The 115,343-nt window shown below is 68.4% G+C and carries 85 protein-coding genes, 1 tRNA gene and 3 pseudogenes (2 of these 89 only partly in view); 29 read left to right on the forward strand and 60 right to left on the reverse strand.

The window, feature by feature from the left end; genetic code table 11:
- The 13 genes from Bsp3421_RS22850 to Bsp3421_RS22905 all read right to left on the reverse strand — a co-directional run.
- A protein-coding gene (locus Bsp3421_RS22850; protein WP_274003678.1) for a DUF4136 domain-containing protein crosses the window boundary here: on the reverse strand, positions 1-502 show its 5' portion. The gene continues 119 nt to the left of window position 1, outside the view; the window shows 502 of its 621 coding nt (coding positions 1-502); the start codon lies at positions 500-502; the stop codon falls past the left edge of the window.
- Positions 503-536: 34 nt separating this feature from the next.
- Positions 537-2,945: a CHASE2 domain-containing protein gene (locus Bsp3421_RS22855; protein ID WP_274003679.1), complete on the reverse strand. Its 2,409-nt coding sequence runs from the start codon at positions 2,943-2,945 to the stop codon at positions 537-539.
- 10 nt (positions 2,946-2,955) lie between these two features.
- Complete coding sequence (locus Bsp3421_RS22860; RefSeq protein WP_274004323.1) at positions 2,956-4,299, reverse strand: FecR domain-containing protein; 1,344 nt, start codon at positions 4,297-4,299, stop codon at positions 2,956-2,958.
- Positions 4,300-4,313: 14 nt separating this feature from the next.
- Positions 4,314-5,018, reverse strand: coding sequence for a response regulator transcription factor (locus Bsp3421_RS22865; protein ID WP_252986115.1), 705 nt, complete (start codon positions 5,016-5,018; stop codon positions 4,314-4,316).
- 288 nt (positions 5,019-5,306) lie between these two features.
- Positions 5,307-5,687: a hypothetical protein gene (locus Bsp3421_RS22870; RefSeq protein ID WP_274003682.1), complete on the reverse strand. Its 381-nt coding sequence runs from the start codon at positions 5,685-5,687 to the stop codon at positions 5,307-5,309.
- Between the two features lie 263 nt (positions 5,688-5,950).
- Positions 5,951-6,652, reverse strand: coding sequence for a fimbrial protein (locus Bsp3421_RS22875; RefSeq protein ID WP_274003685.1), 702 nt, complete (start codon positions 6,650-6,652; stop codon positions 5,951-5,953).
- 314 nt (positions 6,653-6,966) lie between these two features.
- Positions 6,967-7,179, reverse strand: a complete 213-nt coding sequence (locus tag Bsp3421_RS34090) for a hypothetical protein (protein WP_337995318.1) — start codon at positions 7,177-7,179, stop codon at positions 6,967-6,969.
- On the reverse strand, positions 7,176-7,721 hold the full coding sequence (locus Bsp3421_RS22880; RefSeq protein WP_337995319.1) for a fimbria/pilus periplasmic chaperone: 546 nt from the start codon (positions 7,719-7,721) through the stop codon (positions 7,176-7,178). The genes Bsp3421_RS34090 and Bsp3421_RS22880 overlap by 4 nt, the downstream gene beginning before the upstream one ends.
- 103 nt (positions 7,722-7,824) lie before the next feature.
- Entirely contained in the window at positions 7,825-8,349 is a 525-nt protein-coding gene (locus Bsp3421_RS22885; protein WP_274003687.1) for a fimbrial protein, read from the reverse strand.
- Positions 8,350-8,647: 298 nt separating this feature from the next.
- Complete coding sequence (locus Bsp3421_RS22890; RefSeq protein WP_274003689.1) at positions 8,648-8,875, reverse strand: sulfurtransferase TusA family protein; 228 nt, start codon at positions 8,873-8,875, stop codon at positions 8,648-8,650.
- Between the two features lie 97 nt (positions 8,876-8,972).
- Positions 8,973-10,010 carry a Gfo/Idh/MocA family oxidoreductase gene (locus Bsp3421_RS22895; RefSeq protein ID WP_274003691.1) on the reverse strand — a complete coding sequence of 346 codons (1,038 nt, stop codon included), beginning with the start codon at positions 10,008-10,010 and terminating at the stop codon, positions 8,973-8,975.
- 14 nt (positions 10,011-10,024) lie between these two features.
- On the reverse strand, positions 10,025-11,053 hold the full coding sequence (iolG, locus tag Bsp3421_RS22900) for an inositol 2-dehydrogenase (RefSeq protein WP_274003692.1): 1,029 nt from the start codon (positions 11,051-11,053) through the stop codon (positions 10,025-10,027).
- The gene (locus Bsp3421_RS22905; protein WP_274003693.1) at positions 11,046-11,927 is read right to left on the reverse strand and encodes a MurR/RpiR family transcriptional regulator; all 882 of its coding nucleotides are present in this window, start codon (positions 11,925-11,927) and stop codon (positions 11,046-11,048) included. The genes iolG and Bsp3421_RS22905 overlap by 8 nt, the downstream gene beginning before the upstream one ends.
- Positions 11,928-12,162: 235 nt before the next feature.
- Between Bsp3421_RS22905 and Bsp3421_RS22910 the strand changes: the two genes are divergently transcribed.
- The 7 genes from Bsp3421_RS22910 to iolB all read left to right on the forward strand — a co-directional run bounded on the left by Bsp3421_RS22910 (position 12,163) and on the right by iolB (position 20,957).
- The gene (locus Bsp3421_RS22910) at positions 12,163-13,206 is read left to right on the forward strand and encodes a sugar ABC transporter substrate-binding protein (RefSeq protein WP_274003695.1); all 1,044 of its coding nucleotides are present in this window, start codon (positions 12,163-12,165) and stop codon (positions 13,204-13,206) included.
- 92 nt (positions 13,207-13,298) lie between these two features.
- Entirely contained in the window at positions 13,299-14,444 is a 1,146-nt protein-coding gene (locus Bsp3421_RS22915) for an ABC transporter permease (RefSeq protein WP_274003697.1), read from the forward strand.
- Positions 14,445-14,455: 11 nt separating this feature from the next.
- Complete coding sequence (locus Bsp3421_RS22920) at positions 14,456-15,256, forward strand: ATP-binding cassette domain-containing protein (RefSeq protein ID WP_274003699.1); 801 nt, start codon at positions 14,456-14,458, stop codon at positions 15,254-15,256.
- A gap of 13 nt (positions 15,257-15,269) precedes the next feature.
- Positions 15,270-17,249 carry a bifunctional 5-dehydro-2-deoxygluconokinase/5-dehydro-2-deoxyphosphogluconate aldolase gene (locus Bsp3421_RS22925; RefSeq protein WP_274003700.1) on the forward strand — a complete coding sequence of 660 codons (1,980 nt, stop codon included), beginning with the start codon at positions 15,270-15,272 and terminating at the stop codon, positions 17,247-17,249.
- A gap of 11 nt (positions 17,250-17,260) precedes the next feature.
- Entirely contained in the window at positions 17,261-19,252 is a 1,992-nt protein-coding gene (gene iolD, locus Bsp3421_RS22930; RefSeq protein ID WP_443111581.1) for a 3D-(3,5/4)-trihydroxycyclohexane-1,2-dione acylhydrolase (decyclizing), read from the forward strand.
- On the forward strand, positions 19,249-20,163 hold the full coding sequence (iolE, locus tag Bsp3421_RS22935) for a myo-inosose-2 dehydratase (RefSeq protein ID WP_274003701.1): 915 nt from the start codon (positions 19,249-19,251) through the stop codon (positions 20,161-20,163). The genes iolD and iolE overlap by 4 nt, the downstream gene beginning before the upstream one ends.
- Positions 20,160-20,957 (forward strand): 5-deoxy-glucuronate isomerase, encoded by a 798-nt coding sequence (gene iolB, locus Bsp3421_RS22940; RefSeq protein ID WP_274003702.1) that lies wholly within the window; start codon positions 20,160-20,162, stop codon positions 20,955-20,957. The genes iolE and iolB overlap by 4 nt, the downstream gene beginning before the upstream one ends.
- Positions 20,958-20,967: 10 nt before the next feature.
- On the opposite strand, the gene Bsp3421_RS22945 is transcribed toward iolB, so the two are convergent.
- From Bsp3421_RS22945 to Bsp3421_RS22975, 7 genes are all read right to left on the reverse strand, one after another.
- Positions 20,968-21,408 carry a helix-turn-helix domain-containing protein gene (locus Bsp3421_RS22945; RefSeq protein WP_274003704.1) on the reverse strand — a complete coding sequence of 147 codons (441 nt, stop codon included), beginning with the start codon at positions 21,406-21,408 and terminating at the stop codon, positions 20,968-20,970.
- Between the two features lie 198 nt (positions 21,409-21,606).
- Entirely contained in the window at positions 21,607-22,302 is a 696-nt protein-coding gene (locus tag Bsp3421_RS22950) for an ABC transporter ATP-binding protein (RefSeq protein WP_274003705.1), read from the reverse strand.
- The gene (locus Bsp3421_RS22955; protein WP_274003708.1) at positions 22,299-23,054 is read right to left on the reverse strand and encodes an ABC transporter ATP-binding protein; all 756 of its coding nucleotides are present in this window, start codon (positions 23,052-23,054) and stop codon (positions 22,299-22,301) included. Before Bsp3421_RS22955 ends, Bsp3421_RS22950 begins: the two co-directional genes overlap by 4 nt.
- Positions 23,051-24,244 carry a branched-chain amino acid ABC transporter permease gene (locus Bsp3421_RS22960; protein WP_274003709.1) on the reverse strand — a complete coding sequence of 398 codons (1,194 nt, stop codon included), beginning with the start codon at positions 24,242-24,244 and terminating at the stop codon, positions 23,051-23,053. The genes Bsp3421_RS22955 and Bsp3421_RS22960 overlap by 4 nt, the downstream gene beginning before the upstream one ends.
- Positions 24,237-25,115: a branched-chain amino acid ABC transporter permease gene (locus tag Bsp3421_RS22965; protein WP_443111597.1), complete on the reverse strand. Its 879-nt coding sequence runs from the start codon at positions 25,113-25,115 to the stop codon at positions 24,237-24,239. Before Bsp3421_RS22965 ends, Bsp3421_RS22960 begins: the two co-directional genes overlap by 8 nt.
- Before the next feature lie 67 nt (positions 25,116-25,182).
- Positions 25,183-25,623: an acyl-CoA thioesterase gene (locus tag Bsp3421_RS22970; RefSeq protein ID WP_274003714.1), complete on the reverse strand. Its 441-nt coding sequence runs from the start codon at positions 25,621-25,623 to the stop codon at positions 25,183-25,185.
- A gap of 6 nt (positions 25,624-25,629) precedes the next feature.
- A complete protein-coding gene (locus tag Bsp3421_RS22975; protein ID WP_274003715.1) occupies positions 25,630-26,778 on the reverse strand; it encodes an iron-containing alcohol dehydrogenase in 1,149 nt (382 codons plus the stop codon).
- A gap of 162 nt (positions 26,779-26,940) precedes the next feature.
- On the opposite strand from Bsp3421_RS22975, the gene Bsp3421_RS22980 reads away from it, so the two are divergent.
- Positions 26,941-27,279, forward strand: coding sequence for a YbjQ family protein (locus Bsp3421_RS22980; protein WP_274003716.1), 339 nt, complete (start codon positions 26,941-26,943; stop codon positions 27,277-27,279).
- Positions 27,280-27,385: 106 nt separating this feature from the next.
- Here Bsp3421_RS22980 and Bsp3421_RS22985 read toward each other — a convergent pair whose 3' ends face one another.
- Both Bsp3421_RS22985 and Bsp3421_RS22990 read right to left on the reverse strand, forming a co-directional pair.
- On the reverse strand, positions 27,386-27,925 hold the full coding sequence (locus tag Bsp3421_RS22985; protein ID WP_274003718.1) for an NUDIX domain-containing protein: 540 nt from the start codon (positions 27,923-27,925) through the stop codon (positions 27,386-27,388).
- A 79-nt stretch (positions 27,926-28,004) separates the two neighbouring features.
- Positions 28,005-29,249: a YbfB/YjiJ family MFS transporter gene (locus tag Bsp3421_RS22990; protein ID WP_274003720.1), complete on the reverse strand. Its 1,245-nt coding sequence runs from the start codon at positions 29,247-29,249 to the stop codon at positions 28,005-28,007.
- 134 nt (positions 29,250-29,383) lie between these two features.
- Here Bsp3421_RS22990 and Bsp3421_RS22995 point away from each other — a divergent pair, with 134 nt between their 5' ends.
- The gene (locus Bsp3421_RS22995; RefSeq protein ID WP_274003721.1) at positions 29,384-30,316 is read left to right on the forward strand and encodes a LysR family transcriptional regulator; all 933 of its coding nucleotides are present in this window, start codon (positions 29,384-29,386) and stop codon (positions 30,314-30,316) included.
- Positions 30,317-30,411: 95 nt separating this feature from the next.
- Here the strand turns inward: Bsp3421_RS22995 and alaS are convergent, their stop codons facing one another.
- Positions 30,412-33,036: an alanine--tRNA ligase gene (gene alaS / locus Bsp3421_RS23000; RefSeq protein ID WP_274003723.1), complete on the reverse strand. Its 2,625-nt coding sequence runs from the start codon at positions 33,034-33,036 to the stop codon at positions 30,412-30,414.
- Between the two features lie 271 nt (positions 33,037-33,307).
- Here alaS and Bsp3421_RS23005 point away from each other — a divergent pair, with 271 nt between their 5' ends.
- Positions 33,308-34,528, forward strand: coding sequence for a CaiB/BaiF CoA transferase family protein (locus Bsp3421_RS23005; RefSeq protein WP_274003726.1), 1,221 nt, complete (start codon positions 33,308-33,310; stop codon positions 34,526-34,528).
- Between the two features lie 105 nt (positions 34,529-34,633).
- Here Bsp3421_RS23005 and Bsp3421_RS23010 read toward each other — a convergent pair whose 3' ends face one another.
- Positions 34,634-34,843: an ornithine acetyltransferase gene (locus tag Bsp3421_RS23010; protein WP_274003727.1), complete on the reverse strand. Its 210-nt coding sequence runs from the start codon at positions 34,841-34,843 to the stop codon at positions 34,634-34,636.
- A 260-nt stretch (positions 34,844-35,103) separates the two neighbouring features.
- Between Bsp3421_RS23010 and Bsp3421_RS23015 the strand changes: the two genes are divergently transcribed.
- Positions 35,104-36,813 (forward strand): glutamine--tRNA ligase/YqeY domain fusion protein, encoded by a 1,710-nt coding sequence (locus Bsp3421_RS23015; protein ID WP_274003728.1) that lies wholly within the window; start codon positions 35,104-35,106, stop codon positions 36,811-36,813.
- Positions 36,814-37,103: 290 nt separating this feature from the next.
- On the opposite strand, the gene Bsp3421_RS23020 is transcribed toward Bsp3421_RS23015, so the two are convergent.
- The 10 genes and pseudogenes from Bsp3421_RS23020 to Bsp3421_RS23065 form a co-directional block, all read right to left on the reverse strand.
- Positions 37,104-37,451, reverse strand: coding sequence for a hypothetical protein (locus tag Bsp3421_RS23020; protein ID WP_274003729.1), 348 nt, complete (start codon positions 37,449-37,451; stop codon positions 37,104-37,106).
- Positions 37,452-37,606: 155 nt separating this feature from the next.
- Positions 37,607-38,026, reverse strand: a complete 420-nt coding sequence (locus tag Bsp3421_RS23025; RefSeq protein WP_274003731.1) for a DUF2628 domain-containing protein — start codon at positions 38,024-38,026, stop codon at positions 37,607-37,609.
- Entirely contained in the window at positions 38,023-38,922 is a 900-nt protein-coding gene (locus tag Bsp3421_RS23030; RefSeq protein WP_274003733.1) for an NAD(P)-dependent oxidoreductase, read from the reverse strand. The genes Bsp3421_RS23025 and Bsp3421_RS23030 overlap by 4 nt, the downstream gene beginning before the upstream one ends.
- 118 nt (positions 38,923-39,040) lie before the next feature.
- Positions 39,041-39,652 (reverse strand): LysR substrate-binding domain-containing protein, encoded by a 612-nt coding sequence (locus Bsp3421_RS23035; protein WP_274003736.1) that lies wholly within the window; start codon positions 39,650-39,652, stop codon positions 39,041-39,043.
- A gap of 10 nt (positions 39,653-39,662) precedes the next feature.
- Positions 39,663-40,511 (reverse strand): annotated as a pseudogene (locus Bsp3421_RS23040) (IS256 family transposase); the annotation flags it as partial.
- A 331-nt stretch (positions 40,512-40,842) separates the two neighbouring features.
- Positions 40,843-41,301, reverse strand: a complete 459-nt coding sequence (locus tag Bsp3421_RS23045; protein ID WP_274003737.1) for a hypothetical protein — start codon at positions 41,299-41,301, stop codon at positions 40,843-40,845.
- The gene (locus tag Bsp3421_RS23050; RefSeq protein WP_274003738.1) at positions 41,298-56,564 is read right to left on the reverse strand and encodes a two-partner secretion domain-containing protein; all 15,267 of its coding nucleotides are present in this window, start codon (positions 56,562-56,564) and stop codon (positions 41,298-41,300) included. The genes Bsp3421_RS23045 and Bsp3421_RS23050 overlap by 4 nt, the downstream gene beginning before the upstream one ends.
- Before the next feature lie 178 nt (positions 56,565-56,742).
- Positions 56,743-57,651 carry a peptidylprolyl isomerase gene (locus tag Bsp3421_RS23055; protein WP_274003739.1) on the reverse strand — a complete coding sequence of 303 codons (909 nt, stop codon included), beginning with the start codon at positions 57,649-57,651 and terminating at the stop codon, positions 56,743-56,745.
- A gap of 11 nt (positions 57,652-57,662) precedes the next feature.
- Positions 57,663-59,441 carry a ShlB/FhaC/HecB family hemolysin secretion/activation protein gene (locus Bsp3421_RS23060; RefSeq protein ID WP_274003740.1) on the reverse strand — a complete coding sequence of 593 codons (1,779 nt, stop codon included), beginning with the start codon at positions 59,439-59,441 and terminating at the stop codon, positions 57,663-57,665.
- Positions 59,438-61,597, reverse strand: a complete 2,160-nt coding sequence (locus Bsp3421_RS23065) for a filamentous hemagglutinin N-terminal domain-containing protein (protein WP_274003741.1) — start codon at positions 61,595-61,597, stop codon at positions 59,438-59,440. The genes Bsp3421_RS23060 and Bsp3421_RS23065 overlap by 4 nt, the downstream gene beginning before the upstream one ends.
- A gap of 243 nt (positions 61,598-61,840) precedes the next feature.
- Here Bsp3421_RS23065 and Bsp3421_RS23070 point away from each other — a divergent pair, with 243 nt between their 5' ends.
- On the forward strand, positions 61,841-62,416 hold the full coding sequence (locus Bsp3421_RS23070) for a flavin reductase family protein (RefSeq protein WP_274003743.1): 576 nt from the start codon (positions 61,841-61,843) through the stop codon (positions 62,414-62,416).
- A gap of 30 nt (positions 62,417-62,446) precedes the next feature.
- Here the strand turns inward: Bsp3421_RS23070 and Bsp3421_RS23075 are convergent, their stop codons facing one another.
- Positions 62,447-62,989, reverse strand: a complete 543-nt coding sequence (locus Bsp3421_RS23075; RefSeq protein ID WP_274003746.1) for an extracellular solute-binding protein — start codon at positions 62,987-62,989, stop codon at positions 62,447-62,449.
- Complete coding sequence (locus tag Bsp3421_RS23080; RefSeq protein WP_274003748.1) at positions 62,911-63,498, reverse strand: extracellular solute-binding protein; 588 nt, start codon at positions 63,496-63,498, stop codon at positions 62,911-62,913. Before Bsp3421_RS23080 ends, Bsp3421_RS23075 begins: the two co-directional genes overlap by 79 nt.
- 104 nt (positions 63,499-63,602) lie before the next feature.
- Here Bsp3421_RS23080 and Bsp3421_RS23085 point away from each other — a divergent pair, with 104 nt between their 5' ends.
- A complete protein-coding gene (locus Bsp3421_RS23085) occupies positions 63,603-64,523 on the forward strand; it encodes a LysR family transcriptional regulator (protein WP_274003749.1) in 921 nt (306 codons plus the stop codon).
- A gap of 37 nt (positions 64,524-64,560) precedes the next feature.
- Here Bsp3421_RS23085 and Bsp3421_RS23090 read toward each other — a convergent pair whose 3' ends face one another.
- The gene (locus Bsp3421_RS23090; RefSeq protein ID WP_274003751.1) at positions 64,561-66,081 is read right to left on the reverse strand and encodes an agmatine deiminase family protein; all 1,521 of its coding nucleotides are present in this window, start codon (positions 66,079-66,081) and stop codon (positions 64,561-64,563) included.
- Between the two features lie 396 nt (positions 66,082-66,477).
- Positions 66,478-66,942 (reverse strand): hypothetical protein, encoded by a 465-nt coding sequence (locus tag Bsp3421_RS23095; protein ID WP_274003753.1) that lies wholly within the window; start codon positions 66,940-66,942, stop codon positions 66,478-66,480.
- Positions 66,943-67,126: 184 nt separating this feature from the next.
- Here Bsp3421_RS23095 and Bsp3421_RS23100 point away from each other — a divergent pair, with 184 nt between their 5' ends.
- Positions 67,127-68,005 carry an MBL fold metallo-hydrolase gene (locus tag Bsp3421_RS23100; protein WP_274003755.1) on the forward strand — a complete coding sequence of 293 codons (879 nt, stop codon included), beginning with the start codon at positions 67,127-67,129 and terminating at the stop codon, positions 68,003-68,005.
- A 478-nt stretch (positions 68,006-68,483) separates the two neighbouring features.
- Here Bsp3421_RS23100 and Bsp3421_RS23105 read toward each other — a convergent pair whose 3' ends face one another.
- Positions 68,484-69,983, reverse strand: a complete 1,500-nt coding sequence (locus tag Bsp3421_RS23105; RefSeq protein WP_274003756.1) for a DHA2 family efflux MFS transporter permease subunit — start codon at positions 69,981-69,983, stop codon at positions 68,484-68,486.
- A 241-nt stretch (positions 69,984-70,224) separates the two neighbouring features.
- Complete coding sequence (locus Bsp3421_RS23110; RefSeq protein ID WP_274003758.1) at positions 70,225-70,974, reverse strand: ProC; 750 nt, start codon at positions 70,972-70,974, stop codon at positions 70,225-70,227.
- A 625-nt stretch (positions 70,975-71,599) separates the two neighbouring features.
- Here Bsp3421_RS23110 and Bsp3421_RS23115 point away from each other — a divergent pair.
- Both Bsp3421_RS23115 and Bsp3421_RS23120 read left to right on the forward strand, forming a co-directional pair.
- Positions 71,600-73,006, forward strand: coding sequence for an MFS transporter (locus Bsp3421_RS23115; RefSeq protein WP_274003759.1), 1,407 nt, complete (start codon positions 71,600-71,602; stop codon positions 73,004-73,006).
- Positions 73,007-73,173: 167 nt separating this feature from the next.
- Positions 73,174-73,833 (forward strand): TetR/AcrR family transcriptional regulator, encoded by a 660-nt coding sequence (locus tag Bsp3421_RS23120; protein ID WP_274003761.1) that lies wholly within the window; start codon positions 73,174-73,176, stop codon positions 73,831-73,833.
- A gap of 17 nt (positions 73,834-73,850) precedes the next feature.
- Here the strand turns inward: Bsp3421_RS23120 and Bsp3421_RS23125 are convergent, their stop codons facing one another.
- From Bsp3421_RS23125 to Bsp3421_RS23135, 3 genes are read right to left on the reverse strand one after another with little or no spacing between them, the layout of a single operon-like run.
- On the reverse strand, positions 73,851-74,663 hold the full coding sequence (locus Bsp3421_RS23125; protein ID WP_274003762.1) for an ABC transporter ATP-binding protein: 813 nt from the start codon (positions 74,661-74,663) through the stop codon (positions 73,851-73,853).
- On the reverse strand, positions 74,660-75,784 hold the full coding sequence (locus tag Bsp3421_RS23130) for a FecCD family ABC transporter permease (RefSeq protein ID WP_274003766.1): 1,125 nt from the start codon (positions 75,782-75,784) through the stop codon (positions 74,660-74,662). Before Bsp3421_RS23130 ends, Bsp3421_RS23125 begins: the two co-directional genes overlap by 4 nt.
- 1 nt (position 75,785) lies before the next feature.
- Positions 75,786-77,924, reverse strand: a complete 2,139-nt coding sequence (locus tag Bsp3421_RS23135; protein ID WP_274003769.1) for a TonB-dependent siderophore receptor — start codon at positions 77,922-77,924, stop codon at positions 75,786-75,788.
- A gap of 559 nt (positions 77,925-78,483) precedes the next feature.
- Here Bsp3421_RS23135 and Bsp3421_RS23140 point away from each other — a divergent pair.
- From Bsp3421_RS23140 to Bsp3421_RS23180, 9 genes are all read left to right on the forward strand, one after another.
- The gene (locus Bsp3421_RS23140) at positions 78,484-78,738 is read left to right on the forward strand and encodes a hypothetical protein (protein WP_274003771.1); all 255 of its coding nucleotides are present in this window, start codon (positions 78,484-78,486) and stop codon (positions 78,736-78,738) included.
- 11 nt (positions 78,739-78,749) lie between these two features.
- The gene (locus Bsp3421_RS23145; RefSeq protein ID WP_274003772.1) at positions 78,750-80,357 is read left to right on the forward strand and encodes an AMP-binding protein; all 1,608 of its coding nucleotides are present in this window, start codon (positions 78,750-78,752) and stop codon (positions 80,355-80,357) included.
- A complete protein-coding gene (locus tag Bsp3421_RS23150) occupies positions 80,354-81,103 on the forward strand; it encodes a thioesterase II family protein (protein WP_274003774.1) in 750 nt (249 codons plus the stop codon). Before Bsp3421_RS23145 ends, Bsp3421_RS23150 begins: the two co-directional genes overlap by 4 nt.
- 33 nt (positions 81,104-81,136) lie before the next feature.
- Entirely contained in the window at positions 81,137-82,183 is a 1,047-nt protein-coding gene (locus Bsp3421_RS23155) for a PLP-dependent cysteine synthase family protein (RefSeq protein ID WP_274003775.1), read from the forward strand.
- On the forward strand, positions 82,167-82,745 hold the full coding sequence (locus Bsp3421_RS23160) for an allene oxide cyclase barrel-like domain-containing protein (protein ID WP_274003778.1): 579 nt from the start codon (positions 82,167-82,169) through the stop codon (positions 82,743-82,745). The genes Bsp3421_RS23155 and Bsp3421_RS23160 overlap by 17 nt, the downstream gene beginning before the upstream one ends.
- A 15-nt stretch (positions 82,746-82,760) precedes the next feature.
- Entirely contained in the window at positions 82,761-85,655 is a 2,895-nt protein-coding gene (locus Bsp3421_RS23165; protein WP_274003780.1) for a type I polyketide synthase, read from the forward strand.
- 2 nt (positions 85,656-85,657) lie between these two features.
- Positions 85,658-86,671: a Glu/Leu/Phe/Val dehydrogenase dimerization domain-containing protein gene (locus Bsp3421_RS23170; protein ID WP_274003783.1), complete on the forward strand. Its 1,014-nt coding sequence runs from the start codon at positions 85,658-85,660 to the stop codon at positions 86,669-86,671.
- A gap of 199 nt (positions 86,672-86,870) precedes the next feature.
- The gene (locus Bsp3421_RS23175; RefSeq protein WP_274003785.1) at positions 86,871-88,043 is read left to right on the forward strand and encodes an ABC transporter substrate-binding protein; all 1,173 of its coding nucleotides are present in this window, start codon (positions 86,871-86,873) and stop codon (positions 88,041-88,043) included.
- An 82-nt stretch (positions 88,044-88,125) separates the two neighbouring features.
- Positions 88,126-89,412, forward strand: a complete 1,287-nt coding sequence (locus Bsp3421_RS23180; protein WP_274003787.1) for an FAD-dependent oxidoreductase — start codon at positions 88,126-88,128, stop codon at positions 89,410-89,412.
- A gap of 86 nt (positions 89,413-89,498) precedes the next feature.
- On the opposite strand, the pseudogene Bsp3421_RS23185 reads toward Bsp3421_RS23180, so the two are convergent.
- The 3 genes and pseudogenes from Bsp3421_RS23185 to Bsp3421_RS34475 form a co-directional block, all read right to left on the reverse strand.
- Positions 89,499-89,690 (reverse strand): annotated as a pseudogene (locus Bsp3421_RS23185) (copper-binding protein); the annotation flags it as partial.
- A 98-nt stretch (positions 89,691-89,788) separates the two neighbouring features.
- A complete protein-coding gene (locus tag Bsp3421_RS23190) occupies positions 89,789-90,022 on the reverse strand; it encodes an immunity protein Tsi6 family protein (RefSeq protein WP_274003789.1) in 234 nt (77 codons plus the stop codon).
- A complete protein-coding gene (locus tag Bsp3421_RS34475; protein WP_443111582.1) occupies positions 90,019-90,264 on the reverse strand; it encodes a polymorphic toxin type 46 domain-containing protein in 246 nt (81 codons plus the stop codon). The genes Bsp3421_RS23190 and Bsp3421_RS34475 overlap by 4 nt, the downstream gene beginning before the upstream one ends.
- Before the next feature lie 57 nt (positions 90,265-90,321).
- On the opposite strand from Bsp3421_RS34475, the pseudogene Bsp3421_RS23195 reads away from it, so the two are divergent.
- Positions 90,322-91,354 (forward strand): annotated as a pseudogene (locus tag Bsp3421_RS23195) (IS256 family transposase).
- A gap of 127 nt (positions 91,355-91,481) precedes the next feature.
- Here Bsp3421_RS23195 and Bsp3421_RS23200 read toward each other — a convergent pair.
- The 7 genes from Bsp3421_RS23200 to Bsp3421_RS23230 form a co-directional block, all read right to left on the reverse strand.
- The gene (locus tag Bsp3421_RS23200; protein WP_274003790.1) at positions 91,482-92,096 is read right to left on the reverse strand and encodes a hypothetical protein; all 615 of its coding nucleotides are present in this window, start codon (positions 92,094-92,096) and stop codon (positions 91,482-91,484) included.
- A 157-nt stretch (positions 92,097-92,253) separates the two neighbouring features.
- Positions 92,254-92,676, reverse strand: a complete 423-nt coding sequence (locus Bsp3421_RS23205) for a hypothetical protein (protein WP_274003791.1) — start codon at positions 92,674-92,676, stop codon at positions 92,254-92,256.
- 309 nt (positions 92,677-92,985) lie between these two features.
- Positions 92,986-93,363 carry a hypothetical protein gene (locus Bsp3421_RS23210; RefSeq protein ID WP_274003792.1) on the reverse strand — a complete coding sequence of 126 codons (378 nt, stop codon included), beginning with the start codon at positions 93,361-93,363 and terminating at the stop codon, positions 92,986-92,988.
- Between the two features lie 44 nt (positions 93,364-93,407).
- Positions 93,408-94,361: a hypothetical protein gene (locus Bsp3421_RS23215; protein WP_274003793.1), complete on the reverse strand. Its 954-nt coding sequence runs from the start codon at positions 94,359-94,361 to the stop codon at positions 93,408-93,410.
- Positions 94,337-102,961: a two-partner secretion domain-containing protein gene (locus Bsp3421_RS23220; RefSeq protein ID WP_337995320.1), complete on the reverse strand. Its 8,625-nt coding sequence runs from the start codon at positions 102,959-102,961 to the stop codon at positions 94,337-94,339. Before Bsp3421_RS23220 ends, Bsp3421_RS23215 begins: the two co-directional genes overlap by 25 nt.
- A 74-nt stretch (positions 102,962-103,035) precedes the next feature.
- A complete protein-coding gene (locus Bsp3421_RS23225; protein ID WP_274003795.1) occupies positions 103,036-103,935 on the reverse strand; it encodes a hypothetical protein in 900 nt (299 codons plus the stop codon).
- 79 nt (positions 103,936-104,014) lie between these two features.
- Positions 104,015-105,721 carry a ShlB/FhaC/HecB family hemolysin secretion/activation protein gene (locus tag Bsp3421_RS23230; RefSeq protein ID WP_274003796.1) on the reverse strand — a complete coding sequence of 569 codons (1,707 nt, stop codon included), beginning with the start codon at positions 105,719-105,721 and terminating at the stop codon, positions 104,015-104,017.
- Here Bsp3421_RS23230 and Bsp3421_RS23235 point away from each other — a divergent pair.
- The gene (locus Bsp3421_RS23235) at positions 105,682-106,008 is read left to right on the forward strand and encodes a hypothetical protein (protein ID WP_274004464.1); all 327 of its coding nucleotides are present in this window, start codon (positions 105,682-105,684) and stop codon (positions 106,006-106,008) included. The two genes, Bsp3421_RS23230 and Bsp3421_RS23235, sit on opposite strands and share 40 nt — an antisense overlap.
- A gap of 679 nt (positions 106,009-106,687) precedes the next feature.
- Here Bsp3421_RS23235 and Bsp3421_RS23240 read toward each other — a convergent pair.
- From Bsp3421_RS23240 to cysS, 7 genes are all read right to left on the reverse strand, one after another.
- Positions 106,688-106,879 (reverse strand): hypothetical protein, encoded by a 192-nt coding sequence (locus tag Bsp3421_RS23240; protein WP_274003797.1) that lies wholly within the window; start codon positions 106,877-106,879, stop codon positions 106,688-106,690.
- 214 nt (positions 106,880-107,093) lie between these two features.
- Positions 107,094-107,187, reverse strand: a tRNA-Ser gene (locus Bsp3421_RS23245).
- Positions 107,188-107,301: 114 nt separating this feature from the next.
- Complete coding sequence (locus tag Bsp3421_RS23250; RefSeq protein ID WP_274003799.1) at positions 107,302-108,552, reverse strand: aspartate kinase; 1,251 nt, start codon at positions 108,550-108,552, stop codon at positions 107,302-107,304.
- A gap of 318 nt (positions 108,553-108,870) precedes the next feature.
- A complete protein-coding gene (tilS, locus tag Bsp3421_RS23255) occupies positions 108,871-110,280 on the reverse strand; it encodes a tRNA lysidine(34) synthetase TilS (protein WP_443111584.1) in 1,410 nt (469 codons plus the stop codon).
- A gap of 43 nt (positions 110,281-110,323) precedes the next feature.
- Positions 110,324-111,295 (reverse strand): acetyl-CoA carboxylase carboxyltransferase subunit alpha, encoded by a 972-nt coding sequence (locus Bsp3421_RS23260; RefSeq protein ID WP_274003802.1) that lies wholly within the window; start codon positions 111,293-111,295, stop codon positions 110,324-110,326.
- Positions 111,296-111,397: 102 nt separating this feature from the next.
- Positions 111,398-112,309, reverse strand: a complete 912-nt coding sequence (locus tag Bsp3421_RS23265) for a DNA-3-methyladenine glycosylase family protein (protein ID WP_274003803.1) — start codon at positions 112,307-112,309, stop codon at positions 111,398-111,400.
- Positions 112,310-112,356: 47 nt separating this feature from the next.
- Positions 112,357-113,754 carry a cysteine--tRNA ligase gene (cysS, locus tag Bsp3421_RS23270; protein ID WP_274003807.1) on the reverse strand — a complete coding sequence of 466 codons (1,398 nt, stop codon included), beginning with the start codon at positions 113,752-113,754 and terminating at the stop codon, positions 112,357-112,359.
- A 234-nt stretch (positions 113,755-113,988) separates the two neighbouring features.
- On the opposite strand from cysS, the gene Bsp3421_RS23275 reads away from it, so the two are divergent.
- Entirely contained in the window at positions 113,989-114,711 is a 723-nt protein-coding gene (locus tag Bsp3421_RS23275; protein WP_274003809.1) for a tetratricopeptide repeat protein, read from the forward strand.
- Positions 114,712-114,774: 63 nt separating this feature from the next.
- Positions 114,775-115,343, forward strand: the 5' portion of a protein-coding gene (locus Bsp3421_RS23280) for a peptidylprolyl isomerase (RefSeq protein WP_274003811.1). The gene runs 13 nt beyond the window's last position; the window shows 569 of its 582 coding nt (coding positions 1-569); it begins with the start codon at positions 114,775-114,777; the stop codon falls past the right edge of the window.

Genomic DNA, 115,343 nt, shown 5'->3' on the forward strand with positions numbered 1-115,343 from the left:
TGCGCACCAGCGTCGGCGCCGCCTGCAACGCGTCCGGCCGGCGGTCCTTGACGGCCGCCGACACGCGATACGCTTCCGCGCCGCTCTTGCGGTCGATGAAGCGCAGCGTCAGCACGTGGCGATAGACGGTGCCCGCGAACGGCAGCGCGAACGGCGCGGGGCCGTCGACGTCGAGGCACGGCGCCTGCTCGCCGCCGCAGTGCGCGGTCGCGAGCGCGACCGCGGCCGGCTGCGTCGCATAGGCGATCGTGAGCCGGTAGCGCGCGTGGCCGCCCGGCTGCTCACCGAGCCCGCGCCGCGCCAATTCGTCGCGCACCAGCGCCTCCACCTTCCGATAGCCGGCGTTGGCCGACTGCGCGTCCGTGCGGGCGACCTCGTAGGAGCGCTCGCCGCCGGCCGCGAATCCACCCGGTTTCCCCGACGCACTGACGCCCGTCGTCACCGACGCGCATCCGGACAACAGCGCGACCGCCAGCGCGGCCTCCGCCCACAAGATTTTCATAGCTTCTCCCATACTTGCCAGTTCGCCCGCCGCGTCACGCGGCCGGCTCGTCGAGCAGCGGCAGCGTCACGATCAGCGCCGTGCCGACGCCGAGCGCACTGTCGACCACCACGCTGCCGCCATGCCGCGTCACCACGGTCTTGACGAACGCCATACCCAGCCCGGCCCCCGCCACCTCCGGCCGCTCGTTCGTGTGAAAGCGCTTGAAGCGCTCGAACAGATGCCGCTGGTCGTCGGGCGAGATGCCGTAGCCCTGATCGCGAATCGTACAGATCGTCCGCTTCGATGCGCGCTCCACCGACAGCGTGCAGGTGATCACCGTATCGGCGGGGCTGTACTTCACCGCGTTGTTGAGGATGTTCACCAGCGCGCGCGTCATCAGCGAGCGGTCGGCGCTGACCCAGCACAGATTGTCGCCGAACTGCGTATCGATGCGGATGCGCTTGGCCTGGGCCTGCGGCCAGACCTCGTCGCTCGCATCGATCAGCAGGTCCGCGAAACTCGCGGGCTCCAGCTGATAGGTCTGCGACTCGGCGCGCGCCAGCTGCACGAACTCGTCCGCCAGCATCAGCGCGCGCTGCGCATAGCGCTCGATGCGCGCGAGCATCGAGCGGATCTCGCCCGACTGCGGCCGCTGCCGCTCGATCTCGACCAGCGCGAGAATCGACGACTGCGGCGAACGCATGTCGTGCGACAGCAGATGCAGCGCCTCTTCCCGCTGCCGCTCCGCCGCGTGCAGTTCGGTCACGTCGACGAGGCCCGCGATCCAGCCCGTCACCTTGCCCTGCGCGTTGGTGCATGGCGCGTAGCGTAACAGATGATCGAGCCCGTCACTGTCACGAACTTCGATGCCGCGCTCCATCAGATCGTTATCGAAGTCGCGGGTGGGGTCGAGCGCGGCCGGCCAGTGCGCGCGCATTTCCGCCTCGCGCTCGGGATTGCCGTCGACCGTCTTCATGAAGGTCAGCTCGCCCAGCGCGACCCGCAGCGGCCGCCCTTCCGGCGCCGGCACGTTCAGGCGCGCGCAGTGCTTCTTCGCCGCATGGTTGGCGATCAGCACCGTGCCCCCGATGTCGGTCACGAGAACCGGTTCCGGCATGCTGTCGAGGCTGTCCCAGACAAACCGCTTCATGTCCTGCACACGCTGCGCGGCCTGCGCCATCAGGCTCATCTGACGCTCCAGCACGTCGCCGCCGAACTCGCCCCGCTCGCGCGGCGCCTCCGGCAGCAGGTGCGGCTCGTCCGCGAGCCGCTGCAGCTCGTGGCGCAGATAGGACATGGTCATTTCGAGCCGCCGCCAGTTCCAGATCGGGTAGACCGCGATCAGCCCGAAGATCGCCGGCGCGGGCGACAGCCACAGGCGCGCCTCGTACAGCAGCGCGGCGCTCGACGCGAGCGCGAGCACCACGAGGCTCAGCGTCAGCAGCAGCGAGCGCCACGGCGACAGCATCAGGAAGCCCGCGAGCAGCACCACGAGCGGCATCAGCGAGGCGATGAACAGCAGGCCGCCCGACACAGGCGAGATCGCCCGCCCGGTCATCAACATGTCGAGCACGCCCGCGTGGATGTAGACCCCCGGCAGCGGCCCGAACTCACCCGAAATCGGCGTCGCGAAACGATCGTAGAGGCCCGAGGCGGTCACGCCGACGATCACGATCTTGCCGCGCAGGCGCTCGGGGTCGACGCGCCCGGCCAGCACGTCGGCGAACGACACCGACGGATAGGTCTGCGTATAGCGGCTGAACGGAATCAGGTAGCGGGCCTCGCCGTTGTCGTCCTGGGCGAGATCGTGCGCGCGCCGCGTGACGGACAGCGCCTGCGCGAGCTTGAACTGGCCATTCTCGAACGCATGGAACACCGGCACCATCAGCTGCGGCCAGCGGTGCCGGCCGTCGCTCTCGTACAGCGCGACGCTGCGCACGATACCGTCCGGATCGACCTCGAGGTTGATATGGCCGACGCCCGCCGCATGCTCGGCCAGCTCGGGCACGGGCGGCACGACCGTGCGCGTGCCGTCGTGCTCCTCGGGGCTCAGCAGGATCGGCAGATAGGTCGACAATTTGTCGAGCGCGCGCGCGAACTCGCGATCGTCCGTCGACGGTTCGGTAAACAGCACGTCGTAGACCACGGCCGCCGGCTGCGCCTTGGCGAGCGCGTCGAGGAACTGCGCGTGCACGCTGCGCGCCCAGGGCCAGCGCCCGAGCGAGGCGAGGCTCGGGTTGTCGATCTCGACGATCACGAGGTTCGATTCGATCGGCAGATTGCGCAGCGTCAGCAGCCGGTCGTAGATGATCCGGTCGACGCTCGAGGTCGTGCGGCCGGCGACGCCGGCGAGAATCATCGCGATGCCGAGACAGCCGATCGCGATCCATTCGATGAGAAAGCGGCGGCCGAGCAGCCGCCGCCGCTGCATGCGCGGATCGATGCGCGGGTCAACTTTCATCCGCCGCCCGTCAACGCGCGAGCGTGAACGCGTTGACCGGACTGGCCTTTTCGTAGAAACGGCCGCCGCTGAACTGCTCCGCGATCACCGTCCAGTAATAATCGCCGGGCGGCAGGTTCGCGACCACGACGCGCCCGCCTTCGACATCGACCTGATCGACGATCGGGTTGCCGAGATCCTTCGACGCCGACAGCACGAAGCGGAAGCGCGTGGGGTCCGCCGAGCTGTGGGTCGACCAGCGGAACTCGTAGCCGCCCGCGCCGGGCCCGGCCGCCGTCGCGAGGCCGAACCGGCGGCGCTCGAACGCGTAGGTGCGCGGCAGGCCCTCGAGGCCGTTCACGTCGACCGCCGACACGCGCGCGAAATAGGTGCCGTCCGGCACGTCCGCGAATTCGGCGCGCGGCGCGTCGGCCCGCACTTCCTTGAACAGGTCGAGCAGCCCCGCGTCGCGCGCGATCTGCACACGGTAGGCGCGCGCGCCCTCGAGCGGCGCGAGCGTGAAGCCGACCTTCGGCTCATCCTGCACCTTGCCCGGATCGACGAGCCGCGGTGCTTCGAGCAGCGCGATCGGGCCGCCGACCTGGCCGTCCGCGCGCGTCACGTTGCCATAGTTCGCATGCACGAGCGCCGCATCGCGCGCGGGCTGCGCGCTCGGCGCGACGCCGACCGCGCCGTCCAGCACTTCGACCATCGTCGAGGCCTTGCCGTCGGTATCGTAGTTGACCCGGAAGCGCGTACCGCGCACCCCCGCCACCACCGACGGAGACCGGATCTGGAAGCGGTCGTCCCTCTTCTTCAGGTGGGTGACGTCGCTGTCGACCGAGCCGCGCTGCAGGTCGATCACGCGCTCCAGCGTGCCGGTCAGCACCGTGCGGCGCAGCGTCGCGAAATCGATCTGGCTGTCGGGCGGCAGGCTCAGGTGCGTGCCGTCCGCCAGCTCGAGCGTGACGAAGCCGCCGCTCCCGGTGCGCACGCGATCGCCCTCGCTGAGGGTCGAGTCGACCGCCACCGGCACGAAGCCGACGGTGCCGCTCGCGGCGCGCTCGACCGGCCCCTGCGCCGCGACCACGCGCGCCGACAGGCGCTCCTTGCGCAGCCGCACCGCCGGCAGGTTCAGCACGATGCCGGGCTGCAGCTGCTTCGGCGCGGGCACGTCGTTCAGCTGCGCGATCAGCGCCCAGTCGTCCGGGCCCTGCAGATAGCGATCCGCGACGTCGTACAGCGTGTCGCCCTGGCGGGTCGTGTACTGGACCGTTTTGACAGTCTGACGCGACGGCGTCTGCTGCGCGTCGGCGACCTGCAGCGCCAGCGCCGCGCCGACGGCGACGCAGGCGGCCAGCACCCGCGTGGTCATGCTCCTGCTCGTGCTCACTCCGTCTCCCCTTGCGTCACCCGTTCCAGCCGATACCCGTAGCCATAGATCGGCGCGAGCCGGTAGCCGTTCTCGGGACGCAGGCCCAGTTTCGTGCGCAGCATCGAGATATGCGTATCCATCGTGCGCGACGGAATATCGGTCGCCTGCTTCCAGACGAGATCGAGGATGTGCGCGCGCGACAGCGGCCGGTCGAGATGCTGGAACAGCAGCAGCGCCAGCTCGAATTCCTTCTGCGTGAGGCTCACCGGCTTGTCGCCGACGTAGGCCTGCTTCAGGTTCACGTCGAACTTGTAGGTGTCGAACTCGCGCACCGTCGCTTCCGCGTTGGCCGGATAGGCGCGCCGCAGCAGCGAGCCGATCCGCGCGCGCAGGATCGGACCCGACACGGGCTTGACCACGTAGTCGTCGGCGCCCGCGTTGAGGATCTGCGTGATGCCCGCCTCGTCGTCGCGGCTCGTCATGAAGATGATCGGCAGCCGGTGTTCGACCTGGTTCGCCCGGACCCACTTGAGCACTTCCTCGCCGGACATGTCGGGCACGTTCCAGTCGAGCACCAGCAGATCGAACGTCTCGCGCTGCAGGCGCTTCTTCAGGGCCTTGCCTTCCTTGAAGGCATAGCATGTGTGTCCCGCGGCCGTCAGCGTCTGACTGACAAAATCCGTCTGGGCCTGATCGTCATCCAATACAGCAATTCTCATATCACCCCGCAAAGCGAAATCGACACGTCGTTCCTGGCCCGCCGCGCTGCACCCCAGCATGCCGCGGCACGTTTCCCGACTCGTAACCCGCTATTATCTGCTGGTCTGCGCCATACTGCCCGTCTGCGTCGTCGAAAAAACGCATTTTATTTGGATTACGTCATATCTCAAAAAATGGGCGCGGGTAACCGGCATTTTCACCATAGTGCGTGAAAACTGTCCAGAAATAATACAGATTAGACGCGCGCGGCAGGCGGGGCGGGAATGGCGCAAGGGCGCGCGGCGCGGTCAGTCCAGGCTGACCGGATCCTGTTCGGCGATCTGCGGCTGGCGTTGCAGCGCATGATGGAGCTGCGTGCGCACGTGCTCCCACGCGGCGCGGGCGTAGTCGGGCTGGCCGGCGGCCCACGCATGGGCCAGATCGAACACGCGTTCGACCGTGGCCGCGCAGCGCGTGAGATCCGGCTGCGGATCACCCATCGCCTCGCGCAACCACTCGGCGAGCCACGGCATTTCGCGCCCGCTCGAATCCGCATAGGCCTCGAGCGCGGCCCGCGCATGGCGGTCGTGCTCGGGATCCAGCTCGACACGGTGCACCGACTGCGCGCGTTCCCGTGCCTTGCCGCCTCCTTCGAACGGTATTCGAATCGTCCCCGATCTGAAGAGCATGACATCTCCCAGTTTGCAGCAACGACACGCGCTGGGCATGTCCCCCGTACGGTGACCCGATTGACCGCCGCGCCCACCAGGGTGGTCGCAACGATGGATCATCAGGCAGGGAGTATAAGCAGCGCGGTACGTCCCGTGGTTTAAGAATTGTTAGATATTGCGGTCTTTTCTTTTCGACATTTGCCGAACATTCCTGTCGCCTCGCGCAATTGCAATCATTTACTTTCCGCGAATGGCCGCCCTTTTCTTGATTTACTGATAACTCATCGTAAACGTTGCCCCCCCTTCACAATGCCCGGCAGGACCGTGCCGGTCGCGATGTACTGCGCGGTCAGCGGCACGCTCGTGACGCTCGACGACGGCCCTACCCGCCACTGGTTCAGGTTGCCCGCCATCGCGGAGTCCGGTCCGTAATTCACCGGCATGCCGTTGTACAGCACGCGCAGTTGCACGCCGCGCGCCGTCGAGCCCGGCACCGGCGTCAGCCGGTTCGTGGCATTGCCGGGATCGGTCGCATCGGTGAGCGTCATGTGGACATCCGCGCCCACGCCCCCGCGGCAGCTGAGACCGATGCGCAGCCCGGTGTCGCCCCGCGTCGCGCCGACGCCGCTGAAATCGCTGGCCTTCACGTTCGGCAGCGTGACCGAGACCGACGGCGTGGTCACCATGCAGGTGGCCGGCGTGATCACCGTGCCGGGCGCGATGGTCTGGATCCGCGTCACCGAACGGAAGCAGCTGCCCGTGAATTCGACCGTCATGCTCGGCAGCGACGTCAGGCGGCCGCTGCCCACCGGCCCCGTCACGACCAGCGCCGCCGACGTGTACCACGCGGTCGATGCGTACCAGGACGACGGCGGATAGTAGGCGGTCGACGACGGCGCGCGCTCCCACGTGCCGTTCCAGTCCGTCGTCGTGAAAAAGCGCACGCCGACGCCCGGCACATTCGTCTGATAAGTGTCCGGCATCCCCGGCACCGGCATTCCGTTGACGGTCGCGCGCTTGTGGATCGGACAGTAAGGACCTCGCCCGCGTCGCCTTCACCCGCGAGCGCGCTCGCGCTCAGCTGGGACGCCAGCACGCCCAGGATCACGGCATGGCTGCGCCGGACCGCGGGCCGTCGCTCGGCGCGCGATCGCAAATGCTGGTCTCTCGTTCGCATCGTTTTGCTAATTACGTCTAGGCGACGTGTTGCCGACCGCCGCCTCCCGCTGGGAAGCGGCACCCCGTTCGTGTGACGGCCCGCGTCTCCTCGCGCGGTGCCTCGCGTGGCCTGCGCCCGTCAGGGCCGCTGCGGCCGCGCACGGAACGTTCCCGCGACACCCGCGCCGTAGTCGTTGATCGTCGTGTAGTCCACTTCGGCCGGCACCTCGGCGCCGACCGCGTCGAGCGCGCCCAGGTCGAACTCGACCGTCGCGTGCGGCGCGACCATCGCGCCGCGGTCGTCGCGCCGGGTCGCGCCGCCCATGCGCACCGCGACCGCGCTGAAGGTCACGTGGTACGGCGTCGGGTTGGTCGCGGCCAGCGCGCAGCCGCCCGGCGCACGAACTTCCAGCCGACCTGCGCGGCGGCGTCGTTCGCGTCGCCCGGCAGGCCCGCCGGACGGAAGAACAGCTTGATCCGCGAGCGGAACGCGAGCTGCAGCGAGTTCGGCGCGTCGGCCGCCGTCGATGCGACGGGCGGCACCTCGAGCACGTTGAGCCAGAACACCGACTCGCGGTCCTGGGGCAACGGCTCCTGCGTATAGATGATCCGCAGCGTCTGGACTTTCTTCGGGTCGAGGCGGAACAGCGGCGGCGTCAGCGTGAACGGCGCCTTCGCGTCGTCGGGCTGCGCGTTCGCGTTGCCGTCGTCGCCCCAGGTCTGCACGAGCGCCGGCGCATCGCCTTCGTTGTTGAGCTTGAGCGTGACTTCACGCTCCTTGGCCTGATAGATCACCCGCGTGCCGTTCAGCACGACGGAAGCGTGCGCGGCCGACACGGCGGCCGCGATGGCGCACGCCGCGAACGCGGCGCGCCAGGTCCGACGGATAGACATTTCGAATTCCGAATCATGATGCGGGCTGTGGCGCCCGCTTCCCCGTATCCGGCCGGCGGGCGCGATGCCCGCCGGCCGCTGCGCGCGATGCGTGCCGCGCGGCTTATTGGTAGACGATCGAGTACAGCGTCGAGGTCGTCACGCTGCCCGCCGTCGCCTGGCCCGTCGCCACGTACTGCGCGAAGTAGCCGAGCGTCGCCGCGCCGCCCGTCAGCGCCACCGGCTTCGAGTTCTGGGTCGCCAGCGCGCCGCCCAGGCGGATTTCGCTGTTGTCGCTGTTCAGGAGGCCGACCTGCACGTTGCCCGCGCCGCTGCTCGCCGTGTTGACGAGGCGGCCCGTCGAGGCGTCGACGGTCGCGCCCGGCTCGAAGTAAACCGCCACGTTGCCCGAATTCGGCGTGCACTTGGACAGCGCGACGTTGAACGGCGTGCGGCCGGCCGTGGCACCCGGCGTCGTCAGCGCGGATGCCGAAACCGTCGGCAGCGTGACCGTGAAGTCCTTGCCGCCGCCGTTGCCGCTGATCGTGCAGGTCTGGGCCGTCACCTGGCCATTGATCGTGATCGTGCCGTCCGCCGCGAAGGCGGCGCGCGCCGCCACGGCCAGGATCCCCGTGCGCATCTGCTTCATGTAATACCTCTGCGATTGATTGGTGTTGGAGCAATGGTCGGACGCGACGAAAAATCAACATCCCCGTCCGTCGCGACCGGGTCATTATCGAGATATGACCGTAAGCTTTCTGTTACCTATTATTAAATTTTGCCCAATCAATCATCAAACTCAGTTAAACGACATTCCCGGAAAATAATGTCGGAGCCATAATGGCAAGCGGCAGCGAGCCGTTTCGGAAACCCAAATAAAATGCCGCCCGGGCTTACCCCGGGCGGCATTCAGAAAACACCAGTGGTGGATTGACGCAGTTGCCCGATCAGCGGCGGCGCATCAGGAACACGTAGGTCTTGTCCTGCGTCGACGTCTCGACAATCTCGTTGCCGGTCTGCTTCGCGAACGCCGCGAAATCGCGCTGCGATCCCGGGTCGGTGGCGAGCACCTTCAGAATCTGGCCGCTTTCCATGTCGGCCAGCGCTTTCTTCGCACGCAGGATCGGCAGCGGGCAGTTGAGCCCGCGCGCATCCACTTCCTTATGAACTTGCATCGGCTTTCGACCTTCGAATGACGCGCCGGCACGGCGCGGGAGGAAGGCCGGATTTTACCGCAGCGCGCGGCCGCGCGCCCCGGGCTACGCACCCGGGCTACAGCGCAACCGCGCGGCCGCCGTGCAGCGCCTCGCGCAGCGCGTGGCCGATGCGGGTCGCCTCGAGCGCATCGGCGAGCGTCGCGCCGCCCGAGTCCTCGCCCGTGCGCACCGCGTCGACGAACGCCTGCGCCTCCGCCAGGAACGCCTCCTCGAAGCGCTCGAAGAAGGTCGGCGTGCACGCGTGGCGGATCCCCTCGGCATCGTAGACCTCGACGCGGTTCGCGCGCGGGTCGCGGCCGATGGTCAGCGCGCCGGCCGTGCCGATCACCTCGGAATGGGTGTCGTTGCCGTGCGCCATCGTGCGCGACGCGTAGAACATCGCGAGCCCGCCGCCCTCGAATTCGCAGATCGCGACGCCGTTGTCGACGTCGCCGCTCGCGCGCAGCCCTTCGTGCAGCGCGATCGTGCCCGCCGCGAACACCCGCGTCGCGCGCGGCCCGCCGAGCAGCCAGCGCGCCACGTCGATGTCGTGCACCGTGCAGTCGAGAAAAATTCCACCCGAGGTCGGCGCGAAGCGCACGAAGAAACCCTCGGGATCGTTGCGGTCGCAGGTTTGCGAGCGCACCAGGAACGGCCGGCCGATGCCGCCCGCGCCGATCCGCGCCTGCGCGTCGCGATAGCTCGGATCGAAGCGGCGCATGAAACCGATCATCGCGCGCAGGTGCGGGCGCGCCGCGGCTTCCGCGCACACCCGCTCGCATTCGTCGAGATCGAGCGACAACGGCTTTTCGCAGAACACGTGCTTGCCCGCGCGCAGCGCGGCGACGATCTGCCCCGCATGCAGCGCGGACGGCGTGACGAGCCACAGCGCGTCGAGGTCGGGGTCCGCGACGAGCGCGTCGTAGTCGGCGTAGAGGCGCGGCACGCCGAGCGCGTCGCGCGCCCATGCGCGTTCGTCGTCGAGCGGGCTGCACGCCGCGTCGAGCCGCGCGCCCGGCACGCGGCGCGCGAGGCTTTCCGCATGGCGGCGGCCGAGCCGGCCGAGGCCCGCGATGCCGATCCGCACCGGCGCAAGCGAGGAATGATCAGTCATGGATGCGCCCTCCTTCAGGCCAGTTCGTCGAGACGCAGCGCGCGGCCTTCGCGCCACGAGCGGGTCGCGGCCTCGGCCAGTTCGAGCGCCTTCACGCCGTCCGCGATGCTCGTGCGCACCGCCTCGCCGCGCGTGACCGCCGCGAGGAAATGCGCGATCTCGCGCGCGTAGGCGTCGCGGTAGCGTTCGAGGAAGAACGCCTCGGGCAGATCGCTCGACACCGCCTGCGCCGAGTACGCGGTGACCTCGGTCGGCCGCAGGTTGCCCGCCTGCAGCATGCCCGCGCTGCCCAGCACCTCGAAGCGCTGGTCGTAGCCGTACGCGGCGCGCCGCGCGGTGTTGATCTGGCACAGCCGGCCGCGCCGGGTGCGGATCGTGACCGCCGTCGAATCGATGTCGCCCGCCTCCGCGATCGCCGGATCGGACAGGCAGCTGCCGGTCGCGTGCAGCGTCTCGGCCTCGTCGTCGAGGATCCAGCGGAAGATGTCGAAGTCGTGGATCAGCATGTCCTTGAAGATCCCGCCCGAATGCCGGATGTAGTCGACGGGCGGCGCGCCCGGATCGCGGCTCGTCACGACCAGCATCTCCGGCGCGCCGATCTCGCCCGCGTCGAGGCGCGCCTTCAGCGCCTCGAAGGTCGGGTCGAAACGGCGCTGGAAACCGATCATGCAGACCACGCCGGCGCGTTCGACCGCCGTCTCGCAGGCGCGCGCGCGCTCGACCGTGAGATCGACCGGCTTCTCGCAGAACACGTGCTTGCCCGCCTGCGCGGCGCGCGTGATCAGGTCCGCATGGGTGTCGGTGCTCGAACACACGATCGCCGCGCCGATCGACGCATCGCCGAGCGCACCGTCGAGATCGGCGGCCTGCGCGCCGTGCTGCGCGCCGTGCTGCGCGGCAAGCGCCTCGGCCGCCGCGCGGTTCACGTCGACCACGTAGCGAAGCCGCACGCCCGGCTGGCGCGCGAGGTTGGCCGCATGGATGCGGCCGATCCGGCCCGCGCCGAATACCGCGACGTCGAGCGTCGGAACTGCTTCAGTCATCGTATCCTCCAGTGTCCTTGACTTCTTCCACGTTCAATTCGAGCCGGTACGCGAGCGCGATGAACAGCGCCTGGCACAGGCAGATCGTGCTGGTCAGCGAACGGAACGCGAACGCGCTCCCCTCCTTCACGAGCAGATGGGCGCCGGCGTCGCGCACGAGCGGCGACAGCCGGCTGTCGGTGATCACGAGCGTCTGCGCGTGATGCTCGCGCGCGGCGCGCAGGCAATACTGGGTTTCCTTGCCGTACGGCGCGAAGCTGATCGCGATCACCACGTCGCCCTTCCTCACGCTGCGGATCTGCTCGCGATACATGCCGCCGAGCCCGGACACCAGATGCACGCGCTTGGCCGTGTGCTGCAGCGCATACACGATGTAGTTCGCCACCGGGAACGAGCGGCGCACGCCGATCACGTAGATGTTGTCGGCCTGTTCGAGCATCGTGACGGCCGCATCGAACTGCGCGTCGTCGAGGCCCGCCGCCAGCTCGTCGAGCCCCGCGCGCGCGGCGTCGATGAACTGGCGCGCGACCATGCCGCCCGTGAGCGTGCCGTGCTCGCCGTCGATCAGCGTGCGGATGCGCTGCTGGTAGCTCTGCGCGCTCGGGTTCTGGCCCGTGTAGGCCTCCTTGAAAACCGCCTGCAGATCGGAGAAGCCCGAGAAGCCGAAACGCTGCGCGAACCGCACCACCGCGGACGGATGCACGCCGCAGCGCGTCGCGATGTCGCTCGTGCGATCCATCATCACGCTCGCGCGATGCTCGTCGATATAGGACGCAATGCTTTTCAACTGACGCGGCAGCGTGTCGTACGCATCGGTGATGCGCTGCAGCAGTTCGTCGAGGCCCGAAAGATCGGGCTGGGAGGTCTCTTCCATGATGTCGGGAGCGCCGGCCCCGCCGCGCGCACACGCCGCGCGACCGAACCGGCTGGTTCTGGATGTGTGCCGAGTATAGGCACGCCCCGATCGAAATGGAACAGATTTTCCAAAATTATTTTTATTGAAATTTCCTTTGCAAGGCTTGGGCAGTTCGCCTATTCTTGCTCGTGAGCACGGCGGGAACGATGCCGCCGCGCCCGACCCAAAACGACAGATAGAGATAGGTGGAGACATGAAACTTTGCTCAGGCAAGGCCGCCGTGCGGGCACTCGCCGTCGCGTTCGCGGTTGCCGCGGGCGTCGCGGCGCCGGCCGCGCACGCCGCCGACGCCCGCTTCGTGCTGATCAGCCATGCACCCGACTCCGACTCGTGGTGGAACACGATCAAGAACGCGATCAAGCAGGCCGACCAGGACTTCAACGTCACGACCGACTACCGCAACCCGCCCAACGGCGACATCGCGGACATGGCGCGCCTCGTCGAGCAGTCGGCCGCGCGCGACTACGACGGCGTGATCACGACGATCGCCGATTTCGATGTCCTGAAGAACTCGATCGGCAAGGTCACCGCGAAGAAGATCCCGCTCGTCACCATCAACTCGGGCACCGAGGAGCAGAGCGCGCAGCTCGGCGCGCTGATGCACGTCGGCCAGCCGGAATACGTCGCGGGCCATGCGGCGGGCGAGAAGGCGAAGGCGGCCGGCGTGAAGTCGTTCGTGTGCGTGAACCACCTCGCGACCAACACCGTGTCGTTCGACCGCTGCCGCGGCTTCGCCGATGCGATCGGCGCCGACTACAAGACCTCGACGATCGATTCCGGCCAGGATCCGACCGAGATCCAGTCGAAGGTCAGCGCCTATCTGCGCCGCAACCCGGGCACCCAGGCGGTGCTGACGCTCGGCCCCGTGCCCGCCGCCGCCACGCTCAAGGCGCTCCAGCAGATGGGGCTGGCCGGCAAGGTGTATTTCGCCACCTTCGATTTCTCCGACGATATCGCGAAGGCGATCCAGGCCGGCACGATCCAGTTCGCGATCGACCAGCAGCCGTACCTGCAGGGCTATATCCCGGTCGCGGTGCTCGCGATCGTCCGCAAGGACAAGACCACCGACCCGGTCAAGATCCGCCAGATCCTCGAGGCGAATCCGAAGTTCCAGGCGCGCCTCGCCACCTACGGGCTGCAGCCGTCCTACGGCCCGAAGAACATCCGTTCGGGCCCGGGTTTCATCACCAAGGCGAATCTCGACAAGGTGCTCAAGTACGCGGGCCAGTACCGCTGAACGGCGCGCGTTTTCGTAGTCCGCGCGGCGCCGGGCGCCGCGCACTTAACCAGCCGGAGCACCCCGCCCCGGCCGGGCTTCAAGGAGACATCATGGGTGTAGCCGGCAAACCGCTGCCCGCGCATGCGCGCGAGCCTTCCCCGCCCGAGGCGCGCGCCGACGAGCGGGTGCGCGGCGAAGCGTGGTTCCAGCGCTTCCTCAACCGCCCCGAATTCGCCGCGATTTCCGGCGCCGCGCTCGTGTTCGCGGTGTTCGCGATCGGCGCGGGCGGCTCGGGCATGTTCAATCTCGACGGCATCATGAACTGGTCGCAGGTGGCCGCGTATCTCGGCATCCTCGCGGTCGGCGCGTGCCTCCTGATGGTCGCGGGCGAATTCGACCTGTCGATCGGCTCGATGATCGGCTTCGCCGGCATGATGGTGGCGATCCCGACCGCCTATTTCCACTGGCCGCTCTGGGCCGCGGTGCTGTTCGCGTTCGCGGGCTCGATGGCGCTCGGCGCGCTGAACGGCTACCTGGTGATGCGCACGCGGCTGCCCTCGTTCATCGTCACGCTCGCCTTCCTGTTCATCCTGCGCGGCCTCACGCTCGCGCTGTCGATCCTGTTCGCCGACCGCACCATCATCTCCGGGCTCGGCGACTACGCGCACGCGGACCCCGTCATCCACTTCCTGTTCCAGGGCGTCGCGTTCCACGACCTGTTCCGCTGGCTCGCGCACGCGGGCATCGGCCAGCTGCTCGACACCGGCGAACCGCTCGTGCCCGGCGTGCCGAAGGTGATCCTGTGGTGGCTCGCGATCACCGCGCTCGGCGCGTTCGTGCTCGCCAAGACGCGCTACGGCAACTGGATCCTCGCGGTCGGCGGCGACGCCAATGCCGCGAAGAACGTCGGCGTGCCGGTGCGCCGCGTGAAGATCTCGCTGTTCGTGCTGACCGCGTTCTGCGCCTGCCTGTTCGCCGTGCTGCAGGTGGCCGACATCGGCTCCGCCGCGGCCGACCGCGGCCTGCAGAAGGAATTCGAGGCGATCATCGCCGCGGTGATCGGCGGCACCCTGCTCACGGGCGGCTACGGCTCGGTGATCGGCGCGGCGTTCGGCGCGCTGATCTTCGGCGTCGTGCAGATCGGCATCACCTACACCAACATCAGCTCGGACTGGTTCCGGGTGTTCCTCGGCGTGATGCTGCTGATCGCCGTGCTGTTCAACCACTACGTGCGCCGCCGCGTGTCGCAGTCGTAACGGAGCCGCCCATGTCCACTCCGCAATCCGGCGAGACGATCCTCGCCCTCGAAAACGTCAGCAAGTACTTCGGCAAGGTGATCGCGCTGTCCGGCGTCACGCTGCGGCTCAAGCGCGGCGAAGTGCACTGCCTGCTCGGCGACAACGGCGCCGGCAAGTCGACGCTGATCAAGACGCTGGCCGGCGTGCACACGCCCTCGGACGGCCAGTATCTGGTCGACGGCCAGCCGGTGCGCTTCGAATCGCCGAAGGACGCGCTCGACCTCGGCATCGCCACCGTCTACCAGGATCTCGCGCTCGTGCCGCTGCTGTCGGTCGCGCGCAACTTCTTCATGGGCCGCGAACCGCAGAAGAAGCTGTTCGGCTGCCTGAGCGTGATGGATCTCGACACCTGCGCCGAGACCGCGCGCGAGAAGCTCGCCGAAATGGGCATCCACGTGCGCGATCCGCACCAGCCGATCGGCACGATGTCGGGCGGCGAGCGGCAGTGCCTCGCGATCGCGCGCGCGATCCACTTCGGCGCGCGCGTGCTGATCCTCGACGAGCCGACCGCCGCGCTCGGCGTCAAGCAGAGCTTCAACGTGCTGCGGCTGATCCACACCGCGCGCGCGAAAGGCATCTCGGTGATCTTCATCACCCACAACGTGCACCACGCCTATCCGATCGGCGATTCGTTCACGCTGCTCAACCGCGGCCGCTCGCTCGGCACCTACACGAAGGACACCATCAGCAAGGACGAGGTGCTCGACATGATGGCGGGCGGCGCCGAGATGCAGAAGATGATCGGCGAACTCGACGGCGCCACGATCTGATACAGGACTCCCCATGACACGCTCTGCCCTTTCCTTCGCGCCCGACCGGCCGCTCGACGTGATCTGCGTCGGCCGGGTCGCGGTCGACCTGTACGCGCAGCAGATCGGCGCGCGGCTCGAGGACGCGACGAGCTTCGCCCGCTACCTCGGCGGCTCGTCCGGCAACATCGCGTTCGGCTGCGCGCGGCTCGGCCTGAAATCGGCGATGCTCGCGCGCGTCGGCCACGATCACTTCGGCCGCTTCCTGCGCGACGCGCTCGAACACGAAGGCTGCGACACCCGTCATCTCCACGTCGATCCGGAGCGCCTGACCGCGCTCGTGCTGCTCGGCATCAAGGACCGCGACACCTTCCCGCTCGTGTTCCACCGCGAGAACTGCGCGGACATGGCGCTCGACGAAGCCGACATCGACGAGGACTTCATCGCGTCGTCGAAGGCGCTGCTGATCACCGGCACGCATTTCTCGACCGGCCAGGTGAACCGCGCGAGCCGCCGCGCGCTCGACTACGCGCGCCGCCACCAGGTGCGCACCGTGCTCGACATCGACTACCGCCCGGTGCTGTGGGGGCTGACCGGCAAGGCCGACGGCGAGACCCGCTTCATCGCCAACGAGGACGTGACCGCGCACCTGCAGCGGATCCTGCCGTTGTTCGACATCGTGATCGGCACCGAGGAGGAATTCCGCATCGCGGGCGGCAAGGACGCGCTGCCCGACGCGCTCGCGATGGTGCGCGCGGTCACGCCCGCGCTGCTCGTCGTCAAGCGCGGCCCGCTCGGCTGCTCGATCGTCGACGGCGCGGTGCCCGCGAGCCTCGACGCGCTGCCGCTGATCGGCGGCGTCGAGGTCGAGGTGATGAACGTGCTCGGCGCCGGCGACGCGTTCGCGGCCGGCTTCCTGTCGCACTGGCTGCGCGGCGACCCGCCCGAGATCGCCGCGCGCGCGGCGAATGCCTGCGGCGCGCTGGTGGTGTCGCGCCACGGCTGCTCGCCCGCGATGCCGACGCCGGCCGAACTCGACTACTTCGTCGCCGAGGCGGCCCGCGACCCCGCGCGCATGCGCCGCCCGGACCTCGACCACGCGCTCGCGCGGCTGCACCGCGTGACGCCCGCGCGCACGCCGCGCGACGAAGTGCTCGGCTTCGCATTCGATCACCGCAACCAGTTCTTCGAACTCGCGCAGCAGACGGGCGCGCCCCTCGCGCGCATCGACGCGCTCAAGCGGCTGTTCGTCGAGGCCGTCGCGCAGACCGAGGCGCAACTCGGCCTGCAAGGCCGGATCGGCGTGCTGATCGACGACCGCTACGGCCAGGATGCGCTCAACGCCGCGACCGGCCGCGGCTGGTGGATCGGCCGGCCGGTCGAGCTGCCCGGTTCGCTGCCGCTCGAATTCGACCACGGCCGCTCGATCGGCACGACGCTCGCGAGCTGGCCGGCCGAGCACATCGTCAAGTGTCTCGTCCAGTACCATCCGGACGAGCCGCTCGAACAGCGCCTCGAACAGGAAACCCAGCTGCGCGCGCTGTACGACGCCGTGCAGGCGAGCGGCCACGAACTGCTGCTCGAGGTGATCCCGGCGCGTCACACGGGCCTGCCGCACGCGCCCGACACCGTCTACCGCGCGCTCAAGCGGCTCTACAACCTCGGCATCCAGCCCGAATGGTGGAAGCTCGCCCCGCTCGACGCCGTGCAGTGGCAGGCCGTCGACCAGTTGATCGCCGAGCGCGATCCGTATTGCCGCGGGGTCGTGCTGCTCGGCCTGTCCGCGCCGGTCGAGCAGATGATCGGCGGGTTCCGCGCGGCCGCCGCCTCGGCGACCTGCCGCGGCTTCACGGTCGGCCGCACGATCTTCCACGAGCCGAGCCGCGCCTGGCTCGCGAACGAGATCGACGACGCCGCACTGATCGCCGGCGTGCGCGGCATCTTCGAGACCCTGATCGGCGCCTGGCGCGCCGCCCGCGCGGGCGGCCGGGGCGTCGAACGGCGCGTCGCCTAGGAGCACGGACCATGAACGACCGAATCCCGTCCCCCGCGCCGGGCGCCGACGCGCCGGGCGCCGACGCGCCGCCCGGCACGCTGCGGCTGACCATGGCGCAGGCGCTGGTGCGCTATCTCGCGGCCCAGCGGGTCGCGGCCGACGACGGCAGCGGCCGCACCGAGCCGCTGTTCGGCGGCGTCTTCGCGATCTTCGGGCACGGCAACGTCGCCGGCCTCGGCGAGGCGCTGTACCAGCACCGCGACGCGCTGCCGACCTATCGCGCGCACAACGAGCAGGCGATGGCGCACAGCGCGATCGCCTATGCGAAGGCGCACTTCCGCCGCCGCATGATGGCCGTCACCACCTCGATCGGCCCCGGCGCGACCAACCTCGTGACCGCCGCCGCGCTCGCGCACGTGAACCGCCTGCCGGTGCTGCTGCTGCCCGGCGACGTGTTCGTGTCGCGCGCGCCGGACCCGGTCCTGCAACAGATCGAGGACTTCCACGACGGCGGCCTGTCGGCCAACGACGCCTTCAAGGCGGTGTCGCGCTATTTCGACCGGATCGTGCATCCGGCCCAGCTGCTCACCGCGCTGCCGCGCGCGCTGCGCGTGCTGACCGACGCCGCGCTGTGCGGCCCCGTCACGCTTGCGCTGCCGCAGGACGTGCAGACCATGGCCTACGACTATCCGGCCGCCTGGTTCGCGCCGCGCCTCGTGACCTTCCACGCCCCGGCCCCCATCGACGCCGAGCTGGACGCCGCCCTCGCGCGGCTGCGCGGCGCGCGCCGGCCGTTCATCGTCGCGGGCGGCGGCGCGCTGTACAGCGCGGGCGGCGCGGCGGCCCTGCGCGCGTTCGCCGAGCGTCACGGCGTGCCGGTGGGCGAGACCCAGGCGGGCAAGAGCGTGCTGCCGTGGGATCACCCGCTCAACGCGGGCGCGGTCGGCGTCGCCGGCTCCCCGGCCGCCAATGCGCTCGCGAGCGAGGCCGACTGCGTGCTCGCCGTCGGCACGCGGCTGCAGGACTTCACGACCGGTTCGAACACGCTGTTCGCGCACGCCGCCGTGATCGGCATCAACGCGCATCCGTTCGACGCGCTCAAATACCGCGCGACGAGCGTCGAGGCCGATGCGCGCGGCGCGCTCGACGCGCTGTCCGCGCGGCTCGACGGCTGGCGCGCCGAACCCGCCTGGACCGAGCGCGCGCAGGCGGACGCCGCGCGATGGCGCGCGAGCGTCGATGCGCTCACGGGCGCGTCGGGCGGCGCCGCGTCGGATGTCGCGACGCCGGGCGGCGCGCCGCTGCCCTACGAGGCCGACGTGATCGGCGCGATCCGGCGCTCGACGGCCGATTCGCCCGCGCGCGACATCGTCGTGTGCGCGGCCGGCACGCTGCCCGCCGAGCTGCACAAGCTGTGGCGCGCGGCCGAGCCCGGCGGCTATCACGTCGAATACGGCTATTCGTGCATGGGCTACGAGATCGCCGGCGGCCTGGGCGTGAAGCTCGCGCGGCCCGATCGCGAGGTGATCGTCACGGTCGGCGATGGCAGCTACCTGATGATGAACAGCGAGATCGCGACCTCGGTGATGCTCGGCGCGAAGCTGATCATCGTCGTGCTCGACAATCGCGGCTACGGCTGCATCAACCGGCTGCAGCAGGCCTGCGGCGGCGCGCCGTTCAACAACCTGCTCGACGATTGCGCGCAGGGTCCGCTCGGCGCGCCGCCGATCGATTTCGCCGCGCACGCGCGCGCGCTCGGCGCACAGGCCGAGCACGTCGCCGACCTCGGCGCGCTCGACGCCGCACTGCGCCGCGCACGCGCGGCCGACCGCACCTGCCTGATCAGCATCGACACCGATCCCGCCCGCACCACCGCCGACGGCGGCTGGTGGTGGGAGGTCGCGGTGCCCGAAGTCTCGCCGCGCGCCGCGGTGCGCGAGGCCCGCGCGCGCTACGACGCGCAGTGCGCGGCGCGCGCGGCGGCGCCCCTTTCCCCGTCTTCCCCGGAATCATCGACATGAGTGCTTTCGACCTTCGCATCGGCATCAATCCGCTGTCGTGGATGAACGACGACCTGCCGTCGCTCGGCGGCGAGACGCCGCTCGACGTCGCGCTCGCGGAAGGCCGCGAGATCGGCTACGCGGGCTTCGAACTCGGCAACAAGTTTCCGCGCGAACCGCAGGCGCTCAAGGCGCTGCTCGCGCAGTACGATCTCGCGCTCGTGTCGGGCTGGTACTCCGGCCGGCTCGCCGAGCGCAGCGCCGAGGAGGAAATCGACGCCGTCGGGCCGCACCTCGAACTGCTCGCCCGGAACGGCGCGACCGTGATGGTCTACGGCGAGGTGTCGAATTCGATCCAGGGCGCGCCGCGGCCCTTGTACCAGCGGCCGCGCTTCGTCAGCGCCGCGCAGTGGGACGCCTACGCGGCGCGGCTCGACGCCTTCGCGCGCCATACGCTCGCGCACGGCGTGCGGCTCGCCTACCATCATCACATGGGCGCCTACGTGGAGACGCCCGCCGACGTCGACCGCCTGATGGCCGCCACGAGCGACGCGGTCGGGCTGCTGTTCGACGCGGGCCACATCACGTTCGCGGGCGGCGACGCGCCGACCGAACTGCGCAAGCACATCGGGCGCGTCTGCCACGTGCACTGCAAGGACGTGCGCCCCGCCGTGATCCGCCTCGCGCGCAATCGCAACTGGAGCTTCCTCGACGCGGTGATCAACGGCGCGTTCACGGTGCCGGGCGACGGCGCGATCGACTTCCCCGCGCTGATCGACCTGCTCAAGCAGCACGGCTATCGCGGCTGGCTGGTCGTCGAGGCCGAGCAGGATCCCGTCGTCGCGCCGAGCTACGCCTATGCGCAGCGCGGCTACCAGACCCTGCGCGCGCTGGTCGACGCGCCGCGCGCGATCGAGGAGGTACTGTCATGAGCCTGCTCGTCAAGGGCGCGGCCGGCGCGACCATCGCGGAGGTCACGCCGGCATCCGCGCACTGGAAGCACGTGGGCTTCGCCGCCTACCGCCTCGCCGCCGGCGAGGCGCGCGCGCTGCACGAGACGTCGCGCGAGATGTGCATCGTGGTATTGACGGGCTCCGTCGACATCGAGGCCGACGACGGCACGCGCTGGACCGCGCTCGGCTCGCGCGACAGCGTGTTCGACGGCGTCGCGCCCTACGCGCTGTACCTGCCGCCCGGGCGGCGCGTGACCGTGCACGCGACGCGCGACGCCGAACTCGGCGTCGCGAGCGCGCCCGCGACCGGCCGTTATCCGGCGCGCCTCATCAAGCCGTCGCAGATGAAGCGCTCGGTGCGCGGCAGCGGCGCGAACACCCGCTACGTGTGCGATATCCTGCCGCAGGGCGAGGATGCGGAAGCGCTGCTCGTGGTCGAGGTGCGCACGCCGTCCGGGCATTCGTCGAGCTATCCGCCGCACAAGCACGACACCGATGCGATCCCCGCCGAAAGCGCGCTCGAGGAAACCTATTACCACCGCGTGCATCCGCCGCAGGGCTTCGTGTTCCAGCGCGTGTACACGGATGCGCGCGACCTCGACGAATCGATGGCCGCCTGCGACCACGACGTCGTGCTGGTGCCGCGCGGCTATCACCCGGTCGTCGTGCCGTACGGCTACGAGTCCTATTACCTGAACGTGATGGCGGGCCCGACGCGCGTCTGGCACTTCAAGAACGACCCCGCGCACGAATGGATGATCGAGCCGCGCTGACGGCGCGCGCTCAGCGCGGCGGGTCGTCGGCCGGCGGCGCGTCGAGTCCCGGCGCGTCGTCGGGAAACTGATCGATCAATTGATGGATCAGGTAGCGCCGCTGCGGCGACAGCGCGCCGATGCGCGAGGCCAGTTCGAGCGTCTCGGCGGTCGGCGGATAGCGGGTGTCGCGCGGCAGCCGCGCCGGCTTGCGCGCGGCCGGCGCCGGGCCGTAGTGCAGCCAGTGCAGGTCGACGTCGAGCCAGTCGGCGAAGGTTTCGAGCTTGTCGCGGGCCGGGATCGTGCGCCCGGTCAGCCATTTGTGGGCGGTTTGCGGCGAGACCGACATGCCCGGGTAGCGCAGGTTGAAGCGGTTCGCCAGTTCGGTCGGGCCCGGCATCCGGCCGTGGCGGCGCTGAATGGCCAGTTTCAGACGGGCGGCGAAGGCCGCTTTTTCTTCGGGCGTCGGCATAGCCGGGATTGTGTCGCCCGCGCCGCGCCATGCGATCAATCAACCGCGCCAAACTTCAACCAAACAGGAAACAACTATCCCAAATAAGAATTTTCCGGCGCCCGGGCGATCGCTGCAAGCCTGGTCAGCCCGGCGCGGCCCGCACGGCCTCGCGACCCTTGCCCGGCGGGGATTTGTCTCGAAAAAAATCAAACGCGGTCAGCCGGCCGCGAGCCAGCGTGCGACGACGTCCGGATCGAGCGCATCGGCCGGCCCCTCATGGACGATCTCGCCGCGCCCCATCACCGCGACGCGCGACGCGACCGCCGGGGCGAGCTGCATGCGCTGTTCGATGAGCAGGATCGCGACGCCGCGCGCGCGCAGTTCGACGAGGCAGGCCCGCACCTGCGCGACCACGGCCGGCGCGAGCCCTTCCGCCGGCTCGTCGACGATCAGGAGGCGCGGCGCGCCGACCAGCGCGCGCGCCAGCGCGAGCATCTGCTGCTCGCCGCCCGACAGCACGCCCGCGCGCGCGTCCCAGCGCGCGGCGAGCGCCGGGAAGCGCGCGCGCGCCGCATCGAGCGCGTCGCGCGCGGAATCGGGCCCGAGCCCCAGGCGCAGGTTGTCGCGCACGCTCAGCAGCGGAAACACGTCGCGCTGCTCGGCCACGTAGCCGAGCCCGCGCCGCGCGATCGCGAAGGTCGGCGCGCCCGCCAGTTCCACGCCGTCGAAACGGATCGAGCCGGCCACCGGCAGCATGCCCATGATCGCCTTCGCGAGCGTCGAGCGGCCCGAGCCGTTGCGGCCGACGAGCGCCAGCGCCTCGCCGCGCGCGAGCGTCAGGTCGACGCCGTTCAACACGTGCCGCGCGCCATAGCCGGCCCGCACCGCGCGCAATTCGAGCAGGCCGCTCATGCCGCGCCCGCCTCGCCCAGATAGGCCGCGCGCACTGCCGCGTCGGCGCGGATCTCGGCGGGGGTGCCGGTCGCGATCACCGCGCCGCGCACCAGCACCGAGATGCGATCGGCGAGCCCGAACACGGCGTCCATGTCGTGCTCGATCATCAACAGCGTGCGCCCCTCGGTGGTCGTGCGGATCAGTTCGACGATGCGCGCCGCCTGCTCGCGGCTCATGCCGGCCGTCGGTTCGTCGAACAGGAACAGCGATGCGCCGCTCGCGAGCGCGACGCCGACGTCGAGCGCGCGCTGCTCGGCATAGCTCAGCGCGCCGGCCGGCAGGTCGCGCCGCGCGGCGAGCCCGATCGCCGCGAGCACCTCGCGCGCGGCACGGTCGACCGCGCCCGATTCGCGCAGCCGCGCCCACCACCGACGGCGCTGCGCGCCCGCCTGCTCGGCGGCGCAGCGCAGGTTGTCGAACACTGACAGGCGCTCGAACAGCGCCGTCTGCTGGAAGCTGCGCGCGATGCCGCGCCGCGCGGCCGCGTAGGGCGAGCGCGCGCGCAGCGCGACGCCGTGCAGCTGGAGCCGGCCGCGGCTCGGCGGCGTCGCGCCCGCGATCACGTCGAACAGCGTCGACTTGCCCGCGCCGTTCGGCCCGATCAGCGCATGGCGCTCCCCCGCCTCGACCGTGAGGTCGACGCCCGCCAGCACCGTGGTCGCGCCGAAGCGCTTCTCGATGCCGGACAACACGAGCGCGGGCGCCGTCATCGCGCCGGCTCCGCACCGCCGGCGCGGCGCGCCGCCAGCCCCAGGGCGAGGGCGAGCAGCGCCGCGCCCAGCGCGGCGCACCAGCCCGCCGGCGCATCGGCCGCGACCCGCCACGGGCCCAGCGCGGCCACGCCGCCCGCGTCCTGCGCAAAACGCCAGGCATAGCCCAGCTCGACCACGATCACCGACGCAACCACGCCCGCGAGCGCGGCCAGCAGCGCGCAGGCCGCGCGCGGCCGGTTGACGCGCGTACCCGCGGCGCGGCGCGCGGCATGGCGCGTCCATATGCCGCCGAGGCCGTCCGGCGCGGCCACCACGACTGCGACGAAACCGATGCCCAGGTACAGCAGCCACGCACGCGATACGCTCGCGACGAACACGCTGAAGAAGACCAGCAGCGCCGCGCCGACGACCGGCCCGAAGAACGTGCCCGTGCCGCCGATCACGACCGCGAACAACACCGCGCCCGAGCGCAGCATGCCGACGCTCTCGGTCGACGCGACCTCGACGTCGATCAGGGTCAGCGTGCCCGCGATGCCCGCGAAGAATCCGGCCACGACCATCATCGCGAAACGCACCCGGCGCGGATCGGTGCCGAGCGCCGCGACCCGCGCCGGATTGTCCCGCACCGCGTTCGCGAGACGCGCGAACGGCGTGCGCGTGAACGCGCGCATCGCCAGCGCGGCCAGCATGCACCAGCCGGCGATCAGCGCATAGGCATGGGGCGACGGACCGTACCAGGCGGCGTCGCGCGCGCGGTCGATCGGCACGCCGCCCGGCCCGCCGAACCAGTCGGGCACGCTCCACGCCGCGGCCGCGACCAGCTCGCCGAGCCCGAGCGTGATCATCGCGAACGCGGTGCCCGCGCGGCGGGTCGCGACGCTGCCGAACAGCGCGCCGAAACCCGCGCCCGCGAGCCCGCCCGCGAGCGGCAGCAGCGGCAAGGGCAGGCCGTGGCGGGCGAACACGTGGGCGGCGGCGAACGCGCCGAGCCCGGCGAGCGCCGCGTGCCCGAACGACAGCAGGCCCGTGGCGCCGAGCAGCAGGTTGTAGGACAGCGCGAGCACGATCAGCGCGGCGGTCTGCGCGAGGTAGCCGAGCACCCAGTCCTGCGGCCACAGCCACGCCGGGCCGCCCAGGCCGACGAGCAGCGCGGCCCAGGGCCACGCGCGTCGCGCGGCGCTACGCATCGGCGCGCTCGCCGGACAGGCCGCGCGCCCGGCACGCGAGCACCGCGACGAGCAGCAGATAAGGCGTCAGCGGCGCGAGTTGCGCGCAGGTCAGCGCGCCCCAGGCGGGCGGCAGCGCGATGCCCGCCCGTTCCGCGAGCGCGCCGAGCGAGGCGCTGCTCGCGGCGGCGAAGGTCTGCACCCAACCGACCAGCAGCGACGCGGCGAGCGCGCCGCCGAGCGAGCCGAGCCCACCGATCACGACCACGGCGAACACGACCGAGCCCATCGTCTCGGCCATCGCGGGTTCGAGCACCGCGAGCGGCGCGCCGATCACGCCGGCGAGCGCCGCCAGCGCGGCGCCCGCCGCGAACACGACCGTCATCAGGCGCGGCACGTCGTGGCCGAGCGCCTCGACCGCCCCGCGGTGCGTCAGCGCCGCGCGCACCACGAGGCCCGTGCGCGACACGCGCAAGCCCACCCCCAGCGCGACCAGCATCGCGACCGACGCGGCCATCATGAACGCGCGATAGCGCGACAACGTGACGCCGCCCCAGGTCGCCAACGGCCCGTCGAGCGCGGCCGGCACCGTGGTGGCGAGCGGCGCGAGCCCCCACGCGAACTTGACCGCCTCGGCGATCAGGTAGGCGAGGCCGAAGGTGAGCAGCAGTTCGCCCAGGTGTCCGCGCGCCTTCACGCGCCGCAGCAGGCCGCGCTCGATCAGCGCGCCGAGGCCGCCGACCGCGAGCGGCGCGAGCACGAGCGCCGCCCAGAAGCCCGCGTGCGCGGCGATCGCGTAGCCGGCGTACGCGCCCAGCATGTAGAAGCCCGCATGCGCGAAATTGAGCACGCCGAGCATGCTGAAGACGAGCGTCAGCCCGGCGGACAGCATGAACAACAACAGCCCGTAGCTCACGCCGTTCAGCGTGGTGACGATCAGCGACTGCACGCGTGCGCCTCTACCGCGCGAGCGGCGCGAGCGCGGCGCGCAAGGCGTCGGGCAGCGCGACCGGCCGGCGGCTCGCGCGATCGACGTAGACATGCACGAAGTGCCCTTGCGCGGCCGCCGTCGCCTCGCCTTCCGCGAACAGCCCGATCTCGTAGCGCACGCTCGAATTGCCGAGCTTCGCGACCCGCAGGCCCGCGTCGACACGCTGCGGAAACACGAGCGGCGCGAAGTAGTTGCAGTGGGTCTCGACGACGAGCCCGATGGTCGCGCCGTGCTCGACGTCGAGCACGCGCGCGCGGATCAGGTATTCGTTCACCACGGTGTCGAAGTAGCTGTAGTAGACGACGTTGTTCACGTGGCCGTAGACATCGTTGTCCATCCAGCGCGTGCTGATCGGCAGGCTATGCGGATAGGCGCTGCGCGGCAGCGCGACGGGCTTGGCGTCGGACATGGTCGGTCAGAGGGATTCGGTGAGCATGCGGCGATAGTCGGCGGCGGTCGCGAGGCGCGGATTGGTCTTGTGGCAATGGTCGGCGAGCGCGCCCTCGATCACGTGATCGAACACGTCCGCGCGCACGCCCATCTGCGCCAGGCCCGTCGGCAGGCCGAGCCGCGCGCTCAGGTCGTGCAGCGCCTGCGGCAGGTCCGCGCGCTCGGGCAGGTTCATCACGCGGCGCATGCGCGCGTAGCGGCGTTCAGCCACCACGCTCGGCGCATCCGCGTTGAAGCGCAGCACCGCGGGCAGCACCACCGCGTTCAGCGTGCCGTGATGCAGCGAGGTCGCGCCGTTCACCTTCACGCCGCCCAGCGGGTGCGACAGCGAGTGCACGCAGCCGAGCCCTTTCTGGAACGCCAGCGCGCCCTGCAGCGACGCGCTCATCATCGCGAGACGCGCCTCGCGGTCGCCGCCGTCGCGGGTCGCGCGTTCGACGTGGGCCCACGCGCGTTCGAGCCCGTCGAGCGCGATGCCGTCGGCGGGCGGATTATACGCGGGCGCGAGGAAGGTCTCGATGCAGTGGGCGATCGCATCCATGCCGGTCGCGGCCGTGAGCCCGGGCGGCAGGCCGAGCGTGAGCGCCGGGTCGCAGATCGCCGCCTTCGGCAGCAGATGCCACGAATGGAAGCCGAGCTTGCGGCCGTCCGCGAGGATCAGGATCGCGCCGCGCGCGACCTCGCTGCCGGTGCCCGAGGTGGTCGGCACCGCGATCAGCGGCGCGGCGGCGGCCGTGATCTGCGCGCTGCCGCCCTCGATCGTCGCGTAGCGGGCCAGCGGCCCGGGATGCGTCGCGGCGAGCGCGACGCCCTTCGCGAGGTCGATCGACGACCCGCCGCCGATCGCGATCAGGCCGTCGCAGCCCGCGTCGCGATAGCGTTGCGCGGCGGCCAGCACCGCGGCCTCGGTCGGATTGGACGGCGTCTCGTCGAACACAGGCGGCGCGCCCATGCCGAGCGCGTCGAGCGCGCGCGCGACGAGCCCTGCCGCCGCCACGCCGCGGTCGGTCACGACGAGCGGCCGCGCGATGCCGTTGCGCGCGCATTCGGACGGCAGCATGGCGAGCGCGTCGTCGCCGAGATGGATGTGGGTCAGATAGTAGAGATAGGCCACCGCGTCCCCTCCTCGCCCCCGTCGTGCTGGACAGGACGCCGCCGCGCGGGCGAACATGCGGCGTCCGCGGCGCGAGCGCGCCGCAGCGGCAAGCATACCGCGCGACGGCGGCGGACGTCGTGCGGCCCGTCGTGACCCGCCGATCTTTTCCGAGGAATCGCCATGACCGACCCGCACCTGATCACCACCGCCTTCGACCTGCCCGGCTACCGGATCGAACGCAGCCTCGGCGTCGCGCGCGGCATCGTCGTGCGCTCGCGCTCGATCGTCGGCTCGTTCGGCGCGGCGATACAAACCCTGTTCGGCGGCAATATCTCGCTCTATACGTCGCTGTGCGAGCGCGCGCGGCAGGACGCCTACGAGCGCATGCTCGCCCAGATGAACGAACTGGGCGGCAACGGCCTCATCGGGATGCGCTACGACGCGACGGAAATCGGCAACGGCGTGACCGAGGTGCTGTGTTACGGCACGGTGGTGCGGGTCGTCGCGGCGGATCGCTGACGCGGCCGGCGCGCGGCGCTCGGGGCGCAGGCGGCCGGGCGAACGCCGCGCCACGGCTCCCCCGGCGCGCAGGATCAGTCAGGGCAGCAAGCGGCCGTGCCCGGCCTTACTGCCCCGGCCGCTCAACGAACTCGAACGGCAGGCCGCGCGCGCGCATCCAGTCGGCGACCGCCGGCCCGGTGCCGGCGCGCCACGGCCGCAGCCGCGCCGGCTCGACCAGCCGGTATTCGAGCAGCTCGGGCGACAGCGCGATCGTGCCCGACGCGCGCACGTGATACGCGACGATCAGCTCGTTCTTGCGCATGAATTCATAGACGCCGATCAGTTCCACCGATTCGGCGCGCAGCCCGGTTTCCTCCAGCACCTCGCGCGCGATGCCCGCCTCGGGCGTCTCGTCGCTTTCGAGGAACCCCGTGATGAGCGCGAACATGCCTTCCGGCCAGGCTGCGTTGCGGGCCAGCAGGATGCGCCCGTCGTATTCGACGATCGCGGCCACGACCGGCAGCGGATTGTTCCAGTGGACATAGCCGCAGGCGTCGTCGGGACAGGCGCGCCGCAGGCGGCCGCCGCCGTCTTCGGCGAGATCGGTGCGGTCGGCCAGCGGGCGGGCGCAACGCGGGCAAAAACGGTAATCGGCAGTGGTCATTGTGGGGATGAGGCGGGCGCGGACGCGCGTACAGCGGCCTGCGCGCGCCACGCCCGCGGAGCGCGGGACAGCCAGCATTCTAGCGAGTTTGTCGCATGCGCGACGAGGCGCGCCAGGCCATCGTCGCGAAACCCGCCGCGCCGAGCACGAGCGACGCCGAGGCCAGCCCCAGCGCCGGCGCGAATGTCCCCGCGCGCGCGACGAGCGGCGCGGCGACGAGCGGTCCGGCGATCTGCCCGATGCCATACGACGCGGTCGCATAGCCCATCAGGCCCGCCGCGCGCTCACCGCGCAGACGGCGCGCCTCGCGCATCGCGAACAGCGTGATCGCGGTGAACGGCATCCCGAGCAGCACGCTGCCCAGCGCGAAGCCCGCCACGGTCGGCCACGCGATGCCGAGCGCGACGCCCGCCGCCTGCAGCGCGCAACTGCCCGCGAGCAGCGCGCGATTGTCCCAGCGGATCGGCAGCCGCGCGCCGAGCAGCGCGCCCGCGATCAGCGCGGCGCCGAACATCGGCCAGAACAGGTCCGGCCACGCCGAGCCGGCCGGCAGCGCGGCGCGCGCGATCACCGGCAGGAAGGTCGCCGTGATGATGTAGCCGAAGCCCGGCAAGCCGTAGAACACCACGAGCCACCCCGCCGCGCCGCGCGGCGCGGCCTCCGCATGAGCCGTCGGCGACGCGCCGGCGGCCACGGTCGCATGCGCGGCCGACGGCGTGAACACGCGCCACACGCACGCCGCGAGCACCGCCGACAGCAGGGCGAAGCCGATCCATCCGTAGGCCGCGCGCTGCCCGGCGAGCGCGCTGCCGAGCAGCCCCGTCGCGACGATCCCGAAACCCGGCCCGGTGTAGATCACGCCGCTCCATTCCGGCGCGTCCAGCTCCGCGAGCCGCCGCAGCCCCCATTGCGAAGCGAACACGAAGGTCCACGCGCTGACCGCGCCGGCCACGAAGCGCACGCCCGCCCACACCGCGAACGGACTCGCGACGCCCATCGCGAGCATCAGCAGCACGGTCGCCGCGAGGCCCGCCCGCACCATGCGCGCGGGCGCGATCATGAACCGCGCGCAGGTCAGCGCGCCGACGAAATAGCCCGCGTAATTCGCGGACGCGAGCCAGCCGCCGTGCCGGATGTCGAGTTCGCCGCCGGCGAGCATCAAGGGCAGCAGCGGCGTGAACGCGAACCGGCCGATCCCGAGCGCGACCGCGAGCGTGAGCGCGCACGCCCAGGCCGCGCGACGCGCGGGCCGATCGTCGTCGGGCAGGGTTTCAACCGAGGAGAGGGACCGCGGGATCGCGGCCGGCGTACGGGACAGGGACATATCGCTCATCGCACAACAGGGGCGCCATCACGATGATGGACGCGCGCGGAGAATTGGAATGCGCTCAATGTAGCTTGACCCGATCATCTCTAAAAATGAATAATTGAGATCAAATCGATTCCAAGGAGAGAATCATGGATCTGGCCGAACTGGCGATCTTCCGGGCGGTCGTGCGCGAGAACGGCGTCACGCGCGCCGCGGCCAAGCTCAATCGCGTGCAGTCGAACGTGACGACGCGGATCAAGCAGCTCGAGGAACAGCTGGGCACCGCGCTGTTCGTGCGCGACGGCCGCCGGCTCGTGCTGACGCCCGCGGGCGAAACCCTGCTGCCCTATGCGGAACGCCTGCTCGCGCTCGCCGACGAGGCGGCGCACGCGGTGCGCGAGGACCGCCCGCGCGGCCGGCTGCGGCTCGGCACGATGGAAAGCACCGCGGCCTGCCGCCTGCCCAGGCTGCTCGCGCACTATCACCAGGCCTGGCCCGACGTCGAGCTGGAACTGCTGACCGGCACCACCGGCTGCCTGATCGGCAAGGTGCGCGAATTCGAGGTCGACGTCGCGCTGGTCGCGACGCCGCTCGCGCCCGCGCCGCTGGGCGAGCCGTTCGAGACCGCGGCGATCTTCCGCGAAGAGCTGGTGCTGCTGACGCCGCGCGGCCATCCGCCCGTCCGCACGCCGCGCGACATCCTGCTGCCGACGCTCGTCGCGTTCGAACGCGGCTGCGCCTATCGCAGCTACGCCGAGCGCTGGTATGCCGAGCACGGCGTGAAGCCGCACCGGGAACTGGAACTGGGCTCGTATCACGCGATCATCGCGTGCGTGGCCGCCGGCGCGGGCGTCGCGGTCGCGCCGCGCGCGCTGCTCGACCTGCAGATCGAAGCCGACAACCTCGGCGTGCATCCGCTGCCCGGGATCCCGCCCATCGACACGCTGCTCGTCTGGCGCCAGGGGCACGCGTCGGCGGCCTTGCGCGCGCTGCGCGACATGCTGCTCGACGGTGCGACGGCGCAGCCCGCCGCCACGACGCGATCCCGCGCGCGGCGCGGCGCGGCGGCGCAGCCGGCCTGAACGCGCGCGCCGCCCAATAAAAAACCCCGCGCCGAACCGGTGCGGGGTTTCGAGGAACGCTGCCGGACGGGCCGCCTGCGCGGCCCCGGCGGCGCTTAGAGCAGGCCTTCGACCCAGCCCTTCACGCCCGCGAGCGCGGCCGGCAGGTTCGCCGGCTCGGTGCCGCCCGCCTGCGCCATGTCGGGACGGCCGCCACCCTTGCCGCCGACCTGCTGCGCGACAAAGTTCACCAGCTCGCCCGCCTTCACCTTCTTGCTCGCTTCCGGCGTCACGCCGGCAATCAGGCTGACCTTGCCGCCGTCGACCGAGGCGAGCACGATCGCCGCATGCTTGAGCTTGTCCTTGAGCTTGTCGACGGTCTCGCGCAGCGTCTTCGCGTCGGCGCCGTCGAGCGTCGCGGCGAGCACCTGCACGCCGCCGACCTCGATCGCCTGCTGCGCCAGCTCGTCGCCCTGGCTCGATGCGAGCTTCGACTTGAGCGCGCCCAGCTCCTTCTCGAGCGCCTTCACCTGATCCTGCACCTGGCCGATCCGCTGCGTCAGCTCCGACGGCTGCGCCTTCAGCGCGGCGGCCGCCGCGTTGATGCGCGCGTCGAGTTCCTGCACGTAGCGCAGCGCGTTGTCGCCCGTGATCGCCTCGACGCGGCGGATGCCCGCCGCGACGCCGCCTTCCATCACGATCTTGAAGAAGCCGATGTCGCCCGTGCGATGCACGTGCGTGCCGCCGCACAGCTCGCGCGAGAAGCCCAGGTCGAGCACCCGCACCTCGTCGCCGTACTTCTCGCCGAACAGCGCCATCGCGCCGCCCTTCACCGCGTCGTCGTACGCCATCACGCGCACGATGCCCGGCGCGTTCGCGAGCACTTCCGCGTTGACGATCGCCTCGACCCGGCGGATCTCGTCGTCCGTCATCGGCGCGTTGTGCGCGAAGTCGAAGCGGGTCTTGTCCGCGTCGACGAGCGACCCCTTCTGCTGCACGTGCGCGCCGAGCACCTCGCGCAGCGCCTTGTGCATCAGGTGGGTCGCCGAGTGGTTGCGCTCCGTGCGCGCGCGCCGCGCCGAGTCGACCTCGGCCTTCACGACATCGCCGACCTTCAGCACGCCCTGCTCCAGCACGCCGTGATGGCCGACCACGTCCGCCTGGACCTTCAGCGTGTCGCCCACCGCATACCGCACGCTCGCGTTGGCGAGCACGCCCTGGTCGCCGACCTGGCCGCCCGACTCCGCGTAGAACGGCGTATGGTCGAGCACGACGATCGCCTGCTGGCCCGTCTTGACCTCGTCGACCGCCACGCCCTCGACGTACAGCGCGACGACCTTCGCGTCGTCGAACACGAGCTTGTCGTAGCCGTGGAAAGTGGTCTTCGCGCCCGAATACTCGAGCCCCTGCGCCGCCTTGAACTTGCCTGCCGCGCGCGCCTGCTCGCGCTGACGCGCCATCGCGTCGTCGAACGCCGCTTCGTCGACCGTCACGCCGCGCTCGCGGCACACGTCGGCCGTCAGGTCGAGCGGGAAGCCGTAGGTGTCGTGCAGCTTGAACGCCAACTCGCCGTCGAGCACCTTCGCGCCCTTCGCATCGAGGTCGCCGAGCGCGGCCTCGAGGATCGTCATGCCGTGCTCGATGGTCTCGAAGAAGCGTTCCTCCTCCTGGCGCAGCACGTCGGTCACGCGCTGCTCCGCGTCCTTCAGCTCCGGATAGGCGCTGCCCATTTCCGCGACGAGATCGGCCACCAGCTTGTGGAAGAACGAACCCCTGCGGCCGAGCTTGTAGCCGTGGCGGATCGCGCGGCGCACGATCCGGCGCAGCACGTAGCCGCGGCCCTCGTTGCCCGGGATCACGCCGTCGACGATCAGGAACGAGCACGCGCGGATGTGATCGGCGATCACCTTCAGCGAGTTGTTCGACAGATCGGTCATGCCGGTTTCGCGCGCGGCCGCCTTGATCAGGTTCTGGAACAGGTCGATCTCGTAGTTGCTGTGCACGTGCTGCAGCACCGCGGCGAGGCGTTCGAGGCCCATGCCGGTGTCGACGCACTGCTTCGGCAGGGCCGTCATGGTGCCCTGCGCGTCGCGGTTGAACTGCATGAACACGAGGTTCCAGATCTCGATGTAGCGGTCGCCGTCTTCCTCGGCCGACCCCGGGGGGCCGCCCCAGACATCCGGGCCGTGATCGTAGAAGATCTCGGTGCACGGGCCGCAGGGGCCGGTGTCGCCCATCGTCCAGAAGTTGTCCGACGCGTAGCGCGCGCCCTTGTTGTCGCCGATCCGGATGATGCGCTCGACCGGCACGCCGACTTCCTTCGCCCAGATGTCGTACGCCTCGTCGTCTTCCTGGTAGACCGTGACCCACAGCTTTTCCTTCGGCAGCTGGTAGACCGTGGTCAGCAGTTCCCACGCGTACTTGATCGCGTCGTGCTTGAAGTAGTCGCCGAACGAGAAGTTGCCGAGCATCTCGAAGAACGTGTGGTGGCGCGCCGTGTAGCCGACGTTCTCGAGGTCGTTGTGCTTGCCGCCGGCGCGTACGCTGCGCTGCGACGTCGTGGCGCGCGAATACGGGCGGTGATCGGTGCCGAGGAACACGTCCTTGAACTGGACCATGCCCGAGTTCGTGAACATCAGCGTGGGGTCGTTGCCGGGCACGAGGCTCGACGAACGGACGATCGTATGGCCCTTCGATTCGAAGAACTTGAGGAATTTCTCGCGGATTTCAGCGGCTTTCATGGCGGGCGGGGACGGTCTTGACGAAGGCTGTCTGTGGGCGCCTGCGGCCCTCGCGGGCGGCGGCGCGGGTTTCTGGGTTTCTGAAACGATCGATTATACGGGATAGCGCCCCGGGCGCGGCCCGCCGCCGCGCCCGCCTCGCGTCCGCGCGCGCCGACTCGCGCGCGCCGACTGTTACAAATCCCTTAAGATGCGTGCATCCCGCGCGCGGGCGCGGCCGGACCGGCCCGCCCGCGCGTCGTGCAACACAACGGAAGGAGACAACGAGACGATGGGTGCCTTAAGCCATATCCGCGTGCTGGATCTCAGCCGCGTGCTCGCCGGACCCTGGTGCGCGCAGACGCTCGCCGATTTCGGCGCCGACGTGATCAAGATCGAGCGCCCCGGCGCGGGCGACGACACCCGCCACTGGGGGCCGCCGTACCTGAAGACGCCGGACGGCCAGGACACCCGCGAGGCCGCCTACTACCTCGCGGCGAACCGCAACAAGCGCTCGGTCACGGTCGACATCGCGACGCCGGAAGGCCAGCGGATCATCCGCGAACTGGCCGCGCAGAGCGACGTGGTGCTCGAAAACTACAAGGCGGGCCAGCTGAGCAAGTACGGGCTCGACTACGCGTCGCTGAAGGCGCTCAAGCCCGATCTCGTGTACTGCTCGGTGACGGGCTTCGGCCAGACGGGCCCCTACGCGCACCGCGCGGGCTACGACTTCATCGTGCAGGGGCTGGGCGGCTTCATGAGCATCACGGGCGAGCGCGACGGCCAGCCCGGCGGCGGCCCGCAGAAGGCCGGCGTCGCGATCGCCGACCTCGCGACCGGGCTCTACGCGACGATCGCGGTGCTGTCCGCGCTCGCGCACCGCGACCGCACGGGCGAAGGCCAGCACATCGACATGGCGCTCCTCGACGTGCAGGTGGCGCTGCTCGCGAACATGAACACCAACTATCTCGCGAGCGGCCAGGCGCCGACCCGCTGGGGCAACGCGCACCCGAACATCGTGCCCTACCAGACCTTCCAGACCCGCGACGGCTGGATCATCGTCGCGGTCGGCAACGACGGCCAGTTCCGCAAGTTCGTCGAGACGGGCGGACGCCCCGAGCTCGCCGACGACGCGCGCTTCGCGACCAATCCGGAACGGGTCCGGCACCGCGACGCGCTGGTGCCGATCCTCGAAGCGATGACGCGGACCCTGAGCCGGCGCGAATGGATCGATGCGCTCGAGGCGGCCGGCGTACCGTGCGGGCCGATCAACTCGCTCGACGAGGTGTTCGCGAACGAGCAGGTGGTCGCGCGCGGGCTGGAGGTCGAATTGCCGCATCCGAGCGGCGCGAACGTCAGGCTCGTGCGCAATCCGATCCGGATGAGCGGCACCCCGCCCGAGGCGAAAAGCGCGCCGCCGCTGCTCGGCGAGCATACCGACGCGGTGCTGCGCGAGGTGCTGGGCTATGACGACGCCGCGATCGCGGCGTTGCGGGCGGCGCGGGCGATCTGAAATCGCATGCGCGAGGTGGGTTGGACCGGGCTGCGAGGCCGCAGCCCGGCGACGCCGGCGCGCCGCCGCGCGTGCGCGCCGGTCCGACAAGCGTGCGCCGCGCGCTCAGCGCACCCCTGCGCCGACCAGCCCGCCCGCCGCCGCGCCCGCGACCGTGCCGAGCGGGCCGCCCGTCACGAGATAGCCGAGCGCGCCGCCCGCCGCGGCGCCGATCCCGGCATTGCGCTGGGTGCGCGTCATCGCGCACGCGCCGAGGCTGGAGAGCACCACCGCGACGACGGTGACGCGAACGAGGAAACGAGTGGTCTTGAACATGCGCAAACTACCTTGAAAAGCCCGTCGCGCCTGGCACAGCGCGACCGACGAGGAAACGGTCGAGCGCATCTTAAAAAAGCCCGCGCACGCGGGCAAAACGATTTACCAGCTGTTACAGCCTCGGCCGCGGCGGGCCGCCCGCGCGTCGCGCCCCGCCGGACAAGGCGCACGGGCTCCTCAGAAGTCTCGTCCGTCAGGTAGAATTGACGAATTGCGGCGATGCGGCACGCGCATCGCTCCCCTCTTTCCTTTCATTCCGCATGAGCACCGAACGCAACGACGTCCCCGCGGCATCCAATTTCATCCGCAACATCATCGACGACGACAACCGCACCGGCAAATGGGGCGGCCGGGTCGAGACCCGCTTCCCGCCGGAGCCGAACGGCTACCTGCACATCGGCCACGCGAAGAGCATCTGCCTGAACTTCGGCGTCGCGCGCAGCTACGGCGGCGTCTGCCACCTGCGCTTCGACGACACGAATCCGGAAAAGGAAAGCTTCGAGTACGTGAACTCGATCGTCGACGCGGTCCGCTGGCTCGGCTTCGACTGGCAGCACGGCGAGGCCGACCACCAGTACTTCGCGAGCGACTACTACGACAAGCTGTACGCGTTCGCCGAGCTGCTGATCGAGCGCGGCAAGGCCTACGTCGACAGCCAGAGCGCCGACGAGATGCGCGCGAACCGCGGCAACCTGACCGAGCCGGGCAAGCCCTCGCCGTTCCGCGACCGCACGCCCACGGAGAACCTCGACCTGTTCCGCCGCATGAAGGCCGGCGAGTTCCAGGAAGGCGAGCACGTGCTGCGCGCGAAGATCGACATGGCGTCGCCGAACATGAACATGCGCGACCCGGTGATCTACCGGATCCGCTTCGCGCATCACTACCGCACCGGCGATGCGTGGTGCGTGTATCCGATGTACGACTACACGCACTGCATCTCGGACGCGCTGGAAGGCATCACGCATTCGCTGTGCACGCTCGAGTTCGAGGATCATCGCCCGCTGTACGACTGGGTGCTGAACGAACTGGCCGACGCCGGCATCTTCAGCCGCCCGCTGCCGCAACAGATCGAATTCTCGCGGCTCAACCTGACCTACGCGATCACCAGCAAGCGCAAGCTGCTGCAGCTCGTCACCGAGAATCACGTCGACGGCTGGGACGACCCGCGCATGCCGACCATCGTCGGCGTGCGCCGCCGCGGCTTCACGCCCGAGAGCATCCAGCTGTTCTGCGAGCGGATCGGCGTGACCAAGGTCGATTCGTGGATCGACATGAGCGTGTTCGAGGGCGCGCTGCGCGACGATCTCGACGCGAAGGCGCCGCGCTCGGTCGCCGTGCTCGACCCGCTCAAGCTGATCATCGACAACTATCCGGAAGGCCAGTCGGAAGACTGCACGGCGCCCGTGCATCCGCACCATCCGGAGCGCGGCCTGCGGACGTTCCCGCTGTCGCGCGAGCTGTGGATCGAGCGCGAGGATTTCGTCGAAACGCCGCCGAAGGGCTATTTCCGCCTGTTCCCCGGCAACAAGGTGCGGCTGCGCTACGGCTACGTGGTCGAATGCACGGGCTTCGACAAGGATGCCGACGGCAACGTCACGGCGGTGCACTGCCAGTACTTCCCGGACAGCAAGTCCGGCACCGACGGCGCGAACACCTACAAGGTCAAGGGCAACATCCACTGGGTGAGCGCCCCGCATGCGTATGAAGCCGAAGTGCGCATCTATGACCGCCTGTTCAAGGAAGCGCATCCCGACGCGGGCGGCCGCGACTTCCTGGAAGCGCTGAATCCGAATTCGAAGAAGATCGTGCGCGCCTATCTCGAACCGGGCGCGCGCGACGCCGAAGCGGAAGCGCACTACCAGTTCGAGCGCCACGGCTACTTCGTCGCCGATCGCATCGATTCGAAGCCGGGCCAGCCGGTGTTCAACCGGATCGTCGGCCTGCGCGACAGCTGGGGCAAGCCCGCCTGACGCGTTACACGGGACGACAACACCCCGGCCGCGGGCGCCCAAGCCCGCCGCCGGGGTGTTTTTCATCGTGCGGGGGCGATGCGCGACGCAGGACGATCGACACATGCCGCGCCGAGACCATGGGGCGGACCGCACGAGCATAAAAAAACCGGGCCCGCATGCTGCGAAACCCGGTTCCTGATCGCCTCGCGACAAGCGCCCGCTAGCGGACGCGGCCTCGCCAAGACGATGCAGCCTCCCTGCCCTGCACGAGCACGCCGCGCCGGCCTCACGCCGGCGCGCGTGCGCGCTCAGTGACGCCAGCCGTTGTGATTCCCATGATTCCCATGATCCCAGCCCGGACCGCGGCCGCGACCCGGCGGATGATGGCGATACCAGTCGTCGCGCGCCCAGTAGCGGCGGCCGTCCCAGTAGCGGTCGCCATGCCAGCCGATCACGATGACAGGCGCAGGCGCATAGACGGGCGCAGGTTGATAGATGACGGGCGGCGGCGGCGGTGCATAAACCGGCGCGGGCGCGACATAAACGGGCGCCGGCACGCCGAGGTTGATCCCGACACTGACGCCAGCCATGGCGGCGCCGGAAACGAGCAAGGCAGCAATACCGGTCGCGAGCGAGGCAACACGCAAGGTCTTCATGGACTCCCCTTTCTGGTGGATGCGTTGGTGATTCGACTATAACGGCAAGCCGCCCCAACGCATATTTCCACTTTGTAAGAACTGATGCGTCACATCGCAACCGGTGCCGCGCGCTAACCATTGGTTACATTCGACCCCGGGACGCCCCGCCGGCGCTAGATCAGGCGCATGCCCTCGAACGGATTCCAGCCGTCGCGCCCGCGCACCTTCAGGTAATACGCGTAATTCGCGCAGATGCCGAACAGCAGCGTGCAGCCGACGTTGATGCCGACGTCGACGCCGGTCGGAACCTCGATGCCGGTGACCATCTCGAACACGGTTTCGAGCGCGCCGATCGCCAGCACCAGCAACAGCAGCGAGATGCCCTTGCGCCACATCCCGAGCGCGAAGTAATAGACCGGGCCGAGCAACAGCGCGAAGACGTTCAACCCGAGGCCCAGGCGCTTGCCGAACGGCAGCGCCTTGAAAGCCGCGCGATAGGCGGGCGACGACGGCGCGCCGTACGCATCGTAGAACGCGAAACGCTCGCGCCATTGCGGCTTTTCCGCGCGGGCCTCGCCCGGCGCCGCGCTCATTTCGCCGCTCCGGCGCCGGTGCGCGCGGCATCGCTGCGCGCCTCGATCGCATGCGCCACCGCGATCACGTCAGCATCGCCGTGCCCCAGCGCCATGGCTTCGCCATACAGCGCCTGGCACACGTCGAGCAGCGGCGACGCCACGCCCGACGCACGCGCGGCGGCCGTGACGAGCTGGTTGTTCTTGAGCGCGTGGTCGATCGACACCTGCACGCTGTAGTCGTGCGCGACCAGCTTTTCCGTCTTGTCGCGCGAGACCGCGCTCGCCATCGGCCCCGCATCGAGCGCCGCACGGAACTGCTCCATGTCGAGACCGTGGCGTTCCGCGAAATGCGTGGCCTCGACGAGCCCCGTCACCATCGTGATCAGGAACAGGTTGACCGCAAGCTTCATCAGCAACGCGGACGGCACCGGCCCGCACACGATCGTCTCGTGGCACATCGGCTTCAGGAGCGGCCGCAAGGCCTCGACCACCTCGTGCTCGCCCGCGAGCATCGCGACCAGTTGCCCCGACTCGGCATGCTTGAACGAACCGGACACCGGCGCCTCGACGTAGCTGCCGCCCGCGGCGCGGATGTCCGTGCCGAGGGCGCGCGAGTATTCCGCGGAAGTCGTCCCCATCTGGACGATCACGTGGCCGGCGACATGTTTCGCGAACGCGGGCGTGCCACGCTCGAGCACGGCGTCGAGCGCCGCGTCGTTGACCAGCATCAGGATCACGAGATGCGTGCGCTCGAAGACCTCGGCGGGATTCGCCGCGACCTGCGCGCCGGCATCGCGCAGCAGGGCGCTCTTGTCGGCGGACCGATTCCAGACCACGAGCGGCGTGCCCGAATACGCCAGATTGAGCGCCATCGGGCACCCCATGACACCCAGGCCGATAAACCCGACTTCCATGTCTCCCACCTCCGTCAAGGCTGTGATGCCGGGCGCTTCGACGCGATGCGATGCGCGCCCCGCGCCGCCGGTTGCGACACTTTACTCGTTGTCCGGGCGCCGCGCGACGGGATAAGCGTCATATCGGCACAACAGCGTCGCCCGGCGCGGCCGGAACCGTCGGACGCAGTTCGTGAAACAGGTATTCCTGCAGCGCGCGCACGGCGGGCGGAGCGTCGGCGGGGTCGGCCAGGCAGAACAGTCCGAAGTCCGCGCTCGGCGGCGGCAGGCCGTTCGCGGCAGGATCGAGGATACGCATCGTGTCGCGCCGGATGTTGCGCTCGAGCAGGATCGCCACGCCGAGGCCCGCCTCGACCGCCGGCTGCATCGCGGACAGGCTCGTGCTTTTGCAAACGACCCGCCACTCGATGCGCGCGCGGCGCAACGCGGCAAGCCAGCGTTCCTCGGTCCGGCAGATGCCGCCGAAGACCACCAGCGGAACCGGTCCCTGCCGGGGGGCGTGCTCGAAGGTGGGAGCCGCCGCCCAGTGCAGCGGGTGCCGCCAGGTCGCGACGGGCGACGCGGTGATCAGGCCCGGGTCGCCGACCACGATGTCGAGCGCGCCGTTGACGAGAGACTGGGACAGCAACCCGCTCGCGTCGACGACGATTTCAAGGGCGACGTCCGGGAACAGCGTGGCGAAGCGGCGCTGCGCGTGCGGGAGATGGCCGATCGCGATGTCCTCGGGCACGCCGAGGCGAACGGCGATCTTTCCAGCTCGCGTAATCGAGGCTGTTTCGGATCAGGTGGACGATGCAGGTTTGCAGCGTCGTGGCTGGGAACACCGCTGCCAGCGCTTCGGGCATGCCCTTCAGCCCGTCGGTTACGGCAATCAGGATGTCGGCCACGCCTCGTATCTTCAGATCGTTGAACACCTTCATCCAGAACTTGGCGCCCCCGGTGCTCTCGATCCACAGGCCCAGAATGTCGCGCGTGCCGTCGGGCAGAATACCCGGCGCCAGATAGACGGCCTTGTTACGCACGACAGCGTCTTCGCGAATCTTCACGCGCAGCGCGTCGAAGAACACGACTGGATACATCGGTTCGAGCGGCCGGGCTTGCCAGGCCGTGACTTCGGCCATCACCTCGTTGGTCACGGAACTGATGAAGTCAGGCGAGACCTCGGTGCCGTACTGTTCCAGCATGAAGCCTTGAATCTCTCGCACGGTCATGCCCCGGGCGTACATTGCGACAATCTTGTCGTCGAAGCCCGTGAAGCGTCGTTCGTGTTTGGGGATCAACAGCGGTTCGAAGCTGCCGTCGCGGTCGCGCGGCACCTCGATACGGATCGGGCCGTCTTCGGTCAGAACGGTCTTGGCACCACGGCCATTGCGCTGGTTCGTCACGCTGGACGGTTTGGCGCTGCCTGGCGCGTAGCCGAGATGGTGATTCATCTCACCTCCCAGCGCCCGCTCGATCAGTGCCTTCTTGAGCGCGAGCGTCGCGGCATTGATGGCTTCGGCCGTCATCGGGCCACTGCCGAATTGCTCCAGCAGTTCAGCGGGAATGGCCGGTAGCTCTACCCGCGGGGTCTTCGGTTTGCGAGGCATATCTTCTCCTGGGAAGAATCATATGCCTTGAACACGAAATTACTGACAGGCCCGGCATCTCGGCCCGATGCCATCAATCGGTATGCAATTTGACTTCAGCATCATGCTTCTGGGTCCAAGCCCAGGCAAATTGCATTCCTCACCAGCCGCACAGCCGTGCTCCGCACTATTGATCTCTCCCTTCGCAATTGACAACGACTTCCTTTAGAAATTCATCATCAAAAACTTCATGCGGAACTAAACCTGAATCACGTTCAGCCTGCACAAAATCGCAAATGAATATAAACCATTTTCCTTGCCACCAGAGCAACGCCGCGCTCTCAAATTTCCGCTAAACATTTCCTTCATCAGAAAATTTCCCAATCGTAACAAAAACCTCACAGGAATCCTCTTCGACAATAATGCTTGATCTAACCACTTCACCAGGAAATTTATATTCAATCACCCCATCCCACGTCCTTGCCAAAAATCCAGCCAGCTCTTTAGCACTTTCAAATGAGATGCCATTAAAAATATCTGTTATCTCCACCAAATTTGACCAAGCCTGCGCCTGACCTGGCGCCATTCCCGTGCGTCGACGTTCGCGATATTTTTCTTCATCAAACCAATTAGACGCGACAACAACACCATCAAACAAAACCATATCAGGCGAAATCAAACTCCCAATACACATCACAAAATCATAAGGCAAATCAATTTTCGATGACACAGCATGAATAAAATCCAAAGCTGTGAACCGACCATTGTTTGCCGCAACGAAATCCTTGTATTTCCAGTTTTCGATAGTCATTTCGTTTTGCCCGCAGGAATTTCATCTGGCCTAGCTGGCCGGACCTCGCCTTTCCCCACAAACACCCTCCCATCCGGTGTTACGTTGACACTCGTCTCCTTAACATTTGGACGTGGAATGCCTCCGTGATCTTGTCCAGAGCCGCGATATTGCATCCAGGTCCCATCACCGTTATGCGTGGTGTACTGGCCATCGGCCCCTGGGCGCTCCACGATTGTATGCGGCAAGCCATCCGCCTCTGGCAGCGGAGCCGGTGGTTTATTTCTGGACTTGCCACCTCCCTCCGCGGTGTCACCAGCCTTTGTAGCACTTGTATCGCTCCCGTTACTGAGCGTCGTATTCCCCGCCCCATACCCTGCCACATTCGCCGCACCGGCTGCCGCGCCCGGAGACATCGCCCCCGCACCGGCCATCGCCACCGCGCCCGGCCCAGGAGCCAGCGGCCCACCACCGCCCACAGGTCCAACAACGCTCAAGCCGTTCCTGGTTCCCTCCAGCAGCAAGTCCTTATTGGACTTCGACGTCAACGGGTTACCGCTCTTGCCCGCATCCCCCGTCAGCATATCCTCATCCGCCGTCGGTTTACGATGACCGGACGCGGGTATCCGACCTGCCAAATCCTTGACCGTGGAACTCATAGCCTGCGTCAACGGATTACCCGGCAGCCATGGCAAAGCGGTATACGCAGCCAGCAACAGCTTGCCCGTCACCCCTCCGTGCTCAAGCACCTTGGCGAGATGTGAATCGGCGCTCGCGTTATTCATCGCTTCGTTTTGCGCCGCCGTGATTGCCCCTTGCATGTCCACGCCCGTCAGCCCGGCAAGTCCTCCACCCGCCAACGTCGCAAACGCAGCCACAGCAGCCCGCTGCCCCGGATCGAGTGGCATCCCCTTCGAATCGATCGCCTTGATGAAGTCCGGAGTGAACGCTGCGCTGACCACACCACCCAGCGCACCACTTTCACACCCGCCTCCACCTGCCGCGCCCGCAGCACATCCCAGCGCGCCATGCGCCGCGATATTCTTCAGCGTCCCCGGGTCCGTTGCGTCACCGATGGAAAACGCCGCCGCGGCCGCCGCATCGCGAATCAGATTGTTCTTCAGACCGTTGAGGAAACTCTCCCCGCCAATCAGCGACCCCATCCCCGCCTGAATCGCCGCATTCGCCCCCAATGCCGCAAGTTGCGCCGGCAACTGTCCGACCGCCGCGCCCGCCTTCGGCACCAACGAACTGCCGATGTTCTGCACGCCCGACAGGCTCGCAAGACTCGACATCCCGTCTACAGGCGCGTTGAAGCTGAAGCCCGGCATCCCGGTCTGGGCATTAAACGTGATGCCATTGGTCAGCCCCGCCGTCGCCGCACTGATCAAGCCATTGCGGAAACTCGACCCGAGATCGATCTTCCCCGTCCCGACGAACTGCCCGATCGCGCTCGAAGCAAAACTGCTCAACCCCACCGCGATCATCGTATTGGCGAGCCCGCCCATCGCCAGCGAACCACCCGCAGCGCTCGCCGCTGCCGTGATCGCCGCCCCGGTCAAGCCCTGCTGCGCCGCCGCGAACGCCGCTTCCGTCGCCGCCGCAGTCGCGCCGCTCATCGAGCCGATCGCGGCCGTGAGGTAAGGCTGCATCGCAATCGCAGCAGCGATCGCCACGGCCATCGAGAAGATCTGCGTCATCCCGAACGCGCCGCCTTCCTTCACGAAATCCTGATGCAGGTGATCGTCGACTGCCGTCTGGGCAAAATTCCCGCCCAGCTGCCGTTGCAGATCCGCCAGCATCTGCTTCGTGCCGGCTTCATCGACCGAACCCTCCGCACCGAGCTTCGTCAGCGCCCCGCCGATCTGATTCAACGCCTGCACGTTCAGATCCATGTTCGCCGCGCTCATGAACCCGCCCGGCTGCACGACCGTCCCCGTCGTGTTCAGATACCCGCCGTCGACCTTCTGCCAGATCTCCCCGACATTGACCTCGTTCGCGCGATTCGTGAGCGTCCGGGTATCGACGCTCAACGTCCCACCCGCCGTGATGCTGCCGGTGTTCAGGATGCTGCCTTGCCCATCCTGGTTGAACTTCAACGTGACGTCGTGCCCGGAGATATTCCCGCCCGCCGACATCGCCGTGATGTCCTTCGGCAGATACACCTGCGGCATCAGCGCGGTAATCGTCGGGCACACGCCCGTCCCGGTCGCCGTGCAGGTCGGATCGGGGAAGGTCTGCTCGACGTACCACAGCATCGGCCGGTCGAGCTGGTTCACCTGCGCCTGCGTCAGCGCCGCGCCCAGCTGCAGCGTGTTGCGCTTCGCATAATCGACCGCGTTCTGATACAGGTAACCCTTCTCCTGCTCGGTCACCGACGCGCCGTGCTTGCTGTCATACGCCAGCCCGTCGACGAAGCTCGCCTTGCCCGTCTGCTGCAACGCCGCCTGCTGCAACAGCAGGTTCTCTTCCTGCGGGTTGTAGTAGAACAGCGTCGAGCCCGGCTGCAGGCTCGGCGGCAGGTTGTCGAGCAGCGCCTGCGGGCTCCACGCGCCGATCGCGGAACCGCCCAGCCCTTCGTTCACATACGCGGCCCGTCCCGCCACCGGCGTCGGCAGCGTACCGCTGCCCACCGCGCGCGGAATCGACAGGTTCAACCCCGGCAAGGTCAGCGGGCTCAGCGTGATCACCTGCTGAGGCGCGTTCACATGCGGCGTATACGTGTTCGGCGTGGTGATGCCGTTGATCAGTTTCTGCCCGCTCAGCACCACCGTCGTGCCGATCACGTTGCCGACGTTCTGGATCTGCCCGTTCGACTGGATCGACAAATTCGGCGCCTGGATCGTCGCCGCGATGTTGCCGACCGGCGTCGGCGGATCGATCGCGCCGCCCGCGCGCGCGTATGCGCTGCCGTACAGCGCCTTGCACTGTTCGGGGCTCCCGCAGGCCCAGATGTCATGGCGCTTGTCGCTGCTGAACATTCCGGTTTCCTGCACCCAGTGCGAGTGCCAGTACGCGTTAAGCGTCTGCGCCTCGTTGATCACCGGCCCGGCCACGACGATCGACGCGCTGTTGCCCGCCGCGATCAGGCTGCCGATGTTGGTCAGCGACCCTGCGCTGATGTCGAGCGTGTTGCCCGCGCTGATCACCGACGTGCTGCCCGACTGCCGATCGACGTAGCCCTCGCAGTAGCTTTCCTTATAGCCGCCCGCGGTCATGCAGCCGCTGTAGCGCTCCTGCTTGCCGTAGTTCTCGTGCACCGGCACGGGCGGCGGCAGCTTGTTGGTGATCGCGCCCGATACGTTCAGCTTGATGTCGTTGCCGGCGATGATGTTGCCCGACGTGTTGTTCAGCGTCTGCGCGGGCGTGGTCGAATTCGCGGTCGTGCCGACGCCGCCGATCACCACATCGCGCCCGGCCAGCAGGTTGCCGTAGGTGTTGTCGACCTTGCCCGCCGCGATCACGAGGTCGCGGCCCGCGTAGATCGTGGCGTCGCTCTGGCTGTAGCTGAAGCCCGTTGTGACGGGGTTGTTGCCCCGCGGCTGTCCTGCATTGCCGCATGCGCTGCTCGGCACGCCCGCAGCACAACCGACCTGCCCCGAATGGTTCTGCTGGTTGCCGCCCTGATTCGACAGGTTCTGCGCCGACACATACACGTCGCGTCCCGCATACAGCATCCCGGCATTGACGAGACTGCCGCCGCCCACCGTCAGGTCATGCCCGGCCGCGATCAGGCCGGTCGGGGTGGAGGAACTGACCGTACCCGTCGAACTCGGCGCCGCGCTATTGACGTCGATCTGGAAAGTCGACGCCGGCAGGTAGCTCATGCTCGAACCGGTACCCCGGACAAAAATGGGCGCCGCTTTCTGCGCGGTGATCTGACCAAGAATCGAGTTGTCCTTGGGATTCAGCGCAACCAGCTGCTTCAGGAACTCGGTGTATTGCCCCTGGTCGACGTACCGCACCGTCTGATTCAGCGTCGTCGGCGCCACGGCGCCGTTGCTCAACGACTGGACATTCAACGAGATGTCGCCCTGGGCCGCGATCTGGCCGCCCCGGTTCGACAGCGAGCCGGCCGTCAACGAAATCGCATTCCCGGCGGAAATGACGCCCGAGATACCCGGCTGCTGGCTCGTCGTCGTTTCATGGACGGTCGGCAGCACGAAGGTCCGGGAGTCGCTCGCGCCCGGCGCGACGCCGATCGCCCATTTGGCCTGGCCGACGTCGTTGCCGTTGCTGGTTCCCATGTAAACGCCCCCGTACTTGCCGAACGTCACCGTCCCCGAGCCCGCGACCGGTGCGGTCCCCTTGATATAGCAAGTCGCTTCCGTGCACCCCCATGCATTCAGGTATCGCGTGCTGGTCGATCCGGTCGGCGACAGCAAGTCGCCCATGGACGCATCCAGCGTGCGCTGCGCCGAGTAGGTGTAGCCATGATCCCCGCCGCCCGACCTGTCGACGACCCATCGCGTGATCGTCCCGACCCGCCCCGACCACAGCAGATTCGGATCCACGATGTCCCGCGTCGTCGTCACCGCCGCTCCCGGCGCGGTCTGATCATTGACCACCGCCCCCGCCGAGATACTCACGTTCCGCCCCGCGAACACCGACCCGCCGGTGTTCTGCAGCGTCCCGCCCAGCTTGAAATTGACATCCCCCTTCGACTGCGTCGTCGCGCCCTGGTTGTCGTAATCCCAACCCGACACGTTCAGCACGTTGCCCGCTTCCACCGTCCCGCGGTTTGTCACGTTCCCATTCAGCGCAAGCATGTTGTCCGCATGCATCACCGCGCCGCCGCCGTTGTTCAGCGCGCCGTTCAGCGTCACGTCCCAACCCGACACCTGCCCGTAGTTGTTGAACGCGCCGCCGCCCGTGTTCAGCGTCAGCCCGGCGGTGCCCGTCATCACGCCGCCGTTGTTGATGCCGCGCTGACCGGTGAGCGTCACGCCCTGGCCGCCGTAGTTCCAGTTCCCGCCGATATTCACGAAGCCCGCCGTCACCGACAGCTGGCCGCGCTGATTGATCAGCCCCTGGCTCGGATCGAAGGTCAGGTTCACCGCGTTGACGCCGATGTCGCGCTGTGCGAGCAGCTTGCCGCTCGCATTGTTCAGCGCGCCGTCCCCGCCGCGGATCGTCAGCGACAGGTCGCCCTTCATCGCCCCGTTCGGATCGTTCGCATTACCCGCGAACAGCACGCCGCTGCGATTGTCGAGCGCGCCCGTCTCCACCTTCAGCGCATCGACGCCCATCAGCGCGCCGCCTGCATTGTTCAGCGCGCCCGCCACGTTCGCCTGGGTGCTCGCGCCATTCACGAGCCCCGCGTTCGTGAACTGCGTCGCGTTGATCGTCGTCGCGCCGGTCGACGCGAGCGACGCCTTTTCCGCATTGACGAGATTCTGCGCGGACACCGTGAGCCCGCCGCCCGCGAGCACCTTGCTCGCGTTGTGCAGGCCGTTGCCCGAGGTCAGGTTTGCCGCGCCCACCACGCCGACGGTCTCGCCCACGAGCGTCAGCTGGTTGTCCGCGTGCGCATCGAGCGCACCCGCGATCACGCTGCCCAGCGTCACGTCGCGGCCGGTCGCCTGCACGTGCTTCGACGCCGCGAGCGACGCGCCCCCCGCGTCGAGCGTGCGCTGCGCCTCGATGTTCAGATTGCGCGAGCTGCCGGCCGAACCCTTCATCACCACGTCGCCGCCCGTCACCGTCAGGTCGCCGACCGTGAGGCTCGTGCCGCTCAGCGTCGCCTTGCCGCTCGCATGAATGCGCGCATCGCCATTCGACGACACGCCCGCGACCGTCGCATCGCCGCCCTTCGCGTCGACATCCACCGCACCCATCGCCGATACGCCGCCCGCCAACGCCACGTCGCGCGCCGCCTGTACGCGTGCGTCGCCGCCGGAGCGCAACAGACCGTCCACGCTCACGCCGCCCGCACGCGAGGTCAGCGTCGCCTGCCCGACCGCGCTCGTCGACGCGAGCTTCATGTCGCCGCCGGACGTCGCGTTGAGCGTCCCTGCGCCGTCGATCGCACCGAGTGTCAATGCGCCGCCCGCAGCGACGTCGATCGCCTTCGCGAAGGTCAGCGCACCGCCCGTCATCGCGCCGCCGGCCTTCAGATCTGCGCCCCCCAGCCCGAACATCGGGCCGCCGATGCGCATGTCTCCGCCCGCCGCCAGGTTCGTATCGCCATTGACGAGCGTACCCGCACCGAGCGTGAGCGTCGTGCCCGCGCTGCCCTTCAGCGCGCCGACCGCGGCCAGCGTGCCATCGACGCGCAACGCGCCTTGCGTCGCGCTCAACGTCAGGTCGCCGCCGGATCCGACCTTGTCGCGCAGCGTGAGGTCGCGCGCCGCGGTCACGCTCAGCGCGCCGTCGCTCGCCGCCGTCCCCGCGAACAGCGCGTCGCGCGCCGCCGTGACCTGTGTCGTACCACCCGATACGAACGACCCGTTCACATGCACGTCACCCGCGCCGTTCGCGCCGCGCGCATGCAGCTCTGTCGCGCCGCCTGCGTTCACCGAACCCAGCGCGAGATCGCCGCCCGCGTTCGCCGTGAGCTTGCCATTGGTCGTCACCGCGCCGCTTGCATTCAGACTGCCCGCCGCGTCGAGCATGGCCTCCTTGCCGAACGCGACGGCCGCCGCCGTCAACGTCCCGCCGCTTTTCAGCGTCCCGCTTTGCTGCGCGCCGATGTCGCCCTTCAACGTCAGGTCGCCGCCCGCGCCCAGGCGCGCATCGCCGCCCGCGACGGTCTTGCCCGCCACGGTCAGCGCCCCGCCCGCCGTCGCGGCGAGGCTGTGTTGGGTCGTCAGGTTGCCGGCCTGCAATGCGCCGCTCGTCGCGGTGAGCGTCAAGTCGCCCGCTGCGTTCACATCGGCCGTCGTCACGCTGCGCGCGGCGCTCAGCGTCGCCGCGCCTCCCGCATTGAGCGCGCCGTCGACGCGCACGTCGCGCGCCGCCTGGATCGACACTGCGCCGATCGCGGTGGCCGGGCCCGCCAGCGTCGCATCGCCGCCGCGCGCGCGCACCGCGAGATCGCCGCTCAATGCCTGCACCGAACCCAGCCCCGCCTGATTGCCCGCCGTCACCGCAACCGACGCGCCTTGCAGCGTGCCGCTCAGCGCCACGTCGTGCGCGGCGTCGAGGGTCGCGTCGCGCGCGAATCCGATCGCCCCGGCTCCCGTGATGTCGCGCGCCGCCTTGAGTTGTCCGGCCGCCTGTCCCGCGAGCGTGCCGTCGACCAACAGATCGCGGCCGGCCTCGATCGTCGTCGCCCCGGTCGCATTCACCGGACCGGCGAGCCGCGTATCCTGGCCCGAGGTCAGCGCAAGCGCGCCGCCCGCCGTGGTCGCCCCCGCCAGCACGACATCGCCCGTCACCGCATGCGCCTTCAGGTCGCCCTTGGCCTGCGTCGTGCCGCTCACGATCACGTCGCGCTGCGCGTTCAAGGTCTGCGCCGCGCCATTCTCCAGCGCGCCGCTCACACGTGCATCCCGCGCAGCGTCGAGCGTCACCGCGCCCTTCGCCGATGCTTCGCCGGTGATCGTCGCATCGCCGCCGCCGTTCTTGCCCTGCGCGATCAGATCGAGCGTCGTCGCGGACGCGACATCGTGCAGCGTCGCATCGCGTCCGCCCTGCGCACGCACCGACTGCGCCTGCACGCGCCCGCCGAGCGCGAGATCCTGTCCGGCCGCCGCATCGAACGCGCCTTGCGTGAAGGATTGCGTCCCCGTCCCGCGCAGGTCGCGGTCGGCGCGCAAGCTGCCGTTCGCGTCGCCGATCAGCAGCCCCGCGCCGAGATCGAGGTCGCGCCCCGCGGCGAGCGTCGCGTCGCCAACGGCGCTCGTCGTCGCGCCGAGCCGCAGGTCCTGGCCGGCGGTCGCGCCCAGCGCGCCGCCGCTGTTGATCCCGCCCGTCGCCGTCAGGTCGCCGCCGCGCGCGCTCAGCGTCATGTCCGCCGACGACTGCACCGCGCCCTCCACCTTCAGATTGCGTTGCGCGCTCGCCTCGACCGTCGCGCCGCCTTTCAGCTTGCCCGCCACCTGCAGGTCGCGCTGCGCGTCGGCGCGGACCGCACCGCCCGCCGTCGCCGTGCCGTCGATCCGCAGATCGCCCGCATGCTCGCCCGGCTGCGCGCCGGTCGCGCTCAGCGCGAGCGTTTCGTCGGCCTGAACGTCCTTCACCGCCGCGCCGCCCGCCGCCGTCACCTGTACGCGCCGCCCCTGGATCAGCCCGCGCTGATCCACGTCGCGGCCCGCCTCCAGCGCTGCCGTCTGCGCGAACGCGATCGTGCCCGCGCCGTTCAGGTCGCGCCCCGCGCCGACCCGACCCTTGCCGTGGCCGCTCAGCCCGCCCGAGACGCCGAGGTCGCGCGCCGTGCTCAGCGTCGCGTCATGGTCGACCACCACCGTGCCCGCGATGCCGAGATCCGTGCCCGCCTTCGCATCGAGCCCGCCGTGGCTCGTCAGCGCGCCCGTCACCGTCACCGTCAGCGCCTGGCCGGCGTCGAGCGTGGTATCCGCGCCGGCGGTCGCCGTGCCGGCCAGTGCGATGTCGGTACCTGCCTTCAGCGCCAATGCGCCGCCGCTCTTCACCGGTCCGGTCGATTCGACGCGGCCCTGCCGCGCCGTCAGCGACGCATCGCCCTGCGCCTGCAGCGCGCCGCGCTGCGCGAGATCCCGGCCGGCCGTCAACGCGACCGTGGTCTTGCCGTCGAGCATGCCGGTCGTCGTCAGCGTGCCCGCCGCGGCCAACGTCATCGCACCGGCCGCACTGACGTCGTGCAGCGTCGCCGCGCCCTCCGCGCGTACATCCACTGCACGGCCGCTCAGCGCGCCCGTGAGGTTCAGGTCGCCGCCTGCGCGCAGCGTCGCGTCCTTGCCGAACCCGAGGTTCGCCGCCCCGCCCAGCGCGCCGCCCGCCGTCAGCGCGCCCGCGCCCTGCGCGAGCACGGTGCCGTTGGCCGTGAGGTTGCCGCGGGTGCTTACGTCGAGATCACCGAGCGCCGTGGTGCGTCCCGCGCCGAGGTCGACCACGCGCGCCGCATCGATCGACAACGCGCCGTCCGCCTGCAGCGTGCCGCTGCTCGTGAACGCGCCGGCCGCATTGCGCAGCGTGAGATCGCCTCCCGAGATCAACGCGCCGCCGACCGTCGTGTCGCCGCCGCTCGTGATCGACAGCGGCGCACGCGTATCGAGCCGGCCGTTTACCGTGACGTCGCCCGCTGCGTGCAACGCGCCGCCCGCGAGCGAGCTGACCGAGCCCGCCAACGTGGTGCGGCCGCCGCTCGTCAGATCGAGCGCGTCCGTCGTGGCGAGCGTGCCGTCGATCGTCAGGTCGCGCGCGGCCGACAGGACGCCGCTCGACGCGCTCTCGACCTTGCCGCCGACCTTCAGCGCACCACCGCTCTTCGCCAGCAGCGGCCCCGTCGCGCGCAGCGCGCCGCCGATCTCCAGGTCGCCCGCCGCATCGAGCGAGGCCTTGGCCCCCGCATTGAGCGCGCCGGCCAGCGTGGTCTTGCCGCCGCTCGTCGTAGCGAGGTTGCCCGCCGACTGCAATTGTCCGTTGAGGTTCAGGTCGCCGGCGCTCTTCAGCGAGCCGGCGCCGAGCGTGTTTACGATGCCGTCGAGCCGCAGTGCGCCGCCGCGCGCGTCGACCTTCAATGCCGAGGCCGACTGCACGTCCTTCAGCGCAATCGCGCGCGCGGCCGTCAGCGTCACCGCGTTGCCCTGCAACGCGCCCGTGACCGCGAGATCGCGGCCGGCCTGCGCATCGACATCGCGCGCGATACCGACCGCACCGCCCAGCGTCAGGTCCTGGCCGGCGTCGAGCTTCGCGCCGCCCTTGCCCGCCACGGTGCCGCCGAGCGCGAGGTCGCGGCCCGCGTGCAGCGTTGCGTCGCCGCCGATGCTGGTCTTGCCGGTAAGCGCGAGATCGCGCGCCGCATCGATCGCGACGTCGCGCTCGCCCGCGAGCGTGCCGGTTGCCGTCACGCCGCCCGCACGCGCCGCGAGCGTCAGGTCGCCCGCCGCCTGCAGATGGCCGGCGGCATCGACGCTCACATCACGCGCCGCGTCCACGCCCAGTTGCGCGCCGCCCGCCAGCATGCCGGCCACGCGCACGTCGCGCCCGGCCCGCACGGTGGTCGCCGCATGGCTCGCCGACGCGCCGTCGCCGCCGCCCGCGAGCGCACCCGTGACGAGCACGTCGCGCGCCGCCTTGACCTCGGTCAGGCCGACCGCCGCCGTGGTGCCGTTGAACTGCGCATCGCCGCCACGCGCGTCGAGATGGAATCCGCCGCCCGCCTGGACGTCGGCCACGCTCGCGCCATTGCCCGCGCCGATCCGCAGATCGCCCGACAGGACCGTCAGCCCGCCCGTCGCGGCGACCTCGCGCCCCGCCTCGATCGTCATGCCGCGCGCCGCGCCCGTCGCGCCGGCCAGCGTGATGTCCGTACCCGCGCGCAGGTCGAGCGCGCCGTTGCTCGCGAGCGGTCCGCTCGTCGCAATCCGGCCCTGCGTCGCGGTGAGGCTCGCATCGCCCGCCGTCTGGAGCGCGCCCGTCACGCCGAGGTTCGCACCTGCCTGCAAGGCCGCGCCTCCGCCGCTGCGCAGCGCGCCCGTGAGATCGAGATCGCGCTGCGCTTCGAGCGCCGCGCTCGATACGGCCAGCACGTCATGCACCGCCGCCGCGCCGTCCGCGCGCACCTGGACCGTGTCGCCGCGCAGCGTGCCCGTCAGTCGCGTATCACCGTCCGAATGCAGCGCCGCCGCCCGACCGAAGGCCAGCGTACCCGCGCCGCCGAGTTGGCCGCCCGCGTCGAGCGTGCCGTCGCGCTGCGCGATCACCGTGCCGTCGGCGCGCAGGTCGCCGCCTGCGTGGATCGTCATGTCGCGCTGCGCGGTCGTGGCCTGCCTGCCGAGATCGACCGCCTGTGCGGCGTCGATCCGCAAGTCGTTGCCGGCCTCGATCGTGCCCGTGCTCGTCAGCGAGCCCGCCGCGTTCGTCAGCGCGAGATCGCCGCCCGAGTGAACGATCCCGCCGATCCGGGTCGCCGCGCCGCCCGTCGCCGACAACGGCCCCGCGCTCTGCAGCACGCCGTTCAACGTGGTGTCGCCCGTCGCCTTCAGCGTCGCCGACGACAGCGTGCTCAACACGCCGTCGATCGCCAGCGCGCCGCCGCTCGTCAGATTCGCGCCGCCCGCGCTGCGCAGCGCGCCGTGCACCGCGAGGTCGCCGCCCGAGGCGAGATCCGCGCTCGACAGCGAGGTGACCGTTCCGTTGATCGTCAGCCCGCGCTCGCGCGCCTTGACCTGCAGCGCCGCATTCGATTGCACGTCGTTGAGCGCGACCGCGCCGCCGCCCGTCAGCGTGACGCCCGCGCCGACCGCCGCGCCCGTCACCGCCAGATCACGCCCCGCGTCGACCGTCAGGTCGCGCAGCACGCCGGTCGTCCCGCCGAGCACCGCGTCGCGCCCCGCCGTCAGCCGCGCCCCACCCTGCCCGGCCAGGCTGCCGCCCACCGTCAGGTCGCGGCCCGCGTTCACGCGGCCCTCGCCGAACACGCGCGTCGCGCCGTCCAGCGTCACGTCCTGCGCGGCGGTCACCGTCACGTCGCGCGCGCCGATCAGCACGCCGTGCGCGCTCACGTTGCCCGCGCGCGCATTCAACGCGAGATCGCCGCCCGCCTGCAGCGTCGCCTGCTTGCCCACCGTCACGTCGAGGCCCGCGTCCGCGCTCAGCGCGGCGCCGCTCGTCAACGCGCCGTTCACGTTGACGTCGCGCGCGGCCTTGAGATCCGTCGCGCCCGCGATCTGCGTCACGCCGTTGAAACTCAGGTCGCCGCCCAGAGCGCGCGCGTCGAGCTTGCCGTCGACCAGCGCATCCGCCACGCCCGCGTGGTTTCCAGCCTGCACGTGCAGATCCTGATGCGTGCGCAATGCGCCCGTCGCGCTCAGGTTCTGCCCCGCCGTCAGCGTCAGGTCGCGGGTCGCCTGGATGGAACCGTTCGTATCGAGGTCCTTGCCCGCCTGCAACGTCACCTCGGCATTGCCGACCACGCCGCCCGTCGTCCGCAGGTCATGCGCGGCATCGAGCGTCAGCGCCGACGCGGCCTGCACGTCATGCAGCGACGCCGAGCCGTCGGCGCGCGCATGGACCGTATCGCCGCGCAGCGTGCCCGTCAGTTGCGTGTCGCCGCCCGAATGCAGTTCCGCCGCCCGGCCGATGCCGAGCGCGCCGCCGCCGCCGAGCCGGCCGCCCGCGTCGAGCGTGCCGTCGCGCTGCGCGGTCACCGTGCCGTCCGCGCGCAGGTCGCCGCCCGCCTTGATCGACAGATCGCGCTGCGCGGCCGTGGCCTGCCTGCCGAGATCGACCGTGTGCGCGGCGTCGATCCGCAAGTCGTTGCCGGCCGCGATCGTGCCCGTGCTCGTCAGCGAGCCTGCCGCGTTCGTCAGCGTGAGATCGCCGGTCGACAATACCGTGCCGCCGACCGAGGTCGCCGCGCCGCCCGTCACCGACAACGGCCCCGCGCTTTGCAGCAGACCGTTGACCGTCGCGTCGCCCGTCGACTTCAACGTGGCGGACGACAACGCATTGACAGTCCCGCCGATCGTCGCGGCGCCGCCGCTGTCGAGGTCGAGCGCGCCCGTGGTCTGAAGCACGCCGCGCACGTCGAGCGCGCCCGCCGCCGACACCTTGCCCGTCGCGAGCGAATGCGCCTTGCCGTCGATCGACAGACCGCCGCCGCTCGTCAGCGACAGCCGATCCGCGCTCTGCAACGCGCCGCGCACCGCGAGGTCGCCGCCCGAGGCGAGCGTCGCGCTCGCCTGCGACGTGACCGTTCCGTCGATCGCGAGCCCGCCCGTGCGGGCAGTGGCCTGCAACGCGCCGCTCGACTGCACGTCGTTGAGCGTGATCGCCCGGCCGCCCGTCAGCGTGACGTTCGCGCCCTGCGCCGCGCCGGTCACCGCGAGATCGCGCGCCGCCTCGACCGCGAGGTCCTTCGACACCGCGCTCGTCCCGCCCAGCGCCGCATCGCGCCCGGCTGTCAGCCGCGCGCCGTCGCGCCCCGCGAACGTGCCGCCCACCGTCAGGTCGCGGCCCGCGCTCACGCGCGCGGCGCCGATCGCGCCCGTCGCGCCGAGCAGCGCCACGTCCCGGCCGCCGCTCACCGTCAGGTCGCGCGCGCCGGTCAACGCGCCTCGCGAGGTCACGCTGCCCGTCTGCGCCGTCAGCGCGAGATCGCCGCTCGCCTGCACCGTCCCCTGCGCGCCCACCGTCACGTCGCGCCCCGCCTCGACGGTCAGCGCCGCGCCACCCGCCAGCGTGCCGTTCACGACCAGATCCCGCGCCGACTGCAGGCGCGTCGCGCCCGTCGCCTGCGTGACGCCGTTGAACGTCAGGTCGCCGCCGTCCGCCCCGCCCCGCGCCGACAGGTCCAGTACACCGCCCGAACGGGTGTCGGCCACGCTCGCATTGTTGCCGGCGCGCACCCGCAGGTCGCCCGCGGCCTGCAGCAAGCCGCCCGCCGCCACGTCGCGGCCGGCGTCGAGCGTCAGTTGCCCGCCGCTCGCGACCGGCCCCCGCGTGACGATGTCGCCGGCCGCGTGCAGCGCGAGATCGCCCGTCGTCTGCATGCGCCCGCTCACGTCCAGGCTGCGCCCGGCCTCGGCCCGCAGCGCGCGCGCGCCGAGCTGCCCGGCCACCGCGAGGTCGCGGGCCGCGCGCAGCGTCGTATCGTCGCGGCTCAGCACGGTGCCGTCGAGGCGGATGTCGCCGCTCCCGTCGCCGGTGCGCGCGCTCACGTCCAGGCGCTTGTTGGTCTGCACGTCGCCGAGCGTCACGCCCGGACCGCCCGCGATCGTCACGTCATCCTCGGCCTGCGCGTTCGCGAGCGCGACCCGGCCGCCCGCCTTCACGTCGAGCCTGCCGCCCGACTGCAGCGTGCCCGTCGAGGTCACGTCGCCGTTCGCCTGCACCGTGAAGCCCGCGACGCCGAGTTGCGCGCCGCGCATCTCGACCTGACCGTTCGCGCGGATCGTCGCCTGCTGCTGCGCGGCGGACCCCGCGATCGACACGTCGCCGTTCGACGACAACACCAGATCGCCCGCGTTCGCGGCCAGCTGCGCATCGGCGCGCACGCCCATCCCGGCCGCCGTGCTGATCACCTGGATCTGGCCGGCCGTCATCGCGCCGAACGCGGTCGCGTCGATCGCGCGGCCGTTCGCCGCGGCGATCGCATCGGCGGCGTTGCGCGCGCCGTTCGCGTTCGTCGTGTAGGTGGTGCCCGTCGCGTCCGACGCGGACGGCAGGACGAACTGCCGCCCGGCAACCGCATTGATCCGGTTGCCGGCATACAGCGGCGCGTTCACGCCGATCGTCTCGCCGATCAGGTCGATCGTGCCGACGGTGCCTTCGATGCCCGCGCCGGGGCCGTTCACCCCCGCATTGCCTTCGATCTGCACCCGGCCGCCCACGACGTCGTAGCCGATCGCGCGCGCCTGCGCGAAATCGCTGCGCGCGCCGTTCAGGTCGCTCAGGAACTGCGGCGCGCCCGTCGACAGCGTGACGCCGATCGTGTTCGTGAAGCCCGCGCCGCGCGTGGTGATGCCGTTCGGGTTCGCGATCACGACGGCCGCGGGCGAGCCGAACACTTCGAGCGGACCGTTGAGCAGGCTCGCGTAGCCGTTGCCCGTCGCGGTCACCTGGTTGACGATCACGCTCGCCGTGCGGCCGCCGAGGTTCGGGTTCGCGCGCACGTCGCCGCCCGTCAGCGAGGTGCCCGCCATCTGGCTGTTGTTGAGGATCAGCCCGACGGGATCGATGTTGAACGATTGATACTGGTTGAGCGAGATGCCGGCCGCGTTCGGCGCGCTGATGTTGACGACCGGCACGCCGCCGCCGAGCCCCGTGCTTTGCGTGAGCGTCGGCCGGAACGCGATCGGCGCGGCGGGATCGACGATCGGCGCGGCCTGCGCGGCCTGCATCGCGAAGCGGATCCGCAGGCCGGCGAGATCCGTGAGCGCCCGCCAGGCGTCGTCGGAGAGCGGCGCGCGGTGCGCCGCCAGCAGGCCGGCGGCCCGACGGCTTTGCTCGACCGTCGCGCTGAGCGGCCCCATGAACATCGTCAGCGCGACCACGGCCGCGACCGCGCGCTGCCAAAGCGGTCGCGGCCGCGCGGGCGCCATCGCGCGGATCCAGCGAGGCAAGGCCGCACCGTCGCGCGGCTGCGCGGCGTGCTGCTGTTCGAGGTGACGCAATGCGTTTCTAGTCGACGCGTTCATGTTGATCTCGCTCTCTGCTTTCCGCTTGAGCCGGCGGCGCACGACAACCGGCCGGCCTGCCGGTGGCGCGCGCGGTGCCCTTTCCCCGGGCCGGCCTTGCTTGTTTTTTGTGTTCTGCTTGTCCTGCTTGTCCTGCCGCCGCGCCCCCTCATGCCCTACCGCACGGCTCCACCTCGCCTCACTGCTGGATGCGCGCGTTCTTCAGCAGATCCACCACGACCTGCGCGGTCGCCTTCTCCAGCGCAGCCTGTTCCAGCTGCCGGCGCAACACGTCTTTCACGGCATCGAACGCCGGCACCTGCGTCGGCCGCTTCGCATCGACCCGCAGGATCCAGTAACGCCCGTCGACCACCACCGGCGCGGCGGTCAGCGCGCCTTGCGGCAGTGCGACGAGCGCCTCGGCGAGCGGCTGCGGCCAGTTCTGCGTGCGCCCCGGCGCGATCGGCGTCTTGAACGACACCCAATCGAGCGCGCCGCCTTGCGCCGCAGCCGGCCCCAGGCTGGACTGCTTCGCGAGCTGCGCGAAATCGCCGCCGTTGCGCAGCTGCTTCAGCGCCGCGTCGGCCGCGGCCTGATCCGCGAGCACGATCGCGCTCGCCTTGTATTCGGTGTCGCCGAGCGCGCCGACCACCGCGTCGTACCGCGCCTTCACGTCCGCATCGCCGACGGGCGCGGGCTTGACCTGATCGTGCAGCCACGCCGCGATCATCGCGGCGGACTTCGCCTGCTCGACGGCCGCCGCCACCTGCGGCCGCGCGTCGTAGCGCTGCCGCTCCGCCGCCTGGCGAAACAGTTCACGCGCGATCAGCTGGTTCTTCACGGCCTGCCGCGACGCCGGCGTATCCGGCAGGTTCACGGCCGCCAGCGCGGCGTCGAGCTGCGCCTGCGTGATCGCCACGTCGTTGACGCGCGCCACGATGCCCGGCGGCGTACCGGCCGTCGCCGCCGCCGGCGCGGCGGCCGGCTTGCGGATCGCCAGCGCGGGCTGCGTCGCCGCCAGCCCCAGCGCCAGGCACAGCGCGCCGGCCATCCCTCGCCAGCCGCGCAGCGCGCGTCCGTCCTTCATCCGGAGTGCCTCGTGTTCCATGTCCTTCCTCCTCATTCCGACCAGTTGAGCGTCGCGAGCAGCACCGTCGCGCGCCGGCCGAGCGCGGCCGGCTGCAGCAGCGCCTGCCCGAGCAGCACCTCGCCCGTCACGACCTGCTTCCTGAAACTCCACGCGGCGCGCGCGCCGATGCCCGCGCCCGCGAGCGTCGGCCAGCCGCCTTGCGCGACGAGGTGGGCCTTGCCCGCGTCGACGAACACATACGGCTCGATGCGCGCGTCGTGCCACGCGGGCACGTTCTGCCACGCGGCCTCGTTGCGCATGTAGATCCCGCTGTCGCCGCTGAGGCCGCCTTCGGTGAAGCCGCGCACCGAATCCATGCCGCCGAGGAAAATCTGCTGGTTGCCGAACAGCGCGACGCGGCTGTACTGGCCGCGCACCGTGCCGCGATAACCCCAGCGCATGCCGCCGAGCGCGCCGAGCGCGACCTGCAGCGTCGCCGTCGCGTCGAGCTTGGTGAACTGGCTGTGCGCGTCCGTCACGCCGCTGTCGGGCGCGTCGTGGCTCGCGGCGAGCCACGGCAGCCCCTGCGACACGCCCGCCTCCCAGGTCGCCGCCGCGCCCTGGTCCTGCGCGACGAAGCGCCGCAAGCCGTTCAGCGCGACCCGCAGCACGCTCAGGTTCTGCGGATCGAGGTCGATGCCGTTGACGCTGCGCTCGGTGCGGGTCTTCGCGAACGTGACGTCGAGGCTCGTGCGGCCGCTGCGCGAGCGGCTCAGCACGCTGTTCCAGCCGAGGATCTGGCTGAACGAGCGCCCGGTCAGCAGCGCGACGTCGCCGATCATCTGCTGGTATTCGGACAGCGAGGTCGTGTAGCTGAAGGTCTGATAGCCATACGGCACCGCCGCGGACAGCACGATCGCGTTGCTCTCGCGCGTGCCGACGAAACTGGCCGACAGCGACTCCTGCAGGCCGATCAGGTTGTCGGCCTCGACGCCCGCGCGATAGCGCGTCTTGCCGGTCTGCGTGCTGCCGTAGTTGTCGACGCCGACGTTGTAGTAGAGCCGGTCGCCCGGCCGGTTCGCGAGCGCGACGATCGAATCACCGGGCGCCTCGCCCGGCATGATCTGGATCTCGGCCTGGTTGCGGCGCAGCCGGTTGATCTGCTCGACGCCCTGTTCGAGGTCCGGCAGCCGCAGTTCGTCGCCCGCGCGCGCGCCGAACGCCCAGGCGGTGCCCGCGTCCGTCAGCCAGCCGCCGCCGTCGGGCCGCCACCAGGGCCGCTCGGGATCGCGCGGCCGCAACGGCTGGCCGTTCAGCGTGAAGGCGGCGATCCGGCCCGCGACCACGTTGATCTTCAGCGTGCCCGACGCCAGGTTCTGCGCGCCCAGGTAGGCGCGCGTCGTGATGTAGCCCTGCGCGATGAACGCCTCGGTCACGCGCCGCAGCAGCAGGTTGATGCGATTGCGGCCGAGCGACTTGCCGACGAACGGCCGCGCGATCCGTTGCAGCGTGACGGGCGGCAGCACCGTCGCGCCGAGGAACTCGACCTGCCGGATCGTGAACATCGGCGCGACGTCGGGCAGCGTCTCCACGTCGGCGTCGAGGGGCAGGTTCGGCAGCGGCGGCGCCGCGGGCGCGTCGATCTGCGTGGGCGCCTGCTCGATCTCGTCGCGCCGCTGCCGGTCGCGCTGCTCCTGCAGCAGGCGCTGCGCGGGATCCTGCTCGATGCGCGGCGCGGGCAGCCCCGCGGGCAGGCCGCCGAGCGCCTGCGCGCCGGCCGCCTGCATGCCGGCCAGCGCGGCCAGCGACACCACGAGCCGGCGCGTCATAGCCCGAACCAGGACACGAGGCCCAGATGGTTGCCGTTGCCGATCGTGACCCGCTCGCGGCGGGGCGTGCGCAGCGTGACGACGCCGCCCGCGGCATGCACGCCGCCCGGCGCGCCGAACACGCCGCCGTCGACGATGCCCTCGCCCGTCAGCACCACCTGCCCCGAGCCGCCCGAGAACAGGCCGCCCGTATCGGCCGCGTAGATCGCGGCCCAGCGGTTGCCGAACCAGGTCTTCAGATCGTGGACGCGGTTCACCGCGCTGTAGCCGAGCACGCCCTGCGCGAGCGTGCGCGGCGCGTCGAGCTTGAGCGCGCGCACCGCCAGCACCGTGCCGCCGGTATTGGTGATCTGCGTGCCGGCCTTCAGCGTGATGTCGGTGGCGGCCTCGATCACGCCGCCGAACCCGCGCACGGTGCTCGATGCGCTCGAGCGGCAGAAGATGAAGCAGCTGCGCGCGAAACGCGCCTGGCCGGTGAAGAGCGCCTGCGTGACGAGCGTGTCGCGCGCGGTAATGTCAATCGCGCCGTCGTCCGACAGGATCGAGCCGCCGAGGTTGGCGACCGCCTTGGCGCGGATCGTCACGTCGCCGCCGTCCGCCTTGATGTAGGCGAGCTTCGCGGGATCGACGATCGCGCCGTAGTCGACGCTGAAGCCGCTGTTGCGATGCGTGAAGAACAGGAAACGGCCGCCGCGGTCCGCGTAGCTGACAGGCGCGCCGTCGCCGAAGCCCGCCACATGGTCGACCACGTTGCGGACGTCGCCGCCGGCCTCGATCGTCACGCTGCGGTTCGACAGGATCCGCGCGTTCTGGTTGATCACGTCGCCGCCCGCCGTCAGCGACACGTCGCCCGCGACGCCGAACAGGATGCCGAGGGCGGTGTCGGGCAGCGACTGGTTGCGGATGCTGCCCTTCGCCGTCAGCGTCACCGCGCCGCGCGAGGCCGGCTCGTCGTCGATCGCCTTCTGGCCTTGCACGATCGATCCGAGGTTGACGATGTCGCCTGCGCTCGTCAGCACGACGCCGCTCGCCGACGACGCGACGTTCGATCGCTCGCCGGCCGCGCCGGGGCCGAAGCGCATGCTCGCGGCCGCCAGCTTGATGCCTTCGTTGACGAGCAGGCTGCTGCCGCGCAGTTCGAGCGGGCCGGCCGCGTTCACGGTCGCATGGCCGCTGCCGACCTTGAACTGCACGCCGGTCAGCGTGATCGCGTCGTCGACCTGCAATTGCGCGTGGCGCGCGGCGTCGATCCGCGTGTTGCTGAATTCGACGCTGCCGTTCGACGCGAGCGTGAAGTCGCCGAGCGAGGCGTTGAGCGGCCCCGCGCTGCGCACGCCCGGGCCGCGGTCGGTGACGATCAGCTGCATCCGGCCGCTCGTGAGGCTGCCTGCCGCGGTGATGTCGATCGCGAAGCGCTGCGCGGTCTCGACCGGGCCGGGCGCGTAGCGCGTGAGCCATTCGTTCGCGTTGTCGGTCGGCGAAACGCCGGTGTTCAAGCGGACGCGGCTGCGCCCCGCGAGCAGGCGCAGGCCCGCGGTGTTCGAGGTGAAGGTATTGTCCACCGGCCCGTCGACGAGCAGGTTCTTCGCGATCAGGTCGAGCGAGATCAGTGCGCTCGACAGCCCGTTCGGGCCGACCACGATCGTGCCGCTGTCGGTGTCGAGCACCACGTCGCGCCGGATCAGACCGGGCGCGAGCTGTTCGTCGACGAAGCCGACGCGCCCCGTCGACAGCACCACGTGCCCGGTGTTCGTGAACGAGCCGCCGTTGACCGTGATGCCGTTCGGGTTGGCGAGGATCAGGTTGGCGCGCGTGCCGCCGAGCACCTCGATGTTGCCTTCGATCAGGCTGCGGGCCGTGCCCGTGACCTGGTTGACGATGGTGCGCGCATTGATGCCGACGTTGTTCAGCGACGCGCCGGCGGCGGAGACGTTGAACGACGTGTAGCTGTTGCGCGACACGCCGCCGACGGCCGGTGCGAGATCGACGATCTCCCGACCGCCCGCGCCGACCGACACGCGGGTCGACGTCGCGCCGTCCGGCACGATGCCGGCCGCGGCGACGGCAAACGGCGCGCCCGCGGCAAGCAGGCACAGCAAGAGACGCGCGCGACAGCCCCCGCGGTCTGCGCGTCCCGAAGATTCTCGGCGTAGCATGGTCGGCGTGCTCCGCTTCCAGCGAAGCGGGCCCTCGGTTCTTGGCTTATTGGTGTGTGTTTTTCGGGCGATCGCCCGTGGTCTGTCGAGTGTTATCGGCCGATCGAAAGGAAGCTTTAGGCTTTCGACAACTTTTTTTCATCGAACTGCAATGTGCGCCCGGCCCCGCCGCGGCCGGCTCGCCCGCGCGCTTCGGCATACAATCGACCCGCTCCGTTCAACCCGCCGCCGCCCCGCCTCGCCATGACCCATTTCCAGCCCGTCGCCCTCGAACACGCCAGCCGCCTGATCAACCACGGCCCGACGGTGCTCGTCACCAGCGCCGACGGCGCGCGCCGCAACGTGATGGCCGCCGCCTGGTCGATGCCGGTCGAGTTCACGCCGCCGCGCATCGCGATCGTGATCGACAAGCGCACCTTCACGCGCGAGCTGATCGCCGCGAGCGGCCGGTTCGGCGTGTGCCTGCCCGGCGCGGCGGCGATCGACCTGACCTACGCGGTCGGCGGCGCGAGCGGGCGCGAGTTCGACAAGTTCGCGCGCTACGGCATCGGCGCCGCGCCCGGCCCCGTGCTCGGCGTGCCGGTGATCGAGACCGATTGCGCCGCGTGGTTCGAGTGCCGGCTGATCCCGGAAGCGCACACCGAGGACGCCTACGACACCTGCTTCGGCGAGATCGTGTCGGTGGCCGCCGACGCGCGCGTGTTCAGCCAGGGCCGCTGGCGCTTCGACGAGGCGAACGCCGCGCTGCACACCATCCACCACCTCGGCGCGGGCAACTTCGTGCGGGCGTCGGCCGCCGTCGCGGCCAAGCCGCTGTAAGCGCCCGCCCGCGTCACGGCAGCGCGGCCTTCACGCGCGTCCACAGCCCCGCCCTTGCAGGCGGCTCAGCGCGGGCGCCTCGGCCTCCGGCGTGAACAGCGTCCGGCGCACCGTCTCGCCCGGATAGATCAGCGGATTGCGCGCGAGCGCCGGATCCATGTACGGCAGCGCGTCGCGGTTCGCGTTCGCGTAGCGTCTCGCGTTGGAGATCTTCGCGACGACGTCGGGCCGCAGGATGTAGTCGATGAAGCGGTGCGCGTTGTCCGGATGCCGCGCCGTCTTCGGAATCGCCATGCTGTCGAACCACATGAGCGTGCCGACCCTGGGCAGGTCGTGGACGATATCGCGCGCGGCGTCGAGCCGCCGCGCCTTCTCCGCGCCCAGCGTGATCGCGCCCGAGTAGCCGATCGTCACGCACAGCTCGCCGTCGATCAGCTCGTGCGCGTCCGACGAATTGACGAACACCGCGATCGACGGCCGGACCTTCATCAGCATCACCTCCGCCGCCGCATAATCGGCCGGGCCCGGATGCACGGGATCGCGGCCGAGATAGCGCAGCGCGAGCGGCAGCACGAGGCTCGCCGCGTCCGGCCAGCCGATCCGGCAATGCGCGGCGATCCGCGCGGCGAGCGCGGATCGAAGACGAGCGCCAGGCTGTCGGCCGGCAGATCCTTGCCGAGGATCGCGCTCAGCTTCGCGCGATCGTAGCCCACGCCGACGGTGCCCCACATGTACGGCACGCCGTACCGGTTGCCCGGATCGGCCTGGGCGGCGAGCCGCAGCAGCGCGGGATCGAGGTGCCGCAGGTTCGGCAGCCGGCGGCGGTCCAGTTCGCGAAACGCGCCGGCCTGGATCTGGCGCGCCATGAAGTCGTTCGACGGCCAGACGAGGTCGTGGCCGCTGTCGCCCGTCATCAACTTGGCCTGCAGCGTCGCGTCGCTGTCGTAGGCGTCGTGGCGCACCTGGATGCCGGTTTCCTTCCGGAACGCGCTGAGCGTGTCGGGCGCGAGCCAGGTCGCCGCCATCGGCTCCCACTCCGCCGGCATGCGATAGCCGGCCTCACGCGCATCGAAACGACTCATCGGTCCCGCTCCTCATGAATGATGGATGAGCCCTTGTGCTAGCATCGAAACCTGATGAAAATTGATCTTTCTTGGCTTAATCAATCAGTTTCATTCATATCTCGATGACACGTATCCCGTCGCTGAAACTGCTGATCGGCTTCGAGGCCGCCGCCCGCCACGGCAACTTCTCGCGCGCGGCCGACGAGCTGCATCTGTCGCAATCCGCGATCAGCCATCAGATCCATCAGCTCGAAGCACAACTGGGCCAGCCGCTGTTTCGCCGGGTCGGTCGCGGCGTGGAGCTGACGGTGGGCGGCGAGGTGTTGCAGCGAAGCGTGCAGCGCTCGCTGGAAACGCTGCGCAGCGGGCTCGGCCGCATCGGCACCTATCTCACGCCGGGGCTCGTCGTGCTGGTCTGTCCCGCGCCGCTGGCGCACGGCTGGCTGCAGCCGCGCCTCGCGGCGATGCGCGCGGCGATTCCCGAACTGTGCCCGCTGCTGTCGGTCGATGAAAGCGCGCGCTATGTCGACGAGATCGACGTCGACATCACGATCGGCCAGCGCCCGCTCATGCAGCCCGGACTGCTCGAAATTCCCTTCCTCGACGACGAACGGGTGACCGTGTGCGCGCCCGCGCTGGCCGCGCGGCTCACCGGCGTGCCGGTCGCAGAACACCATGCGCACGCGGATCTCGTCTGCCTGGAAGAGGACATCGTCCGCGAGGACACGGCGGCCATCCTGCGCGAGCAGCTCGCCACGTTCGGCAACAAGACCATCTACGACGACCAGCGCCTCGCGCTCGACGCGGTGCTGCGCGGCCACGGCCTCGCCTGCCTGCCGCGCCTGCTGGTTCAGGATGAAATCGACCGGGGGCGGCTCGCGGTGCTGCCCGGGTATCCGCGCGTGCCCGGCGCGGCATGGTGGATCTCGCGGGTCGCGAAGACGCCGCGCTCGCGGGCGGTAGCCGCTGCGTTCGACTGGCTGTGCGCGCAGGGAAACGGCGCGCCGCCGGCGGTGGAGGCCGCGCCGGCGGACCACGCATGACGCGCGCCGCGCGCCGGCCTCCCGGCGCGCGGCGTCCTCAGGCCGGCACCTCGCGGGTCGCGCAGTGCAGCCCGCCGCCGCCCGAGGCGATGCCGAGGATGTCGACCTGGACGATCGCCCGCCCGCCCGTGTAAGGCTGCAAGGCGCGCACCGCGGCGGCGTCGGCGGCCCGGTCGTTGAACTTCGGCAAGACGAACGCGCCGTTGCACTGATAGAAGTTGATGTAGCCCGCCGCGAAGTTCGACATCTGGCTGCGATTCAGCTCGACGTCGCCCGACATGCCGTAATCGGCCGGCGCCGCCAGCTCGACGAGCCGCAGCGTGCGCCCGGCGGCGTCGGTCTGGCCGGTCAGGTGCTTCAGGTTCTCGCGCATCAGCGCGCGCTCGCCCGTGGCGTTGGCGGGATCGGACGCATAGGCCACGACCCCGGGCGCGATGAACTTCGCGTAGAAATCGGCGTGACCGTTCGTGATGTCGGTTTCCGCGTCCGGCGTCGCCGCGCCGGGCGCCGCGCCCGCGCCGCAGCCGCGCGGGTAGATCGCCGTCCCCGGCAGCCAGATGATCTTGTCGATGCCGAGCGTGCGCTGCAGTTCGAGCCGCACCGTGTCGCGTGCGGTCGGCAGCAGCGTCGCGCGGCGCACGTCGCCGCCCGGAATGCGGAACAGCTGCGGATTGCGGTTCACGTGCAGCACCGACGATTCCGTGAGGATCGCGGTCCCTTCGCCGTCGGCCTCGATCGCGCCGCCCTCGAGCGTCAGCGTGCTGCGGATCAGCGGCGCGCCGTGCCGGGCCGCCATCCAGGCAGCCAGCCTGCGATCGTTGGCGAACGGCTGGTAGAACACCCCCGCCTTCGAACGATTGCTGCCGGCGAGCGCCGCCCCGGGCACGTCGGACGTGCGGCGCAGCCGCCCGCCCGTCGAGATCAGGCCGTCCGTGTTCGCGTTGCCCCAGCCGTTGAAATTGAAATCCACCGCGTGCGCCGCGCCGCCCTTCTCGCGCGCCTTGACGAACACGCAGCCGGTGTCGCGGGTCCAGAAATCGTCGAAGCCGTCGGCGAGCGGCACCAGCGTGACGCCACCCGTCCCGGCCGGCCGCGCCTGGTACTTCGCGTGCAGGTCGGGATTCGCGTCGCTCGGCGCGGCGAGCAGCCTGCGCGCGATCGCGAGATCGGACGGCAGCACCAGCATCGATACCGGCTCATAGGCGCCGACCGCCTTCGCCACGTCCATCAGGTCGGATTGCACGCGATCGATGCCGGCGTTGGTGCTGCTCGACGTCACGGGCGTCCAGATGCCTGCTTCGGCCGACGCGAACGCCATGCAGGTGGCCGCATGCGGCGCATCCTCGCTCGGCATCAGGTAGGCCGGGCGCGCGGCGGTGGCCGTGCTGCTGGACGACGCCCCCGACCCGGTCGCGGCCTGGGCATCCTGGCCGCCACCGAGGCAGCCCGTCAGGATGCCGGCGAAGCCGGCGCCGGCCAGCGTCGCCGCCCCGCCGATGAATTGCCGGCGCGTGCGCGACGGCGTGCGTGCGTCCGGGTGAGGTGCTTGCTTGTTCATGTCGTCCATTGTTCAGCCTTTCATCGTGACGGCGCGCGCCGTTGGACCCGCGCACGCCGTTTGCGTGATCCGCGCCGCGGGGCCGGGTGGGACCGCCGGAGCGCCGGACCGCCGCATCGGAGCGGGCGGTCGCGTCGCCGGCATCCGGCCCCGCTGCGCGCGGCTTCCACCGATTCATGTCACACCATTGGCATGACGAACTATCCCGGAAGCGCGCACATGGTGCCAGCCATCAAGCGTGACGTATATTTATATTTCTTGCCTCAATTGATCAGGTTTTCTCATATCTTGACTCATCGAGATCGGGATATACGGGGCGAAAAGGGGCGGCATCGGTCATGGTCGCCGGCAAGCGTCGGCGGCTGCCGACGTCCCCGCGCCGGCACCGCGCGCGTCTCACGCCACCGGCGGCCTCGTCTGCCCCGCCGCCAGCAGGTCGCCGCGCAGAAGGCAGCGGCACGCGTCGTGCCAGCCATAGCGAGGGTCATCGCAGATCGTGTGCCGCCCCTGCGGAAACCGTGCGACGGAGGCGCGGTCGAGCGCCTGGCGCAAGGCCGCGAACACCGCGCCCCTCACCGGCCAGCCGGCATATACGGGGCCGTCGCCCAGGGTGTTGCCGCACCGCAGTCCATGGCGCAGCAGCGCGTCGAGTTCCGGGCAGAGATGCGTTCCCGGCTTCTTGGGCAGGAAATGGATTCGGGAAATGAATGGGGGAATGCGGATGCGCTTCGCGCGTGTCGCCGCACCGGCGACGAACCGCCCGGACACCGTGCGCGACGCGGTCCGCCCGCTCCGTCCGGCGCCCCGGCGTCCTTGCCCGCCGCCATGCACCGTACCGCAGCCGACCATGCCGCGCCACATGTATGATGATTGCCGAAACCGGCACGGATTCACCCCGCGCCTCCGCCGTTCCCGCCTGCGCCGTCCCGCGCCCGCCTCCCCGCGCGAAGCAGCGCCTCGCAATCCGCATCCGTAGCAGCAGCACGTTCCCCACGCCCGCCGGGCGAAGTCGCCCCATCGCGGCACATAACAGGAGACAGGCAACATGCAGCCAATCATGCTGGGCGATCTCGCGGTTCGGAAAATCATCGAGATGGAGATGAATCTTCCCGTCGAAACCTACTTCCCTGGCGTGACGGCCGCCGATCTCGCACACCTGAAACGCTGGTACTGGGACGACGCGCTGTCGCCCGACCCCGCGCACGCGCATTGCGGAATGAGCGTGCACAGCTACCTCGTCCGGATCGGCGGCAAGACGATCCTGATCGACAGTTGCAACGGCAACGACAAGGACCGCTCGCTCGACTTCGTGCACCGGCTGAACACGCCCTGGCTCGACCGGCTGAATGCCGCCGGCGTCGCGCCGGAAGACATCGACATGGTGATGTGCACGCATCTGCACGTCGATCACGTCGGCTGGAACACGCGGCTCGACAATGGCCGGTGGGTGCCGACCTTCCCGAATGCGCGCTACGTGATGGGCCGCCGCGACGTCGAGCACATCGGACGCCCCGACGCCCCGGTTTTCGACCGCGAGCCGTGGCTCGATTCCGTGCTGCCGGTCATCGACGCGGGCCAGGCCGATCTCGTGGAAGGCGACGAAGTGCTGCTCGGCAAGGTCGGCAACGGCCTGTGGCTGCGCCCGGCGTTCGGCCACTCGCCCGGCAACTGCATGCTGCACGCGTGCAGCGGCGGCCCGACCGCGCTGTTCTCGGGCGACGTGCTGCATCATCCGATCCAGTTCGTGCGCCCCGACGTCCACTTCTATTTCGACTGGGACGGCGCGCTCGCGGCGCAGGTCCGCACCGCGCTCCTGCACGAACTCGCCGGCACCGACATCGTGCTGTTCCCCGCCCATTTCAAGTCGGGCGGGCGGGTCGAGCGTGATGGCGAGCGATTCCGCTACCGCGCGCTCGGGGACTGACGCGGGGTCTCGCCCTCGGGGTTTCGCCCTCGGGGTTTCGCCCTCGGGGTTTCGCCCTCGGGGTTTCGTCCTCGGGGTTTCGTCCTCGGGGTTTCGTCCTCGGGGTTTCGTCCTCGGGGTTTCGTCCTCGGGGTTTCGTCCTCGGGGTTTCGTCCTCGGGGTTTCGTCCTCGGGGTTTCGTCCTCGGGGTTTCGTCCTCGGGGTTTCGTCCTCGGGGTTTCGTCCTCGGGGTTTCGTCCTCGGGGTTTCGCCCTCAGGGCCGCTGCCTCGGGCCGCGTCCGCTGCGCCATCGCGCGAAATAACGACAGCACCTCGGTTGCGGCGCGGTTCCCGCGCACGGGCGGATGCGGCGATCACGAGAACATGCCGCGGTCGAAGCCGAGCGTCGATGCCTCCGCGCGGCGCAATCACTCGCAAACCATCCGCCGGGCCGGCCACGACAGCGTCATGGCAAGGCGGCCGCGCCCAAGCGCCGCGCTCAGGTTGCCGCAACCCCACGCGGCGCGGTCTGCTCGGCGTGGAAGAGGAACAACGCGCACGCCGTCGACAGGCACACCAGCCCGGCGCACAGCATCGCGAGCGTGAACCCGTTGGCCATCGCGGCCCGATAGAGATCCGCGATCCAGGGCTGTCCGGCCGGCAGCGCATGATTGACGACCGCGCGCCGCGCCAGCCCGGCGGCATCGGGCGCGCCGGCCGCGCCCGCCGACAGCGTCATCGCGCTGACCGCATGCAGGCTCATCGCGCTCCCGAGTATCGCGATGCCGAGGCTCATGCCGGTCTGGCGCAACGCGTTCATCGTGGCCGACGCGATCCCCGCGCGCGGCGCGGGCGCATGCCCCATCACCAGCATGCCGGTGCCCGGCACCGCGAGGCCCATGCCCAGGCCCAGGACCGCCAGCACCGCGCCGATCGTCGGATAGGCCGTCGACGGGCTGAAGCACGCCATCGCGCACAGCGCCGCCCCGACGAGGCCATATCCCGCGACCATCAGCGCCTTCAGGGAAAAACGCGCGGCGAACCGGCCGAACAGCAGCGAGACGACGGCCGTCACGACGAACTGCGGCATCAGATGCCAACCCGCGAGCGCGGGCGCATTTCCCTGCGCCTGCTGCAGGAACAGCGACATGAAGAACAGGCTGCTGTACCCCGAGAAACCCAGCGCGAACGAAGCGAGATTGGCGAGCACCAGCGTGCGGTTGCGGAACAGCTCGACCGGCAGCAGCGGACGCCTGACGCGCAGCTCCACCCACACGAACGCGATGAAGCCGACGCCCGCGATACCCAGCGGCATCAGCACCTTGTCGGGCGCGGCCCCGTGCTCGCCGATCTCGATCAGGCCGTAGCTGAGCATGCCGAGCCACACCATGCTCAGCACCTGCCCCAGCGGATCGAACGCCGCATGATCGGGATGCTTGCGCTCGGGAATGCCCCAAGCGCCGAGCAGCACGGCCACGATCCCGAACGGCACGTTCACGAGGAAGACGCTTTCCCAGCCGACATGCTCGACCAGCAGGCCGCCGAGCAACGGGCCGGAGATCAGCGCGAGCGCGCTGAACGCCGACCAGCCGCCGATCGCCTTGGCGCGCTGCTTGGGCTCGGGGAACGCGTGGGTCAGGATCGGCATCGCGCCGGGGATCAGCAGCGCGCCGGCCACGCCCTGGATCGCGCGCCCCCAGAGCAAGGTGTCGAGCCGGCCGGCAACCGCGCAAAGCACCGAGCCGAACACGAACAGCAGCACGCTGCCGAGCCACACCCGCTTGTGACCGTAGCGATCGCCGAGCGGCCCCGCCGACAGCATCAGCGCCGACAGCGCGATCGCGTAGGCGTTGACCACCCACTGCAACCCGGCGAGGTCGGCATGCAACGCGGCCTGCAGCGTCGGCAGCGCGACGTTCACGATGCTGATGTCGAGCGTCGCGAGGAACGTCCCGAGATAGGCGGCGGCAATCAAGGCCGGAAGTCGATATCTGTGCATGGCGGCAGATCGAGAGGAACGTGGACCAGTCTTCATGCTATATTTCGACTGACCGTCGGTCAATCAAAAAATAAAAGAATGCCGCCCAACGTTCCAGTCGGAGCAAGCCGGGCCCGACGTCCGGGCAACGCCGTCAACGCGCGACAGCCCGGCCGGACACCCTGTTTCGACCGACACGCCGCCCCTCTTCCTCATCGCGCCGAGACATGCGGATTCCTGAATATTCAGGAAAAGGCATCGCTCACGGAAACGCCAGCGACTTCGCGTGCTCGACGCTTTCCGTGACGGTCCTCGCGAAATCGCCGTGACGTTCGAGCGAGCGCATGATCCTTTCCGCCACGCCGCCCGGCGTCGCGGCGCGGCCGATGTAGCACGTCAGGTCCTGCGCACTTGCCGTCACGGGTTTCACGCGCTGTGCCCAATCGATGATCCCGCGCCATTCGCCGAGCCCGAACGCCGCCGCGCAGTGCACGATGTCGTCGTCGCCGACCGTGATCCTCAGGTGATCGCAGTACATCAGGATGAACGGCAGACACGTGCCGAGAACCGTCACCGGCTCGAACTTGTCCTCGGACGACACGTCCAGCAGTTGCGCGCCCATCTCGCCCAACAGCGCGCGCGCCGGCGCATCCGCCTCGCCATAGGCCACGCCGAGCGACCGCCCCGAGGCAATCGTGTCGGGGGCGCTGATGATCGCGCGCGTGACCGAGCCGGCACCGCCGGCGGCATCGCGCAGTTTCTCGAGCGGCACGCCGGCCAGGAATGAAATGAGCGACTGCCCGTCGCGCAGCGCGTAGGCGGAGATCATCGCGTAGTCCGCGGGGCGGACGGTATACAGCAGCACGTCGCAATACCGGATGACTTCGTTCACATGCGCCAGACGATCCGCCATGCCGGCCGCGACGCTGATCGCATGCGACGACCGCGATCCGCGATGGCCGAGCCAGATGCGCCCGCGGTCGAATCCGACCGCGATCAAACGTGACGCCATCGCGACGCCCAAATGCCCCGCGCCTACGATTCCGATTCTTGGGCTCATCATTCCACCACCTCCGGAAGTTTTGGAACTGGCAACCGGCTTCGCAGCCGGACGCTCGGCGCACCGGGAAGCGACGGATCGACAGCGGCACGCCCGGCACGCGCGACGCCCTGCTCCGACACGCGCAGGCGCCTCGTCTTGAACCTCGAACCTCGAACCTTGGGCATGCCCGTCGCCGAGTCAGGAAAGCAACCGCACCGAAGCCCGAACACCGTGCCGGGCTCACGTCGCGCCCGGCAAAGTGACGCATCGCGGCTTGCGCGCCACGACGCCCTGATTCAGGCCCATTCAACCTGCCCGCCAGGACGACACTGGCGAATCAACGCCGCCTTGTTTATTTGCACTCCATATTAATAATGGCGATTGTTCACCGAACTCGATCCATCACACGTGATTCCGCCCTGAACCCCGGTTTCATCCCGCGCGATCCGGACGCCGACGATGACAGCATCGTCGCGAGTCGCTATCATCCTAGCATCCGACTGACCGTCGGTCAATTAAACGCAAATGCCCACCTGCCCCGGATCGGCCATGCCCGGCCGGCTTCCGGCGCACGCATCACCGAATCGAGGAACTCATGATCCATCAGCAGCGGTATGCGCTGTTCGCCCTTCTGCTTGCAGGCTTTGTGACGATATTTGATCTTTTCGTCGTCAATATCGCGATCGTCAACATCGAGCATTCCCTGCAGGCCAGCTATATCCAGCTGACGATGATCATCGTCGCCTACGAACTGTCGTTCGGTCTCCTGCTCATTACGGGCGGCAGGCTCGGCGATCTGTGGGGGCGCCGCCGCACCTACCGGATCGGCATGGTGTGCTTCACGGTCTCGTCGATCTTCTGCGGACTCTCCCCGAACGCGGAATGCCTGATCGCCGCGCGTTTCCTGCAAGGCTTGTCCGCGGCCTTGCTGTTCCCGCAGATCTACGCCAGCATCCGCTCGGATTTCGACGCGGCCGGCGCGGGCCGGGCCTTCGCCTACCTGGGCATGACGCTCGGGCTCGCCGCCGTCGCGGGGCAAGTGCTGGGCGGCCTGCTGATCTCCCTCAACCTCCTCGACCTGCAGTGGCGCAGCATCTTCTTCATCAACCTCCCGATCGGCATCGTGGCGCTGTACTTCTCCCGCGCCCTGCGCGGCACCTCGCCCGCGCGCGGCCAGTCCATCGACTGGGGCGGCGTGATCCTGTCGAGCGTGGGCATCTCGGCTGCGCTGCTGCCCCTGCTGATGATTTCGGCGTGGGGCTGGGACTTCAGGAGCTACGCGCTGCTGCTGGCCGGTCTCGGCACGCTGTATGGGTTCACGCTGCACGAATCCCGCTATGCGCGCCTCGGCCGCACCCCGCTGATCGACATGGCGCTCCTGCAGGACGCGTCGTTCGTCAAGGGTTCCCTGCTGGTCATGTGCATCTACGCGACCGCCGGCTCGTTCACGCTGGCATTCTCGATCCTGCTCCAGTCGGGGTTGAAGCTGAGCCCGTTCCAGGCGGGCATGGTCTACGTGGCGACGAGCGTCGGCTTCTCGGTCTCGTCGCTGCTGATGCCGAAGCTGATCCATCGCCACGGCCCGCGCTGCGTGTTCGTCGGCGCGGCCGCCTATGCCGCGAGCTTCGCGGCCCTGATCCTGGCGGTGCGGTATCTTCCCATCCAGCAGTCGCCCTGGCGTCTGCTGCCGGTGCTGTTCATGCTGGGCCTCACGCAAGGCATGGTCATGACCCCGATGCTCAACATCGTCCTCGCCAACGTGCGGGACAGCTTCGCGGGCATGGCGGCCGGCGTGCTCTCCACCCTGCAACAGGTGGGCGCAGCCTTCGGCGTCACCGCGGTCAGCACGATCATGCAATTGACACTGGAAAAATTGGCGGATCTGCCCATGTTCGCGCAGCTGCAAAGCGCGTTTGTCTACAGCATGCTGTTCAACGTGGGCGCGGCCGCCGTCGCGAGCCGCCTGCTGCTCAGGATGGCGGCCCCCGCGCAGCAGGCCTGAACACCCCGTCCGGCGCCGCCCGGCCGTACCGTAACGCACAGTAACAATTCGCTTTTTGCGCCGCATCCCACATTCGACCGATGGTCGGTCAAATATGAAACCATTGGTGGCACTATCGTCATGGCCTAGACTCCTGACTTTCGCACACCCGCTTTCTTAACAGCACGATGAGACACAAAACCAGCCAGCGCGGGCAGGAAACGCCCAAGCCCCCCCGCACCAAGCCGGCCGAAGTACGGTTGGACGAATTGATGGCGGCCGCCGAAAAGCTGTTCCTGGAGAAAGGCGTCGAAGCCACGACGATCAACGAGATCGTCGAACTGGCCGAAGTGGCCAAGGGCACCTTCTACCACTACTTCGCCTCGAAGAACGAACTGCTGGAGGCGATGGGCCGGCGCTATACCGCGCAATACCTGAGCCGCCTGGAGCACACCGTCGACGCCTGCGCCCCGGACGACTGGTTAGGTCGGCTATGCACCTGGATCCGCACCAGCATCGAGGCCTACATCGAGACCTATCGCACCCACGATATCGTCTACACCAACCATCATCACCACGACCGCAGCAATCCGGAGAAGAACGCGATCCTCGACCAGCTGCAAGGCATTCTCGACGGCGGCGCGCGGGCCGGCGTGTGGCAGCTGGCGCAGCCCCGCATCACCGCGCTCCTGATCTACACGGGCGTGCACGGCGTCACCGACGACGCGATCGCCGCGCGAGACACCGACAGCGCCGCGTTCGCGCGCGATGTCACCGCCGTGTGCCTGCGCATGGTCGGCGTCAGCGAGGAAGCCCCGGCCGCCAAGCCGCGCCGCCGTTCGCGCTGACCGCATCGCCGCGCGCCTCACGCGGCGGGCCGGACCGCGGCCTGCGCGAGTGTCGACGCCACGCCCGCGTCGACGATCACGTGCGTCAGGCCCCGGCTGCACCGCTCGACCCGGGCGTGCACGCGATAGACGCGCGCGAGGATCTCCGGGGTCACGACCTCCGCCGGCGCACCGAACGCGACGATGCGGCCTTCGTGCAGGATCGCCGCATGGTCGGCGAAGCGCAGCGCATGGTTGAGGTCGTGAATCGCCATCAGCAGGCATAAGCCGTGCTCGTGCGCGAGCCGGCGCAGCAGCGCCAGCAGCTCGAATTGCCGATGCAGGTCGAGCGCGCTGGTCGGCTCGTCGAGCAGCACGATGCGCGGCTCGCGCGCGAGCGCCTGCGCAATCGACACCAGCTGCCGCTGCCCGCCGCTCAGCGCACGCAGCTCGCGGCCGGCCAGCGCATCGATCTGCAACAGGCGCAGCCAGGCCGAGACCGCGTCGAGTTCCCGCCGCGCGACGCGCCACGCCCCCTGCTGCTTCGCGCCGAGCAGCACGGCCTCGAGCACCGTCAGGCTCGCGCCGCCGAAGATGTCCTGCGGCACGAAAGCCGGCCGGTTCGGGTGTTGCGCGGGCCAGCTCAGCGCCGGCCGGCCGGCCGCGAGCACCCGCCCCGGCCCGTCCAGTTCGCCCGCGATCCGGCGCAGCAGCGTCGATTTGCCCGCCGCGTTGGCCCCCAGGAGCGCGGTCACGCTGCCGGGCCGCAACGGCCCGAGGCACACGCCGCGCAGCACGTCGCGCCCGCCCAGCGCGGCGCCCACCTCGTCGAGATGCAGAAGTCCGGTCACGCGCGCCCCTTCCGCAGAATCAGCACGAAGAACAGCGGCACTCCGACCAGCGCGGTGACGATGCCGATCGGCACGGCCTGCCCCGGCACCGCGACCTTGCTCGCCACCGAGGCGGCCGACAGCAGCACCGCGCCGCACAGCGCGGCGGCGGGCAGCAGGAAACGCTGGTCCTCGCCCACCAGCATGCGCGCGATATGCGGCCCGACCAGCCCGATGAAGCCGATCGTGCCGACAAAGGCGACGCACACCGACGCCAGCAGCCCGCTCAGCACGATGGTCTGCAAGCGCAGGCGCGCGACCGGAATCCCCAATGCGCTCGCGCGCGCCTCGCCGAGCCGCAGCGCGGTCAAGGCCCACGCCCGGCGCACGAACACGATGCAGGCCAGCAGCAGCGCGCCGGCCATGATCGCGAGCCTGGGGCCGTCGGCGCGGGCCAGGCTCCCCATGGTCCAGAACACCACGGCCGCCAGCGCCTGATCGGGCGCGACGTACTGCAACGCCTGCAACAGCGCGGTGAAGGTGAACACGAGCGTCGTGCCCAGCAGCACGATCAGTTCGCTGCTCATGCCGCGCCGCCGGCTCAGGCGGTCGATCAGCAGCACCGATCCCATCGCGACCAGGAACGCGTTGACGGGCACCGCGTACGCGACCAGCGCGGCCGGCAGCACGCTCACCCCGAGCACGAGCCCCAGCGCCGCGCCGAAGCCGGCCGCCGCCGACACGCCCAGCGTGAAAGGGCTCGCGAGCGGATTGTTCAGCACGGTCTGCATCTGCACGCCGGCCACCGACAGGCAGGCGCCCACCAGCCACGCGGTCAGCGCCACCGGCAGACGCAGGTCGCGCACGATCACGCGCAGCGCGACGGGCGCATGCGGATTCCACAGCGCATCGAGCACCTCGGCCGGCCGGTACGGCGCATACCCGACCGACAGATCCGTGAGCCCGCAGAGCAACGCGAGCAGCGCGAGCGCGACCAGCCAGGCGCCGCGTCGCCGCACCGATGCGCCGTACAGCGCGCGCGCCGCCTCCGTCACCGCCGACGCGCCCGCGGCCGGCCCCGCGTCGCGCCCTGCGTCGTCCGCATACGGCCGCCACGCCTGCGCTTCCGTGATTCGCTTCATGTCACCACCGATAGGTAAAGGTCACCGTCGCCACCCGGTCCTGGCCGATGAAGCAGTACATCGCCGACGTGCAGCTCGCGACATAGGTCCGGTTGGTCAGGTTGCTGATGTTGAGCGCCAGGGTCGCGTCCTGCGTCGGCCCCAGGAGCTGCCCGACGTCGTAGCTCGCGGCAAGATCGAACAAGGTGACCGACGGCACGCGGAAGGTATTGCCCGGATCCCCCCAGGTCGCGCCGAGGTAGCGCACGCCGCCGCCGAGCCGCAGCCCCGCCAGCACGCCGCGCAGCCGGTAGTCGAGCCACGCGCTCGCGCTGTGACGCGGCGTTTGCGCCGGCCGCTTGCCGGCGTAGAGCGGATCGGCAGCGACCCGGCTGCTCAGGTAGGTGTAGCTCGCGATCAGGTTCAGGCGCGGCAGCAGTTCCATCGTCGCCGACAGATCGAAGCCGCGCGTGCGGATCTCGCCGGTCTGGTTGTTGAAGCCGAGGTGGTCGACATCCGCGGTCTTGACGTTGGTCTGCTGGAGATCGAAGAGCGCGGCGGTCAGCAGCACGTGCGAGCCGGCGGGATGGAACTTGACGCCGAGTTCGGCCTGCCGCGCCTCGACGGGCACGAACGCGTCGCCCTTGTAGTCGCTGCCGACGAGCGGATCGAACGAGGTCGCGTAGCTCCCATAGGCCATCAGCCCGGCGTCGAACTGATAGCTGAGCCCCGCGCGCCCGCTCCATTTCCCGTCGCGCTGGCGCGTCTCGCGCACCGCCGGCGAATAGCTCTGGGTGGCGTCGTCGCTCCTCGACCAGTCGTGCCGCGCGCTCAGCGTCAGCAGCCAGCGCCGGTACGCGATCTGATCCTGCGCATAGAGGCCGACGCGCGTGAAGGTCTGGTGGGACTTCCACGGCGCGGCGCGGCTCGCGCTGAAATCCGGCACGATCACGGGCTGGTAGTTCGCGCCGTACGGATCGAACGGCACTGGCCCGACGCTGTAGACCGCGCTGTCCAGCACGCCCGTGGTGTAGTCGAGGCCGGCCAGCAACGCATGCCGCGTCGGGCCCAGCCCCAGCTCGCCCGTCACGTGATGGTCCATCGTGAAGCTGCTGGACTTCGCGGGCGTCAGCTCGTCGTAGCCCTTGAGCCAGGGCTGTCCGTTCACCAGCTGGTAGCCATAGACCACGCCGCGCTGAAGGTCGGACGACACATACATGTAGCGGGCGCTGCCGGTGAAACGCCAGCCCTGGCCGAAGTCGTGCTCGAAGATCGACGTCAGCGCATCCTGCGTGCGCGTCGACTGCCGGAAGTTCGGATCGGTGTAGTTGCGCGAGCGGTTCAGTTGCGGATACGGGCTGCCGTTCAGCCCCAGCATCGCCGCCGGCAGGCTGTTGTAGTCGGGTATCGACGGCTCGCGCGAATGCACGGCCAGCCAGGTCCACGATGTATTCGGGCTGATCCGCCAGGTCAGGGCGGGCGCGAGATACAGGCGTCGGTGGCGCATGCCCTCGACCTGCTCATGGCTGTCCAGCCCGCTCGCCGTGAACCGGTACAGCACCGTCCGCGCCGCGTTCAGCGGCCCCGTGGCGTCGAATCCGAGATGCGCGCGATCGACGTCTCCGTATTGCACCGACACCTCGCGCTCCGCGGTATCGCGCGGCCGCCGGCTGACCTGATTGACGATCCCGCCGCCCGTCCCCTGCCCATACATCGCGGACGAGGGGCCGCGCAGCACTTCGATCCGTTCGAGCGCATAGGCGTCGATCTGCGGCAGCCAGCTGCCCGGATTGCCGATCACGCGCAGGCCGTCGAGATAGTAGTCCGCGTCGATGCCGCGGATCCGGGTGAGGTCCAGCTGCGAGCCGAAACCGCCGAAGCGCTCGCTGTTGACGCCCGCGGTGTAGCGCAGCGCCTGGCTGGTGGTGGCCGCCTGCTGCTCGTCGATCTGTTCGCGCGTGATCACGGATACGGACTGCGGCGTCGTCATCAGCGACGCCCGGCCCCGATTGCCGACGCTCGCCTCGGCTGCGACATAGCCGCGCACCGAACCGTTGCCGTCGTCGCCCTGCTTGTCCGTCACGGCGATCGCGGGCAGCGTGTCGCCGCCGCTCTCGTCCTGCGCCCACGCGCCGGTGGCGTGCGTGCACGCCGCCAGCATCACCGAGAGCGCGAAACGCCGGCGCGCGACCGTGGGCCCAAGCCGCGACCGCCCCCCGCGCGGCCGCTGGGGCCGCGTCCGAAAACCTTGGTGCATGTGTGTCCGTCTGTCCTGTTCCGCGTCGAAGAGGCGCGGACGGAGCGCGCCTCGACGCGCCCCCGCCCTGCCCCGCAGCCGATGAAAACGCCATCAACCGCGGGCCGGCGGAGCAGGCCGCGCGGGTCAGTCGGGTGGATGGATGAGGTGAACGATCGGTCGGATCTTTCCATTGACCGACCATCGGTCGAATGTAATGATAACCATTTTCATTTCAAAGACAAGACACGCCGTGACGCGCCGCATGTGTCCCGGGCTCGGGAAACGGCCCGGCCAGCTCCCCGTGTAAGCGTCTCGTCTATCGAGAGCACAGCCCCGCGACGGCCGAAAATATTGCGTTATCCGAGAGATTTCCGTCAATCGAATCCTTACATGCAAACTTTCTAACGGATTTCTATTGACCGACCGGCGGTCAACGCTTAATAATAATCATTCCTATTACATCGGATATGGAGATGATCGGATGGCTTCGACGCGCATCATCGGCCTGCTGACAGAGATCGGACTGCCCTCCGGGCTGCTCGAGTCGGCGGAATGCGACTGGCAACTCCGGGCGGATCTGGGCCTGAGTTCGGCGGAGACCCTGGATCTGCAATTGCGTCTGGAGCAAGCGGGATGCACGGGCTTCTCGCTGTGGGACAAGCACGATCACACGCTGGAAGAACTGGAACGGCTGATCGCGTCGGCCACGGCCGACAGCACCGGAGCCGCGCGATGAGCGCAGCGTCGATGTCCCTGAATCAACGGCTCGCCGCCGCCCTGCACGCCGGCGGCGACGCCCCCGCGCTGATCAGCGGCGCCGAGACGATCTCGCACCGGCAGTTGCTGTCGCGGGTCGCCGCCGCGTCGGCGCGGCTCGACGCGCACGGCATCGGCAAGGGGGATCGGATCGCGTTCCAGCTGCCCAATACCGCGCATGCCGTGATCCTGATGCTGGCGGCGCTGATGGCGGGCGCGGTGCCGGTGCCGATCCTGCCGGCCTACCGCGAGCGCGAACTGCGGCACATCCTGAAAACGGCGCGGCCGCGCGCGATCGCCGTGACCGCGGGCAATCGCCGTTTCAGCCCACTTCAGGCGGTGGCCGGCCTGCTCGCCGACGAGCAGCTGGAAATGCCGCTCAAGCTGGTCCTCGGCCCGCCTCGCGACGACGCCCATCCCGACTGGCACGACCTCGAGGCATTCTGCGCACTGCCGTCCGCCCCCTCGCCCGCCGCGCTGACGCCGGCCGGCATGCAGGCCGACGACCCTGCGATGATGCTGCTGTCGAGCGGCACGACCGGCCTGCCCAAGGCCATCGCACGGCGCAACGGCGGCTACAGCTACATGATCGAGGCAGGCTGCAAGGTTTTCGGACTGAGCGAGGCGGCCGTCTACCTGGCCGTGCTGCCGGTGTCCCACGGCTTCGTGATCAACTGTCCGGGCATCCTCGGCACGCTGGCCAGCGGCGGCGCCGTCGTGCTGGCGGCCGACACGAGCGCGCCCACCTCGCTGGAGCTGATCGCCGCGCACGGCGTGACCCACACCACGCTCGTCCCCGCCCTGCTCGCGCAGTGGCTCGAACACGCGCACGCGACCGGCGCCGCGCCCCACACCCTGCGCTACGTGCAGGTCGGCGGCTCGCGGCTGTCCACCGATCTCGCGACGCGCGCGGAGGCGCGGCTCGGCATTCACATCCAGCAGTGCTACGGGATGAGCGAAGGACTGCTCTGCTTCACCCGCTTCGACGATCCCGACACGGTGCGCTTCAACTCCCAGGGCCGCCCGCTCTCGGAATACGACGAAGTCCTGATCGTCGACGCGCAAGGCAGGCCGGTGCCGTGCGGCGAATCGGGCGAGCTGATCACGCGCGGCCCCTACACGATCCATGCGTATTTCAACGACGAGAACGCGTCGCTGCGCGCATTCACGGCGGACGGCCACTATCGCACGGGCGATCTCGCCCACGTCGACGCGGCCGGCAATGTCTACATCGACGGACGGGTCACCGATTCCATCAATCGAGGCGGTGAGAAATTCTGCCCCGAGGAAATCGAGGACCTGTGCAAGCGCCACGCCAAACTGAAGGATGCCGCGTGCGTCGGCATGGCGGACAGCCGCTACGGCGAGGTGCCGTGCCTGTTCGCGATCGTGCGCGACGACCTGCCGGTCTCGCTCGCGGAAATCCGTCAATACCTGGAGCGCGCGGGCATCGCCGCGTTCAAGCTGCCGGAAAAGCTGGTGCTGCTCGACGAGATCCCGCGCAAGGGCATCGGCAAGATCGATCGCGTGCTGCTGCGGGCCCAGGCCGCCGAGGACGCGCGACAGCACGCGGACGCCCGCCAGGCGAGCCCCGCATGAAACAGCTGCGAACCCAGGCCGAAGGCGCGGTGCGCTTCAGCGCGTCCGGCGCGGCGCCCGTGCGCCATCAGCTGGTGATCTTCCCGCACGCGGGCGGCAGCGTCGAGTTCTATCGCCCGTGGCGCGACAGCCTGCCCGCCGACGTCGACCTGATCGTCATCCAGTACCCGGGCTCGACCGCGAAGGAGGCGTTCCCGGCCTGGCAGGATCCGGCCGCCGCGATCCGGCGCTGCACGCGCGGGCTCGGCAGCCTGCTCGGACTCGCGCGCGCCACCTTCTTCGGCCACAGCATGGGCGCGCTGCTCGCGCTGCACGTCGCCGCGGCGCTTGCGCGCTCGCGCTTCGACATCGCGCAGCTGATCCTGTCCTCGCAAATGACGCCGCCCACGCTGCTGGACACGCTGAGCACCCCGACGGATCTCGAGCGGCTCGCCGACCGCGCGCTGGATCTCGGCGAAGTCGACGCGCTGGACACCCTCGGCGTCGAGGCGCGCGCGCTCGTGGCGTCGACCATCCGGCGCGATCTCGGCCTGTTGCGCGAGCTGGCGCGCCTGCCGATCGGCGCGCTGCCCGCGACCCGCATCTTCGGCGGTCGCGACGATCCGCTCATCGGCCCCGGGATCCTCGCCGAATGGCACGCCTTCCTGCCGCGCAGCGCACGCGCGGAAACCTTTCCGGGCGGGCATTTCTATCACCGGAATCCGCTTCAACCCGTTCTCGACGCGATCCTGCAGCACGCCGCCTGAACACTTCATTTCACACCGTCATCGGAGCACCTCATGGATTTTGTTCTGTTCAACGCGCAGCCATCCGCCCCGGATCGCACCAAGGCGTTGGCGATGTTTCCGCAACTGAAGCGCTATAGCGAAGCGCTCGGCAACACCCCGCTGGTGGAGGTGCCCGGGTCGTCGAACGGTGGGCGCGTGTACGCCAAGCTGGAATCCAAGAACCCGTCCGGCTCGATCAAGGACCGGGTCGCGTTCGGCCTGTTCTGCGATGCGATCAACACCCACGACTTCAGCCAGGGGCCGCTGAAGCTGCTCGACTCGTCGGGCGGCAACATGGCCCGGGCGCTCGCCTACCTCGGGCACCTGTGCGGCCTGACCGTGCAGGTGGTGATTCCCGATTCCGCGCCGGAAGCGCTGCTGCGCTCGCTGCACGAGAACAACGCGATCGTCACCCTGGTCGACCGCCACCACTTCCTGCTCGGCATCATCGCGCGCAGCCAGGAAATCGCCCGCACGGAACCGGGCTGGACCCTGCTGTCGCAGCACCTGAACCAGGTGAACACGGCCACCCACCAGCATCACACGGGCGCCGAGATCGTCCAGCAGCTCGTCGGCCGGCGTCCGGATGCGTGGGTCGCCGCGGTCGGCACGGGCGGCACGCTCGCCGGCGTCTACGCGGCGCTCGTCCAGCAAAACCCCGATCTGCGCGTGGTCGGCTGCACGCCGCAGGAGCTGCCGTTCGGCACCATGGCCCCGCCCAACGGCCTGAACCGCTTCGCGGGCGCGGGCGGCTTCGGCTTCGGCTTCCGCCAGCCGTTCGTGTCCCTGATCCAGTCGCCGGTGACGTTCGAGTCGGTCACGCACGAGGAATCGCTGAAGGCGATGCACGAATTCTTCTCGGCGACCGGCATTCCGATCGGCGGCTCGTCCGCCGCGAACTGGATCGTCGCGCGCCGGGTCGCCCAGCAGCTCGGCCAGGGTTCCACCGTGGTGACCGTATTCGCCGACGCCGGCAGCGATGCCGACCGCGAACGCGGCCGCCAGCTTTCCTCCACCCAAAGCAACGCAATCGAGAGTGCAAATGATGCAATCGCATGAGAACGATCTGATGTCGACGCTCGTCGGCCTGGCCAACCTGGCCCGCACGAAAATCGAAGCAGGCGCGAGTATCGACGAGGCCAGGCAGCTCGTCGCCGAGCAGACCGGCAACCCGAACGTCGTGATCCTGCCGCTGCTCGAACTGTCCGAGATCAAGTTCAAGGCCAAGGCCGAGGACCGACCGAGCGTCGGCGACGTGAATTCGCACGACGACCGCTGGCTCGACGACCAGGGCACCCAGGTGGGCACCATTCGCGGCGAGGGCTGGAAGGTCGCGACCCTCGGCACAGACATCATCTCCTACTACCACGAGACGGCCGAGACGGTGTACGGCCGCATCGAGACCTCGGGCATCTGGAATTCGTCGGCGATCTGGCGGCGCGGCTGGCAATCGCTGTTCGCGACCGGCGTGTCGGGCGACGTGACCGGCATGTTCGGGGTGCGGCAGCTGTATCAGGAAGTGCCGCGCGAACGCTATCGCGCCTTCGTGCTGCTCATTCCGATCGCGGCCGCCCACGCGGCGCTGCGCGACCGGATCCTGAGCGGCTACACCGCCCACTGAGCCATGGCCGCCCCGATGCGCACCTCCGCCCCTGACCGGGACATCGCGATCGTCGGGATGGCGTGCCGGTTTCCCGGCGCGAACGATCCCGACGAGTACTGGCACAACCTGATCAACGGCGTCGAATCGCTGGTCGAGCTGGACGACGCGCAACTCGACGGCGATGTCGTCCCGTTCGCCGCGCCGCTCAGTTGCGACGCGCTCGCGTTCGACGCCGCATTCTTCGGGGTCGCGCAGCGCGAGGCGGCCCTGATGGACCCGCAGCACCGCCTGTTCCTCGAATGCGCGTGGCATGCGCTGGAGGACGGCGGCATCGTCCCGGGACGCCTGGAAGACGCCGGCCTGTTCGCGGGCGGCAGCAGCTCGTCGTACCTGCCCGAGCTGCAGAAATCCACGCTCATGGAGCGCTTCCAGCCGTCCGCATTCGAGCTGCAGATCACCAACGACAAGGATTACCTCGTCAGCCGCGCGGCGTGGCACCTCGGCATCGAGGGCCCGGTGCTCGCGGTGCAGGCCGCCTGCGCGACCTCGCTGGTGGCCGTCGCCGAGGCCGTCGAGGCCCTGCGCGCCGGGCGCTGCGGGCTCGCCCTGGCCGGCGGCTGCACGGTGCGGACGCCGCAGCGCGCACCCTATCGCGCGCACCAGGGCATGGTCTACGCGAAGCACGGCCATTGCATGCCGTTCTCGCAGGACGCGAGCGGCACCGTGTTCGGCAGCGGCGTCGCCGTGGTGGTGCTGAAGCCGCTCGCGGCGGCGCTCGCCGACGGACAGCGCGTGCTCGCCGTGATCAAGGGCTGCGCCGTGAACAACGACGGCGCGGGCAAGGTCGGCTTCACGACCACCAGCGTGTCCGGCCAGCGCCGGCTCGTCGAGCGGGCCTTGCACGACGCCGGCCTCGCCCCGGCCGACCTGCGCGCGATCGAGGCGCACGGCACCGGCACGATCGCCGGCGATCCGATCGAATTCGATGCGCTGCACGGGCTGTTCGCGGCGCAAGGCGTCGCGGCCGGCCACTGCGCGCTCGGCGCGGTCAAGGCCAACGTCGGCCATCTGGAAACCGCCGCGGGCATGGCCGGCCTGATCAAGGCCGTGCTCGAGATCCGTCATGGCTGGATCGCGCCGCAAATCAATCTCGGCGAAGTCAACCCGTCGATCGCGCTGGACGCGAGCGCGTTCTACATCCCGACGTCCGCCGAGCCGTGGCAGGCGAGCGATCCGCGCCGCGCGATCGGCGTCAGCGCGTTCGGCATCGGCGGCACCAATGCGCACGTGCTGCTCGCGCGTCCGCCCGCGCGCGACGCGCGCGACGCGACGCCGCGGGACTTCCCGGGCGCGATACCGGTCTCCGCGCGCAGCGAAGCCGCCTGTCATCAGTTGATGCAGTCCTATCGCGCCGAACTCGCGGGAACCCCCGTCCATGCGCTGGCCTGGAGCGCGCAGACGCGCCGCAAGCCGCTGCCCTGGCGCGGCCTGCTGCGGGTCGAGGCCAACGGCGCCTTGTCCGTCGCCGAGACGATCCGCGACATGGGCCGGCGCGCGCCGCGCATCGTGTTCCAGTTTCCGGGCCAGGGCAGCCAGTTCCTAGGCATGGCCGCCGGCCTCGCGCAATCGAATGCGCTGTTTGCCGCGCTCCTGCGCGACCAGGTGCAGGCGCTGCGCGATCACGCGGATCTCGACGCGTCGTTCCTCCTGGGCGGCCGAAGCGACCACGTCGATCTCACCGACACCGCGCTCGCGCAGCCGGCGCTCGTCGCCGTCCAGATCGCCGTGGCGCGCTTCCTGATGCGGCACGGCGTGACGCCGAACGCCGTGATCGGTCACAGCCTGGGCGAGATCGCGGGCGCCTGCATCGCCGGCCTGTTCAGCGACGCGGAAGGCCTGCGCTTCGCGGCCCGGCGCGGCCGGCTGATGGCGGCGCTGCCGGCGGGCGCGATGCTGGCCGTGTCGCTCGGCGAGGAGGACTGCGCCCCGTGGCTCGGCGCGGACGTCGCGCTGGCCGCGGTCAATGCCGCCGAGTCCTGCGTGCTGTCCGGCGCGCCCGCGGCGCTCCGGCGCGTGGAGGCCGAACTGAAGGCGCGCGGCGTGCGGTGCCGGGCCTTGCAGGTCTCCCACGCGTTCCACTCGATGATGATGGATCCGGTACTCGCCGAACTCGCGCACGCCGCGCCGCACAGTGCGCCGCTGCCGTCGCATCTCGCGTTTCATTCGACCCTGCTCGGCGCGCCGCTGGCCGAAGGCGCATCGCTCGACGCGCACTACTGGGCGCGCCACGCGCGGGAGCCGGTGCGCTTCCGCGCCGCGCTCGACTCGCTGCCGGCGCGCGGCCGGACCGTATTCATCGAGGTCGGCGCGGGCGCCACGCTGACCGCGCTGGCCCTGTCGCAACGGCCGAAGGACGTCGCGATCCGCACGCTGCGCGGGCCGCGCGACGACGCGCCGGACAGCGACACCTGGAACACGGCGCTCGCGCAGCTGTGGATGGCGGGCGTCGATCTCGACTGGCGCCCGTCGTGGAACGAAGCGGGCGTCAGCGTGCCGCTGCCCCGCTACCCGTTCGATCCGCAGCGCCACGGCGTATCCGCCGAGCCCGCCGCCGAGCCGCGCCCCGCCGCCGCGCCGAACCCGCGCCCGGCCGCGCCGCGCTACGACAGCGTGCAGGCCGCCGCCAACGCGCTCTGGGAAAAAGCCACCGGGACCGCACCGTCGAACCTGCATCACCCATTCAGCGAGGACGGCGGCCATTCTCTGGCCGCCGTCCAGCTGGTCGTACTCACCCAGGCCGAACTGGGTGTGGAAATCAGCCTGCAGGACTTCATGCGCACGCCCACGCCGGCGGGCCTGTGCGCATGCCTGACCGCCGCAGGCGCCGAAGCGCTCGTCCGTCTACATCGTTCAGCAGAAGAGGTTTGATCATGGGCATCATCAATCATCCGCGGTTTGGAAAATACGAAGTCGAAACCATCGTGGTCGACGACAAGAGTTCGTTCACCATCGCCTGCTCGCCGCAGCGCCACGCGATGCCGAGCAACGGCGGGATCCGCTGGCACCGGTATGAATCGCTCGAACAGCAGAAAGACGAGGCGATCATGCTCGCGCACGCGATGGATCTCAAGCACGGCCTGTACCGCACGGGGTTCAGCGGCGGCAAGATCGTGGTCAACAGCAAGGTGAGCCCGGACGACGCGCCGCACGTGCTCGACGCCATCGGCGACCTGCTCAACCGCTACGACGGCTCGATGTACACCGGCTGCGACATCAACACGAGCAGCGACCACATGGTGCGCCTGCGCCAGTCCACGCAATGGATTCTCGATGCGATGGAAAGCCCGCTCGTCAACACCTCCGTCGCGACGGGCTTCGGCGTCTGGAGCGCGCTGCGCGCCGTGCTCACGCTGTCGCCGGGCGGCAGCGACACCGCGCGCGTCGCGATCCACGGGATGGGCAAGGTCGGGCGCGAAGTCGCGCGGCAGTGCCTCGCGCACGGCTACCACGTGGTCGGCTTCGACGTGCGGCCGAGCCCGGACATCCCGGCGGGCGTCGCGATGCTGGACGAGGATGCGTTCTGGGCCTATCCGTCCGACGTGCTGTGCATCGCCTCGCTGTCGAACGTGCTCGACCTCGACACGGTCGACCGCGTGCGCGCACGCTGGGTCGTGAGCAGCGCCAACTCGCCGTTCGCGAGCCCCGAGGCCGAGGCGAAGCTGATCGCGGCGGGCATCAACTACCTGCCCGACTACGTGAGCAATGCCGGCGCGGTGATCTGCGACAGCGTCGAGCGCTCGTTCCCGGACATCTTCCGCTCGATGACGCAGGACCAGGCGAACGAATACACGGGCGCGCTGATCGGCACCAAGACCGGCGAGCTGCTCAAGCGTTCGCAACTGCTGGGCTGCGACATCAACACGCTGCTGTCCCGCGTCCATTGATCGATCCGGTCGCGCACCCGCCCGCTCCTCACGGATCCTGCCTGCTGTCGAGGATGGGGCCACCGCTCGCGCCGGGATCCCGCGCGGCGGGTGCGCACTGTGCCGGATTCCGCCCTGCCGGGCGCCGCCTCACGATGTAGACCGTCAGGTCGCATGCATCCGGGGGGGCGCGCCGGCGCCCCTTCATCGTGATGACGCCATGTCGACCGAATTCTCGCCGCCCCGCCGCGCGCTGCTGCGCTGCGCGCCGGCCACCGCTCTGCTGATGTCCGTGCCCCGCGCCTGGGGCGCGCGCGCGTCGGCCCCCGTCATCGAGGACATCGCCGGCCGCCGCGTCCATTTCGCGCGGCCCGTGCGCCGGCTGCTGCTCGGCGACGGCGCGCTCGCGTACGCGCTGCCGCTGCTGCGGCCCGATGCGCCGTTCGCGAACGTCGTCGCGTGGGGCGCGAACTTCCGCGCCGCCGATCTCGACAGCTATCGCGCGTACCAGCGCCGCTTCCCCGCGATCGCCGGCATTCCCACCTTCCCGGATTCGACGCTGGAAGCCGTCAGCGCCGAGCTGGCGATCTCGCTCGCGCCCGACGCCGTGCTGCTGAACCTGAGCTCGCGGCCCGCCGCCGAATCCTCGGGGCTGGTCGCGCATCTGGCCGAGGCCGGCATTCCCGTGCTGTACGTCGATTTCCGGACCCGCCTGTTCGCCAACGCGGCGCGCAGCATGCGGATCCTCGGCGAGCTGCTGGACTGCCGCGCGCGAGCCGAGGCGTTCCTGCGCTTCCGGCAGGCGCAGATCGACCGCGTGACGACGCGGCTCGCGCGGCGCGATGCACGCCCGCTCGTGATGGTCGAGCGCGCCGCCGGGCTCTACGGCGACTGCTGCCTGAGCTACGGCAACGGCAGCTTCGGCGAACTGGTCGGCGCGGCGGGCGGGACCAATCTCGGCACGGCATTCCTGCACGGTCATTTCGGCACGCTGCATCCCGAACAGGTGATCGCCTCGGATCCGGACGTCGTGCTCGTCACCGGCGCGAACTGGTCGCTGTACGCCCCCGCCGGCGACTGGGTCAATCTCGGCCCGGGCGCCGACCCGGCGGAAGGCCGGGCCCGCCTCGGCCGGCTGATGGCCCGGCCCGGCTATCGCACCTTGCGGGCCGTCCGGAACGGGCGCGTCTATGCGATCTGGCATGCGTTCTACGACAACCCGTATCACTTCATCGCGCTCCAGCGTCTCGCGACCTGGTTGCATCCGCAACGGTTCGCCGACCTCGATCCCGACGCGACGTTCCGCGAGCTTCACGAACGCTTCCTGCCGGTTCCGTACCAGCCGGGCTACTGGCTCGGCCCGGAAGCGGCACCACCGTCGGCGCACGCGTGACGCGCACGCGCGCGACGCACCGCCCCCCCTATTACAGCGGCATACCCCAACACACCTTCGTTCAATTTCTCAGGAGAGCATCATGCATTCCATCAAATCCGGTTCGGACTACGACGTCGTCATCATAGGCGGCGGCATTCTCGGCCTCGCGAGCGCCTACTACGCGACGTCCCGAGGGCTCAACACGCTGATCGTCGATCAGTACGGCGTCCGGAACGAGGTCAACAGCTCGAAGGGCCTCGAACGCATGTTCCGGCTGATGCAGGACAACGAATGCGAGACGCGGCTCGCCGAGGCGTCGCTCGGGATGTGGATGGAGATCCAGCACGCGGGCGGCACGCGGCTGCTCGCGATGGACGACCTGGTCTTCTTCGGCCACCGCGACGCCCCGATGACGACCGAGGGCAACGTCCGGCAAGTGCGCAAGACCATGGACAGCATGGGCATGCCGTACGAATACCTCGAATCGCCGGCGGCAATCCACCGCCGCTTCCCGATCTTCAATCTCGACGCGATGCCCGCCGACTACGTCGGGCTCGTGCAGGCGGCGAGCGCATCGATCAACGTCCAGGCAGCGGCGAAGGCATTCCTGCACGGCGCGACCCAGACCGGCCGCCTGCACGTGCTGAACGAGCATACGGTGGTCAACGTCGAGCACCATCGCCATGCCGGCACCGGCCATGCGTACACGCTGCACACGACCAGCAACGGCGTGCCGACCGCGATCCACGGCCACCATCTGATCGCCTGCCCGGGCGTGTGGGCCGATTCGGTGCTGCACGGCCTCGGCCTGAAGCAGAGCCGCCGCTGGAAGATCTGGCAGATGAACTATGCGTACTGGGAACTCAAGGCCAACCATCCCAAGGTGCCGATCTGGTTCGAGTTCGGCAACGTCGACGCGAGCGACCACGGCACGTTCTACGGCTTTCCGCCGCTCGACTTCGCGCCCGCGATGCGCAACATGATGAAGATGAGCGCGGACTACACCTACGATGTGTTCGACGATCCTTACGCGGAGCGGCCGCCCGTCAACGAGACGCTGATGCGCGAACTCGCCGCACACCTCGGCCGCCTCATCGATCCCGGCCTGATCGACGCCGGCGCGTATCAGCAGGCGGGCCGCTGCCTGTATTCGATGAGCCCGGACGGCAAGCTGGTGATCGGGCGGATTCCGACGTCGCCGGGCGGCGACGGCTATCACGCCCGCGCGTCGATGTGCATCATGGAATCGGGGCGCGCCTTCAAGTACGCGCCGCTGTTCGGCCGCGCGCTGGTGGAGCTTGCGGTCGACGGACACTCGCGCTATCAGAGCGACCTGGAGATCTTCTCGCCGGCGCGCGACGGCTTGTTCGAGCCGATGAGCGCGTAAGCGGCTGCGCGGTTCCGGCCCCGGCCCGGAACCGCGCGGCGCCGGCCTTCGGCGGCCGGCGCCTTTCGGTCGCCCGCGTCAGTGCGTCACGACGCGTCTTTCACCATCTCGACGATGGTCAGCGTGCCGCCGACCGCCTCGACGCGCACCTTCACCTTGTCGCCCGCATGCGCCTGCCGGACCATCGCCGCGTCCTTCGCCTTGTAGGCCATCGTCATCGGCGCCATGCCGAGATTCGCGAACGCGCCGTGCTTGAGCGTGATCATGCCCGTCGCGGCGACCTGAAGAATGCCGTATCCGGTTTCGTCACAACTGGGTTGTTTGTGGCAACGCATTCTGCACAGCGCTACATACGGCTGGCCTCGCTCGCGACCTTCTAAAGGATCTCAGCAGCACCTTTATCCAGCGGCTCCACTTCCCTCGCTGTCAACACGCCGATCGTAATTTCCCGCAACCTGCTCACGTCCAGCACTACTCCCTTTTCTAGATCGATGAGAAACTCAATCTGCTTGCTGATAGACAGCAGCGCCCGACTATCGGGGTGCTGCATGAGCAGATGGCGATATTTTTCCAGCCCCTGCTCGAACGTGAGTAATCGGTCTTGTTTCATTTTCCGGGAACAGGAACCATCGTTGATTTGTTGGGAACGAACTGTTGCGTACCGCCGCCGTTCGCTACAAACGGCCGTCCCGGGACAGTCCATGTATCCGTAATGCTAGCCGCGGTGCTTTGCAATACAGAGGTCGCGCCAGACGGAGTAAAAAGACCTGGGATTCGGTTCGCCGGATTGATGCCAAGATTCGTCGCCTGCGTCCCAACCGGCGCGAAGTAGCTGCCGACATTACCATTCAACGGGACTGTCAGAGATTTCGTGTTTCGGGCATAACATGACGCAACTCAGGAGCGTTTATGGCACGCAAACCGAAAGCCCAGCCGGCGGACCTGCCGGCAATTCCTGCCGAGTTGCTGGAGCAGTTTGGTAACGGCCCGATGACGGCTGAAGCCATCAATGCTGCAACGTTGGCGCTTCAGAATGCACTGATCGAGCGAGCACTAGGCGGTGAGATGAACCACCATCTCGGCTATCCGTCCGGTGCGGCTAAACCAGCCAACGCCACGAACCAGCGCAATGGCAAAGGCGCCAAGACGGTTCTGACCGAAGACGGCCCGATTCGCATCGAGGTGCCGCGAGACCGCGACGGCAGTTTCGAACCGCTGCTGATTCCCAAACACGAACGGCGCTTCACTGGCTTCGATGACAAGATCATCGCTATGTATGCCCGAGGCATGACGGTGCGCGAGATCCAGGGTTTCTCGCTGGGGCAGTACGCCACCGAGGTCTCGCCCGACTTCATCAGCTCCGTAGGTGTTCAACGATCTGAAAACCCGCGGCGTCCACGATGTCCTGATCGCGGTGACTGACGGCCTCAAAGGCATGCCCGAGGCCCCGGCCGCCGTGTTCCCGGCGACCACGCTGCAAACCTGCATCGTCCACCTGATCCGAAACAGCCTTGATTACGCGAGTTGGAAGGACCGCAAGGGACTGGCTGCCGCAATCAAGCCGATCTACACGGCACCCAGTACCGAGGCCGCTCAAGCTGAACTTGATGCGTTTGCCGAAGGCCCTTGAGGCCAGAAATTCCCGCCTGTCAGTACCGCCTGGCGCAATGCCTGGGATCGCGTGATTCCATTCTTTGCGTTTGCACCAGACATCCGCAAGGTTATATACACAACGAATGCCATTGAGAATATCAATTCTCAACTGCGCAAGATCATCAAGACGCGAGGACACTTCCCCACCGACGACGCGGCGACGAAGCTGATCTGGTTGGCTCCGCGCAATATCACTGCTGACTGGGGGCGCTCAGCCAAAGATTGGAAGGCAGCCATGAACCAATTCGCTATCCTCTACGCAGATCGATTCGTTCGGCTGACTTCGTGACTCTCAACCTGCCTGAACACGGAAATCCTGACACCCTCGCTGATCCCCGCGCCTCTCGGTGAACGTACCGGGAGGGGTTTCGACGCTGACTGCCGTGTCGGCCATAAATCGCCGCTGCCGGTGGCTCCTATCTTGTCGTTTGTGGATTCGAGGCTGTCTCGACTTGTCGAATGCTGGCGTAACTGAGCATCTGGTTCGCATACTTCGAGCGCCGACCAGTCACCTGGAAGCGCTCACCCAGTGGCGTCTTCTCCTGGTCCCGTTGTGGCAGGCAGACCGGAAATTGATCCTTCGGATCGTCCTGTTTGGACAACCTCAGGCCATAGCAAGTACGCTTGCCGCTTGTGACGTATTTCTCGGCAACGGAGTAAATGGCAACGTATTCGGTTCCCGTGGCTTCGTTCATCAGATTGGCATACGCCATCGATGCGACGCCCACGAGAATGGCCGCAGCAATCGCCCCGGCTGCCCAGGATTCACCCGGCTGCATCTGCTGCTCATATCTTGCATAGCGCGGTTTGTACCAGGTACCGACCAACGCCTTCTGCAAACCCCATGCGACGAGAATCGCAGCCGGAATCGCTACGGGCGCGACCGAGCGCCAGTAGCCCTCGTTGAACCGGAAAGCCGGGCCGTCGGCCGATGCACCCCAAGCGAGGACAAGAAGCGCCAACAGAAGCGAGCAGATGACCGTATCTGCACCGCGATTCGTGGATCTCGTTGATGACTTGTCTAACGGCATTGCTCTTTTCATACCTCTTGCTCGCACACGCGATCCAGACCTCACTGCCTGGGTCGACTCGTCCGGCCATATGCGGTCGCCTTTTAGGTCACACGCGCGGTACATTCTCTTTCTTCACCGGCGTCTGTTCCTTTACATCCGCGCCCCGTACAACGGATCAGTAACGCGATGCCTCCGTACACGGCTTGTGAATAGCCTTTCGGCCGTTCCACATGGAAATCGCACCGGCTATGGAAAAGCTTCCTGTCAGTACGGGATGCGGATCCGGCTGTGCTGCCAACGTCAAGGCTGACATGCCCAGGTTGGTCATGAATACAGCCAACGCGATTCGCCAAACCAGTGTGCTGCAGCGAGTCAGGCAGCGAGCCAACAGGACATACCCGATCAGGAAGGACAGAATGTTGATGATTGCCCCGATGGTTACTGCTGCGCGTTGCACCGACGATGCCTGTGGGGAAAGTCCTAAAGGTATGGCCCCGAACGCAGTCATCAGGGCCGCAACTGCCTGGAGTACCGCGAAGATATAAAGCGCAACCTGAGCAACCGCAAAATGATCCTTGGGTTCTCTGCCTCCAGACATTAACTCGCTCACTTTATCACCCAATTTAGCAAAAATTTAAAATCACCCCCAAAAAACACTTAACCTCCGATTTGATTAATACTCAAACACGCACCAAAACACATTCATTTTCTTTCACAGACCGACCTGCAAGAAATTCATCCGTAAGTGCCCATTATCGGCAGAGCTCCGGCCCACATTCGCGGTTACAACACCTGTGACAATGAGTCTGCTGGCAGCAGTTCGACTCAGAAATAGCTGCGCCGCAATTAACATTTCCGACATGATTTTCAGCAATACATTCTGCACCGACGCCGCCAATCAAACCGCTCATCGCCCGACAATCGGCAATTCGACAAATTTACTCAGCGCCTTATAAAATTTTTCGAGATCTTGTGAATTACCGTAGAGAACCACTGGCACCTCATTAATTACCAGTCGTAACCTGCCACTTTTTTCAACATATCGCTCAGGTACACGAATACTTCGATAGGTGTAGGCCCGAGCGATCAGGAAGCATGTAACGAGGTAGCTCTCATACAGAGTGAAACGGTAAAAAGCTCCGCCCGAACGCACAATGCCGTGACCGAATGTCGCAAAGACGCGAACTTGAGCGGAACGGTGCCCCCCCTCTCGGTCAAGAGTACGACGCAGTCCCGGAAGTACAATAAACAGCGCAAGCACGGACGTGAGTAATGTCAAGATCATGAGCAATCCTGCTATAGGGCTTACCGTACCAATATAGATAGATTTCATTGCTTTCTAGGAGACTGATATGTTGGATCAACAGTCACGTTGACCGGCGTAGCAAAACCCCATCCAATACCGACAGACACACCATTAACGTACCGTCCAAGATCGAACCATGTCTTCTCTTCCCATGCTGTAACGTTGCTCGGCGTTACTTGCAGGCCCATGTATTTTCCTAGTCCGAAGTTAATCGTGGCGGGGCCCGCATATCGGGAGTCACCTGCGAGCGTTACGCTTGCACCGATGTCAGCTATCGTACCAACCGCAACATCTGGCTTGAGTGAAACCGTTCCTTTGTTTGCCGTGTACGAGAAATTCGGTCCAACGGCGACGCCGGGAGAGACAGGCACGTGGAAACCAGCCTGGACTGTAACGGTTGAGTTATTCTGCGAATCCGATCCTGAAAGGCCGGCGGCATACTCCCCAGTGTTCCATCCCGGAGAAAACGGGCCATAGGGATCAATCTTCGGCACAATTGCGTAACTGCTAGAGGCATTCCAACTATACGGCGAATTTTCGCCACCAGTGTTCCGCACAATCAGGTCTTGCAACGCCTTTGACGGCGTCGCCAACATAGATGAATCTTGCACCAGATAATTTCCAGTGCGGTCCGTCACCAGTTTCATCCCTGTCGTGTCATAGACTTCACTCGTGGACGTGTTCGCGTTCAACGGCACAACAATGCCCGTCGCTGCAATCTCACCAAGCTGGCTATTGTTCGCCGCTCGCATCGCATTCTCAATCTGTGCCACCGTGATCGGTGAACCATCGGGATTCGTTAGCCCCTGAGCCTGCGCTGATGCAGCAATCTGCCGAGCCTCCTTTTTTTCTTGGGAGTGAATCTGCCGATTAAACCGATCCACCCCGCCCCACTCAACGCTCCCGCCCGCCACCCACCAACGCCCCACTCCACCCGCCAACACATTCGACGTCAGATTCCCCAGCAATTCATCCACATTCGCGTTGCCCGTCGGCCCGCATCCTTGATCGCCGCGGCGACCTCGTTCAGTTGCGGCGCGAGCTTCGCCGACGCCCTGCCCCACCGCCCACCTGCCGCGCCCAACCCACCGCCGGTCAACCCTCCCGTCAACGCCCCACCGGCGACATGCAAAGCCGCGCGGCTATCCCCGCCTTCGGCCCAATCCTTTGCCTCCTGCAGATACTGAGTCTTGAGCGCCGGATCATTCGTGCCCTCCGCATTCCTCCGCGCCTCATCACGCTTCCTGTCCGCATAACTGCCGATCTGCTTCGCGATCACTTCCGATGCCGCCTGCGCCGCATTGATCAGATCCGACTGATTGCTCAATACCTGCTGCAGATCCGGCGTCCTGCTCACCGTGCCGTTCAGATTCGACGTATCGCGCTCCAGCATCGCCACATCCTGCTTCTGATTCGCCGGATCCGTGATGGTGATGCTGCCGGCGCTGACCGCGCTTCTCGTGCTCGCATCGCTACTACCGCTCTCGCTCACATAAAGCGGCAAGGCGCCGCCGGTGTTCTTCCCGCTCGTCGCCCCATGCGTCGCGTAATTGTTCCCGCCATTACCGGCCCCACCACCGCCACTGATCCCGAAACTGCTTGCGTCGTACTCCGAGTGATTCTGAATATCCGAGAACGTGAGCGTCCCGGTCGTGAGTTGGTTTTTATCCGACGTCGCCGTACTGGCGATATATGCACCCTTCAAATCCGTATTGCCCGTGACCGTGATATCGAAACCGCCCGCGCCCGCCTGAATGCCCGACTGCTCGTTCACGCCGGCATAATTGCCGCTCGCGCGGCCATTCTGCATACTGCCGCTGACGCTCGCCCCGCCCATGCTCGCGTTGAACCCGCCACCCGCGCTGCTCTGATGCGCCGCACTCCTGCTCGTATCCTGCACCGACGCGATATTCAGATTACCGCCGACCGCCCCGATCACCTTATTCGCATTGACGTTTGCCCCGACGATATTGGTATCGCCGCCGCTGATGATCGTCACGGTGCGGCCCGCATTGATATGCGTGTTGTTCTGCGTCACCGCATCCGAGTTCGCGTCCCCATGCGCTCTCGACATCGCCGCCGACACGCCAAATCCACCCGTACCATACGACACGCCCAAACTCGCGCTCTTCGATTCGTTCGTACTGCGCGTGCTGTCGGCATCCGCACTGCTGACGAGATTGACCTTGTTCGTCGCCTCCAGCCGCACGTCTTTCGCCGTGACGTTCGCCCCCTGGATCGTCACGTTGCCCTGTCCGGCGTTCTTGTCTCCCGTCGCCACGAACTTGACCGTACCGCCTGCCCGCACACTGCTGCCGTTGTTCTGCGTGCTGTCCTCGACAAACGTCGACTTGCTCCGCGACGAACCGAAGCTCAGCTCCATCTTCGCCTCGACCTTGCCCGTCGGACTATCCAGCGCGTCCGTCATGCGCCCCGTCGCATCGACCAGATCGGCCATGCCGCCCGCGGCCGCGATCGCATGCAACGCCGCGGCTCGCCCATCCTGGCTCCCGCCGGCCCCCTGCGCCTGCTGATTCACGTTCTGAATCGCGTCGATCACCGGAGACTTCACCGCCAGCGTGAATCCCGAACTCTTCACCTCACGGGTTTGTTCACGATGCCGATCGGTCTGCGACGGATCGATCGTCACTTCCTTCGCGACACCCCTCACATCCTTGCCCGCGACGATATCCGAGCCCGTGGCATGCAGCTTGTTACCGGCGGTCATGGTGACATCGCCGCCCGTGCTGCCGATCAGGCTGCCCTGCGATCCCCTCACCGTATCGCGGCTGGTATCGATCGTCTGGTGCGTGCCATACGAAATCCCCGCACCAGCGCTGCCCAGGCCGGACTTCTTCACGTCCTGGTAGTGATATTCACTCGACACGGTATCCGCCGTCGTGATCCTGATGTCGTGGCCGGCGACGAGTTCCACATCGCCGGTGGCGGCAATCGTCGCGGCCCTGGCCGTCAGGTTGTTTCCTGCCTGCACGTCGACCGTATCGCCCGACAAGGTCGTGCCGATCGCATGGGTGTAGCTGCTCGAATCGACTGTATGCGTCGATTTCGACGACAGGAAGCCGCTCTCCTTCCGATCATGTTCTTCGTTCGCGCTCGCGCTCTGCTCACCCGCGTTCAGATTGACGTCGCGCTCGGCGATCATCCTGATCGCGCCCTGCGCATTCGCATAGGCGGCCGTCGCATTGACGTCGCGACCGGCCACGATCGCCAGACCGCCTCCCGATGCAATCACCGTGCCCCGGTCGATCGACGCGGCGTGTTCCGCGTGGTTGCGGCCGTTCCACTGCACCGCATCCTCGCTGCTCTCGCGAACCGCATTCAGATTGACGTCGTTGCCGGCCATCAGCAGCGCGCCGCCCGTCGCCGCGATCGCGGCCGCAGCGGCATTCAGATCCCGGCCGGCAACGGCCTGCAAGACGCCGGCATTGAGCGTCGACACGCGATCGATACCGGTTGCACTGCCGCTCTTCGCCGTCGCCGAACGGGTGGTGCTCGTCAGATTGAGATCGCGACCAGCCGACAGCACCACGGCATTGCCCTGAATCAGCCCGCCCAGATTGTTCAGATCCTGGGCCGCGCTCGCGATCACGGCGCCGCCCGAGAGCGTGCCGTGATTGTCGATCGTATCGGCGCGGATGATCGTCACGTTGCGGCTGGCGATCGTGCCTGAGTTCGCGTACCGCCCCTCCGCATCGATCGTGACGTTCTTGCCGGCGATGATCGTCCCTTCACCCGTCACGTCCGCTGCGCGCGCACGCAGATACACCTGCGGCACCAGCGCTTCCTGCTGGCTGCCGTCCGGCAGCATCACGGTCTGGTTCACGAGCCAGACGATGTCGTTCGTCAGCGCGGCCATCTGCGCATCGGTCAGCGCCGTGCCGACATTCAGCCCGAACTGCTGCGATGCCTGCACGCCATTGGCCATCAGCGCCTGGTAGGCGCGCTGGTTGTCCGTGTAGTCGCCGACGAGGCGCTGCCCTGTTGCCAGGATGATTTGCTGCTGAACCAGTTGCTGCTCGTAGAAACCGTCGCCGATGCGCCTGAGGACCGTATTCGGATCGACCTTGAGCGCGTCGAGCATGGCGTCGCTCGACAGCCACGTCCGGCGATCGGTGAAACGCGGATCCGTCTCGACCAGGAAGCGGCGACCCGGGTCGGTCGCCACCTGATACAACGCGTTGTTCGGCAAGCGCGTGTTCGGCGTCGCCGTCCGCACGACCACGCCGCCGACGTTGGCCTTCACCGCCGAGACAGCCTCCGTCCCCACGCCCGCGACACCGTCGCCGACCGCCACCCGGGCCTCGATGCGCCTGCCCGCCGTCGGCGTCACGCCGGCGCCGGACGCACCCTGCGCGGCCGGCATCTCGGCCGCCACGCTCTTGATCGGATTGGACGGCTTGTCCGGGGCAGCCAACACCACCGGCAGATCGATCGTTTGCGGCGGAATGGCCGGCGAGTAGTCGGTCTTGCTCGATTCGCGCTTGTCACCGCGAAAGGCGCCATTCGACTCCACCCACGTATGGATCGCCTTGCCCGAACCCGTGAACGTCTCGGTGCCCTGCGCACCGATGTTGATCACGCCGCCCGGATGGTCGTTGTCGCCGGCGACGATCTGACTCTTGTCGTTGACGCCGGACGCCGTGTTGACCGTGATATGACGGCCGGCGTTGATGATGCCCGGTTGAGACGCGGTAACGACATCCTTGGTCGACTTGACCTCGACCGTGTAAACCGTATAGGTCTGGACGAGCCGGCTCGCGACGTCGTTGTTGTACGCGATGACTGCTTTATTGAGATCCTCGTAGGCGGTCGTGGTCGCCTCGTACCACTGCTGGAACGGCGCGCATGCCGCATGGCTGGAACTGCTGCAGGACGGGCTTGGCGGCCCGAGAAGCGGCGGTTTTTCGCCGGTTACGTCGGCTACCGTCGGCGGCTTGACGGCAAACCAGTCGTCGCCGACGTTTTTCCGGCCGGATAGCAAAGCCGCAACACCGGCCAAGTCGAACGGGCCCCATGTGATCCACGCCGGATTCGCATCCGGCGGCGGAGCGACCCCGAGCCTCTCCCAGATGTCTGCCTGCACGGTCCGATAAGCGCCGGCATGGGCCGCTGCCTCGTTCGATTGAAAGTACCATGAGGCGTAGTTCGTCAGATCGATCTTCCCCGCCACGCCGTTCATCGTGTATTTCGCGTACTCCGCGAACGGATACTGCTTCGACGGCAGCAGGATGAATTTCTGGTCGTCGTCCAACGCCCACTGGTAATCCTCGCCCGGACGGATCGCGAGGCTATTCTTCTGATACAGGTAGACCGTCGACGGATCGATCTTGTCGACCGAGCCAGGCACCTGATACCACGTCTGGTTGCCGGCATCGGTCGTCACCGTCGAAGTGCGGAAGTTGGCGTTCAGGTTCTCGAATCGGCTTGCATCGATCGTGATGTCGCGCCCGACATCGATCTGCGCGCCGTTGTTCGTCATGGCCTGCGCAATGCCTGTCGCCCGACGATTCACATCCAGCGCGCCGCCAACCCGCATGTCGCTGCCCGCGTAGATCAGCGCGCCGTTCAGGTTCTTGAGCGTCTGCGCGCCCATATCGAGATCGCCGCGCGATGCGATCACGCCGCCCACACCCTGCGCGTCCTGATCGTTGACGACGGTATTTGCCCCCAACGCGACGGTGTCGCCGTAGATGCGACCGCCGGTGTTCGTGACGGTATCGCCGGCTGTCACCGTCGTCGCGCCGCCATCGATCAGACCTTCGTTCGTGATCGATCCGTTCGCGCGAACGTTGGCGGCGCCGCCGCCGAAAATCTCGCCGGGCGCGCGATTCCGGATCGAGCCAGCCGTCACGTTCGACGCATCGCCCGCCGACAACGTGCCGCTGTTGTCGAGCAAACCGCCGACCAGGGTCGTCAGATCACGGCCCGCCAGGATCGCGCCGCTGTTGGTCAGGCCGCCCTGTGTCGTCACGTCGACATCGCCGGCCGACTGGAGCTTGCCGTCGTTGTCGAGCATCCCGGCCACGACGGTCAACCGTTGGCCGCCGTTGATGTCGCCCTGACGATTGAGCACCGTGTTCGCCGCAACCAAGGCAATCGCCCCCTTCGACTGGATGCTGCCCGACGTGTTGTCGATGAGCGGCGCGGTCAGTTTCGCCTCCTTGTCGCCACGAATCGCGCCGGCGGCATTGTCGATCGCATGCCTTGCATCGAGGACGACGCTTGCGCCTTCCATCCCCGCAGGGAGGCCCGGCACGCCTGCCGTGTCCGGCACCGTCGCACCGGCGGTCTGCGCATTGCGGATCGTATCGCCCGTCACCGCCAGCGCGCCGCTCGCGTGCATCGCCCCGCGCGTGTTGTCGACGGTCGCACCGGACACGGCGACATCGCCGTTGCCGCCGATCTGCCCTGCCACGTTCGACACCACGCCGTCGCTTCGCACGGCCAATGCCCCGTCCGCCACGAGCGAGCCCGCATCATTGCTGATCGACACCGCGCGGATGCTTGCCGCGCCGCTCGATGAAATCGCGCCGCCGGTATTGCTCAACATCCCCGTGGCCAGCGCGGCGCCGTGGCCGAGGATCCGGCCGCCCGCGGCCTGCCCCGCCAGGGCTCGATTGTCGAACGCCTGACCGTGCGTCTCGATGTCAACCGCACCCGTCGCCTGCGCCAACCCGGACCGGTTGTCGAATGCGCCCGAACGGCTTGTCAGCGACGCGCTCGCCGTCACGTTGCCGAGCGCGTTGTCGATTGCGCCCTGTCCCGATGCAAGCGTGACGTTCGCCCCCGTGATCGTACCGCCCGTGTTCTGCAAGCCCGCATTGGCCAGGCGGGTGTCACCCGATGCCAGCAGCTTGCCGCCGGCGTTGTCAGTCATGCCCGACGTCATGACCGACAATGCGCCCGAAACAGAGCCCATGGTGCCGTCGCGGTTCGAGACGCTCTGCGCGGCCACCGTCGTGCCGCGAGTCGCCGCAATCGTCCCGTGGGCGTTCGTCAAGGCCCCTGCCACGGCAAGCTCCGCACTATCCGCCGAAATCGTGCCTTGCGTGTTGTCGAGCGTACCGGTCTGTGCGTTCAATGCGCCGGCTGCGCTCACCGTGCCCTGCATATTGTCGAACGCCTGCGAGGCCGCCAGGTTCATAGCGCCGGCGGACGTGCCGATCTGGCCGCCACGATTGCTCAGCGTGGCGGCGCTCGCCGACAGCCCGGTTGCCCCCGCCAGCTTGCCGCCTGCGTTCGACACCATACGGCTCGCGGCCATCGACAGCGCATCCGACGACGAACCGATCTGGCCGTTCGCATTGACGACGTCCCCCGCCCGGATGTGCACACCGCGCTCGGCCGTCATACCGCCGTTCGAGTTGTCGATGAGGTCGCTCGCGACCCTGAGCGCATTGGCCGATCTCACCGTCCCGCCGATGTTCGTCATGGCTTGCGTTGCGCGCAGCAACGTGTCGCCTGCGGCCGAGCCGATCGTGCCCGACGCGTTCTCGATGCGACTTGCCGTCAGCGACAGGCCGTCACCACCGACGATCGCGCCGGCCTGATTCGAGACGGTGCCCGCCGCCGTGATGCGCAAGCCATCGGTCGTACCGATCCGGCCGTCGGAATTCACGACGTCGGCTGCATCGATCCGCGTCGCGTGCGCGCTGATCGTCCCCGCCGAGTTATCGAGAAGCGCCGTCCGGATTGACAGATCATGGCCGGCTGCGATCCTGCCGTTCTCGTTGCTCATCGATCGCGTGACGTCGAGCGCGGTATCGCCCGCCACGGAGCCGATCTGCCCCTGCGCATTGGATACCGTGCCTGCGGCCAGCGCGAGACCACTGCCGCCGGCGATCTTCCCGTGGCGATTCGACACGCCCTCGGCCGCCGTCAGCACCAATCCGCCCGTCGTTGTACCGATCTCGCCTGCCACATTCGTGAGGTCGAGTGCGGCAATCTGCGCCGTGCGCGCAGACAATTTCCCTTCGGTGTTGTCGAGCGCGCCGCTCGAGTTCAACGACAGCGCGTCCGCCGCCAACACGCCTGATCGGTTCGAAACCGCTTTCGCGGCCACGTTTGCCAGCGTGGGCGAACTGATGACGCCCGCGTCGTTCACCAGTTGACCGGCGTTCAGCGTCAGATTCTGGCCGCGCATCGTGCCGGCCAGATTCGACAACGTGCCCGGCGCCGTCACATTGAGCGCGCTGGCGGCATTCACTGTTCCATGGTCGAGCGAGACATCGTTCGCGAGCAGATTGACGTTGTCGCCGGCGGCCAACGTGCCGCTGCTCGACACCTTGGACCCACGCACCGTGATGGAACCTCCGCCGACCAGGTCGCCGATCGCATCGGCGCCGGCGTAGATCTGGCCGCTGTTGTCGATCGAAGCCGCGGCGGTCAGGTTCGTGTTGCCTCCCGACGAAATCGTTCCGGCATTCGACAGCGCCTGAAACGCATCCAGATCCGTGGCCCGGGTGCTGACCAGCGTGCCCTGCTGAACGATATCGGCAGCGTCTATCCGGATGTTCGCGGCTGACTGAAGACGCGCGCTCGGCGCAATCGTCACCTCGCCGTTGTTCGAGACGATAAGATCGCCGGTCAGCGACGTGATGGAGCCCGCATCCCGCACGCCCACGCCGGCCTCGGTGCCGATCAGCCTGACGCTGTTCCCGAACATGCTGCCCAGCGCCCGGACGTCGATCGCCACGCTCGGCGCCGCCCCCGTACCCGCCTGAGCCTGTACGGCGTGATCCGCATAACCGACCCGATTCGCCCCCGCCACCGCGTCGATGGAATCGGCCCACACCTGCCCGTTGATCGTCATCGCGCGCGCAATCAGATCGATCGCGCTGTCGCGTGCGTCGAGGCCGGCGCCGTCGATGCCGATATGCCCCTGCGTGACGTTGAAGCCGGCCAATGTGCCGTCGGGATTGAAGGTCGTCATGCCGGTCGCGAGCGTCACGCGCGGAACATTCAGGAATCCGCAACCGGCGCACGTGATCCCCGCCGGGTTCGCGATCACGAGATTCGCCTGCCTGCCCGCGATCTCGGTCGGCCCGAGGAGCCGACTGGGATGGCCCGACGTGACCTGGTTGACGATCACGCGCGCGGCCTGGTTGCCGAGGAACGGGTTGCCCTGCACCCAGCCGGCGAGTTGCGTCTGCGCATTCCGGCCGCTGTTGACCAACACCGCCCCCTTCGTTCCGACGTTGTATTGCGTGAAGTTGTTCAGCGACACGCCGTTGGTCGGCACGGTGATATTGACGAGCGGCACACCCGACGTCGATACGCCGACGACCGGATGCGTCGGCCCGCTGCGGTCGGGCGTGATCGGCAAGGTGGCCTGGGCTTGAACCACGAGCGCCTGCATGCCGAACGCACAGAGCGCGGCAAAAACCGTCGCGCGCGCCGCGAACCAGATCGAGATTCCGGAATCCGCCGACACCGATCGAGCGACCCGGCGCACCCGGGTGCATTCGCCGCCCCCATGCGCCGCTGCATGTTCGTCGACCGCCACCCGCATGCCGCGCACGGTACTGAACACCAAACGAAAGATTCCGGAATTCATGATCGTTTTGCTCTCGAATACGATTCAAGTCGGCCGCATCGTTTCGTCCGGATACGGCCGACCTCGTTCAGGCGTTACTTGCAGCTCAGGACCGCCAGACCGTTCACATTGCCCGTCGTCGTAGCCGGGAAGCCGTACGACACGACGAGATACGGCTGCTTCGGGTCACTGCCCATGACCGTACTCATCAGGCTCGTTTTCGACGGCGACCTCAGTGCCACCCCGCCCAACGAGGCGCTGGCGTCGAACGACTGGTTCTGGTCGCCGCCGATCGAGTACTGCAGATTCAACGCATAGTCGACGACGTCGCGGCCGAACGCGTCCTTGCCGTTCGTCAGCACCGCGGTGGCGCCATTCACCTTGCCCGGAGCTGTGTTGCCGTCCGCCGATGTCGGACGGGTGGCGAACGCGAGCGAACACTGCATCTGCGCGGCCAAGGGGACCTCGAGCACGACGGGCGCACCGACCGCCCAGGCCTGCCCCTGATTGGCGTTGTAGCTCTCGCCCGCCGAGTCGGCGCCGTCGGCCCAGCGACCGATCGCGATGTCGCCATTGCCTGCGAGATCCGTCACGACACCTTTCGTCAGGGTCTTGATCTCACCCGATGAGAGAAAAGGAATCGCAACGTAGGCGCCGGGCGCCTGCTCCGTGAGCGTCGATGCCGGCTGCGACAGCGAACCGAAGGCGTATTTCCCGTTCGGCATCTGGCCGCCGTTCCATCCTGCGGGCGGCATCAGCACGCGAACCGTCGCATGCTGACTCGACAGAGACTGGGACTGCCCCTCCACCCGGATCGCCGCCGTCGACGAACCGCCGCCCGGCGATGTCCCGCCCGTCGACGCGCCGCCGGCTGCGGGTGGGCTGCCGTCATCATCGTCACCGCCGCCGCAAGCGCTCAGCGCCAGTGCGGCTACCACCGCGGACGTCACCGTCACGATTTGCAAAAGTCGACGCTTTTCACACACGTGTTGCATAGTTCTTCCTTCCTCTAGTTGAGCCATCAACAAAACACCGAGCCGCCAAGCCTGGTTCAGCCTGGCTCGGCGCTACCGCTTAGAACAACGTACTGATCTGAAACAACAGCGTCGGCGAGCTCGCCTTGAAGCCTTCCGGCTTCGACAACGGGAAACCGAGCGAGACGTCGTAGTTCAGCGCCGCGCCGACGGCGTTCTTCGGCGCGAGATTGCCGCGCACGCCGACGACGGCGCCGACGAGCGTCTCGCCGAGCAGGTATTGCGTGGCGGGCCCGCGCACCCGGCCGGCGTCGACGCCGCCGTAGAGCGCCTGCGTGCCGACAGGCGTCGGCACATACCAGTCGAACTCGTTGGAAATCGCCCAGCCGCTCTCGGCGGCGAGCGTCAGCTGTTGATCGAATCCGCGCACGGCATAGCGCGTGCCGATCGTGAAATAGTCGGAAGGCGTCAGCGGCGTACGCGCGTGCTGCATGTTCCAGCCGAACTGGTACGAGAACGTCTGCTTGCCGAGCTTGAAGGGAACCTGGGCATTGAGGCTCGCCAGCTCGATCTGCGTCTTGCCGTCGAAGTCCGGCGCGCCCACCACCGTGCCGGGATTGCTGGACAGCCCCGCCAGCGATGCGCGCCAGGCGAGCGAGCCGGCGAGCACGACGTCGCCGAGGTACCGGCGGTGCGACAGTCCCAGTTCGTAGCCGATGAGGTCGCGATGCTGGACGGGAAGATCCACGCCGTCGATCGAATTGCGGCTGATCTTGCGGAAGAGATGGCCGTGGATCTCCGTGCGCGCGTGCGCGCTCCGATGAATCACGCCGGACAGGCCTGCCTGGAGTTGGGATTGAACGCCGCTGTACTCGATCGGCTCGTCGAAGCCCGCGACGGTCTGCAGGTAGCGGGAGCGGCTCGCGTTCAAGGTCAGCATCGCGTAGCCGATCGGCACGCCGTAGTTGGCGGACACCGACTGGTTGCCCTGGTCCGACGCATCGAAGTTCGCATTCGTCGTGCCCGCGATTTGCAGCTGGTCGTAGAGGTGCAGCGGCGAATCGAACGTGAACGAGCCGGACAGCTGGTATCTGCCCGTCGAGTCGAGGCCGGCGTTGTCCGCACCGAAGATGGCGTGCCAGCGCTTGCCGGCTCCGGGATGCAGGATGATTTTGGAATCGCCGGGATGCATGCCCGGCGCGATGTCGAACGTGGCGTCGGACTGCGATTGGAGGCGGCGCAGGTTCTCCAGCCCTTGATCGATGTCGCGCTGATTCAAGAGCGCGCCGCCGGAGGTCGGCAGCGCCGCGCGCAACCAGCCGATCGCGGGCTGATCGGCGCGCACGCCGCTGATGCGCCCCGGGACGACACGCAGCGTCAGCGTGCCCGATTGCAGCGTTTGAGGCGGCACGAGTACGCGGGTGGTCACGTAGCCGCGCTCGATCAGCGCGTTGTTCGCGGCGTCCTGAATGTGCTTGAGCGCGGTCTTGCCGACGCATTGCCCCGCGATCGGCTGGAGAAAACGCGGAAGCCAACCGAATGCGTTGTCCTCCAGCACGATCTCCCTGATCGGGAAACAGGGATCGTCGAGCGGCAGGCCAGTGACGCGAACCTCCGGCGACGCCTCGCCGGTCGGCGTCAGGACGTTCGTGCGCGGATTCAGCTCCTTGGTGGCGTCAAGTTGCTGTTGCTGCAAACGTTGGATTTGCGGGCCAGACGTGATTTCAGACGGCGGAGCGCCCTGCGCCCACGCGGAAACATTCGCCAATGCTGAAATCAACGCTGCCGAGGCTTCTCGATTTTTCACTTTTTCGCGGCGCAATGATTGGTCTCTCACGCCGCAATCTAGCGAAATATTTGTTACAAAAATGTCAACATTTAAATGAGATAAGACATGCCGTACGCATTGCCTGCATCCATCTCTCTATTTCTGGTTCATTTAGACCAAGCTCAGGCCAAGAACAGCACTGTCACGAAAGAATTTTTTACCATTTGATATCAAGTCGGATATCTCAAATCATCATTTTAAATATAGTGATGAATCGAATTTTTTATCAAACCGGATACGGCATTCAAGTGCTATCTCCACGTTGACTTTTTATTTCCCGGCGACTTCCAGGAATCTTCTTAATCAACGCGACCAGCTAAAATCTCGCCTCTTCGTGTACAACCTTATTTTGATATACCGAGATCATCCAACCCAGCCCCATGACATGTTGGATCAATCCTTATTTCTTGACATCGAAATAGTACGAACAATCCGATTTCATGACATCGCGATAGTAATTCGCATGCGCCAAGCAACGTTGCCAATTTCCAACAAAAAATATCTTTGTTCTATTGTCCTCACGGACTCATTGACCGGTTGCCGGACGAGGAGACTCGTCGCTGAATGGCAGGGATATGGGTGGCAGACACGTCCGGTGCAATCGAATACATCGATAGCCCTTCATCGCACACCCAGTCAGTGCGTCGACTCACGCGCTTTTTCAGCGTGCCAAGAGCCGACACCTCCCAATCGTCACTGCGTCGGCTCAGGTCGCGGGTTCCGCTTTCCGGCCTGAGTACCGATTGAGAGCGTCCCCGGCATATCGGCTCCGCCTCGCTCGCCATGACGTGCCCTGCCCGATGTCTCCAACGCGACGAGGAGAGCGTCCGGCCATCGCCGCGCCGCCTGCCGGTCCCTGCGCGCGACAACGAACGGCCGGCCCCAGGCGGCTTCAAATAGGTCAATTTCTGATTGGATGTGCCGGCCTCGAACCAAGCTGGGTAGTCAGGAACCCGAAGTGGACGCCGGCAAGCCTGAAGCCCGGCCGACCGCATCAACCTGACCGCGAATTCGCGCCTCACCGCTCGCCATTCGCACATCGAGCCGGATATGCGCCTTGTCGAACGATGCAAACCAGCCGGCCATGTTCTTGCACGCATTTGTTGTGCGCACGGGCGAGGCAATCGCCAGAACCACTCTGCGCGATCCCGAACCAACAGATGGCCCGGATCGCCGGTACGCCATGCCGCCCCCCGAACCGGGCGGACATCGCGTCGAGTCCTTCGCGAAATAGCCGAACGCCGCGGGCCACGAGCCCGACCCAGATGCGCGCCCGCCGACAAGCCGCAATGGGCCGAAAAAGAAAAAGCCCCGCAAGTCCGAAAACTTGCGGGGCTTTGTCACCGCCTATTGGCGGAGACGGAGGGATTCGAACCCTCGATCCAGGTTTTGGCCCAGATGCTCCCTTAGCAGGGGAGTGCCTTCGACCTCTCGGCCACGTCTCCCAAACCTTCGCTCGCACCAGGGAGGTAGTGCGACGAAGCCAAGATAATATAGGGTTCTGAACGAGTCGTCAATTTCCGCGACGCATTTTCTTTCGATGCGTCACGGAAGGTTCATCAGGCCTGATCGAGTTCGAACGCCTTGTGCAGCGCTCGGACGGCCAGCTCCATGTACTTCTCGTCGATCAGCACCGAGATCTTGATCTCCGACGTCGAGATCATCTGGATGTTGATGCCCTCTTCCGACAGCGTGCGGAACATCGTGCTCGCCACGCCGACGTGCGAGCGCATGCCCACGCCGACCACCGACACCTTCGACACCTTCGGGTCGCCCAGCACCTGCTCGGCGTTCACATGCCCCTTCACCTGGTTGGTGAGGATGTCCATCGCCTTCTGGTAGTCGCCGCGGCCGACCGTGAACGTGAAGTCGGTCTTGCCCTGCACGCTCTGGTTCTGGATGATCATGTCGATGTCGATGTTCGCATCGGCCACCGGGCCCAGGATCTGGTAGGCGATGCCCGGCTTGTCGGGCACACCCATCACGCCGATACGGGCTTCGTCGCGCTGGAACGCAATGCCGGAAATGACAGCCTTTTCCATGGTCTCGTCTTCTTCAAAAGTAATCAGGGTACCCGAGCGCATTTCGTCATCGAGCGGGATCTGCGGATCCGTCAAGCTCGACAGCACGCGCGTCTTCACTTGGTATTTGCCGGCGAACTCGACCGAGCGGATCTGCAGGACCTTCGAGCCCAGGCTCGCCATCTCCAGCATCTCTTCGAAGGTCACGCGGTCGAGCCGGCGCGCCTCTTCGACCACGCGCGGATCGGTCGTGTAAACGCCGTCGACGTCGGTATAGATCAGGCATTCGGCCGCATCCAGCGCCGCCGCCACCGCCACCGCCGAGGTGTCCGAGCCGCCGCGGCCGAGCGTCGTGATGTGACCTTGCGGATCGACGCCCTGGAAGCCCGTGATGATCACCACCTTGCCCGCGTCGAGGTCGCGCCGCACGCGTGCGTCGTCGATCGAATCGATGCGTGCCTTCGTGAACGCGCTGTCGGTCTTGATCGGCACCTGCCAGCCGGCGTAGCTCACCGCCTCGACGCCGATGTCCTGCAGCGCGATCGACAGCAGGCCGACGCTGACCTGTTCGCCCGTCGACGCAATCATGTCGAGCTCGCGCGGGCTCGGCTGGCTCGAGATCTCTTTCGCGAGACCGAGCAGACGGTTCGTTTCGCCGGACATCGCGGACGGCACGACCACCATCTGGTGCCCTGCCTGATGCCATTTTGCGACGCGTTTCGCGACGTTCTTGATGCGCTCGACCGAGCCCATCGAAGTGCCGCCGTATTTATGTACGATGAGTGCCATTGTCGTTCTGAACTGAAGGAGAAACCGCGCGGGCGAACTGGACAAACCGCGGCGCCGGTCAGTCACGCTGCTTTTGGCTGTGGACGAACGACGGAAAGTACGGCTGGGACGCAGCACGCAGGCGTGGCGATGTTGCCCGGAAGGCGGATCAAGCCGCGCAAACCGGGTACGTCACGCGGAAAACCTGCACAAAACGCTCGAAAACCGAGCCGAGCAAACGACTGAGCGTACCCCAACGTCGCACGCTTGACAAGCAACCGCCTGTCAACGGTCCCTTTTTAGCGGCCGCCTGAATCCCGGGTTCGCGCGCCCCGGCATTCAGGCGATCAGCAGATCCGGCCGCCACTCGATGCGACGGCAGGCGCCTTCCGCCGCGCCGATCGCGCGATCGCGGTTCAGGCCGAGGTTCGGCACGAACAACAGGTGGTCCCCCACGTACAACAGCGGCACGTCGCGCTGCCACGCGGGCACGCCGCGTTCCTGGAACAGGTTCTTGAGCGTGCGGCCCGGCCCGGCGGGCGCGGTCCGCATCCGTTCGCCGCCCATGCGCGCGCGCGCGACGAGCGGCGCCCGCGCGAGCGCCGCGACCGGCACCGCGTCGGGCTCGTCCGGGCGCGCCGGATGGAAGACATAGGTGCCCCGCCAGTCGGCCAGACGCCAAATCTCCTCGCCTTGCCAGGCGAGCGAACGCGTCTCGCGCGCGGCGAGCGCGTCGCGATCGGCCGGATCCGGACGGTCGGCGGCCGCTTCCCACGACACCTCGTCGCGATACAGGCGCAACCGCTGTCCCGCGTGATCGACGCGCAACGCGTGCGATTCGCCCACCGCGCGCAACTGGCGGATCATCTCCGCGAGCCGCGCGGCCGACGCGCCCGGCAAGCCGAGCGTGCGCATCCAGTAACGCAGCAGGTTCGCGCCGCGCGTATCGTCGAGCGCGAGCAGCGCCGCGCGCGACAACGCGCGCCCTTCGTCGCGCGCCGCCTGCGCGAGATCGAGCGCGGCCAGATCGTCGAGCAGCCGCTGCGCGGCCGCCGCGTGCTGCGCGGTTCGCGCGAGCGCGTCGCGAAAGCCCGGGAAATGCGGCGTGAGCGCGGGCAGCACGTTCACGCGCAGCGCATTGCGCGCATAGCGCGTATCCGCATTCGATTCGTCCTCGATCCAGCGCAGCGCGTGCGCCCGGGCATACTGTTCCAGTTGCGCGCGCAACAAATTCAGCAGCGGCCTCGCCCGGGGCACGCTCGCATCGATGGGCTGGTAATGCGGCGCCATCGCCGCGATGCCGGCGATACCCGCGCCGCGCAGCAGCTGCAACAACACCGTCTCGGCCTGGTCGTCCGCATGTTGCGCGACCCACAGCACGCTCGCGCGATGCCGCGCGCACAGCGCGTCGAGCGCCTGGTAGCGCGCGTCGCGCGCGGTGGCCTCGACGCCGAGACCGGTGTGCCCAAGCTCGACCCGCAGGCTGTCGAAGCGCACGCCGCGCAGCGTCGCCTCGGCCTCGCAATGCGCGCGCCACGCGTCGGCGTTCGGGCTCAAGCCATGATGAATATGGAGTGCGACGCAGCGCGACGCCCCCGCGACACGCGCGGCGGCATCGAGCAGGACGGTGGAATCGAGGCCGCCGCTGTACGCGAGCGCGATCGTCGCGTCGGCGGGCAGCACGGCCAGCGCCGCGCCGACTGCGTCATCGATGACGCGGTCGGCGGGAAGGTGTGCAGGGGACATCACGATGGAGTGGCGCGGCGCGCCGGTCGGACGAAGCGGACGCGGCTCACGCGCGCGGCATCGTTTCCTTGAACTTGCCGTAGGACATCAGGCGCTCGAAGCGGCGCTCGCGCAACGCATCGATGCTCATGCCCTGGAACTGGCGCAGCGTGTCGGCGAGCGCACGGCGCAGCAGCGCCGCCATGCCCTTCGGATCGCGATGCGCGCCGCCCAGCGGCTCGTTGACGATCTTGTCGATCAGGCCGAGCGCCTTCAGGCGATGCGCGGTCAGGCCCAGCGCCTCGGCCGCTTCGGGCGCCTTCGCAGCGCTCTTCCACAGGATCGACGCGCAGCCTTCCGGCGAAATCACCGAATAGGTCGCGAATTGCAGCATCAGCACGTTGTCGGCCACCGCGATCGCGAGCGCGCCGCCCGAACCGCCCTCGCCGATCACGGTCGTGATGATCGGCGTCTTGAGCTCGGCCATCACGTACAGGTTGCGGCCGATCGCCTCCGACTGGCCGCGCTCTTCCGCGCCGACGCCCGGATACGCACCCGGCGTATCGACGAACGTGAAGATCGGCAGGCCGAATTTCTCGGCGAGGCGCATCAGGCGCTCGGCCTTGCGATAGCCTTCCGGACGCGGCATCCCGAAGTTGCGCGCCGCGCGTTCCTTCGTGTCGCGGCCCTTCTGGTGGCCGATCACCATGCACGGATGGCCGCTGAAACGCGCGAGGCCACCGACGATCGACTGGTCGTCCGCGAACGCGCGGTCGCCATGCAGCTCGTGGAAATCGGTGAACAGCTCGCTCACGTAGTCGAGCGTGTACGGCCGCTGCGGATGACGGGCGATCTGCGACACCTGCCAAGGCGTCAGGTTCGCGTACAGATCCTTCGTCAGCTGCTGGCTCTTCTTCGACAGCCGATCGATTTCTTCCGAAATATCGACAGCCGAGTCGTCCTGCACGAACCGGAGCTCCTCGATCTTGCCCTCGAGTTCGGCGATCGGCTGCTCGAAATCCAGAAAAGTGGTCTTCATGAGTTTGAATCCTTGGGTCTTGCGGCAGCGCGTATTCTAACTGCGCGCGCCGGCGTCAAAACCGGGTCTAAACTATCGATTAATGAAATGCAATAGCCTTTATCAGCTATCGTCGGACAGCGGGTCGAGGCTGCGCCACATATACCAGGTCGCGACGGTGCGCCACGGCTCCCAGTTGGCCGCCACCTCGCGGGCCTCGCTGCGGGTGACCGGCTCGCCGCTGAAGTAATTGACGCTGATCGCGCGGATCAGGCCGAGGTCGTCGAGCGGCAGGACGTCCGGACGCGAGAGATTGAAGATCAGGAACATCTCCGCGGTCCAGCGGCCGATGCCGCGGATCTGCGTGAGTTCGTCGATCACCGCCTCGTCGTCCATCGACGTCCATTTGTCGACGTGCAGCGCCCCCGACACGAAGTGGCTGGCCAGGTCGAGGATGTAATCGGACTTGCGCTTCGACAGGCCGCAGGCGATCAGCTTGTCCTGGCCGAGCTTGATCACCGGCTGCGGCGCGACCCGCGGGCAGGCCGCCTCGATCCGCTCCCACACCGCCTGCGCGGCCGGCACCGAGATCTGCTGGCCGACCACCGAGCGCGCGAGCGTGACGAACGGATCGTCGCGCTTCACGAGATGCGCGGGGCCGAACTTCGGAATCAGCTTCTTGAGGATCCGGTCGCGCTTGACGAGATCCGCGCACGCCTTGTCCCAATAGGCAGGCCGCACCACCTCGTCGGCTTGCGCCGCCTGCGCCGCATCCTCGGCGGCGCGCGCGTGACGATCGGCCGCCTCGGCGTCGATCGGCTCGCGCAGCGCAGCCTCGTGCCACTCGCCGTTCGGCTTCGCGCGCGTGGTTTTCGCCGCCGCGCCGCGCCCGCGCGGCGGGTGGGCCGCGCCGTTCAGCGCGGCCTGCTGCGCGGCCGCCTTTTGCGCGGCCGGCACGCGTTTGCCGGCGGTCTTGCCCGCCGCCAACGATTGCGGCGTGGCGCGTTTAGCCGGCGCCTTTCTGGCCGTTGCCATCTTGCCTCCTACCTGGCGAGTCGATCAGTGGGACAGACGAGGCGCGCTCATACGCGCCGCCACTCAGTCGATCCGCCCGGTTTGTCTTCAAGCGCGACCCCGGCTTCGAGCAGTTCCGCCCGGATCCGGTCCGCTTCGGCATAATCCTTCGCGTGTTTCGCCGCGCCGCGCGCGGCGATCCTCGCCTCGATCTCGTCGGCCGCGAGCGCATCCGTCTGCGCGCTGCCCGCCGCCTGCTGCAAAAACGCGCGCGGCTCCCGGCCCAGCAGGCCGAGCAGGCCCGCGAGCCGCCCGAGCTGGCGCGCCAGCGCCGGGGCGAGCGTGCGGTTGACCTCGCTGGCGAGTTCGAACAGCACCGCTATTGCGACCGGCGTATTGAAATCATCGTTCATCGCCGCGGCGAAACGCCGCGCATGCGCCTCGTCCCAGTCGAGCGGCGCGCCGTCGGGCACGACGTCCTTCAGGGCGGTGTAGAGGCGCGTCAGCGAGGCGCGCGCATCGTCGAGATGCGCATCGCTGTAGTTGAGCGGCGAGCGGTAATGCGTGCGGGTGATGAAGAAGCGCACGACTTCCGCGTCGTACTGCTCCAGCACCTCGCGGATCGTGAAGAAGTTGCCGAGCGACTTCGACATCTTCTCGCTGTCGACCTGCACGAAACCATTGTGCATCCAGTAGTTGACGAAGGTCTGCCCGGTCGCGCCCTCGCTTTGCGCGATCTCGTTCTCGTGGTGCGGGAACTGCAGATCCTGGCCGCCGCCGTGGATGTCGAAATGCTCGCCGAGCAGCGTGCAGCCCATCGCCGAGCATTCGATATGCCAGCCCGGGCGGCCGCGCCCGTAGCGCGATTCCCAGCTCGTGCCGGCCGGATCCTCCGCCTTCGCGCGCTTCCACAGCACGAAGTCGAGCGGATCCTCCTTCGCGTCGTTCGCGGCGACCCGCTCGCCTGCGCGCAGGTCTTCGAGCGACTTGCCCGACAGCTTGCCGTAGCCCGCGAACTTGCGCACCGAGTAATTGACGTCGCCGTCCTTCGCCTGATACGCGTAGCCGTTCGCCTCGAGCCGCTCGATCATGCCGAGCATCTGCGGAATGAAATCGGTTGCGCGCGGCTCGATCTCGGGACGCTCGACGCCGAGCGCGTCGGTGTCCTCGTGCATCGCGGCGATGAAGCGGTTCGTCAGCGACTGGATCGTCTCGCCGTTCTCGACCGCGCGGCGGATGATCTTGTCGTCGATATCGGTGATGTTGCGCACATAGGTGACGCGATAGCCGAGCGCGCGCAGCCAACGCTGCACGAGGTCGAACACCACCATCATCCGCGCGTGGCCGACGTGGCAATAGTCGTAGACGGTGATCCCGCAGACGTACATGCGCACCTCGCCAGGCTGGCGCGGCACGAAAACTTGCTTGTCACGCGCGAGCGTGTTGTAGATGCGCAGTGATTCCATAGAGATGAAACGTGAGCCGAAGGAAAACGCCCTGGCGATGCTCGCCCTGCATGTTGAACCCGATCGGAACCCGAGCGCGACCGTGAGTCACGCGCTTCCTCGGCATGACATGCGGCGGTCAGACAGCAAGCACGGCGGTGACGGCCACGAGAGGCAAAAGACTGTCCGCGGCTCGCCGGAACGCGCGGACGTTTTGTTAGAATGGGTCGGAGTATAACATTCCGACCTGAGCCTATGAAATCTCCCCGCGGCCGCGCGCCGAGCGCTGCGACCCTTGTTGCGACCGCCCTCGTGGGCGCCGCGCTGACGTTCCTGCCGGCCGTTGCGGCCCACGCCCAGAAGGCCGTGGCGACCACCGACGGCACCCCGGACGTCGACGCGTCGATCTCGGGCCGAAACTGGACGCAGGCGCTCGCGCAGCTCGACGCCCGCATCGCGACGAACCCGCGCGACGCGCAGGCGCTGTTCAAGCGCGGCACGGTGCTCGCGCGCCTGAACCGCGACGACGACGCCATCCAGCAGTTCGTCGCGCTGACCCAAACCTACCCGGAACTGCCGGAGCCGTACAACAACCTCGCCGCGCTGTACGCGAAGCACGGCCGCTACGACGAGGCGCGCGCCGCGCTCGTCACGGCCACGCAGGCGAACCCGGACTACAGCCTCGCCTACGAGAACCTCGGCGACCTGTACCTGCGGCTCGCCGCCGAATCGTACAAGCGCGCGCAATCGCTCGGCCGCACCAGCGGCGCGACCGCTCAGCGTCTCGCCGACCTGCAGAAGATCGTCACGCCGCCGCCGAAGCCCAAGGGCGCCGCCGCGTCGCCGTCGGTGCACGCCCGCGCCGCCGAGGCCGCGTCGAACGTGTCGACCACCACGCTGCCGCTGTCGCCGACCTTCCAGTTCGGCGGCCCGACGGGGTCGTTCGCGACGCCGCCCTACATCGCGCCGTCGCAGTAAGCCCGCGCGGCGGCAACCCGCTTGTTCGTTCAGCTTGTTCGTTCATTCAACCAGAGGATCGTTATGAAACGTCTGTTGCTGGCGCTTGGCAGCGCCGCCCTTCTCGCGACCGCGACCGCGCCCGCCTTCGCGCAAACGGCCGCCGCGCATCCCGTCGTGCAGTTCAAGACCTCGCAGGGCGACATCCGCGTCGAGCTGTATCCGGAGAAGGCGCCGAAGACGGTCGCCAACTTCCTCGACTACGTGAAGGCCGGCCAATACAGCGGCACGATCTTCCATCGCGTGATCAAGGGCTTCATGATCCAGGGCGGCGGCTACAAGCCCAACTTCGACGAGAAGCCGACCCGCGCGCCGATCCCGCTCGAAAGCAAGAACGGCCTGAAGAATCTGACCGGCACGATCGCGATGGCGCGCACGAGCGACCCGGATTCGGCCACCGCGCAGTTCTTCATCAACACGGTCGACAACGCCGGCCTCGACTACCCGAACCCGGACGGCAACGGCTATGCGGTGTTCGGCAAGGTCGTGTCGGGTCTCGACGTGGTCAAGAAGATCGAAGCGACTCCGACGACGGTGCGCGGCCCGATGCGCGACGTGCCCGAAAAGCCGATCCTGATCGAATCGGCGACGAT

It is taken from the genome of Burkholderia sp. FERM BP-3421, from assembly GCF_028657905.1.
Taxonomy (GTDB): domain Bacteria; phylum Pseudomonadota; class Gammaproteobacteria; order Burkholderiales; family Burkholderiaceae; genus Burkholderia.

Coding starts and splice junctions, on each gene's coding strand:
- Bsp3421_RS23275 (WP_274003809.1), top strand. CDS start 113,989: ATGAAATCTCCCCGCGGCCGCGCGCCGAGCGCTGCGACCCTTGTTGCG.
- Bsp3421_RS23095 (WP_274003753.1), bottom strand. CDS start 66,942: ATGTGGCGCGGCATGGTCGGCTGCGGTACGGTGCATGGCGGCGGGCAA.
- Bsp3421_RS23200 (WP_274003790.1), bottom strand. CDS start 92,096: ATGCCGTTAGACAAGTCATCAACGAGATCCACGAATCGCGGTGCAGAT.
- Bsp3421_RS22955 (WP_274003708.1), bottom strand. CDS start 23,054: ATGACGGCGCCCGCGCTCGTGTTGTCCGGCATCGAGAAGCGCTTCGGC.
- Bsp3421_RS22920 (WP_274003699.1), top strand. CDS start 14,456: ATGTCCACTCCGCAATCCGGCGAGACGATCCTCGCCCTCGAAAACGTC.
- Bsp3421_RS22855 (WP_274003679.1), bottom strand. CDS start 2,945: ATGAAAGTTGACCCGCGCATCGATCCGCGCATGCAGCGGCGGCGGCTG.
- Bsp3421_RS22880 (WP_337995319.1), bottom strand. CDS start 7,721: ATGTCTATCCGTCGGACCTGGCGCGCCGCGTTCGCGGCGTGCGCCATC.
- Bsp3421_RS23220 (WP_337995320.1), bottom strand. CDS start 102,961: ATGAATTCCGGAATCTTTCGTTTGGTGTTCAGTACCGTGCGCGGCATG.
- Bsp3421_RS23260 (WP_274003802.1), bottom strand. CDS start 111,295: ATGAAGACCACTTTTCTGGATTTCGAGCAGCCGATCGCCGAACTCGAG.
- Bsp3421_RS23160 (WP_274003778.1), top strand. CDS start 82,167: ATGATGCAATCGCATGAGAACGATCTGATGTCGACGCTCGTCGGCCTG.
- cysS (WP_274003807.1), bottom strand. CDS start 113,754: ATGGAATCACTGCGCATCTACAACACGCTCGCGCGTGACAAGCAAGTT.
- Bsp3421_RS23070 (WP_274003743.1), top strand. CDS start 61,841: ATGACCCATTTCCAGCCCGTCGCCCTCGAACACGCCAGCCGCCTGATC.
- Bsp3421_RS22965 (WP_443111597.1), bottom strand. CDS start 25,115: ATGCTGTCCGCCGGGCTGACGCTCGTCTTCAGCATGCTCGGCGTGCTC.
- Bsp3421_RS23080 (WP_274003748.1), bottom strand. CDS start 63,498: ATGAGTCGTTTCGATGCGCGTGAGGCCGGCTATCGCATGCCGGCGGAG.
- Bsp3421_RS22915 (WP_274003697.1), top strand. CDS start 13,299: ATGGGTGTAGCCGGCAAACCGCTGCCCGCGCATGCGCGCGAGCCTTCC.
- Bsp3421_RS23210 (WP_274003792.1), bottom strand. CDS start 93,363: ATGATCTTGACATTACTCACGTCCGTGCTTGCGCTGTTTATTGTACTT.
- Bsp3421_RS23100 (WP_274003755.1), top strand. CDS start 67,127: ATGCAGCCAATCATGCTGGGCGATCTCGCGGTTCGGAAAATCATCGAG.
- Bsp3421_RS23135 (WP_274003769.1), bottom strand. CDS start 77,924: ATGCTGGCGGCGTGCACGCACGCCACCGGCGCGTGGGCGCAGGACGAG.
- Bsp3421_RS23045 (WP_274003737.1), bottom strand. CDS start 41,301: ATGACTATCGAAAACTGGAAATACAAGGATTTCGTTGCGGCAAACAAT.
- Bsp3421_RS23165 (WP_274003780.1), top strand. CDS start 82,761: ATGCGCACCTCCGCCCCTGACCGGGACATCGCGATCGTCGGGATGGCG.
- Bsp3421_RS23180 (WP_274003787.1), top strand. CDS start 88,126: ATGCATTCCATCAAATCCGGTTCGGACTACGACGTCGTCATCATAGGC.
- Bsp3421_RS22985 (WP_274003718.1), bottom strand. CDS start 27,925: ATGACCACTGCCGATTACCGTTTTTGCCCGCGTTGCGCCCGCCCGCTG.
- iolE (WP_274003701.1), top strand. CDS start 19,249: ATGAGTGCTTTCGACCTTCGCATCGGCATCAATCCGCTGTCGTGGATG.
- Bsp3421_RS23065 (WP_274003741.1), bottom strand. CDS start 61,597: ATGCTACGCCGAGAATCTTCGGGACGCGCAGACCGCGGGGGCTGTCGC.
- Bsp3421_RS22860 (WP_274004323.1), bottom strand. CDS start 4,299: ATGACCACGCGGGTGCTGGCCGCCTGCGTCGCCGTCGGCGCGGCGCTG.
- Bsp3421_RS22875 (WP_274003685.1), bottom strand. CDS start 6,652: ATGCCGGACACTTATCAGACGAATGTGCCGGGCGTCGGCGTGCGCTTT.
- Bsp3421_RS22885 (WP_274003687.1), bottom strand. CDS start 8,349: ATGAAGCAGATGCGCACGGGGATCCTGGCCGTGGCGGCGCGCGCCGCC.
- Bsp3421_RS22995 (WP_274003721.1), top strand. CDS start 29,384: ATGGATCTGGCCGAACTGGCGATCTTCCGGGCGGTCGTGCGCGAGAAC.
- Bsp3421_RS23060 (WP_274003740.1), bottom strand. CDS start 59,441: ATGACGCGCCGGCTCGTGGTGTCGCTGGCCGCGCTGGCCGGCATGCAG.
- Bsp3421_RS23235 (WP_274004464.1), top strand. CDS start 105,682: ATGCTGAAATCAACGCTGCCGAGGCTTCTCGATTTTTCACTTTTTCGC.
- Bsp3421_RS23020 (WP_274003729.1), bottom strand. CDS start 37,451: ATGAAGACCTTGCGTGTTGCCTCGCTCGCGACCGGTATTGCTGCCTTG.
- Bsp3421_RS23225 (WP_274003795.1), bottom strand. CDS start 103,935: ATGCAACACGTGTGTGAAAAGCGTCGACTTTTGCAAATCGTGACGGTG.
- Bsp3421_RS23175 (WP_274003785.1), top strand. CDS start 86,871: ATGTCGACCGAATTCTCGCCGCCCCGCCGCGCGCTGCTGCGCTGCGCG.
- Bsp3421_RS22970 (WP_274003714.1), bottom strand. CDS start 25,623: ATGTCCGACGCCAAGCCCGTCGCGCTGCCGCGCAGCGCCTATCCGCAT.
- Bsp3421_RS22925 (WP_274003700.1), top strand. CDS start 15,270: ATGACACGCTCTGCCCTTTCCTTCGCGCCCGACCGGCCGCTCGACGTG.
- Bsp3421_RS22865 (WP_252986115.1), bottom strand. CDS start 5,018: ATGAGAATTGCTGTATTGGATGACGATCAGGCCCAGACGGATTTTGTC.
- alaS (WP_274003723.1), bottom strand. CDS start 33,036: ATGAAAGCCGCTGAAATCCGCGAGAAATTCCTCAAGTTCTTCGAATCG.
- iolB (WP_274003702.1), top strand. CDS start 20,160: ATGAGCCTGCTCGTCAAGGGCGCGGCCGGCGCGACCATCGCGGAGGTC.
- Bsp3421_RS23090 (WP_274003751.1), bottom strand. CDS start 66,081: ATGAACAAGCAAGCACCTCACCCGGACGCACGCACGCCGTCGCGCACG.
- Bsp3421_RS23115 (WP_274003759.1), top strand. CDS start 71,600: ATGATCCATCAGCAGCGGTATGCGCTGTTCGCCCTTCTGCTTGCAGGC.
- Bsp3421_RS23170 (WP_274003783.1), top strand. CDS start 85,658: ATGGGCATCATCAATCATCCGCGGTTTGGAAAATACGAAGTCGAAACC.
- Bsp3421_RS23005 (WP_274003726.1), top strand. CDS start 33,308: ATGGGTGCCTTAAGCCATATCCGCGTGCTGGATCTCAGCCGCGTGCTC.
- Bsp3421_RS23205 (WP_274003791.1), bottom strand. CDS start 92,676: ATGTCTGGAGGCAGAGAACCCAAGGATCATTTTGCGGTTGCTCAGGTT.
- Bsp3421_RS22980 (WP_274003716.1), top strand. CDS start 26,941: ATGACCGACCCGCACCTGATCACCACCGCCTTCGACCTGCCCGGCTAC.
- Bsp3421_RS23015 (WP_274003728.1), top strand. CDS start 35,104: ATGAGCACCGAACGCAACGACGTCCCCGCGGCATCCAATTTCATCCGC.
- Bsp3421_RS22905 (WP_274003693.1), bottom strand. CDS start 11,927: ATGGAAGAGACCTCCCAGCCCGATCTTTCGGGCCTCGACGAACTGCTG.
- Bsp3421_RS23155 (WP_274003775.1), top strand. CDS start 81,137: ATGGATTTTGTTCTGTTCAACGCGCAGCCATCCGCCCCGGATCGCACC.
- Bsp3421_RS22910 (WP_274003695.1), top strand. CDS start 12,163: ATGAAACTTTGCTCAGGCAAGGCCGCCGTGCGGGCACTCGCCGTCGCG.
- Bsp3421_RS23120 (WP_274003761.1), top strand. CDS start 73,174: ATGAGACACAAAACCAGCCAGCGCGGGCAGGAAACGCCCAAGCCCCCC.
- Bsp3421_RS23085 (WP_274003749.1), top strand. CDS start 63,603: ATGACACGTATCCCGTCGCTGAAACTGCTGATCGGCTTCGAGGCCGCC.
- Bsp3421_RS22890 (WP_274003689.1), bottom strand. CDS start 8,875: ATGCAAGTTCATAAGGAAGTGGATGCGCGCGGGCTCAACTGCCCGCTG.
- Bsp3421_RS22960 (WP_274003709.1), bottom strand. CDS start 24,244: ATGCGTAGCGCCGCGCGACGCGCGTGGCCCTGGGCCGCGCTGCTCGTC.
- Bsp3421_RS22990 (WP_274003720.1), bottom strand. CDS start 29,249: ATGTCCCTGTCCCGTACGCCGGCCGCGATCCCGCGGTCCCTCTCCTCG.
- Bsp3421_RS23010 (WP_274003727.1), bottom strand. CDS start 34,843: ATGTTCAAGACCACTCGTTTCCTCGTTCGCGTCACCGTCGTCGCGGTG.
- Bsp3421_RS23105 (WP_274003756.1), bottom strand. CDS start 69,983: ATGCACAGATATCGACTTCCGGCCTTGATTGCCGCCGCCTATCTCGGG.
- Bsp3421_RS23265 (WP_274003803.1), bottom strand. CDS start 112,309: ATGGCAACGGCCAGAAAGGCGCCGGCTAAACGCGCCACGCCGCAATCG.
- Bsp3421_RS23130 (WP_274003766.1), bottom strand. CDS start 75,784: ATGAAGCGAATCACGGAAGCGCAGGCGTGGCGGCCGTATGCGGACGAC.
- Bsp3421_RS23145 (WP_274003772.1), top strand. CDS start 78,750: ATGTCCCTGAATCAACGGCTCGCCGCCGCCCTGCACGCCGGCGGCGAC.
- Bsp3421_RS22895 (WP_274003691.1), bottom strand. CDS start 10,010: ATGACTGATCATTCCTCGCTTGCGCCGGTGCGGATCGGCATCGCGGGC.
- Bsp3421_RS23050 (WP_274003738.1), bottom strand. CDS start 56,564: ATGAACGCGTCGACTAGAAACGCATTGCGTCACCTCGAACAGCAGCAC.
- Bsp3421_RS23140 (WP_274003771.1), top strand. CDS start 78,484: ATGGCTTCGACGCGCATCATCGGCCTGCTGACAGAGATCGGACTGCCC.
- Bsp3421_RS23055 (WP_274003739.1), bottom strand. CDS start 57,651: ATGGAACACGAGGCACTCCGGATGAAGGACGGACGCGCGCTGCGCGGC.
- Bsp3421_RS22950 (WP_274003705.1), bottom strand. CDS start 22,302: ATGAGCGGCCTGCTCGAATTGCGCGCGGTGCGGGCCGGCTATGGCGCG.
- Bsp3421_RS23250 (WP_274003799.1), bottom strand. CDS start 108,552: ATGGCACTCATCGTACATAAATACGGCGGCACTTCGATGGGCTCGGTC.
- iolD (WP_443111581.1), top strand. CDS start 17,261: ATGAACGACCGAATCCCGTCCCCCGCGCCGGGCGCCGACGCGCCGGGC.
- Bsp3421_RS23110 (WP_274003758.1), bottom strand. CDS start 70,974: ATGGCGTCACGTTTGATCGCGGTCGGATTCGACCGCGGGCGCATCTGG.
- Bsp3421_RS22870 (WP_274003682.1), bottom strand. CDS start 5,687: ATGCTCTTCAGATCGGGGACGATTCGAATACCGTTCGAAGGAGGCGGC.
- Bsp3421_RS23030 (WP_274003733.1), bottom strand. CDS start 38,922: ATGGAAGTCGGGTTTATCGGCCTGGGTGTCATGGGGTGCCCGATGGCG.
- Bsp3421_RS23025 (WP_274003731.1), bottom strand. CDS start 38,026: ATGAGCGCGGCGCCGGGCGAGGCCCGCGCGGAAAAGCCGCAATGGCGC.
- iolG (WP_274003692.1), bottom strand. CDS start 11,053: ATGACTGAAGCAGTTCCGACGCTCGACGTCGCGGTATTCGGCGCGGGC.
- Bsp3421_RS23150 (WP_274003774.1), top strand. CDS start 80,354: ATGAAACAGCTGCGAACCCAGGCCGAAGGCGCGGTGCGCTTCAGCGCG.
- Bsp3421_RS22945 (WP_274003704.1), bottom strand. CDS start 21,408: ATGCCGACGCCCGAAGAAAAAGCGGCCTTCGCCGCCCGTCTGAAACTG.
- Bsp3421_RS23190 (WP_274003789.1), bottom strand. CDS start 90,022: ATGAAACAAGACCGATTACTCACGTTCGAGCAGGGGCTGGAAAAATAT.